Source organism: Kiloniella spongiae, assembly GCF_001026905.1.
Lineage (GTDB): Bacteria > Pseudomonadota > Alphaproteobacteria > Kiloniellales > Kiloniellaceae > Kiloniella > Kiloniella spongiae.
The window spans coordinates 346,029-461,371 of record NZ_LAQL01000002.1 but is presented as its reverse complement, the minus strand read 5'-3'; the positions used below and the strand labels follow the sequence as shown (position 1 = coordinate 461,371).

At 45.5% G+C, this 115,343-nt stretch carries 106 protein-coding genes, 1 tRNA gene and 3 riboswitches (2 of these 110 cut by a window edge); of the genes, 58 read left to right on the top strand and 49 right to left on the bottom strand.

Annotated features, from left to right (window positions below; genetic code table 11):
• Together xseA and WH96_RS02135 are read left to right on the top strand one after the other, a co-directional pair.
• Positions 1–470 carry the final stretch of an exodeoxyribonuclease VII large subunit gene (xseA, locus tag WH96_RS02140; RefSeq protein WP_047762458.1) on the top strand. It extends 1,168 nt beyond the left edge of the window, so the window shows 470 of its 1,638 coding nt (coding positions 1,169–1,638); its start codon lies off the left edge, out of view; it ends in the stop codon at positions 468–470.
• Positions 470–1,288 (top strand): M23 family metallopeptidase, encoded by an 819-nt coding sequence (locus tag WH96_RS02135; protein ID WP_047762457.1) that lies wholly within the window; start codon positions 470–472, stop codon positions 1,286–1,288. The genes xseA and WH96_RS02135 overlap by 1 nt, the downstream gene beginning before the upstream one ends.
• Positions 1,289–1,328: 40 nt before the next feature.
• Here the strand turns inward: WH96_RS02135 and WH96_RS02130 are convergent, their stop codons facing one another.
• The 10 genes from WH96_RS02130 to WH96_RS02085 all read right to left on the bottom strand — a co-directional run bounded on the left by WH96_RS02130 (position 1,329) and on the right by WH96_RS02085 (position 13,002).
• Positions 1,329–2,237, bottom strand: a complete 909-nt coding sequence (locus WH96_RS02130; protein ID WP_047762456.1) for a lysophospholipid acyltransferase family protein — start codon at positions 2,235–2,237, stop codon at positions 1,329–1,331.
• The gene (gene lpxK / locus WH96_RS02125) at positions 2,234–3,238 is read right to left on the bottom strand and encodes a tetraacyldisaccharide 4'-kinase (protein WP_047762455.1); all 1,005 of its coding nucleotides are present in this window, start codon (positions 3,236–3,238) and stop codon (positions 2,234–2,236) included. The genes WH96_RS02130 and lpxK overlap by 4 nt, the downstream gene beginning before the upstream one ends.
• Positions 3,225–3,989: a lysophospholipid acyltransferase family protein gene (locus WH96_RS02120; protein WP_047762454.1), complete on the bottom strand. Its 765-nt coding sequence runs from the start codon at positions 3,987–3,989 to the stop codon at positions 3,225–3,227. Before WH96_RS02120 ends, lpxK begins: the two co-directional genes overlap by 14 nt.
• 33 nt (positions 3,990–4,022) lie before the next feature.
• Positions 4,023–5,807, bottom strand: coding sequence for a lipid A export permease/ATP-binding protein MsbA (msbA, locus tag WH96_RS02115; RefSeq protein WP_245629400.1), 1,785 nt, complete (start codon positions 5,805–5,807; stop codon positions 4,023–4,025).
• Positions 5,808–5,880: 73 nt separating this feature from the next.
• The gene (locus WH96_RS02110; RefSeq protein ID WP_047762452.1) at positions 5,881–7,227 is read right to left on the bottom strand and encodes a TldD/PmbA family protein; all 1,347 of its coding nucleotides are present in this window, start codon (positions 7,225–7,227) and stop codon (positions 5,881–5,883) included.
• A gap of 226 nt (positions 7,228–7,453) precedes the next feature.
• The gene (gene leuA, locus WH96_RS02105) at positions 7,454–9,127 is read right to left on the bottom strand and encodes a 2-isopropylmalate synthase (RefSeq protein WP_047762451.1); all 1,674 of its coding nucleotides are present in this window, start codon (positions 9,125–9,127) and stop codon (positions 7,454–7,456) included.
• 446 nt (positions 9,128–9,573) lie between these two features.
• The gene (locus WH96_RS02100) at positions 9,574–10,035 is read right to left on the bottom strand and encodes a PAS domain-containing protein (protein WP_047762450.1); all 462 of its coding nucleotides are present in this window, start codon (positions 10,033–10,035) and stop codon (positions 9,574–9,576) included.
• Positions 10,036–10,054: 19 nt separating this feature from the next.
• Positions 10,055–11,566, bottom strand: a complete 1,512-nt coding sequence (locus WH96_RS02095) for a UbiD family decarboxylase (RefSeq protein WP_047762449.1) — start codon at positions 11,564–11,566, stop codon at positions 10,055–10,057.
• 9 nt (positions 11,567–11,575) lie between these two features.
• Positions 11,576–12,025 carry an NfeD family protein gene (locus WH96_RS02090; RefSeq protein WP_047762448.1) on the bottom strand — a complete coding sequence of 150 codons (450 nt, stop codon included), beginning with the start codon at positions 12,023–12,025 and terminating at the stop codon, positions 11,576–11,578.
• 5 nt (positions 12,026–12,030) lie between these two features.
• Positions 12,031–13,002 (bottom strand): SPFH domain-containing protein, encoded by a 972-nt coding sequence (locus WH96_RS02085; protein WP_047762447.1) that lies wholly within the window; start codon positions 13,000–13,002, stop codon positions 12,031–12,033.
• A gap of 289 nt (positions 13,003–13,291) precedes the next feature.
• On the opposite strand from WH96_RS02085, the gene WH96_RS22735 reads away from it, so the two are divergent.
• From WH96_RS22735 to speE, 4 genes are all read left to right on the top strand, one after another.
• A complete protein-coding gene (locus tag WH96_RS22735; protein WP_046503793.1) occupies positions 13,292–13,507 on the top strand; it encodes a DUF4170 domain-containing protein in 216 nt (71 codons plus the stop codon).
• Positions 13,508–13,519: 12 nt separating this feature from the next.
• Positions 13,520–14,281, top strand: coding sequence for a hypothetical protein (locus WH96_RS21020; RefSeq protein ID WP_053005567.1), 762 nt, complete (start codon positions 13,520–13,522; stop codon positions 14,279–14,281).
• A gap of 151 nt (positions 14,282–14,432) precedes the next feature.
• Entirely contained in the window at positions 14,433–14,975 is a 543-nt protein-coding gene (gene speD, locus WH96_RS02070; protein ID WP_245629398.1) for an adenosylmethionine decarboxylase, read from the top strand.
• Positions 14,972–15,820, top strand: a complete 849-nt coding sequence (gene speE / locus WH96_RS02065; RefSeq protein ID WP_047762446.1) for a polyamine aminopropyltransferase — start codon at positions 14,972–14,974, stop codon at positions 15,818–15,820. The genes speD and speE overlap by 4 nt, the downstream gene beginning before the upstream one ends.
• Before the next feature lie 80 nt (positions 15,821–15,900).
• On the opposite strand, the gene pabB is transcribed toward speE, so the two are convergent.
• From pabB to ubiA, 3 genes are all read right to left on the bottom strand, one after another.
• On the bottom strand, positions 15,901–17,718 hold the full coding sequence (gene pabB / locus WH96_RS02060; protein ID WP_047762445.1) for an aminodeoxychorismate synthase component I: 1,818 nt from the start codon (positions 17,716–17,718) through the stop codon (positions 15,901–15,903).
• 198 nt (positions 17,719–17,916) lie between these two features.
• A complete protein-coding gene (locus tag WH96_RS02055) occupies positions 17,917–18,579 on the bottom strand; it encodes a class I SAM-dependent methyltransferase (RefSeq protein WP_047762444.1) in 663 nt (220 codons plus the stop codon).
• Positions 18,580–18,591: 12 nt separating this feature from the next.
• Positions 18,592–19,524, bottom strand: coding sequence for a 4-hydroxybenzoate octaprenyltransferase (ubiA, locus tag WH96_RS02050; RefSeq protein ID WP_047762443.1), 933 nt, complete (start codon positions 19,522–19,524; stop codon positions 18,592–18,594).
• Between the two features lie 95 nt (positions 19,525–19,619).
• On the opposite strand from ubiA, the gene WH96_RS02045 reads away from it, so the two are divergent.
• Positions 19,620–20,411: a 16S rRNA (uracil(1498)-N(3))-methyltransferase gene (locus WH96_RS02045; protein WP_047762442.1), complete on the top strand. Its 792-nt coding sequence runs from the start codon at positions 19,620–19,622 to the stop codon at positions 20,409–20,411.
• 74 nt (positions 20,412–20,485) lie between these two features.
• Complete coding sequence (locus tag WH96_RS02040) at positions 20,486–21,850, top strand: glutamate--cysteine ligase (protein WP_047762441.1); 1,365 nt, start codon at positions 20,486–20,488, stop codon at positions 21,848–21,850.
• 221 nt (positions 21,851–22,071) lie between these two features.
• On the opposite strand, the gene tldD is transcribed toward WH96_RS02040, so the two are convergent.
• Positions 22,072–23,502: a metalloprotease TldD gene (gene tldD / locus WH96_RS02035; protein ID WP_047762440.1), complete on the bottom strand. Its 1,431-nt coding sequence runs from the start codon at positions 23,500–23,502 to the stop codon at positions 22,072–22,074.
• Positions 23,503–23,697: 195 nt separating this feature from the next.
• Here tldD and WH96_RS02030 point away from each other — a divergent pair, with 195 nt between their 5' ends.
• The 12 genes from WH96_RS02030 to WH96_RS01980 all read left to right on the top strand — a co-directional run bounded on the left by WH96_RS02030 (position 23,698) and on the right by WH96_RS01980 (position 36,551).
• Positions 23,698–25,038 carry a DUF3422 family protein gene (locus WH96_RS02030; protein ID WP_047762439.1) on the top strand — a complete coding sequence of 447 codons (1,341 nt, stop codon included), beginning with the start codon at positions 23,698–23,700 and terminating at the stop codon, positions 25,036–25,038.
• A 332-nt stretch (positions 25,039–25,370) separates the two neighbouring features.
• Complete coding sequence (gene coxB / locus WH96_RS02025) at positions 25,371–26,204, top strand: cytochrome c oxidase subunit II (protein WP_047762438.1); 834 nt, start codon at positions 25,371–25,373, stop codon at positions 26,202–26,204.
• 80 nt (positions 26,205–26,284) lie between these two features.
• A complete protein-coding gene (ctaD, locus tag WH96_RS02020; protein WP_047762437.1) occupies positions 26,285–27,886 on the top strand; it encodes a cytochrome c oxidase subunit I in 1,602 nt (533 codons plus the stop codon).
• A 90-nt stretch (positions 27,887–27,976) separates the two neighbouring features.
• Positions 27,977–28,897 (top strand): heme o synthase, encoded by a 921-nt coding sequence (gene cyoE, locus WH96_RS02015; protein WP_047762794.1) that lies wholly within the window; start codon positions 27,977–27,979, stop codon positions 28,895–28,897.
• A gap of 1 nt (position 28,898) precedes the next feature.
• Positions 28,899–29,054: a hypothetical protein gene (locus WH96_RS22280; protein WP_204248096.1), complete on the top strand. Its 156-nt coding sequence runs from the start codon at positions 28,899–28,901 to the stop codon at positions 29,052–29,054.
• Between the two features lies 1 nt (position 29,055).
• Entirely contained in the window at positions 29,056–29,667 is a 612-nt protein-coding gene (locus tag WH96_RS02010; protein ID WP_047762436.1) for a cytochrome c oxidase assembly protein, read from the top strand.
• A gap of 34 nt (positions 29,668–29,701) precedes the next feature.
• Complete coding sequence (locus WH96_RS02005) at positions 29,702–30,499, top strand: cytochrome c oxidase subunit 3 (RefSeq protein WP_047762435.1); 798 nt, start codon at positions 29,702–29,704, stop codon at positions 30,497–30,499.
• Between the two features lie 311 nt (positions 30,500–30,810).
• Complete coding sequence (locus WH96_RS02000) at positions 30,811–31,563, top strand: SURF1 family protein (RefSeq protein WP_053005564.1); 753 nt, start codon at positions 30,811–30,813, stop codon at positions 31,561–31,563.
• Between the two features lie 51 nt (positions 31,564–31,614).
• Positions 31,615–33,108: a carboxypeptidase M32 gene (locus WH96_RS01995; RefSeq protein ID WP_047762434.1), complete on the top strand. Its 1,494-nt coding sequence runs from the start codon at positions 31,615–31,617 to the stop codon at positions 33,106–33,108.
• A 148-nt stretch (positions 33,109–33,256) separates the two neighbouring features.
• On the top strand, positions 33,257–34,654 hold the full coding sequence (gene thrC, locus WH96_RS01990; RefSeq protein ID WP_047762433.1) for a threonine synthase: 1,398 nt from the start codon (positions 33,257–33,259) through the stop codon (positions 34,652–34,654).
• 2 nt (positions 34,655–34,656) lie between these two features.
• A complete protein-coding gene (locus WH96_RS01985; RefSeq protein WP_047762432.1) occupies positions 34,657–35,916 on the top strand; it encodes a M16 family metallopeptidase in 1,260 nt (419 codons plus the stop codon).
• A 29-nt stretch (positions 35,917–35,945) separates the two neighbouring features.
• Positions 35,946–36,551: a GNAT family N-acetyltransferase gene (locus tag WH96_RS01980; RefSeq protein ID WP_245629396.1), complete on the top strand. Its 606-nt coding sequence runs from the start codon at positions 35,946–35,948 to the stop codon at positions 36,549–36,551.
• Positions 36,552–36,566: 15 nt separating this feature from the next.
• Here the strand turns inward: WH96_RS01980 and WH96_RS01975 are convergent, their stop codons facing one another.
• On the bottom strand, positions 36,567–37,139 hold the full coding sequence (locus tag WH96_RS01975; RefSeq protein ID WP_047762431.1) for a YqgE/AlgH family protein: 573 nt from the start codon (positions 37,137–37,139) through the stop codon (positions 36,567–36,569).
• 298 nt (positions 37,140–37,437) lie between these two features.
• Here WH96_RS01975 and WH96_RS01970 point away from each other — a divergent pair, with 298 nt between their 5' ends.
• Positions 37,438–39,465 carry a protein-disulfide reductase DsbD family protein gene (locus WH96_RS01970; RefSeq protein WP_162200099.1) on the top strand — a complete coding sequence of 676 codons (2,028 nt, stop codon included), beginning with the start codon at positions 37,438–37,440 and terminating at the stop codon, positions 39,463–39,465.
• A 25-nt stretch (positions 39,466–39,490) separates the two neighbouring features.
• Positions 39,491–39,973, top strand: coding sequence for a peroxiredoxin (locus WH96_RS01965; RefSeq protein WP_047762791.1), 483 nt, complete (start codon positions 39,491–39,493; stop codon positions 39,971–39,973).
• On the opposite strand, the gene WH96_RS01960 is transcribed toward WH96_RS01965, so the two are convergent.
• Positions 39,970–40,704 (bottom strand): DUF1194 domain-containing protein, encoded by a 735-nt coding sequence (locus tag WH96_RS01960; RefSeq protein ID WP_053005562.1) that lies wholly within the window; start codon positions 40,702–40,704, stop codon positions 39,970–39,972. The two genes, WH96_RS01965 and WH96_RS01960, sit on opposite strands and share 4 nt — an antisense overlap.
• Before the next feature lie 353 nt (positions 40,705–41,057).
• Here WH96_RS01960 and WH96_RS01955 point away from each other — a divergent pair, with 353 nt between their 5' ends.
• Positions 41,058–41,861: a flagellin N-terminal helical domain-containing protein gene (locus WH96_RS01955; protein WP_047762429.1), complete on the top strand. Its 804-nt coding sequence runs from the start codon at positions 41,058–41,060 to the stop codon at positions 41,859–41,861.
• A gap of 36 nt (positions 41,862–41,897) precedes the next feature.
• On the opposite strand, the gene rnhA is transcribed toward WH96_RS01955, so the two are convergent.
• From rnhA to ispH, 3 genes are read right to left on the bottom strand one after another with little or no spacing between them, the layout of a single operon-like run.
• Entirely contained in the window at positions 41,898–42,341 is a 444-nt protein-coding gene (gene rnhA, locus WH96_RS01950) for a ribonuclease HI (protein WP_047762428.1), read from the bottom strand.
• Positions 42,338–43,303, bottom strand: a complete 966-nt coding sequence (locus WH96_RS01945) for a homoserine kinase (protein ID WP_047762427.1) — start codon at positions 43,301–43,303, stop codon at positions 42,338–42,340. Before WH96_RS01945 ends, rnhA begins: the two co-directional genes overlap by 4 nt.
• A 49-nt stretch (positions 43,304–43,352) precedes the next feature.
• Positions 43,353–44,321 carry a 4-hydroxy-3-methylbut-2-enyl diphosphate reductase gene (gene ispH / locus WH96_RS01940; protein ID WP_047762426.1) on the bottom strand — a complete coding sequence of 323 codons (969 nt, stop codon included), beginning with the start codon at positions 44,319–44,321 and terminating at the stop codon, positions 43,353–43,355.
• A 248-nt stretch (positions 44,322–44,569) separates the two neighbouring features.
• Here ispH and WH96_RS01935 point away from each other — a divergent pair, with 248 nt between their 5' ends.
• From WH96_RS01935 to WH96_RS01915, 5 genes are all read left to right on the top strand, one after another.
• Positions 44,570–45,121, top strand: a complete 552-nt coding sequence (locus WH96_RS01935; protein WP_047762425.1) for a hypothetical protein — start codon at positions 44,570–44,572, stop codon at positions 45,119–45,121.
• A 282-nt stretch (positions 45,122–45,403) separates the two neighbouring features.
• Positions 45,404–45,514, top strand: a riboswitch (glycine riboswitch).
• A 1-nt stretch (position 45,515) separates the two neighbouring features.
• A riboswitch (glycine riboswitch) is annotated at positions 45,516–45,616 on the top strand.
• Positions 45,617–45,667: 51 nt separating this feature from the next.
• The gene (gene gcvT / locus WH96_RS01930) at positions 45,668–46,771 is read left to right on the top strand and encodes a glycine cleavage system aminomethyltransferase GcvT (RefSeq protein ID WP_082130272.1); all 1,104 of its coding nucleotides are present in this window, start codon (positions 45,668–45,670) and stop codon (positions 46,769–46,771) included.
• Between the two features lie 116 nt (positions 46,772–46,887).
• Complete coding sequence (gcvH, locus tag WH96_RS01925; RefSeq protein ID WP_047762423.1) at positions 46,888–47,265, top strand: glycine cleavage system protein GcvH; 378 nt, start codon at positions 46,888–46,890, stop codon at positions 47,263–47,265.
• A 128-nt stretch (positions 47,266–47,393) separates the two neighbouring features.
• Positions 47,394–50,282: an aminomethyl-transferring glycine dehydrogenase gene (gene gcvP, locus WH96_RS01920; RefSeq protein ID WP_047762422.1), complete on the top strand. Its 2,889-nt coding sequence runs from the start codon at positions 47,394–47,396 to the stop codon at positions 50,280–50,282.
• Between the two features lie 320 nt (positions 50,283–50,602).
• On the top strand, positions 50,603–51,373 hold the full coding sequence (locus WH96_RS01915) for a class II glutamine amidotransferase (protein ID WP_047762421.1): 771 nt from the start codon (positions 50,603–50,605) through the stop codon (positions 51,371–51,373).
• 186 nt (positions 51,374–51,559) lie between these two features.
• On the opposite strand, the gene WH96_RS01910 is transcribed toward WH96_RS01915, so the two are convergent.
• The 8 genes from WH96_RS01910 to WH96_RS01875 all read right to left on the bottom strand — a co-directional run bounded on the left by WH96_RS01910 (position 51,560) and on the right by WH96_RS01875 (position 59,339).
• Complete coding sequence (locus WH96_RS01910; protein ID WP_047762420.1) at positions 51,560–52,048, bottom strand: F0F1 ATP synthase subunit B family protein; 489 nt, start codon at positions 52,046–52,048, stop codon at positions 51,560–51,562.
• Between the two features lie 2 nt (positions 52,049–52,050).
• Positions 52,051–52,545 (bottom strand): F0F1 ATP synthase subunit B family protein, encoded by a 495-nt coding sequence (locus WH96_RS01905; protein WP_047762419.1) that lies wholly within the window; start codon positions 52,543–52,545, stop codon positions 52,051–52,053.
• A 117-nt stretch (positions 52,546–52,662) separates the two neighbouring features.
• A complete protein-coding gene (locus WH96_RS01900) occupies positions 52,663–52,890 on the bottom strand; it encodes a F0F1 ATP synthase subunit C (protein ID WP_046503712.1) in 228 nt (75 codons plus the stop codon).
• 67 nt (positions 52,891–52,957) lie between these two features.
• The gene (locus tag WH96_RS01895; protein WP_047762789.1) at positions 52,958–53,668 is read right to left on the bottom strand and encodes a F0F1 ATP synthase subunit A; all 711 of its coding nucleotides are present in this window, start codon (positions 53,666–53,668) and stop codon (positions 52,958–52,960) included.
• 42 nt (positions 53,669–53,710) lie between these two features.
• Positions 53,711–54,055 (bottom strand): AtpZ/AtpI family protein, encoded by a 345-nt coding sequence (locus WH96_RS01890; RefSeq protein WP_047762418.1) that lies wholly within the window; start codon positions 54,053–54,055, stop codon positions 53,711–53,713.
• Positions 54,056–54,327: 272 nt separating this feature from the next.
• Entirely contained in the window at positions 54,328–57,801 is a 3,474-nt protein-coding gene (gene smc, locus WH96_RS01885) for a chromosome segregation protein SMC (RefSeq protein ID WP_047762417.1), read from the bottom strand.
• A 253-nt stretch (positions 57,802–58,054) separates the two neighbouring features.
• Positions 58,055–58,672, bottom strand: coding sequence for a DsbA family protein (locus WH96_RS01880; RefSeq protein WP_047762416.1), 618 nt, complete (start codon positions 58,670–58,672; stop codon positions 58,055–58,057).
• A 109-nt stretch (positions 58,673–58,781) separates the two neighbouring features.
• Positions 58,782–59,339: a DUF721 domain-containing protein gene (locus tag WH96_RS01875; protein WP_053005559.1), complete on the bottom strand. Its 558-nt coding sequence runs from the start codon at positions 59,337–59,339 to the stop codon at positions 58,782–58,784.
• A 206-nt stretch (positions 59,340–59,545) separates the two neighbouring features.
• On the opposite strand from WH96_RS01875, the gene mutY reads away from it, so the two are divergent.
• Complete coding sequence (mutY, locus tag WH96_RS01870; RefSeq protein ID WP_047762415.1) at positions 59,546–60,613, top strand: A/G-specific adenine glycosylase; 1,068 nt, start codon at positions 59,546–59,548, stop codon at positions 60,611–60,613.
• A 16-nt stretch (positions 60,614–60,629) separates the two neighbouring features.
• Positions 60,630–60,881, top strand: a complete 252-nt coding sequence (locus WH96_RS01865; protein WP_047762787.1) for a hypothetical protein — start codon at positions 60,630–60,632, stop codon at positions 60,879–60,881.
• Positions 60,882–61,047: 166 nt separating this feature from the next.
• On the opposite strand, the gene WH96_RS01860 is transcribed toward WH96_RS01865, so the two are convergent.
• From WH96_RS01860 to WH96_RS01835, 6 genes are all read right to left on the bottom strand, one after another.
• Positions 61,048–62,076 carry a site-specific DNA-methyltransferase gene (locus WH96_RS01860; RefSeq protein ID WP_082130270.1) on the bottom strand — a complete coding sequence of 343 codons (1,029 nt, stop codon included), beginning with the start codon at positions 62,074–62,076 and terminating at the stop codon, positions 61,048–61,050.
• A gap of 142 nt (positions 62,077–62,218) precedes the next feature.
• Positions 62,219–62,866 (bottom strand): ribonuclease HII, encoded by a 648-nt coding sequence (locus tag WH96_RS01855; RefSeq protein WP_047762413.1) that lies wholly within the window; start codon positions 62,864–62,866, stop codon positions 62,219–62,221.
• Positions 62,866–64,308: a cation:proton antiporter gene (locus WH96_RS01850; RefSeq protein ID WP_082130269.1), complete on the bottom strand. Its 1,443-nt coding sequence runs from the start codon at positions 64,306–64,308 to the stop codon at positions 62,866–62,868. Before WH96_RS01850 ends, WH96_RS01855 begins: the two co-directional genes overlap by 1 nt.
• Before the next feature lie 104 nt (positions 64,309–64,412).
• Complete coding sequence (gene moaB / locus WH96_RS01845) at positions 64,413–64,958, bottom strand: molybdenum cofactor biosynthesis protein B (protein ID WP_047762412.1); 546 nt, start codon at positions 64,956–64,958, stop codon at positions 64,413–64,415.
• Positions 64,942–66,822, bottom strand: a complete 1,881-nt coding sequence (locus WH96_RS01840; protein WP_053005555.1) for a lytic transglycosylase domain-containing protein — start codon at positions 66,820–66,822, stop codon at positions 64,942–64,944. The genes moaB and WH96_RS01840 overlap by 17 nt, the downstream gene beginning before the upstream one ends.
• Before the next feature lie 262 nt (positions 66,823–67,084).
• A complete protein-coding gene (locus tag WH96_RS01835; protein ID WP_047762411.1) occupies positions 67,085–67,927 on the bottom strand; it encodes a uracil-DNA glycosylase in 843 nt (280 codons plus the stop codon).
• Positions 67,928–68,391: 464 nt separating this feature from the next.
• Between WH96_RS01835 and WH96_RS01830 the strand changes: the two genes are divergently transcribed.
• The 3 genes from WH96_RS01830 to WH96_RS01820 all read left to right on the top strand — a co-directional run bounded on the left by WH96_RS01830 (position 68,392) and on the right by WH96_RS01820 (position 72,919).
• Entirely contained in the window at positions 68,392–70,044 is a 1,653-nt protein-coding gene (locus tag WH96_RS01830; protein ID WP_047762410.1) for an electron transfer flavoprotein-ubiquinone oxidoreductase, read from the top strand.
• Between the two features lie 193 nt (positions 70,045–70,237).
• Positions 70,238–72,001: a tetratricopeptide repeat protein gene (locus tag WH96_RS01825; RefSeq protein WP_156176663.1), complete on the top strand. Its 1,764-nt coding sequence runs from the start codon at positions 70,238–70,240 to the stop codon at positions 71,999–72,001.
• 18 nt (positions 72,002–72,019) lie between these two features.
• Positions 72,020–72,919: a 4-(cytidine 5'-diphospho)-2-C-methyl-D-erythritol kinase gene (locus tag WH96_RS01820; RefSeq protein ID WP_047762408.1), complete on the top strand. Its 900-nt coding sequence runs from the start codon at positions 72,020–72,022 to the stop codon at positions 72,917–72,919.
• Between the two features lie 65 nt (positions 72,920–72,984).
• On the opposite strand, the gene WH96_RS21015 is transcribed toward WH96_RS01820, so the two are convergent.
• Positions 72,985–73,857: a peptidoglycan-binding protein gene (locus tag WH96_RS21015; RefSeq protein ID WP_053005553.1), complete on the bottom strand. Its 873-nt coding sequence runs from the start codon at positions 73,855–73,857 to the stop codon at positions 72,985–72,987.
• A gap of 268 nt (positions 73,858–74,125) precedes the next feature.
• Between WH96_RS21015 and WH96_RS01810 the strand changes: the two genes are divergently transcribed.
• Positions 74,126–74,200 (top strand) — tRNA-Gln (locus tag WH96_RS01810).
• 280 nt (positions 74,201–74,480) lie between these two features.
• A complete protein-coding gene (locus WH96_RS01805; RefSeq protein ID WP_047762407.1) occupies positions 74,481–75,164 on the top strand; it encodes a nitroreductase family protein in 684 nt (227 codons plus the stop codon).
• Here the strand turns inward: WH96_RS01805 and WH96_RS01800 are convergent.
• The gene (locus WH96_RS01800; RefSeq protein ID WP_047762406.1) at positions 75,161–75,907 is read right to left on the bottom strand and encodes a GNAT family N-acetyltransferase; all 747 of its coding nucleotides are present in this window, start codon (positions 75,905–75,907) and stop codon (positions 75,161–75,163) included. The genes WH96_RS01805 and WH96_RS01800 overlap by 4 nt on opposite strands.
• 211 nt (positions 75,908–76,118) lie before the next feature.
• On the opposite strand from WH96_RS01800, the gene WH96_RS01795 reads away from it, so the two are divergent.
• From WH96_RS01795 to WH96_RS01760, 8 genes are all read left to right on the top strand, one after another.
• Complete coding sequence (locus WH96_RS01795; protein WP_047762405.1) at positions 76,119–77,018, top strand: fused MFS/spermidine synthase; 900 nt, start codon at positions 76,119–76,121, stop codon at positions 77,016–77,018.
• A gap of 95 nt (positions 77,019–77,113) precedes the next feature.
• Positions 77,114–77,554 carry a YaiI/YqxD family protein gene (locus tag WH96_RS01790; RefSeq protein ID WP_047762404.1) on the top strand — a complete coding sequence of 147 codons (441 nt, stop codon included), beginning with the start codon at positions 77,114–77,116 and terminating at the stop codon, positions 77,552–77,554.
• A 47-nt stretch (positions 77,555–77,601) separates the two neighbouring features.
• Entirely contained in the window at positions 77,602–79,398 is a 1,797-nt protein-coding gene (locus WH96_RS01785; protein ID WP_047762403.1) for a sensor histidine kinase, read from the top strand.
• A 448-nt stretch (positions 79,399–79,846) separates the two neighbouring features.
• Positions 79,847–80,881, top strand: a complete 1,035-nt coding sequence (gene dctP, locus WH96_RS01780; RefSeq protein ID WP_047762402.1) for a TRAP transporter substrate-binding protein DctP — start codon at positions 79,847–79,849, stop codon at positions 80,879–80,881.
• A 120-nt stretch (positions 80,882–81,001) separates the two neighbouring features.
• The gene (locus WH96_RS01775; protein WP_047762401.1) at positions 81,002–81,517 is read left to right on the top strand and encodes a TRAP transporter small permease; all 516 of its coding nucleotides are present in this window, start codon (positions 81,002–81,004) and stop codon (positions 81,515–81,517) included.
• A gap of 24 nt (positions 81,518–81,541) precedes the next feature.
• Positions 81,542–82,888, top strand: a complete 1,347-nt coding sequence (locus WH96_RS01770; RefSeq protein WP_047762400.1) for a TRAP transporter large permease — start codon at positions 81,542–81,544, stop codon at positions 82,886–82,888.
• 372 nt (positions 82,889–83,260) lie between these two features.
• A complete protein-coding gene (locus tag WH96_RS01765; RefSeq protein WP_047762399.1) occupies positions 83,261–84,286 on the top strand; it encodes a TAXI family TRAP transporter solute-binding subunit in 1,026 nt (341 codons plus the stop codon).
• A gap of 90 nt (positions 84,287–84,376) precedes the next feature.
• Positions 84,377–86,488: a TRAP transporter permease gene (locus WH96_RS01760; RefSeq protein ID WP_047762398.1), complete on the top strand. Its 2,112-nt coding sequence runs from the start codon at positions 84,377–84,379 to the stop codon at positions 86,486–86,488.
• A 93-nt stretch (positions 86,489–86,581) separates the two neighbouring features.
• Here the strand turns inward: WH96_RS01760 and WH96_RS01755 are convergent, their stop codons facing one another.
• On the bottom strand, positions 86,582–87,235 hold the full coding sequence (locus WH96_RS01755) for a hypothetical protein (RefSeq protein WP_156176662.1): 654 nt from the start codon (positions 87,233–87,235) through the stop codon (positions 86,582–86,584).
• A gap of 189 nt (positions 87,236–87,424) precedes the next feature.
• Between WH96_RS01755 and WH96_RS01750 the strand changes: the two genes are divergently transcribed.
• Positions 87,425–88,564, top strand: coding sequence for a DNA alkylation repair protein (locus tag WH96_RS01750; RefSeq protein ID WP_204248095.1), 1,140 nt, complete (start codon positions 87,425–87,427; stop codon positions 88,562–88,564).
• Between the two features lie 98 nt (positions 88,565–88,662).
• Here WH96_RS01750 and WH96_RS01745 read toward each other — a convergent pair whose 3' ends face one another.
• The 4 genes from WH96_RS01745 to WH96_RS01730 form a co-directional block, all read right to left on the bottom strand.
• The gene (locus WH96_RS01745; RefSeq protein WP_047762395.1) at positions 88,663–89,145 is read right to left on the bottom strand and encodes a copper chaperone PCu(A)C; all 483 of its coding nucleotides are present in this window, start codon (positions 89,143–89,145) and stop codon (positions 88,663–88,665) included.
• A 94-nt stretch (positions 89,146–89,239) separates the two neighbouring features.
• Entirely contained in the window at positions 89,240–89,668 is a 429-nt protein-coding gene (locus tag WH96_RS01740; RefSeq protein ID WP_047762394.1) for a hypothetical protein, read from the bottom strand.
• Positions 89,669–89,729: 61 nt separating this feature from the next.
• The gene (locus WH96_RS01735; RefSeq protein WP_053005551.1) at positions 89,730–90,407 is read right to left on the bottom strand and encodes a tetratricopeptide repeat protein; all 678 of its coding nucleotides are present in this window, start codon (positions 90,405–90,407) and stop codon (positions 89,730–89,732) included.
• A 121-nt stretch (positions 90,408–90,528) separates the two neighbouring features.
• Complete coding sequence (locus WH96_RS01730) at positions 90,529–90,798, bottom strand: hypothetical protein (protein ID WP_046503653.1); 270 nt, start codon at positions 90,796–90,798, stop codon at positions 90,529–90,531.
• 403 nt (positions 90,799–91,201) lie between these two features.
• Here WH96_RS01730 and WH96_RS01725 point away from each other — a divergent pair, with 403 nt between their 5' ends.
• From WH96_RS01725 to WH96_RS01710, 4 genes are all read left to right on the top strand, one after another.
• A complete protein-coding gene (locus WH96_RS01725; protein WP_047762393.1) occupies positions 91,202–94,189 on the top strand; it encodes a phosphoenolpyruvate carboxylase in 2,988 nt (995 codons plus the stop codon).
• Positions 94,190–94,295: 106 nt separating this feature from the next.
• Entirely contained in the window at positions 94,296–94,835 is a 540-nt protein-coding gene (locus WH96_RS01720) for a DUF924 family protein (RefSeq protein WP_218044990.1), read from the top strand.
• Between the two features lie 124 nt (positions 94,836–94,959).
• Positions 94,960–95,111, top strand: a riboswitch (FMN riboswitch).
• 77 nt (positions 95,112–95,188) lie between these two features.
• Complete coding sequence (locus WH96_RS01715; RefSeq protein ID WP_047762392.1) at positions 95,189–95,680, top strand: 6,7-dimethyl-8-ribityllumazine synthase; 492 nt, start codon at positions 95,189–95,191, stop codon at positions 95,678–95,680.
• A gap of 328 nt (positions 95,681–96,008) precedes the next feature.
• Complete coding sequence (locus WH96_RS01710; RefSeq protein ID WP_047762391.1) at positions 96,009–96,272, top strand: DksA/TraR family C4-type zinc finger protein; 264 nt, start codon at positions 96,009–96,011, stop codon at positions 96,270–96,272.
• Positions 96,273–96,398: 126 nt separating this feature from the next.
• Here the strand turns inward: WH96_RS01710 and WH96_RS01705 are convergent, their stop codons facing one another.
• Together WH96_RS01705 and WH96_RS01700 are read right to left on the bottom strand one after the other, a co-directional pair.
• On the bottom strand, positions 96,399–97,373 hold the full coding sequence (locus WH96_RS01705; RefSeq protein WP_047762390.1) for a glutathione S-transferase family protein: 975 nt from the start codon (positions 97,371–97,373) through the stop codon (positions 96,399–96,401).
• 28 nt (positions 97,374–97,401) lie between these two features.
• The gene (locus WH96_RS01700) at positions 97,402–98,112 is read right to left on the bottom strand and encodes a pirin family protein (RefSeq protein ID WP_047762389.1); all 711 of its coding nucleotides are present in this window, start codon (positions 98,110–98,112) and stop codon (positions 97,402–97,404) included.
• A 126-nt stretch (positions 98,113–98,238) separates the two neighbouring features.
• Between WH96_RS01700 and WH96_RS01695 the strand changes: the two genes are divergently transcribed.
• Both WH96_RS01695 and WH96_RS01690 read left to right on the top strand, forming a co-directional pair.
• Positions 98,239–99,135 carry a LysR family transcriptional regulator gene (locus WH96_RS01695; RefSeq protein WP_047762388.1) on the top strand — a complete coding sequence of 299 codons (897 nt, stop codon included), beginning with the start codon at positions 98,239–98,241 and terminating at the stop codon, positions 99,133–99,135.
• A 336-nt stretch (positions 99,136–99,471) separates the two neighbouring features.
• Positions 99,472–100,020 (top strand): GNAT family N-acetyltransferase, encoded by a 549-nt coding sequence (locus tag WH96_RS01690; protein WP_047762387.1) that lies wholly within the window; start codon positions 99,472–99,474, stop codon positions 100,018–100,020.
• Between the two features lie 8 nt (positions 100,021–100,028).
• Here WH96_RS01690 and WH96_RS01685 read toward each other — a convergent pair whose 3' ends face one another.
• From WH96_RS01685 to WH96_RS01670, 4 genes are read right to left on the bottom strand one after another with little or no spacing between them, the layout of a single operon-like run.
• Complete coding sequence (locus tag WH96_RS01685; protein ID WP_047762386.1) at positions 100,029–102,095, bottom strand: hypothetical protein; 2,067 nt, start codon at positions 102,093–102,095, stop codon at positions 100,029–100,031.
• On the bottom strand, positions 102,092–104,848 hold the full coding sequence (locus WH96_RS01680; protein WP_047762385.1) for a DUF4159 domain-containing protein: 2,757 nt from the start codon (positions 104,846–104,848) through the stop codon (positions 102,092–102,094). The genes WH96_RS01685 and WH96_RS01680 overlap by 4 nt, the downstream gene beginning before the upstream one ends.
• A complete protein-coding gene (locus WH96_RS01675) occupies positions 104,841–105,839 on the bottom strand; it encodes a DUF58 domain-containing protein (RefSeq protein WP_053005549.1) in 999 nt (332 codons plus the stop codon). Before WH96_RS01675 ends, WH96_RS01680 begins: the two co-directional genes overlap by 8 nt.
• 9 nt (positions 105,840–105,848) lie before the next feature.
• Entirely contained in the window at positions 105,849–106,862 is a 1,014-nt protein-coding gene (locus tag WH96_RS01670; RefSeq protein WP_047762384.1) for an AAA family ATPase, read from the bottom strand.
• Positions 106,863–107,132: 270 nt separating this feature from the next.
• Between WH96_RS01670 and WH96_RS01665 the strand changes: the two genes are divergently transcribed.
• The 4 genes from WH96_RS01665 to WH96_RS01650 are packed head-to-tail and all read left to right on the top strand — an operon-like array spanning position 107,133 to position 109,910.
• The gene (locus WH96_RS01665; protein ID WP_047762383.1) at positions 107,133–107,660 is read left to right on the top strand and encodes a DUF1285 domain-containing protein; all 528 of its coding nucleotides are present in this window, start codon (positions 107,133–107,135) and stop codon (positions 107,658–107,660) included.
• Positions 107,661–107,718: 58 nt separating this feature from the next.
• Complete coding sequence (locus WH96_RS01660) at positions 107,719–108,387, top strand: CoA pyrophosphatase (RefSeq protein WP_245629394.1); 669 nt, start codon at positions 107,719–107,721, stop codon at positions 108,385–108,387.
• A gap of 6 nt (positions 108,388–108,393) precedes the next feature.
• Positions 108,394–108,687, top strand: coding sequence for a hypothetical protein (locus WH96_RS01655; RefSeq protein WP_047762382.1), 294 nt, complete (start codon positions 108,394–108,396; stop codon positions 108,685–108,687).
• A complete protein-coding gene (locus tag WH96_RS01650) occupies positions 108,684–109,910 on the top strand; it encodes a CCA tRNA nucleotidyltransferase (protein ID WP_047762381.1) in 1,227 nt (408 codons plus the stop codon). Before WH96_RS01655 ends, WH96_RS01650 begins: the two co-directional genes overlap by 4 nt.
• Here the strand turns inward: WH96_RS01650 and WH96_RS01645 are convergent, their stop codons facing one another.
• The 3 genes from WH96_RS01645 to WH96_RS01635 are packed head-to-tail and all read right to left on the bottom strand — an operon-like array spanning position 109,911 to position 111,962.
• On the bottom strand, positions 109,911–110,447 hold the full coding sequence (locus tag WH96_RS01645; RefSeq protein ID WP_047762380.1) for a GNAT family N-acetyltransferase: 537 nt from the start codon (positions 110,445–110,447) through the stop codon (positions 109,911–109,913). It lies immediately after the preceding gene.
• Between the two features lie 58 nt (positions 110,448–110,505).
• Positions 110,506–111,405 (bottom strand): oxygen-dependent coproporphyrinogen oxidase, encoded by a 900-nt coding sequence (gene hemF, locus WH96_RS01640; RefSeq protein ID WP_047762379.1) that lies wholly within the window; start codon positions 111,403–111,405, stop codon positions 110,506–110,508.
• Positions 111,406–111,464: 59 nt separating this feature from the next.
• Positions 111,465–111,962 (bottom strand): tRNA (cytidine(34)-2'-O)-methyltransferase, encoded by a 498-nt coding sequence (locus WH96_RS01635; protein WP_204248093.1) that lies wholly within the window; start codon positions 111,960–111,962, stop codon positions 111,465–111,467.
• Positions 111,963–112,284: 322 nt separating this feature from the next.
• Here WH96_RS01635 and petA point away from each other — a divergent pair, with 322 nt between their 5' ends.
• From petA to WH96_RS01615, 4 genes are all read left to right on the top strand, one after another.
• On the top strand, positions 112,285–112,839 hold the full coding sequence (petA, locus tag WH96_RS01630) for a ubiquinol-cytochrome c reductase iron-sulfur subunit (protein WP_047762377.1): 555 nt from the start codon (positions 112,285–112,287) through the stop codon (positions 112,837–112,839).
• A gap of 12 nt (positions 112,840–112,851) precedes the next feature.
• Positions 112,852–114,063 (top strand): cytochrome b, encoded by a 1,212-nt coding sequence (locus tag WH96_RS01625; RefSeq protein WP_047762376.1) that lies wholly within the window; start codon positions 112,852–112,854, stop codon positions 114,061–114,063.
• Between the two features lie 14 nt (positions 114,064–114,077).
• A complete protein-coding gene (locus WH96_RS01620) occupies positions 114,078–114,836 on the top strand; it encodes a cytochrome c1 (protein ID WP_047762375.1) in 759 nt (252 codons plus the stop codon).
• 179 nt (positions 114,837–115,015) lie between these two features.
• Positions 115,016–115,343, top strand: the start of a protein-coding gene (locus tag WH96_RS01615; protein WP_047762374.1) for a VOC family protein. Its footprint extends 545 nt past the window's final position; 328 of the gene's 873 nt are visible here — the first part of the coding sequence; the start codon lies at positions 115,016–115,018; its stop codon lies off the right edge, out of view.

Below are 115,343 nucleotides of genomic sequence, written 5' to 3'. Positions count from 1 at the left end.
AACAACAAATTTTACTCGCATCGCATCATTTATCGGCACTGAGTGATCGGTTCGACGGTGTCAGTGAACAGATTATTCCTGTGCGTCAGTTTGAAATGGAAAAACTTGATTCAGGCCGACGCATGTCATCCGCAACAGCTTTGCGGTTGGAGCGCGCAAAAAATGAGCTAACTTCACTGGAGCGTGTTCTCGAAGGAGTGTCTTATAAGAATGTATTGAAACGTGGTTTCTCTGTTGTCCGAGGGGCTGATGGTAATGTTCTTACTACTACAGATATAAGCGACGGTACGAAGCTAAATATCGAATTTGCCGATAATGCAGTAATTGAAGCGGTTGCTGGCGGTGATGGTGAAACTGGTGGCCCATCTGGTTCGATGACGCCGAAAACAACGCCAAAATCAGGGGCAAAGAAAGCGCCAAAAACAAAAAAATCTGACGCGTCAGATACTGCCCAGGGAAGTTTGTTGTAATGAAACGCCTGTTTGTTTTTCTATTCGTGATTTTTGGAATGGTTTCAGCTGCTTTTGCAGAAGAAAACGTTTCCTTGCGCGGTGAGTTTATTCAGGGTGGGATCATTATTGGTAAAGTGCCAAGTGGTACAAAGGTTTTTCTGAACAAGGAAGCAATAAAAGTTTCTGAACAGGGGGATTTTGTTTTTGGATTTGGGCGTGATGCTGAGGGAAGTGTTGAACTCAGTGTTCATGCGCCGAACGGTGATACCCAGATTGAGAACTATGAAATCAAAAAACGAGACTATGCAATTCAGCGAATAGAAGGCGTGGCTCAAAAATATGTGTCGCCTCCCAAAGAGGTCGCAAACCGTATAAGTCGTGATGCAACAGATGTTGCCAAAGCAAGAACATCAAACTTTGATGAACCGATGTATGCATCTGGTTTTATCTGGCCAGCTCAGGGCCGGATATCCGGAGTTTATGGGAGCCAACGCGTTTTTAACGGAGTGCCTAAACGCCCACATTTTGGTGTGGACGTCGCGGCACCTGTGGGGACGCCTATTACGGCCCCGGCACCCGGTATTGTGACCTTAGCCGAGCCTGATCTTTATTATTCGGGAGGGACAGTTATTCTTGATCATGGACACGGACTGTCATCCACATTTTTACATATGAATAGTGTGACGGTGAGGGTTGGTGATTTTCTTGACCAAGGGGATCAACTGGGCACGCTTGGTGCAACTGGCCGTGTGACAGGACCTCATCTGGACTGGCGAATGAATTGGTTTAAAGAGAGAGTGGACCCTGAAACACTTGTTGGACCAATGCTGCAGTAAAAAAAGTATAGAGAGGGAAACCTTTGGCTTGGTTTTTAGCTTAAGTTGTTTCCTTGAGTTTTCTATAAGCATCTTTGGGCCAACGCCGATGGAGCCATAGCCAATCACCGGGCTTTTCCCTGATCCAGCTCTCTATAATTGAATTCAGCTCTGTCATTCCTTCGACGCCTGCTTGTCCACGACTGATCCCGTCTGGAAAATCGATTGCAGAATGACACACTAGATGAAAGCTGGCTGGGCCTGTTCTGATACATTGAATAGGAAAGACAACCGCGTTTGGTTTGCTGCCAAGTAGGGCTGGTGCAGCAGGTGTCATAGCTGGAATGCCAAAAAACGGCGCTTCAATCCCGTCGTTCATCTTTTGATCGGCAAGAATACCGACGGCAGATTTGTTTCTAATGGCTTTTAGGGAAGCCCTTGCCCCTTCTACACCTTTGGCGGCTGAAATATTTCCGGTAGATGTACGGATATTGTCAATTGCTGCAGCAACAAGTGGATTGTTGGGCTGGCGAACAATAATTGTCTGTGGGTAACCCCGCAGTGCCGCCGTCATTGGAAGGACTTCCCAATTTCCGATGTGGGCACCGACAAATATCAGGGCTTTGTCTTTAACATCAGGCGCTTCAAACTTCTCAATACCCTCGACGGTTATATAATCGCGATCCGTGCGAACGATTTCTTTGAGGTGTGGATACTCAAAAATAACGCGACCAAGATTATCCCACATGTCGTGGATAATCTGCTTTCGTTCTTTTTTTGAAAGCTCGGGCATTGCAAGGCGTAGATTGAGATCGGCTTTGCGCGTTATACCTAGGCGTGGGCCGATTGTTCGCCCCATGAACCCGCCAAAGTTAGAGCAGGCTTTTACAGGAAAGAGGCCAACCAGACAGAGCAAAAATCGAAACCCGAGGGCCTCAATTTTATGGCGAAAGGTGACATCTCTTGTCATGTGGTTCCTGTTAGCTTGCTCAAAAGGGTATTTATAAATTCTGAATTATCCCATACGGCGTGAATGGGCAAGTAAGAGATTTTGTCTTTGTATGCTTCAGGAATTTTCACGAAATCTTTTTCTGTCGTAAAAATAGCATCGGCCTCGGCTTTTTGTGCCATGTATAAGACCTTTTCCAGATCATCTTCAGTGTATTGATAGTGATCAGGGAAATCCTTGCTTCCACATATCTGCGCAGAGAGATTTTCCAGTGTATTGTAGAATTTATGCGGATACCCAATCCCGGCAAAGGCAAATATTTTTTTGCTTTTCAGTTCTGATTGGTTTGTTTCATCAGCGGGTTTTATCGTGACACTGGTAACAGCTTTTGTTGCGAAAATAGCTGCCAGTTCTGGATTGATCGCTTCATCAGGTTGCTTGATAACAAAAACAGCATCAGCACGTTTTAATCCATTGTGAATGCTTTCTCGTAGCGGTCCAGAAGGAATCAGGCGTTCGTTAGAAAAGCCGATTTTGTTATCGACGACGAGAATTGACACGTCTTTCTGAAGTGTAGGATTCTGAAAGCCATCATCAAGAAGGATAATATCGGCTCCGTCTTTTATAGCTGCTTTAGCCCCATTAACTCTGTTTTTGCTGATCCATACTGGCGTGCTTTGTGAATTGGCAAGCGCCATCATCAAAGGTTCATCCCCGACATCGCGAGCAGAATGCAGGGATGGAGATACACGCAAAGGCCCCTCTTGTTCACCGCCATATCCGCGGGAAACAATGTGTGGGTTTTTTCCCATTTTCTGAAGCGAGCTTGCTAACGAGAGAGTAATAGGAGTCTTCCCGCTGCCGCCAGCCGTCAGGTTCCCAATACAAATGACAGGGACATCGACCCTTGTTGGAGAAGTAAGTTTTTGGCGTAGGATACTACCCAGATAATAAAAGCCAGATAATGGTAGTAGTAAAGTACTGATAAGGCCGCGATGTCTCCAAAACTCAGGTGTTCGCATCTGAGGTCTCTGGCGTGTGATTGAGGTGCGTATTTGTCTTTGGGGTGGGTAAAGGATCCGGATGAATCAAATTTTGCCCGAATGATTGGTCAGCCATCTGTGTTAGCTTGTTCAATTGACCTTCTAGCTCTAAGCGATATTCTTCTTGCTGCTCTTTAGAAGCATCTCTTTCTACATATATTGGTGTGCCCCAGATGATGACACCTTTGGTAAAGGGGGCAGGTAACACAAAACGATCCCATGAATTAAAAACTTTGCGGCTTGCAACGGTTCCTGTGACAGGAAGTATCGGGCGTCCGGTCATTTGTGCAGCTTTGATGGCTCCGGTTTTTGCCCGCATTCTTGGTCCCTTGGGGCCGTCGGGGGTTATGCCGATAGCACTCCCTTTATCAAGAGTGCGCTTAAGGTTTACCAAGGCTGTGGCGCCTCCCCTGCGGCTGGATCCTTCTACAGTATTAAATCCGAGATTCTTGATAGACTTGGCGATGACGCGACCATCCCTGTGGGCCGAAATCAGCATGTGAAATTTGCTGCGATCACTGTCTTTCCAGGCATTGAACATCATAATCATGCGTGCGTGCCAGAAGCAGCCGATTATGTTCGAATCACCATCCAGATATTTCTGGGTTTCATCAGGTATAATTTCCTGCCAGCGTACGGTATTACGCACAAGTGATATGTAGCTAGAGATTAATCTGGCGATAAGGTTCTGGAAGAAGGTTGAACGGAGTATCCGTTTTGACAGCTTCATAATATTCTTTCAGCACGCCTTTTTATGGGCCGTTTAAGCAGGTAGAGAAATATCATCGTTTGTTTGAGCTTCTTCTGCAAACTGTAGCGCATATAGCTTTGCATAGGTTCCGGATTTTTCCAGTAACTGGCTATGTGTGCCTTCTTCGATAATTTTACCTTTATCCATTACGTAGATCATATCTGCATCGATAACGGTTGAAAGACGGTGAGCAATGACAAAGGTCGTACGACCTTTCATCAAAGTATTGAGGGCCGTTTGAACGTGTCGCTCTGATTCTGTATCCAGAGCAGAGGTTGCTTCGTCCAGTAAAAGTACAGGGGCATCCTTTACCATTGCACGGGCAATGGCAACACGTTGGCGTTGCCCGCCGGATAATCTTGAACCACGAGGGCCAACTTGGGTGTCATAACCTTCGGGCAACGAAAGAATGAAATCGTGTGCATGTGCATTTTGGGCTGCTTCAATAATTTCTTCGTCGCTGGCGTCGGGTTTTCCGTATGCAATGTTGGCACGAACAGTATCATCGAACAGCTGTATTTCTTGACTAACCAAAGCTGTAGCCTGTCTTAAGCTACTTAAACTGACATCGCGGATATCTTGGCCGTCAAAGGTGATTTTACCCTTTGTTACGTCATAGAATCTGGGGATGAGGTTGAGAATGGATGTCTTGCCTGCACCGGATGCCCCGACAAGGGCAATCGTCTTGTTGGCTTTTGCCGTCAGATTTATGGCTTCAAGTGCTGATGTGTTGTCATCGTAGTTGAAGTAAACATCTTTAAAAACCACATCGCCTTTTGTGATTTCCAGCTCTTTAGCCCCTGAAACATCTTTTATGTCTGGCTCACTATCGAGAATGGAATATACCCGGTGGGCAGCTGCCAAGCCTGTTTGCATGTTTGCATTGAGCTTGGATAGTTTCTTAATTGGTTCGTAAGCAAGCAGAAGCGCTGTGATAAACGCAAAGAAAGATCCGGGGTCTTTGGTTCCCTGAATGACTTCGTTCCCGCCGTAGAGAATAACTATCGCAATGGCAATACCACCGAGGGTCTCCATAATGGGGGAGAGGATAGAGCTGGTTCTTGCCGCTTTCAGATTCAAACGTAATACGGTCAGAATTGTTTCGGAAACGCGTTTCGTTTCGTGATCTTCCATGTTGTAGGCTTTTACATGGCGAATACCCTGAAAGGCTTCGTCCAGTCGTGTGGTTAAAAGCCCCATGGATTCTTGCGTATTTGTAGAGACCTTGCGTATTCTGCGGCCCGTTTTGGCGATTGGCAAAATTGCAGTTGGAAAGGCAGCAAAGGCAATAGATGCTAAAAACCAGTCCTGATAGAACATCATGCCAATGAGGCCCACCGCGGTTAAGGTATCCTTACCGATAGATGTCAGGGTGTTCGAGACGACACCTTTGAGCATATTGGCGTCGTTCATAAATCTGGAAACCAGATTCCCGGGGGATTCCTCGTGAAAATAGGCGAGGTCAGCACGCATTAGTTTCTTGAAAAGTTGTTCTTGAATAGTTGCAATAATTTCCAGGCCAACATGTTGCATCAACATGGATTGTGCGTAAGTTGCAGCACCCTTTACGAAGAAAATTCCAACAACCCCCAAAGCGATTGGCATTAATAATTCTTCCTGACGTTTCAGGAAAATATCATTGATGATCGGCTCCATTTGTTTGGCGAGCATGACAGTTGAACCCGCAACAAATGCCATAGCAATCAAAGAGAAGGCTATCTTGACGAGCTGCCCGGATACATAATCTCTAAAAAGGCGTTTAATTAGAAATTGTGTGGAGGCATCTCCTAATTTCATTTTGTTCGACTTTGTGCTCGACATTTTCGCCTGTAGTAATTTGAGAAAAATATTTTTATGGTTTGGGGCTCTTTTAAGTGCCTGCGACAGTCATGCCGTCAATGCGAATTGTCGGGGCATTGCTTCCATAGCGGAAGACGAGATCACTTGCAGGGGTAAGATTCATGAACATTTCTTTGAGGTTACCCGCAATTGTTGCTTCGGATACAGGATAGGCAATTTCACCATTTTCGATCCAGTATCCACCCGCACCGCGGCTATAATCGCCCGTAAGGCCGTTGACACTGGATCCCATCATCTCGGTAACAAAGAAGCCCTGTTTTATATCTTTAATTAACTCTGCCGGGGACAGGTTGCCAGCTTCCATGTAAAGATTGGTTGGGGAGGGTGACGGGTTTCCGGATGTGCCTCGTGATGCATGACCGGTGCTTTTTAGTCCAAGCTGTCTAGCGGAAGAAAGGCTGAGGAGCCATGTCAGGAGCACACCATCTTCAATGATATTCTGTTTTTTATTCCCAAGACCTTCGCCATCAAAAGGCTTGGACCTTAAACCACGATGAAGGTGGGGGTCATCAACAATATTGATTCCGTCAGCAAAGATCTTTTTGTTTAGCGACTCTTTCAGGAAACTTGTACCTCTTGCGATTGCTGGACCGGTGATTGCCCCCATCATGTGGCCCATAATGCTGGACGAAACGCGCGGGTCATAGACAACACTGATGTCGTTTAAGGTGTCTGGTTTACGTGGATTTAATCGTTTTATCGCTTTGTCCGCGGCATTTTTACCGATTTCGGCGGCGTTGGTTAGATCGCTTCCGTATACGGCGCTTGAGAAATCGTAATCCCTTTCCATTGTCTCTTTTTCCCCTGCGAGAACAGAGGCAGAGATGGAATGCCCAGATGAGTTATAAGCGCCGGAGAAGCCGTTCGAAGCCGCAAGAGCGATAGAGGCTTCGCCCCATGAAGCTTCGGCGCCACCGGAGTTTGTAATACCTGTAACGGCCAGAGCAGCTTCTTCGCATTCCTTGGCACGATTTATGAGCTCATCCGCTGAGGGTTCAACGGCATCATAAATGTCTAACTGGGGAAAAGACTTTGTAATTTCCTCTTCACCAGCAATTCCGGCGTAGGGATCTTCGGGGACAACGCGTGCCATAGAGACAACACGCTCTACCAGTTCATCAATCGCTTTTGGCGAAGCATCACTGGAAGAGACGACTGCGTTTCTCTTGCCGATAAAAACGCGCAAACCAAGATCATTACTTTCTTCGCGTTCCAGTTTCTCCATATTCCCAAGGCGTTGGGCATGAGAAACAGACACAGACCTGAACATCAGGGCATCAGCAGCGTCGGCACCGGCAGCTTTTGCTTTTTTTATCAGATCTTCTAGCAGGTTCTGTGAGTCACTGGACGAAGGCATAAATATTCCTAGCTTTGAAAAAGTTACGGCTACATATATAGGCTACCTGCAGGGAGTGATAAAGCCGCAGAATTTGGATTATTTCGATTCAACAGTATAAAAATGTTCTCTGGTTCTTCATGGATTGTTCAAAAAGCCTCGTTCTTCACCAAATAATTCGGTGGAAAAGCAAACAGCGCCAGAAAATCTGACGCTGTTTGTTGTATCGTAAACGATGAGATTAAGCTTAATTTTCCAGAATTTGGTTGGTGGCCGAGACAATTGCTTTGATGGAAGCTACTGTTGTATTGGAATCAATTCCAACACCCCAAACCGTTTCGCCTTCAGAGGTTTTCAGTTCCAGATAGGCTACTGCTTTTGCATCTGATCCATGGGTTAGCGAATGCTGGTGGTAATCTTCCACGCTCAAGCGAACGCCCAAATTCTCTGCGATAGCATCTGTGAAGCCTGCAATTGGGCCGTTTCCTTTACCCGAAATCTCTTTACCTTCACCGAAATGATTAATCTCTGCCGTTAAATGACGAATTTCGGCTGCATGGGTATCAGGCACTGTTGTGTGAGAAAGAAATTCAACGGGGGATGTCGTGCGTAAATAGGCTTTTTCGAAACTATCCCAGATAATTTGAGGCGTGATTTCCCTGCCTGTTGTCTCAGCAATATTTTGAATTTTCTTCGAGAAATTCACTTGCAGGTCACGCGGAAGATCCATGTGGTAATCATTCTGCATGATATAGGCGACACCACCTTTACCAGACTGGCTATTAATCCGGATAATGGCTTCGTAACTCCGGCCAATATCTTGTGGGTCAATTGGCAAGTAAGGAACTTCCCATTGATTTGAATTATTGGCTTTTAGAGCGATCATTCCTTTTTTGATTGCATCTTGATGAGAACCAGAGAAGGCAGTGTATACCAACTCGCCAACCCAGGGGTGTCGTTGGTGAACGGGAAGTTGGTTACAGTATTCAGCGGTTTCTTTGATGTTATTGATATCAGAAATATCAAGCTTTGGGTCAACACCTTGGGTCATCATATTAACGGCAAGTGTGACCAAATCGACGTTACCTGTTCGCTCACCATTACCAAACAGAGTACCTTCTACACGGTCAGCACCAGCTAACAAACCTAGCTCTGTTGCTGCGATTCCTGTGCCTCTGTCGTTGTGGGGGTGAAGCGAAATAATGACGGAATCACGATTTTTGACGTTGTTGCAGAACCATTCAATCTGATCCGCATGGATGTTTGGTGTGGACATTTCCACGGTTGCCGGCAGATTTAGGATAACTTTGTTTTCCGGGCTGGCTTCCCATACATCCATAACAGCTTCACAGATGTCCCGTGCAAACGGCATTTCAGTGCCAGTAAAGCTTTCGGGCGAGTACTGATGTACAATTTTTGTTTCAGGAACTGTTGGAATTAGCTCTTTAATAAGCTTCGCACCAGCAACTGCGATATCGATAATGCCTTGTTTATCTTGCCTGAAAACAACGCGTCGCTGTAGCTCGGATGTGGAGTTGTATAAGTGTACAATGACATTCTTTGCGCCGCGAATGCTTTCAAAAGTTCTGCGAATCAAGTGCTCTCTTGATTGTGTTAAAACCTGAATGCTGACGTCATCGGGGATCATGTCTTCTTCGATAAGGGTTCTTAAAAAATCATAATCTGTTTGGGATGCAGAAGGGAACCCGACTTCGATTTCTTTGAAGCCCATGTCCAAAAGCATCTTGTACATTTTCAATTTGCGGGTGGTATCCATTGGCTCGATAAGAGCCTGGTTACCATCACGTAAGTCGACAGAACACCAGATAGGTGCTTTTTCAATCGTCTTCCCGGGCCAGGTGCGATTGTCCAATTTGACGGTTTCAAACGGTTGATAGCGTTCAAATGGCATCTTGTTCATTGTTTTGGTCTTTCTCTATTTCGGGGCGCTCTCAAAGACGGGCGCAGCATCCGAGTATTCGTTTCTATAATAATATTTTTATGGTTTTAGCGGCAATAGATACGATCACCGGGGGCCGCTTAATGGCCGCGATGATCGTCAATAAGTCGCAGATTATCGAGGAGTGAGCTGCAGAAAACGCGCTCGAACTGCTTCCGTTGGGGCTGTCTTGCTGTAAAATTTGTCGGGGCCATATTGGGGCGCCCTGTCATATTTTTTGATGAAGTAAACATCTTGCGGTTCCAGTTAATTCCGAGCTGCGAATAGCATAAACCCCGGCTCTCTCATTCAGGAGGCCGGGTTAATAAGTCGCTCTAGTAGGCTCAGAATTTTTCCGCTTTTTGTCATAGGCATTAAGATGCGTTGCATTTTATCCGGGGTCAAGTGAAGAATTCGAAATAAGCTGGTCAGTGTAACTTGCTGTGGTCTTTCAGAAAATCAACGCCGATGAAAAGCATATTGACGTTTTTACCATCTGCAGACAGTGGCAGAATAATATCTTCGATGAATTTAAATTCTTTATACTGCCCAAGGTATGGTGGGTTGGCGATAACGGGGTGTTTGTTGGTGACAGCATCTTCGAGAAAGCTCCAAAGTTTGCTGGGCTTCTTTTGATGCGGTATTTGTGACATCCAGGTTCCCGTCGGGTTCTGGCTTATATGACGTACGATTTCTGAGCCAACCAATCTGTATCTAAAGTCCAAAGGCTCTGCCTGAACCTCATGAATTAAGATGTTTGGTAACAGATGGCTGAGGTCTGCTGGATCGAGGTCAGCCCTTGCAGGCATTAACTTGTCGCCCTTTTGCTGATTCCAGTACTGATAGATTTCGAAATTTTTAACAGATTTCAGTTTCTGCGGATCAAACACTTAATTTTCTTTCAGTACGTTATTTTTTCCAGATGGCTTTGCCGGAACCGGGAAGCCCTAGATCAGTCCAGATATCATCGACCTTATCGATCACTTCTTGGTCCATTCTAATCTCTTCCCCCCACTCACGCTTGGTTTCTGGTTCCCATTTGTCCGTTGCATCCAGACCAATTTTGGATCCCAAACCGCTTTCAGGTGAGGCAAAGTCGAGATAGTCGATTGGCGTTCCTTCGATCACGGTAATGTCCCGAGCGGGGTCCATCTTAGTTGATACGGCCCACATCACATCTTTCCAATCGCGCGCATTAATGTCGTCATCTACGACAATAACCCATTTTGTGTACATGAACTGGCGCAAGTATGACCATACGCCCAGCATGACACGCTTGGCATGTCCTGGGTATGCCTTCTTCATGGATACAACTGCAATCCGATAGCTACATCCTTCGGGCGGGAGCCAGAAATCGGTAATTTCAGGGAACTGTTGTTGAATGAGCGGGATGAAAACTTCGTTCAGGGCTTCACCTAAAACAGATGGCTCATCCGGTGGGCGTCCCGTAAAGGTCGAGAGATAAATCGGATTTTTCCGCATAGTGATGGCGGTAACAGTGAAGACCGGGAATGGTTCTACAGAATTGTAGTACCCTGTGTGATCACCGTATGGGCCTTCATTACCATATTCATCGAGACTGACAAAACCTTCCAGAATGATTTCTGCATTTGCAGGAACCTTGAGAGGAACTGTTTTACAATCAACAAGCTCAACTTTTTTTCCACGTAGAAGGCCAGCGAATTGATACTCTGAAAGCGTATCTGGCACTGGTGTCACCGCAGCAATGATTGTGCCGGGGTCAGAACCGAGAACGACCGCAGCTGGCAAAGGGTCAGGCTTTTGGTTCTTCCATCGGGCGTAGTGCTGTGCCCCGCCTCTATGCTTGAGCCAGCGCATAAGTGTCTTGTCTTTGCCCAGAACCTGCATTCTGTAGATGCCAAGATTATAGACATCTGTTTTCTCGTCTCCGGGGCCTTTGGTCACGACAAGTGGCCAGGTAATGAGCGGGGCGGGTTCTCCGGGCCAGCAGGTCTGGATTGGCAGTTTTGCAAGATCAATGTCATTGCCAGTCAAGACAACTTCCTGACAAGGGGCGGACGAAACACTTTTGGGTTTCATTGCCATCACTGTTTTAAGAAGCGGCAAATTGCTCCAGGCTTCTTTCAAACTTCCGGGAGGTTCCGGTTGGCGGAGAAAAGCAAGAGTTTCGCCCACTTCTCTTAATTGTTCGGGCGTCCGTTCCATACCAAGGGCGACACGTTCAACTGTTCCAAAAAGATTGACCAGGACGGGCATGCCATAGGGCGTTCCGTCCTGGTGCACGACGTTCTCAAAAAGGACGGCAGGTCCTTCTTCTGCCAGCAACCTTGTTTGTATCTCGGTCATTTCCAATTTAGGAGAGACCGGATGTGAGACTCTGACTAAGCGACCTTGATTTTCAAGGTGAGAGATAAAATCCCGTAACGAGGCGTATGGCATTATATGAAATCATGCTTCTTCTGGTTCAACGATCAAGGCTGTGCCTTCAACGCTGGTTATACTCACCTTCGTACCCTCAGGTAAATCCCTACCTTTGATTTTCCAAAGAACACCATTGATGGTTTCCCGGCCCATACCGTTCTTGAGGTTGGCGGTAAGAGTGAAGCTATACCCAACCAGATCAGAACCGCGTTTGTTCAGGTTGGGATTATCAGTCGCAGGCGGGTGCTTGCGTGCATAGATACGCCAAACAGCGACTGAAACAACGGAAAGAACCGCGAAGATAATAATCTGCTTTTCCCAGAGTAAATCCGGGAAAATGTATAGTAGGCCACCAACGATCCCAGCCGAAATTCCCATCCACAAGGCAATTGCCCCAGGGGCAAAAACTTCTACGGCCAATAAGAACAGGGCAAAAACCCACCAGTACCAAAATTCGACGCCGGATAGATCGACCATCTGATTTATGCTCCGTCTTTGTTGTCTGTGGCCCAAGGTGATTTGGATGATGTCGTGCTGTCGTCACCAAGAGCCGACTTTGCCAATTCAGCAACACCTGCGATAGAACCGAGGATACCTGTGGCTTCCATCGGCAGGATCATGGTTTTCTGGTTTGGAGAATCTGCAAATTTGCCAAATGCTTCGACATATTTTTGGGCAATAAAGTAATTGATGGCCTGAATGTCACCTTCGGCAATCGCTTTGGATACTGATTCAGCAGCTTTTGCTTCTGCTTCTGCTTCACGCTCACGGGCTTCAGCATCACGGAAGGCAGATTCTTTACGTCCTTCTGCTTCTAAGATTGCAGATTGTTTAAGACCTTCTGCGCGAAGAATTTGTGCCTGACGAATACCTTCCGCTTCTAGGATATTGGCGCGTTTGTCTCGCTCTGCTTTCATCTGACGGGCCATGGACTCAACCAAGTCGGCAGGTGGCGTGATGTCCTTGATATCAATACGTGTGACTTTCACACCCCAAGGTGCGGTTGCTTCATCAACCACGGTGATCAGTTCGGCGTTGATTTTATCGCGCTGGGATAATAGTGAATCCAAATCCATCGACCCCATAACCGTACGAATATTTGTCATCGTCAGGTTCAATATTGCACGTTCCAAATTTCTGACTTCGTATGCCGCCATCGCAGCATCAAGAATCTGGTAAAAAACAACACCATCAACCTGAACCGAGGCGTTATCTTTTGTAATAACCTCTTGAGATGGAACATCCATAACGGTTTCCATCATATTGAGTTCAGCGCCAACACGGTCAACGATCGGAACGATCAGGTTCAGGCCGGGGCTAAGGGTTTTGGTATATCTACCAAACCTTTCAATCGTGTATTCTGTTCCCTGGGGTACGGACTTTACCCCCATAAGAACAAGTATAACTGCAAGTACAACGACCGCGATGGCAAAAATGGAAAAAGCCGAAAGCATGTTAACCCCTTGAATGAATTTTTTAAATTTATACAACCTAGGCGAGGAGTATACCCTAGCTACGCAAAATTAAAATTTTTAAAATGGTATAAAATTAGAGATGGTCTCATCACATTATCCCTATCTTTTTCAGGGATTTCGACCACTGATACTCTCTTGAGATGAGATCATTTGTTTTTTTATAGAATTTTCTGAATTTTTTTCTATTACTCTTTTGTTAAGGGGCCTATAGTACCCAGAAGTGCGTATGTACCGAGACAATTTCGGCGATTAGTATAGAGTAACAGTAATGGCACAACAGTTTTTTGTGGTAGGCGGCGAATATGCAGATACTTCTTTCTGCGAAGCCGTTGGGGGGGACGAAGAGTGGATCGGCCCGTTTGCAGATTATGAATCCGCAAAAAAAGAGTGGTCACGCAGAGCGTGGCTAACGGTCGATGAGTGCACAACTCGTTTTCGGATTGAGAGAGTCGATAAAGACGCTCCGCCGCCCTGTACTGACTAAATAACGTATCTTATGCCCTGGGAACTTCCTCGTGACCAGAGTGATAGGCTTCGCTTGGCAAAAGGGTATCCCTTTACTGCCCCTGAAACGTCGTATCTATTTATAGATGGACGAAGCGAGCACTTTTCCAAAGTCACGAAATATGGGATTGATCTTTCTGAGAGGAAAGCTGTTATTGCGCATGGTTCTAACCGTGCGCCGGAACAACTTGCCAGAAAGTTTGTCGGGCATTCTTCCGGGCAGGATTCGATTCCCTTAACGGCAATTTGGTTGCATGACCATGATGTGGTTTATTCCGCGCATGTTGCGCGTTATGGGTCGATTGCTGCTGAGTTAGTGTACTGCCCCGGAACCAGTGTTCAGGTTTTTTTGACGTGGTTAACGGGTGAGCAGTTGCGTCGTATGGATGACACAGAGTTACCGGGTGGTAACTATTCCTATGGGCATATTCGCTGCCAATGGGAGTCAGCTGAAGGCTTTGATCTACCAACGGATGCTCATAATCTTGCGGTTTATAGAAGTTCGTTTGGGGCTTTGAATGTTCAGGGGGAACCACTCGCCCTAAGGGCATTGCCAGCAAAAAACCGTTGTTATAATTCACTTGGACAGGAAGAGGTTCTTCGGTTGGTTCATAAAGAGTATGGTGACGCTGGCAATCTGGATAAAGCGATCTTGAAATCCATTGAATCATCTCAATATCGAAAGCAAGTTGTGAAAGCGGTCAGAAAACAATCATTGGATGTTTTCCATCCTTCCTATAGTATATCCTCTTAATACACGTATTTATTGCAGGTGAGTTTTTTCCTTGCATTTGAAAACTAGGTTCTTTAAGACCGCGCAACATCGTGGCTTTACAGGGGTTTTTTGCATTCGGCATTAAATCGCGATTGAGCCAAAGTCATCTACTGGTTGGGGAGGACGCTAAGTGTCTACTGCACACGCCCTCTTCCAATTGGGGATGGACTTGAATCAAGGTTCAAGCACCACCCAAACGGAAGAAAACGGATCCGCTTGTCGGACTGGTATTGAAACTAAAAATGTCGAAGCTTCGAATGTCGTTGGCTTGGATGAAGAACCAAAGGATTTCTTCATTGAGCGTGACGGTGAGAGGTTTGCCGGTACTCATTTGATCATTGATCTCAAAGGGGCTAGCCGGTTAGATGATTTAAAGTTTGTCGAAAATACCCTTATCGAATGTGTTAAAAGGTCCAAAGCGACACTTTTACACATACATTTACATCACTTTACCCCTAACGGCGGCGTTTCTGGTGTCGCGGTTTTGGCTGAATCACATATTTCTATTCATACCTGGCCTGAAAAAGGCTATGCGGCATTGGATGTGTTTATGTGTGGTGATTCAGAACCTCATAATTCAATTGATGTTCTGAAAGAAGCTTTTGGGCCAGACGAGGTACTCGTTGACGAGATTCGACGAGGCAAAGAGATTGATGGAAAGAGCGTGGAATGAAAAGCTGGGTGACAGAAGAACTGCACGCAGACATTCATTCTCGTTTTCGTGTCAAAGAAGTTCTTTTCGATAATAAAACAGAGCATCAGAATCTCGTTATCTATGTAAACGAGATCTATGGTCGGGTTATGGCCTTGGACGGCGTAACTCAAATTACCGAACGGGATGAATTCATTTATCATGAAATGCTTGCTCATCTTCCGATCTTTGCCCACGGAGCCGTTAAAAAGGTTCTGATTGTTGGCGGCGGTGACGGGGGCATGCTTGAAGAGGTGCTTAAGCATCCAACTGTTGAGAAGGTAACGATGGTCGAGCTTGACCGCACTGTTATTGAACTCAGTAAAAAGCACCTTCCCATGATTTGTGGCAATGCATTTGAAGATCCGCGATTAGACCTTGTGATCAAAGATGGTTGCCTCTTTATGAAGGAATGTTCGGAGAAATATGATCTTATCATCGTTGATTCGACAGACCCGATTGGCCCGGGTGAAGTTCTCTTTACAGATAACTTTTACACGGATTGTAAATCATGCCTTGAAGAGGGCGGTATTCTCGTTACTCAGAACGGAGTTCCTTTCTTGCAGGCTGATGAGCTGAAATCCACATTGAGTTTCTTTAAGCCTATTTTTGCTGAAGCGACATGTTATCTGGCCACAGTGCCAACATATGTTGGTGGCCCGATGGCTTTTGGGTGGGGCACCGATCAGAAGGGACTGAAGGATATTCCTTTGGATCAATTAGAAGCGCGTTATAAGGCTGCTGCTATTGAAACGAAGTACTATACACCTGAGATCCATCGGGCTGCTTTTGCCCTGCCTGGATATGTTCAGAAACTGGTTGCATAAGCTAACAAACAGTTCTTGCTTGTGGGTTATTCGATCTAAAGATGAAGGGAGCTTTTTTAGCTCCCTTTTTATCACGTTCTTTACGAAATGAGTTTGGCTGGCATTAAATTGCGAATGGAATTACCAAAGAAGACTGCATCTGCGTTATGGAGATCATCAAGGGTCAGAACTTTTTCTGTGAGGCCTTTGTAGCCTGTTTTAAGTAGATGTGTTCTGAAGGTGCCGTTCAATACGCCACTGGATATTTGGGGGGTAAAGAGTTTGCCATCAATTTCAATAAAGATGTTCGTCCGGGCGCCTTCGGTAATTTCACCATGTTCGTTGGTAAATAAAACTTCTGCGCAACCCGTGGACTTACTTTGTTCGGCAAGTTCGTCTTCGTAGAACTTTCGACGCGTTGTCTTGTGATAAAAGAAAATATCGCTGCTATCGACAATTTTATCTGAAACAGAGAAGCTTATGGCTTTTTGTGGATCAGGCTGCTCCATGGGTGTGGTTGTGATGGTTGTTGATCCATCTTTATGGAGTAAAAGCCTAACGCGTTGTGTGTTTTTAAGCTCTATACTTTGCAGGGCTGAACACACATTTTCCCGTTCGAAAGGGTAAGCGAAGAAGCCTGCCGAATTTTCCAAGCGTTCCAGATGTTCTTCGAGCAGGAAATACCCTGTGCCTTCTTCCCAACGGAGCGTTTCAATCAGATCAAAAAGCGGTTTTGCGTACCCGGCCAGGTTACCTGACAGGAACTGCCCTTTAAGGAGGCATTCCTGATATTCGGCTTCGGGGCTGGAATCGTACACAATGCCACTGCCGATACCCATTTCACCTTTGCCGTTTTTGTCCATCATCAGGGTACGGATAGCGACATTAAATCTGGTGTCACCATTGGGGGCTATGTGCCCAATACTGCCAGTATAGACACCACGGGGTTGTTCTTCCAATTCGGAAATAATTTCCATTGTGCGTACTTTAGGAGCACCAGTAATTGAGCCGCAGGGGAAAAGCTGTTTGATAAGGTCAACGGGGCTTATCTCGGGGCGAAGCTTCCCAATTATATTTGAGGTCATTTGGTGTAGAGAACGATAGGTTTCTACGGTAAAGAGTTCCGTAACCTTAACCGAGCCGACCTCGCATACACGTCCCATGTCGTTTCGAAGGAGATCAACGATCATCAGGTTTTCAGCACGTGATTTTTCGTCTTTGGTTAGCCAGACCTTATTTTCGTTATCTTCTTTAGGGTTTTTGCCGCGCTGAACGGTTCCCTTCATTGGTCGTGTTCGTGCTTCAATACCCTGCGTTGATAGGAATATTTCCGGCGATAGGGAGAGGATTGTGTGGTGTCCCGTTTCGATATAGGCACCATTGCTTACATTTTGACGCTGCCTTAGCTCTTGGAACAGGGCGATTGGATCTCCTGAGATATCAAAATGATGCTTGAAGGTGTAGTTGACCTGATAAGTATCTCCGGCTGCAATGTAGTCCTGAACCTTATGAATAGCAGTACAATAGCTTTGCTCATCCATCGAAGGTTTCAGGTTCGTAAGGCTGTAATCCCCAGAACGCTGTTTTGCTAGGAATTTGTGGGCTTCTGCCGGACTAAGAGTGATGGCTTTCTCAAAGGATCCGAACCATAGCAGAGGAACATTACGATCCGTATCGGATGGTAGTAAAGAAGATAGCTTGTCTTCGAGAAGATAACCGAGTTCATAAGATAAGAAACCAGCCAGATGTTTCCCGGTTTGCTTTTCCTTTTCCATCAAAGAGAAAGTCGTAGCCAGTTTTTCTGGACTATCGCAGGTAATAATTTTACCGGGATTAATGAACAAGATTGAACCTTTGCCAGAGAGAGTGTCATCCAGCAAGACAAATGGTTTTTCTTGTTTTTGTAAGTACTCGTTCATCAGGTCAACAGTTGGTTCAATGTAGCAAGAGAGCTTTAGCGTGCTCTTTCATTAAGGTCCAGTTTTAAGCGTACTTATCAGACGTTATCGTCAAAAATTAAGATGTAATCTTAATCTAATTTCATTGGGGGTTAGATAGCGCCTTATTATGATACGAAACCGCAATAAGAAAAAGTGTAACGATATTAGGCCCGCCTGTTAATTCTCTGTGAATTTCCAAACACAGGCATTTCTGACATCTGTATCCTCTAAAGCAGATGAAGTCTGCACACTATAGGCGATTAATTTTCTTAAACCGGATTTAGGAAGATACGTTCTGCCCGGATCTCCCATAAGAACGATTGTGCCTACGGTGGAAAGTTGCCATAGCCAGGATGTAATTTCTTTGGCCATCGGTCCTTCATAACAAACGTCACCAGCCAGAATGACATCCCAGCCTTGGTTGTCTTTTCCCACCAAATTTTCTGTCGTGGTTGCGAGTGTTATTTTATTGAGCTCAGCATTCAGTTCTGTAGCGGCGATGGCAAAGGGATCTATATCAGCTGCAAGGACAGTCTTTGCCCCGGCCATTTTTGCGGCAATTGCTTCTATGCCGCATCCGCAGGCGAAGTCGAGAACGTTTTTGCCGTGGACGATATTCGGATTATCAAGAATGTATTGTGCAAGGGCTTGTCCGCCAGCCCAGGCAAAGGCCCAGAATGGTGTAGGCAGTTGTAGATTGTCGAGCTCTTCCTCGCCCAGTTGCCACAGCGGTAGATCTTTACTGGCAAGATAAAGTTCAATCTTATTCCCAAGAAGCGGTGTGCCTGCTGGTCTGGTATTTTGGACAATAAAATTTTTTGGGTCGGATATCGGCGTCATTTAATACGAAATTTATTTAATCGTGGCTGCGAGATAGATCCCAGCGAGGAAGATCCAGCCGATGTTTCGGTTTGATTTAAATTTGTTCAAGCAATCTACGGGATCATCAATACGAACCGTGGTTACTTGCCAGAAAAAATGAAAAGTCATGGCTGCAATGCCAAGCCAAAAAGGCCATTGCAAGTCCATAATCCAACCAGCTGCGGCAAAACAAAGAGAGCAAATGCCGTAAAAGAAAACCAACCAGTGTTTTGTTTTGTCGCCGAGCTTCAATGCAGTTGATTTTACGCCAACGAGTGCATCATCTTCTTTGTCCTGATGAGCATAGATTGTGTCATATCCAAGTGTCCACGCAATTCCACCGATATAAATCAGCAGGGGAGGGAGGCTAAGGTCACCTCGTATTGCAGCCCACCCAACCAGAGCGCCCCAATTAAAGGTTAAGCCAAGCCATGCCTGTGGCCAATAGGTTATACGCTTCATAAAGGGATAACAGATCACCAGAAGTATAGCGGATGAAGCCAGAATAATAGTGTAGCTGTTGAACTGTGAGACTACTGCCAAACCAATAGCAAGTTGAACGGCGAGGAAAGCCATCGCCTGTTTCATGGATACTTCGCCACTGGCTAGAGGGCGAGTGGCCGTGCGGGCTACTTTTTTGTCGTACTCTCTATCTGCCATATCATTGATCGTACAACCGGCACCTCTCATGGCGAGGGCGCCAATAGCAAAGAGAGCCAGGAAATAAACAGGTGCGAAGGGGCTGCCAATTTGATAGCCCGGCGCACTGCTTGCCAATAACATGGACCACCAACAGGGAAAGAGTAACAGCCAGGTTCCAATTGGGCGATCCAGTCTTGCCAAGCGCAGGTATGGCCGTATCCATGCGGGGGAAATTCTGATGATTATGTGATCATTCGCGATGTCACTGGCATTATTGGTCATATCGGCGTTGTATTATCTCTTTAGGGGGTGTTATCTACTTGTTTAATTATGAGTGATACACCTGAAGTACTGCTTTGTGAAGGTAGGTTCGAGAGATGGAACGTGTCGTAACCAGACTCTATGTCAAGGATAGCTTGAGCCAAGGGGCAACTGTCGGTCTGGATGCCGCTGGTGCGCATTACCTGCGCTCTGTCTTGCGACTTAACACAGGAGCACGAATCGGCCTTTTTAATGAAAAGGACGGTGAATGGTTGGGTGTGATCGAAGGATTAGGTAAAGGATGGTGTTCTTTACAGATTCAAGAACAGCGTCGAAAACCTGCGCCAGAGCCTGATATCTGGCTGGTTTTTGCGCCGATCAAACGTTCAAGAATTGATTTCCTTGCCGAGAAGGCTGGGGAGCTTGGATGTTCGCGTATCTTGCCTGTCTTTACCCGTTATACTGATGTTAAGCGCATTAATAGAGATCGGCTTGCGGCACATGCAAAAGAGTCTGCTGAACAATGCGAGCGCTTGTCGGTAACGGAAGTCGATGATGCCGTAGCATTGGACAAGCTTATTGATAAATGGCCTGATGACAGGCGTTTAATCGTTTGTGCAGAATTTGGTGATGCAAGGCCGATTGCAGAAACGTTAACAGAAATACTGGTTAAGGAGCCAGATGCCGGTCAACGCCCTTGGGCAGTTTTAATCGGTCCGGAAGGCGGTTTTGCTGAAGAAGAACTTGAAGCTCTTCGTCGCCTTCCTTATGTGACACCAATAGGTCTTGGTCCGAGAGTCCTTCGGGCTGATACTGCTGCTGTTGCAGCCCTGTCTTGCTGGCAGGCGATATTAGGAGATGGGGGTATGCGCCCACCAAAAGGTACAACACCGGTCACGGTTGCCTGAACCAAAGTTATCTGAACCCAGATGATTTTGAGTTTATTTTTGTAAACTATGACCGATATTATGGAATGTAAAACATGTCCGACGCTTCTTCCTCATCAACCGTAATTACGGATAAAGCCCAACTGATTTCCTATCTGGAAAGTGGCAACAAACCAAAAGACCAATGGCGTATTGGGACTGAACACGAGAAGTTCGCCTTTTGCGATGAAAGTTTTAAATCCCTTAAGTATGACGGTGAAAAGTCAATCAAGATGATTCTTGAAGGTCTCGCCAATCGTTTTGGATGGACTCCTGGATACGAAGGCGACAACATCATTGCGCTTACGGATAGCGGTGCTTCTGTCACATTGGAGCCTGGCGGACAGCTGGAACTTTCCGGTGCACCTTTGGAGACTGTGCATGATACCTGTCGTGAAGTGCACGCGCACTTGCATCAGGTAAAAGAAATTACCGAACCTCTTGGTATCCACATGTTAGGTATGGGGTTTAATCCCAAGTGGGGACAAGAGGGCGTTAACTGGATGCCTAAAGGGCGATACAAGATTATGCGCGAGTATATGCCAAAGCGCGGTAATCTTGGCCTGGATATGATGACATTGAGTTGTACTGTTCAGGTTAATCTGGATTTTTCCAGCGAGCAGGACATGATCCACAAGTTCCGAACCAGCTTGGCGTTGCAGCCTATTGCAACAGCTCTTTTTGCGAACTCCCCCTTTAGTTATGGTAAACCTAACGGATTTTTGAGCTATAGAAGTCACCTTTGGACCGATACTGATCCTGATCGTTGTGGCATGCTTTCTTTTGTTTTTGAGGATGGTATGAACTTTGAACGCTATGTTGATTATGCTCTTGATGTGCCGATGTACTTTGTTTATCGCGATGGTAAATACTTGGATGCCAGTGGTGGATCATTTCGTGATTTCATGCAGGGAAAATTGAAAATACTACCGGGTGAGCTACCTACGATAAAAGACTGGGATGATCATATCACCACGGCTTTCCCCGAAGTCCGGATGAAAAAATTTCTGGAAATGCGTGGCGCTGATGGCGGTCCATGGAAATCTCTGTGCGCTCTACCAGCTTTGTGGGTTGGCCTGCTTTATGATCAGTCGGCGTTGGATGCAGCGTGGGATCTCGTGAAGGATTGGACTGATGAAGAGCGTCAACTTCTTAGGGCTGAAGTTCCTGCAAAGGGGTTGTCTGCTGTAATTCGTGGCCAGAAGTTGCAGGATTTAGCACGGGAAGTTGTGAAAATTGCGGCAAGTGGTCTGGAGAATAGAGGTCGGACTGATGTGCAGGGACGTGATGAAGTGCATTTCCTGAACACCTTGATGGAGACAGCGGAAAGTGGTGTTACACCTGCTGAAGAAAAGCTTAAAGCTTATTATGAGCGCTGGAATGAATCGGTTGATCCTGCCTTTGTTGAATATGCTTATTAAGTACGGTTCTTAAGCGCTTTACCAGATTTGTATTTAAAAGCTGACGCCTCTTTTTCGAGGGGCGTCAGCTTTTTGGTAGAAAATGGTTAAAAAAAAAGCCCCGGTAAAAACCGGGGCGTAAAGATATCGATACAAGGGTCGATAGGAGGTTGTAAGTAAAATACTACTTCAGATTGCATTAAGGAAGTGTTAATTTACAACTCGGCGTATTTTTTTCTAGTTTACGCCGTTCCACCAACCGTAATGCCGTCGATAAGAAGTGTTGGTTGCCCAACGCCAACAGGAACGCCCTGGCCGTTTTTACCGCAGGTACCGACGCCGTCATCCATTTCCATATCGTTTCCGACCATAGAAATTTTTTGCATGGCATCAGGACCATTTCCGATCAAGGTCGCGCCTTTTACGGCTTCGCCGACAATACCATCTTTTACTTTGTAGGCTTCGGTGCAGGCAAAAACGAATTTGCCGGATGTGATATCAACCTGGCCGCCACCAAAATTCACGGCATAAATGCCATTCTTTACAGATTTAAGCATTTCCTGGGGGTCGTGCTCGCCGTTTAGCATGACTGTATTTGTCATGCGTGGCATCGGAATGTGGGCATAGCTTTGCCGACGACCATTGCCTGTTGAATTTTCACCCATCAGTCTGGCATTTTGACGATCTTGCATATAGCCGACAAGAATGCCGTCTTCGATCAGGGGGGTGCACTGAGACGGTGTGCCTTCATCGTCAACCGAAATTGATCCTCGTCGATCCGCGATGGTTCCATCATCAACAACGGTAACGCCCTTGGAGGCAACGCGTTCTCCGATGCGATCACTAAAGGTAGAGGTTTTCTTGCGGTTGAAATCACCCTCCAAACCATGACCGACAGCCTCGTGAAGCAGAATTCCGGGCCATCCAGGTCCAAGGATAACCTGCATTTCACCTGCAGGTGCTGGAACAGCATCAAGATTGACCAGTGCCCGACGGATAGCTTCGTCAGTTCCTTTTTGCCAATAGACTGGATCAAGCAAGCTGTCGTAAACAAAGCGGCCGCCACCGCCATAAGATCCGCTTTCCATTTTATCGCCCTGTGCAACGGTGACAGAAATGTTCAGGCGTACCAAGGGGCGGATATCAGCAACTTTATGTGCGTCTGCGCGAATAATCTGAACAGCCTGCCATTCGCCAGAAATAGACGCACTGACTTGAACCACGCGCGAATCTTTTGCGCGGGCATAGGCATCGATGTCGCTGAGTACCTTGATCTTGGTTTCAAAGGCACAGGCAGATAGCGGGTTGTCTTCTGTATAGAGCGCGGAATTTGTGCCCTGAGGTGAGCCAGCCATCGTGCCTGAATGTCCACTGTGTACTGCTTGGACTGTATTAACGGCGCGCTGGATTGCTTCTTCGCTTAGATCGCTGGCATGAGCGTAACCAGCGCTTTCACCTGCTATCGCACGCAATCCAAATCCTTGGGAGGTATCAAAGCTGGCGTTTTTCAGGCGTCCGTCGTCGAAAACCATACCTTCGGATTGGCGGTATTCAAGATAGAGCTCGCCATCGTCGGCACCCGTTAGTGCATTATTGACAATACTCTCCAGCCGCTTTTGATCCAAATTGGTACGGTTGAAAAAAAGATCGTCGGTTGTGGCAATGTAGCTCATAAATGGATTCCTTAAATATACCTTTGAAGACAATATAGGTGCTCAAAGTGAGAAGGCCAATGATCTTGGCTTCCAAATTAAAGAGAATCTTGCCACACTCCACTTCGTCAAAAGACAAAAAACGCTTCAAAGCAAGAAAGCGGACAAAACGAACTCTGTAAAAATACAGAACTAAGGTCGATATAAGGAACAAAAATGTTGCGCGATCATCCCTTGCGGGTTGAGCTCTGTAACGAGTTACATGCAAGGCCATTTACCCAGCTTACTGGCCCGGAAACTATTACACACATAGGAATGTTATCAGGAGAAGACAAAGCAGAAGATGAAAGAGCCCACGTTGGATTGCTGTGCCAGCGCTTTAACGTGGCAGCACCAGCACCGGGCACGAAGCACTTTATGGCCGACCTAGGGCATTTTTATGTGGTTTGGGAACGGCATACAGAATTTTCCACCTATACTTTTTTCCGCAACAGAAAAGACCCGGATCGTAAGGAATATGATACGGCGTCGACTGTTGTTCAAGCCAAGCAGATGAATCATGAGCCTTTTTCTAAAACCGCTATAGAACTGGTTCCGGTGGATTGGCTCAATGCTGTGCCTGGTCACCGATTGGTCGGAGTCCATCTTGAACTTGAAGGGCACGATGCGCCGGAACGCACGATGCAGGAACAGGTTGCTTTCTTTCCAATAGGAAATTTATCTGCTTGTACTCTAAGAGGCGGACTTGCTGCCGTCTGGATGGATTTCAGCATCAATGAGGATGGGTATGGTCGAATTCTCATCAAGGATTATGGCCTGAAACCAAGGCAAATAGGACGTGCGGTTCAGCGATTGCTTGAAATTGATACCTATAGAATGATGGCTCTCCTCTCGCTTCCTTTGGCTCAACAATATGGGGATCGCCTAGCGAAAGCGGGGCGTGTACTCAAGGACATTACAACGCGGATGACGGATCGTCGTGATGTGGATAATGAAAAAGAACTGTTGAGTGAGTTGACCGAGTTATCCGCGGAAATTGAACAGGCTGCTGCGGCGACGAACTATCGATTTTCTGCTTCAAAAGCTTACCATGAGTTGGTTAAGCAACGCATTTTGAAGTTGAAAGAAGGAAACATGGACGGTTTTCAACGCATGGAAAGTTTCCTGGATCGACGTTTGACGCCGGCAATGCGAACTTGTGAAGCCATGGCCTTGCGCTTAGACACCTTGTCCAAAAGAGTCGCGCGTGCTGGACAGTTGTTAAGAACACGTGTTGATATTCAGCTGGAAGAACAGAACTCTGCACTTCTGAAATCTATGGATAAAAGAGCAAGCATACAGCTTCGATTGCAAGAGACCGTTGAAGGTCTTTCTGTGGCAGCAATCAGCTACTATGTCGTTAGTTTGATTTACTATTTGGCAAAGGGAATAAAGACAAGCGGAGTCGATATAAACGCATCGGTTGTCGCTGCTGTATCTATCCCGTTTGTGGTTGCTGCTTTGTGGTTGGGTGTGCGCCGTGTTCGCAGAATAGTTGAGCGGGAAAGTCAGGATTAGCGGTAAGAAAAAAGCGTAAAAGCCCCAATTTGTGCGACAAATTGCATGCTGCGTCATAAGGTCGCAACCCGAGGACGAACCCCTCAGGAAAGGGTATAGTTCGCTTAATGTTTATCTTTTGGTAGCTTAAAGCGTCTAATATGCGCAATTCTTCTGTATCTGGGGCTTGTCCTCTCGGGTTTCAATAGGGTAGGTTGCGCCAGAATAACTTTGGAGTCCGGCTAGTGTCAGAATTATCCATTCTGGATATTAGTCTTGGAATCGGGAAGATACTTTGATCCTGATCAATTCAGGAACAAAAGTTGAAATAAAAAAAACAGGATGTTGAGTACATGACGTTTCTGAAACGGATTGCCTATCTAATTAGTGCTGTTGCACTTTTCGGCGGTTTGGCTGCTACTGGCCACGCCTCTCAGCCAACTGAGTGGGGCCTTGGTCTGCAAGATGCCGCTTCTCCGACAGCTGTTGCGTTGGAAGAATTCCACGAACTACTGCTTTATATCATCGTTGCAGTTTGTGTCGTTGTTTTGGTTCTGATGCTTTATGTGATGTTCCGTTTCTCAGAGAAACGGAACCCGGTCCCATCCAAGACAAGCCATAATACGCTTCTTGAGATTATCTGGACTGCTGTACCGGTGATCATTTTGGTGATTATCGCGATACCTTCGTTCAAGATCCTATATGCGGCGGATAGTAATCCTGATACCGAAATGACGATCAAAGCGATCGGAAAACAGTGGTACTGGTCTTATGAGTATCCAGATCAAGGTGACTTTACCTTTGATGCTTATATGAAGTCAGAAGACGAGCTAGAGCCTGGCGAACCACGTTTGCTGGCTACAGATAATGCGATTGTTGTTCCAGTTAATACCAAAATTCGTCTTTTGGTGACTGGCGATGACGTTATCCACTCTTTTGCAATGCCATCTATGGGCTTGAAGCTTGATGGTGTACCAGGTCGTATCAATGAAACCTGGTTCGAAGTTACTGCAGAAGGGACTTACTACGGTCAATGTTCTGAGATTTGTGGTACGGGCCATTCCTATATGCCGATCATGATCAAGGCTGTTTCCAAGGAAGAGTTCGCCAAATGGGTTGAATTTGCCAAGGACGAATTTGCTGCGATTGAAGATAATCGTTCCGTACAGGTTGCTCAGCTTAACTGAGAAACTGAACTGGATTTCGCCGTTTAATCGGTTATAGCGCCAAGAGAAGCGCTTAAAGAAACGAAATGAGGATATGAGATATGGGTACTGCTGCTGAAGCCCATCAAGACCATGATCACATGCCGGGATTCTTTACCCGTTGGTTCTGTTCGACCAACCATAAAGACATCGGTATTTTGTATCTGGTCTTTTCAGTAATTGCTGCTTTGATTGGTGGCGCATTTTCCGTTTACATGCGTTTGGAACTCCAAGAACCAGGCGTACAATACTTTTTGACTGATGGTGAACCAAATGGTCAATGGTGGAATGTTGTCGTAACGGCGCATGGTTTCATCATGGTGTTCTTTGTGGTTATGCCCGCGATGATCGGTGGTTTCGGGAACTACTTTGTTCCTTTGATGATCGGTGCGCCGGATATGGCTTTCCCGCGTATGAACAACATTTCATTCTGGTTGATAGTTCCTGCTTTCCTTCTGTTGCTCGGTTCTGCGCTGGTTGGTGAAGGTGCCGGTACCGGGTGGACGGTGTATCCGCCGCTCTCATCCTTTGGGCAGTCGGGACCGTCGGTTGATATGGCGATCTTTGCACTTCACTTGGCGGGGGCGTCCTCCATCCTTGGTGCTGTGAACTTTATTACAACAATCTTTAACATGCGTGCACCGGGCATGACCCTGCATAAAATGCCTCTTTTTGTATGGTCCATGCTTGTTACTGCTTTCTTGTTACTATTGGCTGTACCTGTTCTTGGTGGCGCGATCACCATGCTACTGACAGATCGTAACTTCGGAACATCTTTCTTTGATCCGGCTAAAGGTGGCGACCCGATCCTATATCAGCACTTGTTCTGGTTCTTTGGTCACCCCGAAGTGTACATCATGATCCTGCCTGGATTTGGTATTATTTCTCACATCATTTCGACTTTCAGTCGTAAACCTGTGTTTGGCTATCTCGGTATGGCCTATGCGATGTGTGCGATTGGCTTCGTTGGCTTCGTTGTTTGGGCGCACCACATGTACACTGTTGGTCTGGACGTGAATACACGTGCTTACTTTACGACGGCGACGCTGGTTATTGCTGTGCCAACCGGGATTAAAATCTTCTCTTGGATTGCCACAATGTGGGGTGGTTCACTTCGCTTTTCTGTGCCAATGGTCTGGGCGCTTGGTTTCATCTTCCTCTTTACTGTTGGTGGTGTGACCGGGGTTGTTCTTGCCAATTCTGGTATGGATCTGGCAATGCATGACACCTATTATGTCGTTGCGCATTTCCATTATGTTCTAAGTCTTGGTGCCGTTTTCGGAATTATCGCTGGCATGTATTACTGGATGGGTAAAATGTCCGGTCGCGATTATCCGGCATGGTCAGGCTATCTGCATTTCTTCCTGACTTTTGTCGGGGTGAACATGATTTTCTTCCCTCAGCACTTTTTAGGACTACAGGGAATGCCGCGTCGTTACGTTGATTATCCTGATGCCTATGCTGGCTTCAATGCGATTTCTTCATATGGTGCTTATATTACCTTTGCTGCGACGATCTTCTTTGTTGTCATGACTGTATGGACAATGAAATTCGGTCGCCGAGTTGAAGCTAATCCATGGGGCGAAAGTGCTACAACACTGGAGTGGACAGTATCTTCTCCTCCACCGTTCCACTGCTTTAACGAACTGCCAAAAATCAAATAACGGTAGTATGTATAAATCCGGCCATTTCATCGCGTTATCCGATGATAATGGCCGGATTTAATCAGGAGTAAATTTGTGACCGATACATCTATGGAAAATACAACAACAACCGATACTGCGTCTTTGAGCGGTGTTGCGCAGGTTGCTGACTTCTGGGCTTTGATGAAGCCGGGTGTCATGTATCTTGTTGTTTTTACTGGGTTCTCCGGTTTGATGGTTGCTCCGGGCGCGATTCATCCCTTCCTTGGGATTATTGCGTTGTTCTGTATTGCAATTGCATCCGGTGGCGCCGGAGCAATTAACATGTGGTATGACCGCGATATTGACGCGATCATGACACGGACAAAAAAACGCCCGATCCCGGCTGGCCGTATGGCGCCGGACGTTGCCTTGAGCTTTGGAGTCATCCTTAGCCTGTTTTCAGTGATGATTATGGGGTTGGCTGTGAATTGGACCGCAGCAGCACTTCTGGCTTTAGCCAACGGTTTTTATGTTTTTGTTTATACGATGTTCCTGAAACGACGCACACCACAAAATATTGTCATCGGTGGTGCGGCGGGCGCTTTCCCTCCCATGATTGGTTGGGCGGCTGTAACAGGAACTGTCAGCATTGAATCCATTGTTCTTTTCCTGATTATCTTTATGTGGACCCCGCCTCATTTTTGGGCTTTGGCGCTCTATAAAGATGGCGACTACGCTGCTGCTAAAGTTCCGATGCTTCCAGTTGTTTCTGGCCGTGAAAATACAAAGTGGCAGATGCTGGTTTATACCATTGCGCTTTTCCCGATTGTGTTAGCGCCAGTGTATTTCAATGTTGCCGGATTTTTGTACGGGGCTGTCGCACTGATCGCGAGTTCGTATTTCCTATGGCTGAACATTAAGGTATTACGCTCCGAAGAAGATCGTCATGCCCGTAAGATGTTCTTCTATTCTATTCTATATCTCTTTGTTCTCTTTGCCGTTCTTATTATTGATCGAACGCCGGGTATTTTGAGTTTGATTGGTGGTTAACATGTCTGAAAGCAAAACAGAAAAATATGAAACTGTGGAAAATTCAGAAGAAATCCACAAACAACGAAAGCGCCGTAATTGGGCTATCCTAGGTGTTCTCCTGGGGTTTATTGCTCTTGTGTATGCCGTAACTATCGTCAAGATGGGGTTAAAATAGCATGTCTGTAGCCGGTGGTAAAAATGCACGCGTTGCAATCATTCTGGGCGGTGTCGTATGTGGAATGGTGGCGTTGGCTTTTGCGTCGGTGCCGCTTTACCGCTTGTTCTGCCAGGTTACTGGCTATGGAGGGACGACACAGGTTTCAGAAGCAGGAGCAACAGACGATCTGGTTATGACTGATCGTGATGTAACCATTCGATTTGATTCCTCTGTGAACGGGGATCTACCTTGGAACTTTAAACCTGCGCAACGCGCAGTTGATCTTAAAGTCGGGGAAGAAGGAATTGCGTTTTATCGCGCAAAAAATACGTCTGATGATAAGGTCAAAGGTGTTGCCACTTTCAACGTGACACCACTGAAGGCCGGTCAATATTTCGTAAAAGTAGATTGTTTCTGTTTTTCCGAACAGACTTTGTTACCGGGACAAGAAGTTGACATGCCTGTTACTTTCTATGTCGATCCGGAAATAGAGAATGATCCGAATCTCAGTGACGTAAAAACAATCACTCTGTCATATACGTTCTTTCGGGATACAGAAGGCGAAGATAGTATAGATATGGGTGGTTTGGGTAATGACACCGGAAACAAACCGGTTGTAGAGGTCAATTAACAATACGCAACAGCGTCTGGTTAAGAGGGATATCATGAGTGCAGGGCACGACGAAGTAAAACATCCGTATCATTTGGTTGATCCAAGCCCTTGGCCTTTGCTGACAGCTTTTGCTGCCGGCTTGATGGCGACAGGTCTTGTTCTGATGATGCACGACTATACAAACATAGTTCTCTATGCGGGTATCGCATCGGTACTTATTTGTACGTATGGCTGGTGGCGTGACGTGGTGAACGAAGCTTATGTTCGTCACCTTCATACCCCTGTGGTTCGTATTGGTCTGCGATATGGCATGGTGCTATTCATTGCTTCTGAAGTAATGTTCTTTGTTGCATTTTTCTGGGCATACTTCACGGCGGCTTTCTATCCGAGCGAAGTTATCGGGGGTGTTTGGCCGCCAGCTGATGTTGTCACGTTCGATGCATTTGATTTGCCGTTCTTGAACACGCTGATCCTACTGCTGTCCGGTTGTTCCGTGACATGGGCGCATCATGCCATTCTGAACAGTCAACAGAAGCAGGCTGTGCATGCTTTGATGATTACTGTTGGTCTTGGCGTGATCTTTACGGCACTTCAGGCTTTCGAATACAGCCACGCTGCATTCGGTTTCACAGATAACATCTATTCTTCTACCTTTTACATGGCGACCGGCTTCCACGGTTTCCACGTTATCGTTGGTACTATTTTCCTTTTTGTATGCTTGATCCGTACAAAAAAAGGTCACTTCACACCTGAAGCCCACGTTGGCTTTGAGGCTGCGGCCTGGTACTGGCACTTCGTGGACGTTGTTTGGTTGTTCCTGTTTGTGGCTGTTTACTGGTGGGGTGGCTAATAAACCCTGTTCAATCAGGGGAACCTGATACCGTTTTGGTTTAAAAGAAGGCCGTGTTTGATACGAGAGTGGAGTTTAAATTTCACCCGTTAAGACACGGCCTTCTTTGTTTTTACGTTTTTTGAAAGGCTAGGTTTTAATCGGCCGGGGCAAACCAGAGGAAAAGACTGAGATAATTATCTTATGTGTATCTCTCAGTAACAGATTTTTTCTCATTAATTATAGACCAATGGTTTTGCTCTCGTCGTGCAAAGGTCTTATGGTGGCGCTCGAATATTATTATAAAGCAAGCGACACAGGATTTGTCGATTATGACTAAAGGCATAGAACGCCGTTTCCAGCCAACTTTTTGGCCTACAATGTTTAGCATCCCCGTTGTTTTGATCGCGATTGCCTTGGGGACCTGGCAACTGTCGAGAATGGAATGGAAAAAAGAGCAAATTGCGTTGCGTACAGATCGTGCCTCTGCGTCTGCGATTTCTTTTGCAGAAAATTATCCCAACGAAGTTGCAGACCCACAGGCTGATGAGTTTATCAATGTCTGGGTCGAGGGCGAGTTCTTACACGATAAAGAACTGATTATGGGGGCGCGGTCATTGGATCGCCAGTTGGGGATCCAGATTATTACCCCCTTTACCTTGACGGATGGTCGGCAGATTTTGATTAATCGCGGCTTTGTGCCATCTGAACTAAAAGACCCGGTTCAACGCCCGGAAGGTCAGGTTGAAGGGGTTGTTAAAATTGAAGGTCTTCTAAGGGTCGACGGATGGAAAGGCTATGAGTTTGTGCGCCCGGTAAATGACCCGGAAGACAATTTTTGGTTCTATACCGATATCAAGGAAATGAGCCTGCAAACCGGCCTGTCTAATCCTGTTATGAGTATCTATCTTGATGCGGGACCTGCGGTTAATCCCGGTGGTTATCCGCTCGGGGGGCAAACGCGTATTGCCTTGGTGAATAATCATCTGGAGTATGTCATTACTTGGTATGCAATGGCTTTGATCCTTGCCGTGATTTATTTCATCTATCATTATCGCCCTGTTGGGAAGTTGGAAGACGAATAAACTACGATCACTCGTCGCGTGAATGTTTTGTTGCTTGATTGGGAATGTGAAATGTCAGCTTATCTTGCTCTTGAAAAAAAATTCCGTCGTATGAATGCCATCGGTGAGGCCAGTGGTGTTCTCGGTTGGGATATGTCGACAGTAATGCCAGCCGGTGGTGCCGAAGCCAGAATGGAACAACTTGCTGCTTTAAGTGGTGTTCAACACGAAATTCTAACCAGCAGGGAAGTAGAAGACCTTTTTGCGCAAGCACTGGAGGATAAAGGAGATCTGGGTAGCTGGCAGTTGGCCAACTTGCGTGAGATGCAGCGGATCTGGCGACATGCAACGGCACTTGATGGTGACTTTGTTGAAGCACAAACCAAAGCGGGAAAACGCTGTGAGATGATCTGGCGTGAAGCCCGCCCGAATAATGATTTCGCTTCAATTCTGCCTGCGATGAAAGAAGTACTTAACCTCACGCAGCAAGAAGCCAAGATCAAAGCCGAGCTTTTCGAATGTGATACCTATGATGCCTTGCTGGATCATTTCGAGCCCGGTGGTAAATCAATGCGCATCGATGCGATTTTTGATGATTTGGCCGCATTCCTGCCGGACTTCACACAGGCAGTGCTGGAAAAACAGGCGTCAGAAACGGCAGCCGTGATGCCCGATGGGTCGTTTTCTTTAAAAGCGCAAGAAGCTCTTGGACGAGAAATGATCAAAGCTGTGGGCTTTGATTTCAACCATGGTCGCCTTGATGTCAGTCTTCATCCATTCTGTGGCGGTGTGCCTGATGATATTAGAATAACAACCCGGTATGACGAAGCCGATTTTATGACATCGCTTATGGGCGTTCTTCATGAAACCGGACATGCGATGTATGAGCATAACCTTCCAAAGGATTGGCGTCTTCAGCCTGTTGGCTCTGCGCGCGGTATGACAATGCATGAAAGTCAGTCACTTATTATTGAAATGCAAGCCAGCCGAAGTGAAGAGTTTGTTTCATTTGTTGCTGAGAAAGCAAAAGTCGCTTTTGGGGGGCAAGGTACTGCTTGGGCACCTGAAAACATGCAGCGCATTTATAATAAGGTTAAGCCTGATTTTATTCGGGTTGATGCTGATGAAGTTACCTATCCGGCTCATGTTATTCTCCGGTATCGTCTGGAAAAAGAACTCATCAAGGGATCTATGGGCCTTGAAGATTTGCCACACGCATGGAATGACGGATTAGAGGACTTACTAGGCATACGTCCACCAAATGATACCCTTGGCTGCCTTCAGGATATTCACTGGTATGATGGTGCTTGGGGATATTTCCCGACCTATACTTTGGGTGCCATGGCTGCGGCTCAATTATTTGCTTCGGCTAAAGCGGCTGTGCCTGAAATTCCATCTGCTTTAGCTCAAGGGAACTTTGGACCTCTTATGGGGTGGCTGAATGAAAATGTTCATGCTTGGGGATCTTTCCTTTCAACAGATGAATTACTGACAACCGTTACGGGACATCCACTTGATCCACAGGTGTTCAAGGCGCATTTGAAGGCCCGTTATTTGGATGTTTAATCTGGAAGTCGGATTTTCATACTTGATTGTGTGAAAAGAAAGCCATAGTAAAATTGATCTTACTTGCTGCTATGGTAACGGCGAAGTAAGGTTTTTGGCTTTGGCCCCGTGAGTTTATTACGTTGCAAAAGTGACGGTCTGGGAAATCATGAAATACATCAGCACACGTGGGCAAGCAAAAGCCCTTAACTTCGACGACGTACTCCTTGCCGGGTTAGCCCGTGACGGGGGACTTTACCTTCCTGAAAGCTGGCCTCAGTTTTCTGCAGAAGAAATCCGGGATATGGCTGGCAAACCCTATACGGAAATTGTCTTTCGCGTCGTGAAGCCATTTGTTGCCGGTGTGATCCCTGATCAAGACCTAAAGGCAATTGTCGAAGACAGTTATGCTGATTTCAGACATTCAGCAGTGGCTCCGTTGAAACAAATAGATGGCCGTATCTGGGTCATGGAACTTTTCCATGGGCCAACGCTTGCGTTCAAAGACTTTGCGTTGCAGATGCTCGGACGTCTTTTTGACTATGTCCTTAAACAACGTGGTGAGCGAATTACGATTGTTGGGGCAACATCGGGTGATACCGGATCTGCGGCGATTGAAGCATGCCGGGATCGAGATCAGATCGATATCTTCATTCTGCATCCGCATGGGCGCGTTTCCGAAGTTCAACGACGTCAGATGACAACGGTAACATCGCATAATGTTATCAATGTTGCTCTCGAGGGAACATTTGATGATTGCCAGGATCATGTGAAGGCAATGTTCAATGATCAAGATTTCCGTGATACAGTGAACTTGTCTGCGGTAAATTCCATTAACTGGGCACGAATTATGTCCCAGATTGCCTATTATTTTGCTGCAGGGGTTGCGCTCGGTGCGCCGGATCGTCCGGTTGGTTTTTCTGTGCCGACAGGTAACTTTGGTAATGTTTTTGCGGCCTATGCAGCGGGTAGAATGGGGCTTCCGATTTCCCAGTTAATCGTTGGTTCGAACCGAAATGATATTCTTACACGTTTCTTTGAAACAGGTTCAATGACAATGAATCCGGTCGAGCCAAGCTTGTCTCCGTCTATGGATATCCAAGTCTCCAGTAATTTTGAGCGCCTGTTGTTTGATTTGCTTGATCAGGATGGTCAAGCTGTTGAAGCTGCTCTGACATCGTTCCGTGAGAAGGGGAATTTTGACCTGGAACCTGCGCGCCATCAACGTGCCCTCAGATTGTTTGATGCCTATCGCCTGAATGATGATGAAACATTAGCGGAAATTAAAAAGTACCATGAGCAGACGGGGGAGCTGTTTGATCCTCATTCTGTGATCGCGGTTTCTGCTGCTGTTGCCAAAGTACGTGATGATGTGCCCGCAATGGTCTGTATGGCAACGGCACACCCGGCTAAATTCCCGGATGCGGTCCACAAGGCTTCGGGTATTACACCTGAGTTGCCGGAACACATGGCCGATCTTTTTGATCGAGAAGAGCAATATAAAGTTATGGAAAATGATTTGAGTAAATTAAAAGACATGGTTCTGTCTCGCCGGAGAAACAGCTAATAATGACGATTGAAATCTCTAGGCTGTCAAATGGCCTACGTGTTGCGACAGATCGACAGAACGCAGTAGAATCCGTTTCTCTGGGGGCATGGATTGGTGTTGGCGCTAGAAATGAAAGTGCCGACGTCAACGGTGTTGCTCACTTGCTTGAGCATATGGTGTTCAAGGGTACGGAGAAACGTAGTTCCTTTGATATCGCTGAAGAGATTGAAGCGGTTGGTGGTCAGCTGAATGCCTATACTTCTCGGGAAAATACGGCCTTTTATGCGAAGGTACTCAAAAATGATGTCCCGCTCGCATTGGATACTGTTGCTGATATTTTACAGAAGCCTCTTTTTGACGAAGACGAGCTCAAAAAAGAGCGCCATGTGGTCTTGCAAGAGATTGGTCAGGCAAATGATACACCTGATGATATCGTCTTTGATCACTTCCAGGAAACAGCCTTTGCTGCTCAACCTCTTGGGCGCCCGGTTCTTGGACGTGGCGAAATTGTAAATCGTTTGAGCGCTGGCGATCTTCGCAATTACCTATCGGGTCATTACGGTAATGATACCATGGTGGTTTGTGCTTCCGGCAATGTTGATCATCAGGCTTTTGTAACGCTTGCGGAAGAGCAATTCAGCAATCTTGGGAAAGCAAACCTTAATCCCTTGCCGCAATCTGAATATACCGGAGGAGAATTCAGGGAAAACAGAGACCTTGAACAGGTCCATCTGCTGCTTGGCTTCAAAGGTGCAGAGTTTGCTGGCGAGAACTATTATGCTGCTAACGTTCTTTCTACTTTGTTTGGTGGCGGGATGTCTTCGCGCTTGTTCCAGGAAATCCGTGAAAAACGGGGACTTGTTTATACGATCTATTCTTTTGCTTCCAGTTTCATGGATAATGGTCTTTTTGGTATCTATGCAGGAACTGGCGAACAGGAAGTCAGCGAACTTGTCCCAGTTGTGTCGGATATGTTGATGGAGCTTTCTTCAACTGTGACCGAGGAAGAAATTGTCAGAGCGAGAACGCAGCTAAAAGCGTCGATCCTGATGGGACGGGAAAGTACGGGTGTTCGTTGTGAACAGCTAGCTCAACAGCTTTTGATTTTTGATCGGGCTATTCCGGTAGAAGAAACTGTTGCCAAGATTGATGCTGTTGACGTGGATATGGTTCAAGGCTTCGCGCAGCAGGTTCTGAAAAGTCCTATGACGCTTGCTGCAATGGGGCCGCTTGGTAATTTGGAAAGTAAAGAGCAACTGCAAAAGAGGTTTGTTGCTTAATGTTTTTGAGTGGGATGAGCCATTGGGATATGCGGAAATTACGCTTGATGAACGAGCGAATTTACCTGCGTGCCCCCCAGTCTGGTGACTGGAAAGAATGGGCCAACCTGCGCCGTAATAGTCGTGATTTTCTGGCTCCTTGGGAGCCAACCTGGGCAAGCGACAATCTAACCAAATCTTCTTTTCGGGATAAGCTTAGGGCGTATAAATTGGATTGGCGCAGTGATGTTGGCTATACTTTCTATGCTTTCTCACGCGAAGATAATACGATGCTCGGGGGTATTACTCTTGGAAATATCCGCCGGGGAGCTGCTTATATGGGGACCATCGGGTACTGGATGGGCGAAGCCCATGCAGGCAAGGGGTATATGACCGAAATTCTGTCAGCCATAATTGACTATGCTTTTGATGATTTGGAACTCCACCGTCTGGAAGCGGCTTGTCTGGAACATAACGGCCCAAGCCAGTCAGTTTTGAAAAAGGTTGGTTTTCAGGAAGAAGGCAAAGCCCGTGGCTATCTGAAGATCAATGCGATGTGGCAAGATCATATAACCTATGCTCTTTTACAGAATGACCCGCGGCTGTCACGTCGGGGCTGGATTAATGTACCACCTGTTACCCAAGTGAAGGTTTGATCTTTTTTCGAACCTTTATGCGTGGCCAGCTTCTCTGGACAATAGAGCAGGGTCTATACCGATTTTAGACATGGCGAGATTCCATTTATCCATCAGATTTGATCCGAATAGAATTTCATGATCCTGTTCGGCAACCAGCCAGCCATTCTGATGTAATTCGTCGTTAAGTTGTCCGGGACCCCATCCTGCATATCCAAGTGCAAGTAGGCTCTTTTCTGGCCCGTTATTATTGGCGATGTCGTTGAGAATATCAATCGTTGCCGTCATTGAAATTGTCTCGGCCACGACCATGGTGCCGTCCTGCTGATAATCGTTACTATGCAAAACAAATCCGCGGCCAGATTCGACAGGGCCGCCAAAATGCACTTTGATCTGCGAAGAGGACGTTGTCGGTGGTATTTCCAGTTGTTCGAGAAGATCGATGAAAGAAAAATTTTCAATGAGTTGATTGACGACAAGGCCCATGGCGCCATCTTCGTTATGGACGCAGATGTATATGACTGACTTTACAAAGCGTGAATCTGTCATCTGTGGCATGGCGATTAGTAACTTGCCGGTCAAATAACCGTTACTCTGAAAGCTTGTCATTGATATTTTATTCCTCCTGAGCAGATATTGAGAGGGTGATGGTTATGTTACCTCAAGGTCTTATTGTGATTATAAGCCGAGGCATTCCGCCACATCGTCATAATTATTATATACTATATAGATTTACATCTTAATATTTATAAAAGAGCAAATCTAAAAACAGAAATACAACATTGATTGAGAGATGTTGGTCCGGACAAGAAATTAGGAACACATGCGTTTTTTATGGAAAAAGATAAACGGTAATCTATGCAGAGTGCTGCAGGGAATAATTTTTGTTTTCTTTGGATTATTTACTTTGCCTTATACGGCCCAAGGGTCCTCGTCACCTTGGATTGAAGAAGAATTTTCCCGTGTTCGTATGGTGACCGGACAAGAAACACTGGGCGAGACTGGCAAAGTAATGCTCGGCCTCCAGTTCGAGTTAAAAGAGGGTTGGAAAACCTATTGGCGGTCACCGGGCGATGCTGGATTTCCTGTTTCTCTTGATTTGGCTGAAAGTAATAATCTGAAATCCTGGCAATTTTATTGGCCGGTTCCTCATCGTTTTATGCTCTTTGGTCTGCAAACATTTGGTTATAGTAAAGAAGTTGTTTTTCCGTTTGAAATTCAGGCGGAAGATCCGCAGAAGGACGTTACTTTGCGGGGAACCGCAAGTTATTTGCTTTGTAAGGAAATTTGTATTCCGTTTGATGCCGACGTGACGATACGTATTCCAGCCGGAGAAGCATTCCCTTCTTTGGAAGCAGGGATTGTTGATACCTATGTAAATCGAGTGCCGGGACTAGGCGCGGAGGTCGGTTTTGATATTACAGATAGCTTTCTAGTGGGTAATGGTGAAAACCTCGTTCTTAAAGTTTATGGATCTGCCAAGGATCAAGGTTTTCAAAAACCGGACGTTATTGTCGAAGGGCCCCCGGGGTTTTCGTTTTCTGCTCCAGAAGTTATTATCGATGATGGTGGTGCCAAAGCAGAATTTATCATTCCGGTTTCGATTGCCAAGGAAGCCAAAGGTGTTCTGGAAGGTAAGCAAATAACACTCTCCCTTGTGGATGGGGCAAAGGGCACAGAGCTTAAAACTGTTTCCAAATATAAAGACGTTCCTATTGGCACAAGTTCGGGGATTTTAGCATTTTTACCAATTTTGGGATTAGCCCTTGTTGGTGGCTTTATTCTGAACTTAATGCCGTGTGTTTTACCAGTATTATCGTTGAAGTTGATGTCGGTGATCAAACATGAAAAGAGTGATTATCAAGGCATTCGTAGTAGCTTTGTCGCCACAAGTTTTGGTATTTTAACCTCTTTCTGGATTTTAGCCGCTGCTGCATCGTTGTTGAAAGTGGCAGGCTTTTCTGTGGGGTGGGGGATACAGTTCCAACAACCGCTGTTTCTTATCGCGATGAGCGGGATTGTCTCGCTATTTGCGGCAAATCTTTTTGGATGGTTTGAGTTCTTGGTCCCGGGTGGAGTAATAAACCGTGCCGTAAATGCAAGTGATAAGAAGGGAATTAGCGGTGATTTTCTCAAGGGGATGTTTGCCACGCTTTTGGCGACCCCTTGTTCTGCACCATTCCTAGGGACTGCGGTTGGTTTTGCGCTAGCAAGAGGGACATGGGAAATTTTTGCGATTTTTACTTTTTTGGGCATCGGTATGTCGTTGCCTTATTTGATTGTTGCGGCAAAACCAAGGCTTGCTTCTTTTTTACCTAAACCAGGAACCTGGATGATTTGGTTGAAAAGCGTTCTTGGATTGCTTTTGTTGGGAACCGTTGCGTGGCTTTTGTCCGTTCTTTTTGTTCAGGTGGGGTGGGTAGCGACAACTCTTGTTACAGTTCTGTTAGCTCTTGGTATGGCTATTCTAGCGGTTAAATCGCTTACAATCGGAAAGCGGGCTGTTGCTATCTCTTTGTTAGCGATCCTATCCTTGGCTGTTCCCTACAAATTCTCTGTCTCTTCTGAAAAGGCATCTGTTTCAGCTTATTGGTTACCCTTTGCTCAGGAACAGATAGCTACAGAGGTTAATAACGGTAAGATTGTTTTTGTGGATGTGACTGCTGACTGGTGTATTACCTGTCAGGTAAACAAGAAGCTTGTTCTTGAACAGGATGAAATAGAATCCTTGTTGCAAAAGGAAGATGTTTTGCCAATGCAAGCCGATTGGACACTGCCAAATGAAACGATCACTGCCTATCTAGAAAGTTATAATCGGTACGGAATTCCTTTTAATATTATCTATGGCCCCGGTGCACCCGAAGGGATAGTGTTGTCTGAGCTTTTGACCATTGATGAAGTTTTAAGTGTCTTTGAACAGGCGTCTGGAAAATAAACTTAAAATATTGATTGGATATAAAATGACGATTTCAGTTGGAGATAAAGTTCCCTCGGTTTCCGTTTGGAATAAGAATGCAGAAGGTATCGACAAACTAGACTTTGCCGAATTTTGTGCAGGTAAAACAGTTGCTTTTTTTGCCGTTCCTGGTGCTTTTACGCCGACCTGTCAAGAACAGCACTTTCCAAGCTATAAAGAAAATGCGCAAAAATTACAGGATAAGGGTGTCGATGTTATCGCCTGTATGTCTGTCAATGATCCTTTTGTTATGAAAGCTTGGGGGGATTTGCTTGATCCTGAAGGGGATATTGTGATGTTGGCGGATGGATTATGTGAGCTTGCAAAGGCTCTAGGGTTAACTATAGATGCTTCTGGTGTCGGATTGGGGCAACGGGCAGCCAGATTCTCTATGCTGATCAAAGACGGTGTAGTTGCCTCGCTTCATGTCGAAGAAGCTGGTGCTTATGAAGCATCTGCAGCAGAAGTTATGCTAAACGATCTCTAAAGAGTGTTTTGCACGATAGGCAGGGGAGCGATTTCCCGTACAAGTTTTTTCTGGATGGCATATTCGTATGCTTCATAGGAATTTGCTTTTATAACAAAGCTTCCCTGTCCGCCGATCACGGCATTTCGAAAGTAGTGATGTAAGGTTGGAGTTTCGTTGATTATTGCGAGACCATTGACCGTGATACCCTTTTTTATGGCAACGTCCCGCAGGAAGTGGGCGGGCACGCCATCATTATTCCGTCCGTCCCCAGATATATCCAGCACCTTTCTGTAAGATCGATAGGGTGTGTTGCTAAACATATGGAGAGATTTGGCAATAACTGCTGAGATTGACGTGGGTCCGAGAGCAACGTGTCTGGGGAGTTTGCGAATTCGTTCTGAAAGAGTGGCTATGGAGTTGGAGGACCCTATTGCTGTCCAAGGAACAGAGACGATTTGGTTGTTTGTTCCTGACCATTGAATAAGTGCAATTGATATTTTTTTATAGTGTCCAGCCTGTATAGCGATATTCACTGCAGATGAACGTATTGCACGTGCCAGGCCGTTCATTTGTAGTTGGTATTCTGCATCGCTGACGCTATAGGAACAATCGACAGCTAGTATAAGTTCCATATCTACAGCGAAACCCTCTGCTCGGCTGACATTTATATTGCCTGCCGTCATCATAAAGATCATGAAGAGCATTTTTTTTAAGAGGGAGAGTTTTGACTGAGCTTTTTCAAAGTACATATGAACCTCTGACAGATGAGCTTTTTACATAGTACCGCAAAATGGAATTTAATGTTCCTTTTTGCTATTTCTTTGAATTCGTAATGCTTTTAAATGATTAATCGACTCTATTGATATGGTACTTTATATCTAAGACTTTTGATCCGTTGCGTTTATAAGAATCGTTCAAGTCGCTGATAAATAGTTTGTTTTAGATGGCGTGTAAAAATTAGTTAAAATTTTATTTAAATTCAATGTTATTTTGATGTGTAAAATATTGATTTTTTTCATAATACAGCTCAGAATAAATAAATTAGTATCGGTGCACTGCGCAGGTATGCGCGTAACATTCTCTAAGTATTGGAGACGGTCAAATGCCTACCGTTAATGGCGCGTCGTTTAGCGCGACGTCACTGCAAAATTCACGTTTGCAGCAAAATAGTATCAACAAACTTGCAAGTGGATCTAATATCCCTAGAGCTTCCGATGCGGCAGCTTCTTTAGCAATTTCCACGGTTTTACAATCAGACACTGTTGTTCTTAACCAAAATGCAGCCACTGCTGCGCAAGGGGCCAGTATCGGCCAAATTGCTGATGGTGGCTTGGCAAGAATATCTGATGGCCTGATGCGTATGAAAGAGCTTGCTGCACAAGCTTTAGGGGCTACGCAGGACCCTGCTAGTCTACAGGCGATTAATGCTGAGTTTGTTCAGATTAGAGATGAAGTTTCTGAAATTGCAAATCAGACAACCTTTAATGGTCGTGGGCTTCTTGATAACACTGACAGTTCTGAATTCCTTGTCGGCACTGATGTCGGCGATACAATCTCTCTTGATGGTGTCGATGTTACCGGCGCTTCTCTTGGAATATCAGGCCTAACCGTTGATAGCGCAGCAAATGCGACGACAGCAATTAGTGCGATTGATGGTGCTATCAATCAAGTGAGCAATGCCAGAGCTGAAATTGGAGCAACGGTTTCTCGCTTTGAAGTTGCGGGCGAAAATATTGCGAGCCAAATTGAAAATGTATCTGCTGCTAATTCAGCCTTGGCTGATGCAGATATCGCTGCGCAGGTAACGAGCTTGGTCACTTCAAAGGTGTTAAACGAAGCTGAACTTGCTGTTCAAGCTCAAGCAAATAAGAATCCGCAAGCTCTCTTGAAGATTTTGGAGAATTAAACCAGGTTTTCTAAGGTTGCCGAGACGGCCATGGCCTTATTTATATTCGGCCATGCCTTGGCGTGCGAGTTCATCAGCGCGTTCATTTTCGGGGTGTCCTGCATGCCCTTTAACCCATCGCCATTCCACGTCGTGGGGTTTCAAGGCTGCAACTAGATCCTGCCAAAGTTCAGCATTTTTAACCGGTTTTTTATTCGCAGTTTTCCAACCGTTTTTTTGCCAGTTAAAAATCCATTTTGTAATACCATCCTTCACGTACACACTATCAGTCGTCAAGATGATATAAGATGGTTTCTTAAGGGCGTTCAGCGCGGATATTGCCCCTTGGAGTTCCATGCGATTGTTGGTGGTTTCTGCTTCACCACCGCAAAGTTCTTTTTCAGTATCCTTGTATCGTAGTAATGCGCCCCACCCTCCAGGACCAGGATTACCTGAACAGGCACCATCAGTAAAAATTTCTACAGGCGTTCTTTGATTCATAAAGCTATTCCATAATCAGCAATGCTTTTAACGGATTGGTGAAATTTTAATTTATTCAAATATTCGATTGGATCTTTTGGCTTCACAAAAGCACCCTCGGGGTGATTTATCCAATCATAAAGTCTTGTCAGTAAAAAGCGCAGAGATGCTCCCCGGGCAAGAAGAGGCAGGGCTTGAAGTTCGTTCTGTGTAAGCGGACGAACCTCTTGATAGGCCCGAAGCATGAGTTGAGCCTTTGTAATATTGAAAGAATTATCCAATTCAAAACACCAGGCATTCAGACAAATGGCGAGCTCATATGCCAAAAGATCGTTACACGCAAAGTAGAAATCAATAACTCCAGAGAGCTTTTCGTGAATGAAGAAAACATTATCCTGGAACATATCAGCATGGATAACGCCTTGAGGGAGGTTTCCTGGCCAATGTTTTTCCAGATACTCATATTCTTTATTGAGTGTATCTGTTAAGCCAGCCTTGACCTGCTCACCTTTGTCTTCGCAGGCATCCAACACTTCTTTCCAGCCTTTGACCGATAGCGCGTTGGGTCTGGTAAGAGAGAAATCCTGTCCTGCAAGATGCATTTCAGCCATAGTTTTTCCCAAGGCACGGCAATGAAACGGTTGAATTCGTCTCGGCCACATCCCATCCAAAAAAGCGGTGATTGCTGCCGGACGCCCACAGAGCTCTCTTAAGTTATTGCCATCTTTACCCGCAATCGGGACGGGACAGGAAATGCCTTTGGCTGCTAAATGCTGCATATAACCGAGGAAGAAAGGAAGGTCGGCCTTCTCCACACGTTTCTCATAGAGAGTGAGGATGTAATGTCCTGTGGTTGTGTGGAGAATGTAGTTTGAGTTCTCCACGCCTTCCGCAATACCTTTGAGGGAAAGCACATCACCAATATTATATTCAGTGAGGAAGCTTTCTACTTCATCATCAGGAACTTCTGTGTAAACGGCCATTATTGTCTCAATGAAAATAGTGTTCTAGTAAAGAGATCTTATCGATACTTTAGCGAATATCTTTTGCTGTAGGTGTATCAAGCAGCGTTTTAGGAACTTTGAAAACAACGTTCTCGTTGCGGATATTAATTTCTTCGATTGATACGTTGTAATGTTCTTTGAAGGCGTTAATAACTTCTTCAACAAGAATTTCCGGGGCAGAGGCACCTGCTGTAATTCCAAGAGTTTTTACACCATTAAGGGCATCCCATTTAATGTCTGTTGCCCGTTGTACCAATGCAGCTTTTTCACAACCTTGTTTGTAGGCGACTTCGACAAGACGTTTTGAATTTGAAGAATTGGGCGCACCGATTACCAATAAGGCATCGCATCTTGTCGCGATTGCCTTAACGGCTTCTTGTCTGTTGGTTGTTGCGTAACAGATGTCTTCTTTTTTAGGTTCCAGCATATTGGGAAATCTGCGTATTAATACTTTGACGATAGAGGCTGTATCATCCACTGAGAGCGTTGTCTGGGTTACAAATGCGAGATTGTCTGGATCTTCAACAATAAGATTTTCGGCGTCTTCCTCAGTTTCGACAAGTACGATGGAACCATCACTTAGTTGTCCCATCGTGCCGATAACTTCTGGATGTCCAGCATGTCCAATGAGAATGACCTGACGTCCATCTTTTTCGTGGCGTTCAGCTTCTCTATGGACTTTGCTTACCAAGGGGCATGTTGCATCAAAGTATAACAGTTCACGCGCTTGTGCTGCTGCAGGTACAGATTTGGGTACGCCATGAGCTGAGAAAATCACGGGAAGTCCTTCGGGGACTTGATCTAATTCCTGTACGAATACAGCACCTTTTTGTTCCAGAGATTCAACAACGTATCTGTTGTGAACAATTTCATGGCGAACATAAACAGGTGCGCCGTGTTTTACGAGGGCCCGCTCGACAATCTCTATGGCACGATCTACCCCGGCACAAAAACCCCTTGGGCTGGCAAGTAGTATTGTGAGATCGCTTTTGTTCATCGTTTTTGTCCATACAGCTGTTGATGAGAATAGCTCACCTATCATTATGGCGAAACTAATACAGTGCGGATGATGAGAAAAGAGCTAATCAGTATGATCTTAAACATCGTTCAGCTTGCTTCTATCTTGGTATCTTTGTATTTAGAAGTAACTATATGAAAGATATTCATCAATAGCGGAACTATGATATCATAGTTTGGCTAGTTAAGTTATTTTAATCCTTGTCAAATTAAGGGATAAAACATTTTATGGGCCGCCTGTTCTCTAAAGTCTTATCGCGTATTTCTCCCCGGTCAGGTGCACTTGTGTTTGCATCATTAGTCCTTTCCGGCTGTGGTTTGATTGAACCGGAAGAAGCGCCCCCAGCTTGTCCTGAAATTATTGTTCTTAAAGAAGCAGAGGAAATGACTCGCTTTCAGGGACAAGGGCGAGACTTAACTGATGTGGCATTTGAAGCATCGATCAATAATTTTGCGAATGTTTGTGTTCTGGATGAAGAAACAAACAACCTGAACAATCAGGTTGTTGTGCGGTTTGAACTTACACAAGGCCCCGCCAATGATGGTGGTGCTAAATTCAATTACTTTGTCGCGGTTGCCACGCATGATCGTAAAATTTTGAGCAGAGAATCTTTTGATCTGGTTGCACCGTTTGAAGGTAATCGAACATCCATTGCATTGGTAGATAATATCTTCCCAACGATACCACTGCGTAATGGTAAAACAGGTGAAGACTATATTATTTTCATCGGGTTTGAGCTTACGCGTAGTGAGCTTTATTATAACCGCACGAAAATATAAGATCTCTAAGACCAAGATCATTGACTTGTATTTGATAGGGCGGTTTCCTGCGCAAGATTAGGGTCTTTAATACATCATCTTTAATCAAATATCTGTGGTTCTGATGGCATTTATCTGGGACTCTGTTCTGATGAAAATTTCCTATCGGAAATAAGTGGTTGTATTTGTTTGTGATTTGTCGTGTTCATTAGAATTTATGTCGTCTACGGTTGACTTTTTTTCAAAAGAGCGTAAATCTCTAGCCAAGTTAGGTTGTTATGATACAATCTGACTATTGCTGAAATACCTCTCGCGGGAGAGATTGTTGTAAAGTTTCTTAACAGAAACATTATGAGCAGCGCCGAAGGAGCAACCGCCCCGGAAACTCTCAGGCACATGGACCGCAAGAGGCAGGCAACTCTGGAAAGTTTCGCGTACCGCGAGACACCGACGGAGTAAGCAAAAGATGATAAACATCTTTTGTGAATCTCTCAGGTTCGAAGACAGAGGGGGATGCAATGGTTAAGTCGCCGTTGTGTTTTTCCTTTTGTGCTCTGGAGCTTGGTTATGTCGGAAGACCTTAAAAAAACACCTCTTTATGATCTGCATGTGGAACTTGGTGCCAAGATGGTACCTTTCGCGGGTTATTCCATGCCTGTTCAATATCCGGCAGGTATTATGACAGAGCACAAACATACACGTGCATCTGCGGCGATTTTTGATGTATCGCATATGGGTATAGTTCGCTTGATGGGTGAAAATGCAATCTCGGCATTAGAAAGCCTTCTTCCTGCTGACCTGGAAAATCTGGCGGAAAATTCTATCCGCTACAGTTTCTTCACAAACGACGACGGTGGCATTCTTGATGATTTGATGATCACAAAGGTTCCTGGCGGGTTGAGCCTAGTGATTAACGCTGCTTGTAAAGATGCAGATATCGCGCACATCAAATCCAAAATTGGTGATCAGGTTGAAGTCGAAGTTGAATATGACAACGCTTTGATTGCACTACAGGGACCAAAATCTGTTGATGTACTGGCTCGTTTTGATGCCCGGTGCGCCGATATGAAGTTCATGACCTTCATGACCTTGGAAATTGATGGCGTTAATTGTCAGGTTAGTCGTTCCGGTTATACGGGTGAAGATGGCTACGAGATTGCAATTCCTGCGGATAAGGCTGTTGCCATTGTTCGTCGCCTTCTTGATGAATCCGAAGTTGAAGTCGCTGGTTTGGGTGCGCGTGATTCGCTACGCATGGAAGCTGGTCTTTGCCTTTATGGGAACGATATTGATACGACGACAACTCCAATCGAAGCTGGCTTGTTGTGGGCCATTCAAAAACGTCGCCGCGCTGAGGGTGGTTTCCCCGGTGATGATATCATTCTGAAACAAATCACAGACGGAGCCCCAAGACGCTTGGTTGGTATTCTTCCCGAAGGACGTGCTCCGTTGCGCCCGGGTGTTGAAATTGCCAATGCCGAAGGTGAAGTTGTTGGTAAAGTCACCAGTGGCGGCTTTGGACCTTCCGTTGGCGGGCCAATTGCGATTGCCTATGTCGCTTCTGATTACAAGACACCCGATACGGCAGTGAACGCGCTGGTACGTGGCAAAGAAATGCCGTGTAAAGTTGTGAAGATGCCGTTTGAGCAGAAGAGTTATTTCCGAGGATAGTTCCGAGAAACGGAACGTTTGGGAAATATTTACAGTGGGAAATCCCACGATAATGCAGAGCAACGTCCCAATAACGAAGCTCTGAAATAAAAACAATTTATTAGAGGATCAGGATTATGAGCGAACTTAAATTCAGTGAAGACCACGAATGGATTCTTGTCGACGGTGATATCGGCACAGTTGGAATCACAGAATTTGCTCAAGAACAGTTGGGTGATGTTGTGTTCGTTGAAGTTCCAGACGAAGGCAAAGACCTGGAACAAGGCGATGAAGCTGCGGTTGTTGAATCAGTGAAAGCAGCTAGTGAAGTTCTTGCTATCTGTGATGGTGAAGTAATTGAAGGCAATGAAGCACTTGTTGATGAGCCAAGTCTTGTTAACTCTGCACCTATGGGTGACGGCTGGTTCTACAAAGTGAAGATTACAGATGCTTCCCAGCTTGAAGAGTTGATGGATGAAGCCGGTTATAAAACCTTCATCGAAGGTCAAGGTTAATACTCTCATACTTGTGATCTAGAGGTAGTTGAGGTCTCGGGTATTTGTAAACTCAGTTAAGTACGTTTGATTGATGCCAGCTTCTTTCAAGAGAAGCTGCGCATTGATTTTCTAATAAGGAATTCGCCATGTCTGATACTAATGTGTCTCTAGAAGACCTAGAGCAAAAAACAGATTTTGTTCGTCGTCATATCGGGCCGACTAATGCAGAGCAGACTGAAATGCTTGCGCTTCTGGGACTCGGTTCTTTACAAGAGCTTTCCGACAAAACTGTGCCAGAAGCTATTCGTGAGACGACACCGCTTTCTATGGCCGAGAGCCAGACCGAAGTTGATGTTCTTGCGCATGCTAAATCTCTTGCAACGAAGAATAAAGTTTTCAAATCGTTCATCGGCATGGGGTATTACGGTACACACGTTCCTAAAGTTATTCTGAGAAACGTCCTGGAAAATCCGGGTTGGTATACATCTTATACACCTTATCAGGCTGAAATTTCTCAGGGTCGCCTTGAAGCTATTCTGAACTATCAGACAATGATCAGTGATCTCTCTGGCATGGAATTGGCGAATTCCTCTATGCTTGACGAAGGGACTGCGGCTGCTGAAGCAATGACTTTTTGCCGTCGGGTTGCGAAGAGTAAAGCAGAAGCTTTCTTTGTTGATCAGGATTTTTTACCGCAGAGCATCGCCGTTATTAAGACACGTGCTGAAGCTCTGGGTTATGAAGTTGTTATTGGAGATCCTCGTAAAGATCTGGATCCTGCAGCTGTTTACGGTGCGCTCTTCCAGTATCCAGGTACTTCTGGTCGTATCGAAGATTACAGCGATCTGATTGCCGCTGTTCAGGCGAACAAAGGTCTTGCTGGTATCGCAGCTGATATTCTTGCATTAACACTTATCAAAAGCCCGGGTGAACTCGGTGCTGATTTTGCTATCGGTTCTGCGCAACGCTTCGGCGTTCCAATGGGTTTTGGTGGACCACACGCTGGTTACTTTGCGACACATGACAAATACAAGCGTTCTATTCCTGCGCGTCTTGTCGGTATGTCTGTTGATACGCATGGTGAGCCCGCTCTTCGTATGGCACTTCAGACACGTGAACAGCATATCCGCCGGGAAAAAGCGACCAGTAACATCTGTACTGCGCAGGCATTATTGGCAAACATGGCTGGCTTCTATGCAACCTATCACGGTCCTGAAGGTTTGAAGACGATTGCTCGCAGAGTATCCCGCCTTGCGTCCATTCTTGCAGCTGGTCTGAAAGCTGGTGGTGTCAGTGTTGTTCACGATGCCTTCTTTGATACGTTGACCCTCAACGTGAAAGGGAAAGCAGAGGCGATTGCAGCCAAAGCACGCGAACACAAAATGAATATTCGTGTGGTTGATGCTGATACCCTTGGTGTTTCGATTGATGAAACAACGACGCGTGATGATATTACTACCCTTTGGGCCGTCTTTGGTGTCGATGGTCAAAGTGTTGATGCTTTGGATAAGTCTGCGCCGAGTAACCTTCCAGAAGCTCTGGCCCGCCGCACGGATTTCCTGACGCATCCGACGTTCAACAGCTATCATTCTGAAACAGAAATGATGCGCTATCTACGTAAGCTTTGTGATAAAGATATCGGTCTTGACCGTGCGATGATCCCATTGGGGTCTTGCACCATGAAGCTGAACGCTGCGACGGAAATGATCCCTGTTACGTGGCCTGAATTTGGTGAGATTCACCCCTTTGTTCCTCTGGATCAAGCCGAAGGTTATATTGAGTTAATTAAAGATCTGGAAGATATGCTTGTTGAAGTAACCGGTTATGATGCGGTTTCTCTTCAGCCTAACTCTGGGTCACAGGGCGAATATGCCGGTCTTCTGGCTATTCGTAAGTACCATGAGAGCCGTGGTGATACGCAGCGCGATATTTGTTTAATCCCGGCTTCTGCCCACGGAACGAACCCTGCTTCTGCTGCTTTGGCTGGCATGAAGGTTGTTGTCGTTAACTGTGATGACGAAGGTTACGTCGATAACGACGATCTCTATGCCAAAGCCGAAAAGCATCAGGAAAATCTGGCTGCAATTATGATCACGTATCCTTCGACACACGGTGTGTTTGAGGAAGAAGTTCGTAAAACATGTGGCATCGTTCATGACTTTGGCGGACAGGTTTATGTCGATGGCGCGAACATGAATGCGATGGTTGGCCTGGCTAAACCTGGTAAATTTGGTGGCGATGTTTCGCACCTTAATTTGCATAAAACATTCTGTATCCCACACGGTGGTGGGGGACCAGGTGTGGGGCCGATTGGTGTTGGTAAGCACTTGGCGCCTTTCTTGCCGAATCACTCTCTCGTTGCAGAGGCTGGTCCAGAGACAGGGCAGGGTGCTGTGACATCTGCGCCTTGGGGATCTGCGAGTATCCTTCCGATTACCTGGACTTATCTGAAGCTGATGGGGGCCTCTGGTCTTAAAAAAGCGACACAGATGGCGATCTTGAATGCTAACTATCTGGCAAAGCGTCTGTCTGATCATTATCCGGTTCTTTACACATCAAAGAATGGCATGGTTGCGCACGAATGTATCATTGATGTGCGCCCGCTTAAGGATGACATCGGCATTACAGTTGATGATATCGCCAAGCGTTTGATCGATTATGGTTTCCACGCACCGACGATGTCTTTCCCGGTACCAGGTACTTTGATGATTGAGCCTACTGAATCAGAATCCAAGTACGAGATTGATCGTCTTGCGGATGCGATGATTTCAATTCGTAAAGAAATCGGTCGGGTTGCTTCTGGTGAATTGCCTCTTGAAGACAACATGCTGTGTAATGCACCGCATACAGCAGCATCAATGCTATCTGAAAGCTGGGATCATCCTTATACCCGCGAAGAAGCAGCTTATCCGGTAGAAAGTCTTCGTGATGGTAAATATTGGGCACCAGTAGGACGTGTCGATAACGTCTATGGTGATCGTAACTTGATTTGCTCTTGCCCTTCAATCGAGAGCTACCGAGACGCGGCTGAATAGGCCGCTGAAGCGGAGAGACCAGATGGGACCATTGCTGGGTGTCTCATTTATCTGATCTCTCCGTCCTCATAGGGCGTGTATGTTAGGCAAGGGACGGCTTAACATACTTGGGATAGGGCCGCACCCTGTTCCCGCCCATTGCTGGGACTGGAGTTCGTGTGAAAACACGAACTCCTTTTTTTATTTTATAAAATGCAGGATGTCTATTGCTGATCTAATTAATGAGAGTAACATACCGTTCATCTTTTGATGTATCTTGTTTACTTGATATGGATATCAAAAGGTTTGTTTTCACTAACCCTACAATTTGGAGCGATTTTATGTGCCGCTGGCTCGCCTATTCCGGGCAAGAAATTTTCTTGGAAGAGTTACTTTTCAAACCACAACATTCACTTGTTGAGCAATCTCAACACGCAACAGAAGCAAAGGTTGCGACAAACGGGGATGGTTTTGGTGTTGGATGGTACGGACAAAAGGAAGAGCCGGGCTTATACCGGGAGACCATGCCAGCATGGAATGACTGTAATTTGCAACATCTTGCATCACAAATCAGATCATCACATTTCTTTGCGCATGTAAGGGCATCTACAGGTACGGCAACGTCGCGGGCGAACTGTCATCCTTTTTCCTACAAGAACTGGATGGGGATGCATAATGGCCAGGTTGGTGGCTATGAGCAGTTTAGACGGCCACTGGAGGCTTTTATCACTGATGAACATTATGCAAAACGCATGGGGACAACCGACAGTGAAGCGTTGTTCTATATGCTCTTTAATTTTGGATTGGAGTCTGATCCAGTTAATGCAATCCGAAAAATGGTTGCGACTGTTGAATCATTACAGGCTGAAAGAAACATCACCGAGCCATTTCGCTGTACGATGGCGATAACGGACGGAGACAATCTCTATTGCCTTAGGCATTCCAATGATCGTTTTGCGCCATCATTGTACTGGCGATACAAAGATGGTGATCTGGTGGTGGTTTCTGAGCCGTTAACTGATGATCAAGAGGGGTGGAACAAGGTTCCTGAATCTCATGTATTGGTCGCGGAAAGATCTAGCGTTAAAGAGATCGTTTCTCTTAAAGGGTAATATTCAGTATCTTTGCTGCTCAAGGGCAAAAATATTAGACACTTGGATATTTGGGCATATTCTTTCTGCGTCAGATTGAGGACGAAGTGCTCAGAGTGAATACCATTGAGCGAGTAAACAGCCAATATTGATATAAAAAAACCGGCTCAACTGAGCCGGTTTTTTTATTAGTTTGATCAAAGGTGATCAATGAAATTTTTCACCAAGTGAACTGATGGAATTATCCATCAATGATTTGGCTTTTGCCTTGGTCATACTGCCAGCCAGAATGTTTCTGGTTGCTTTGATTGCAACATCAACGGCCTGATCACGAACTTCGTTCAGTGCGGCTGTTTCTGCCTGAGTAATTTTGTCCATGGCTTGCTGTTCACGACGCTTCAGTGATTCTTCCAAATCAATAGCTGCTTCTTCTTGAACGCGCTTTGCTTCTTGCTTTGCATGTTCAATGATTTCTTCAGCTTCTTTTAGAGCATCACGTTGTTTGCGCTTGTATTCAGCCAGTGTTTTCTGCGCTTCTTCCCGAAGATTTTGAGCTTCTTCAAGTGTCTTGCGAATGGCTTCACCGCGTGCGTCCAATCCGGCAACAATGCCCTTCCCGCCTTTTGTAATGACAAGAAGTATAAAGATTGCAAAAGCGACGCCAACCCAGAATGTAGGATTTTGAAGTAATTCCATGATTAGTTCTGCTCCCCTAGTGCTTCGTCAACAGCTTTGCTGAGTTTCGCATCAGTTACATCAGTATCAAGCAATTTACTTGTCGCGGCAGCGGCAACGTCTTTGGCAACATTCTTAATGTGACCCATAGCTTCGCTACGAGCTGCATTAATTTTGTCTTCGGCAATCTGAACCTTTTCCGAAAGCTGGGCATCAAACGCAGCCTGGCGCTTGGCGCTAGTGGCTGCGATTTCATCCGCAGATTCTTTCAGAGCGGCAACAGCAGAAGCACGTGCATCAGCAATTGCTTTTTGATAGTCCGTAAGGACTTCTTCAGCTTCTTGCTTCAAGCGTTCTGCTTTTTCCAGATCACCAGAAACTCTATTTTCGCGCTCTTCCAAAATCGAGGCCAGACGAGGCAAAGCAACCTTGGCCATCAGGAAGTAGAGCACACCGAAGGTAACGATAAGCCAGAAAATCTGGCCAACGAACGTATCGATTTGTTCAAATTGTGGCATCGTGCTACACGCCTTGTTCTGTTATCAAAATCGGATCAGATAAAAGTCTGATAGGCCGACATAAGATCAAACACCTGAAAAGGTATCCGAGAATATCGGCCTAACAATCTGTTCCAATTAAGCTACGAACAGAAGGATCAGAGCAACTAGTAGAGAGAACAGTGCGATCGCTTCTGTAACAGCAAAGCCAATCCAGATGTTCGCACCAATTTCGTCTTTAGACGCTGGGTTGCGAGCGATGGACTGGAAGTAGCTAGCCCATACGTTACCAACACCAACACCTGCACCAATCATACCTAGAGTAGCAAGACCAGCACCAATCAGTTTTGCAGCTTCTGCTTCCATAATTCTCGAGCTCCTTATAACGCTTGTGCGTTAGATAGATAAAAAAGTTACGATTTCCAAAAAGATCTTAGTGCAGATGGATCGCATCATGCAGGTAGATACAAGTCAGAATGGTGAAGACATACGCTTGTAAAGCCGCCACCAGGAATTCCAGCGCTGTAATACCAACAAGCACGCCGAGTGGGATAAACCCAAACACACCGAGCATGATGACAAAGCCAGCGATGACCTTCAAAAGAACGTGGCCAACAACCATGTTCGCAAACAGACGAACAGAAAGGCTGATGGGTCGTGAAAGGTAAGAAACCAGTTCGATCGGGATCAGGATCACAGCCGTCCACAATGGCGCACCATGTGGGAAGAATAGGCGAAGGAAGCCTGCTCCGTGGCGAACAAATCCGATTACAGTCACAGCCAGAAAAATAATAATTGCCATCGCAAAAGTAACGACAATGTGGCTGGTGAAAGTAAAGGTACCCGGTACGAGACCGATTACGTTTCCAAAGAGGATGAACATGAACAGAGTGAAGACAAACGGGAAGTACTGACGTCCAGCTGAGCCGACGTTATCCCGGAGAAGGTTGGCAACCATCTCATAGCTCATCTCTGCCATGCTTTGCCAACGACCGGGGACGAGTGCACGTCCACGAGTTGATCCCACAAGGAAAATTGTTACGAGTAGAACGCTCAGCGACATAAACAGTGCTGAGTTTGTAAAGGAGATATCGTAATTACCTAGTTGGATTGGTAAAAGAGTTGTTACCTCAAACTGGTGCATTGGGTCGATTGAACCTGATGCCACGAGCCTTCCCCTCTAATTTTACTCTGCGCGATCTTCGTGATTTTCACGAAAACGCTTTTTGTTTTCTAACTGTTTAGCAACCCTGACCACATTGGCAAAGGCTGCCCCGATACCAAGGAAGAAGAAAATGATCATCAACCAAGGTTTTGTCCCTAATAACTGATCGAGATAGTATCCTATCCCGAACCCCATTATCAGGGCTGCAACTATTTCTACCGATATGCGGAAACCTACCGCCATACCGCTTGCTGCATCAGCTCGGTTACTGGATTCAGGTTTGGTTCCCTGATTTTGACGCTCGCGAGCCGCGCGCAGTCTTTTATCCAGGTCCGTCAAAGACGAACGATCTTCAGGTTCCGGCATTTTATTAAGCCTCCCTGATGGCTACCATTTGAGCTGAAGTAGCACCTGTTAAACGCGGGCGCAACATACGTGGAGCATCATAGTTATGTCAAGAAAGAATCAGCCATGATTTTGACCTATTTCCTGCGTGTCCTTCTTCATATCCTCTCAGAGCTAAATGGATCAAGGTTTTTGTTACCAGTCTGCTTGTCATAAGATTTTGAAAGAGAATGGCTTTATTGTGCACGCGCGAAAGAACCGAACAATAAAATAACCAACTTAAATGGTAAGAATCAGCTTTGCTGTTTCTTTTCCATCAGGTCATCGGCGGCTTCCAGATTGACCGAAACAAGCTGACTAACACCACGTTCGCTCATGGTGACACCAAAAAGGCGACGGACACGCGCCATGGTCATACGATGGTGCGAAATAATCAAGAAGCGGGTTGATGTGCTATGAACAAGTTCTTCAACCAATTTGCAAAAGCGATCGACATTGGCATCGTCAAGCGGAGCGTCAACTTCATCCAGGACGCAAATTGGCGCGGGGTTTGTCAGGAAAACAGCAAAGAGAAGAGATAAAGCTGTTAAGGCTTGCTCTCCTCCTGATAGAAGTGACATGACCTGTAGGCGTTTTCCCGGGGGGCTTGCCATAATTTCCAGGCCAGCATGTAGCGGGTCTTCTGCTTCGGTGAGTGTAAGATGGGCGCGACCGCCGCCAAAGAGCCTGACAAAGAGGTCAGAAAAGTGTGCGTTTACACGATCAAAGGCTTTCAGGAGCCTTTCGCGCCCTTCTTTGTTTAGGTTGGCAATGCCCTGTCTTAGTTTGCCGATTGCCAGCAGCAAGTCTTCTTTATCGTTGAGCATACCTTTGATTTGCAAATCAAGTTCTTCTGCTTCCTGTTCTGCGCGTAGATTTACAGGCCCCATATTGTTACGTTCGTTTGTCAGACGATCATGTTTGCGGGTGACTTCATTCCGTGGCGGCAGGTCTTCGCCAATTTGAATGTCTGCAATGGAAAGTGCCTTTTCTAGGGAACACCCCAAACGTTCCCGGACACGGTCGATTAAAATCGCCATAGCCTGTTTATTTTGTTCCACAGTAGATTCTGCACGGATCATTGCTTCTCTTGCCTGAGCGAGTAGTTGCTCGGATTCTCGTAGTTGCCTATCTGCTTCGGCCTGTTCCAGTTCTGCAGAGCGTAGTGTTTCGGATGCTTTGCTTTTCTCTACGCCTGATTTAGCAATTACAGTTGCCAGGGCTTCTTTTTGTTTCTTGATTTCCTGAGGCTTGGTTTTCCAGATCTCGATTTCAGCTTCAGTGTGTTTTATTCTGACATCAATCTCTGCCAGATACTGCTTGGCTTCTTTTGTCCGGCGCGACCAGGAATTCAATTCATTTTCAATACTGACAAGCCGCTCGCGTCTAGTTGTTACATCTCTTTTAACTTGTTCAAGCTTGCCACGCTGAGCCCCCAGAAGGCCTCGTTCCCCAGAAAGCTTCTTTTGTAAATAGACAAGCTGTTCTTTTTCTTGCTTTTGATTTGGTAGGGATTCAATCTCAGCAGTGATTGCTTTTTGCTGTTCATTGGTTTCGAGATTTTCGCGTATCAAACGCTGTAAATTTTCTTCGACGGCGGACAATTGCGATGCGAGTTTTGCGTGTTTTTGCGCCAGTGTTGTGTGGCGATTATTGGTTGCTGAAACGTCGTTATGCGCCTTGTTAAGGGCTTGTCGAGCAAGTTTTTCGTCTTCAAGGCTTTCATCAAGCGCCTGCTTTACAGCAATAAAATGTTCTTTTGCCTTTATAGTGTGGGATTCAATTCTCGCTTTTTCTCTCTCTAGTCCCTTTAGACGGTTTTTATATTCCAGTCTTACGGTCGCTGTTGAGGGAGCGTCGTCTCTGACGGTCAATCCGTCCCACCGCCATAGAGTTCCCTCTTTCGACACCAGTCTTTGACCTGGGGCTAATTGGTTATAAAGTTCTTCGTCAATACTGCGTGTCTCAACGAGACCTATTTGCGAGAGCCTGGCGTGAAGTCGATCCGGTGATTGCACAAAATTGAGAAGAGGTTGTATTCCTTCAGGAAGTGAAGGGAGGTCTGTGCGCATGGGGATATCGTGCCAATGGGCAACGGCTTCTTCTTCTGATCCTGCATTCAGATCTTCACCAAGGGCAGCACCCAAAGCTTTTTCGTAGCCGGTTATAACGGAAAGCTCGTCAAGGATGGGGTGGGCAGCAGATGATGATGCGCCTCGTAACAGTTCATTCAGGGCGCGAATCTCGGCCGAAATTTGATTGAGTTCACTTTGAGCATCTTGATTGGCGTCGCGGGCTTGTTCCTCTGCCTGACGTTTGCACAGAACATCTTTTTCTAGTTTGGCCGAGGTTTCTTTTGTCTGGTCAAGTTTTTGTTCGGCTGCTTTCAAATCGCGTTCTGCATCAATAAGGCTAGCGCGACTTTCTTGCTGAGAAACAAGGTGTTTGTGTTGAGCTTCCTGTTGGCGTAACTGAGTGGATTGACGATAAATCAGTTCTTTTAGTTCGTTTTGTCGTCTTTTCAGCGCCACTGATTGGGCCTCATTTGCTGCTATTTGACTGTTGATCTCAGAAATCGAGCGATCAATTTCAGAAATAGTCTGTGCGTGTTTTTTGCATTCGCTTTCCAGATCCTGTTGATCAGCATGTACGGATTTATTCTTTTCGTTTATGGCTGCTCTTTCTTGTTTCAGCCGCTCTTCAGCCTCCAGCGCATCAGCGTTAATGTTTGTGGCCCGTTCTCGGTCCTTCTTTAGTTGTGATAAGAGTTCTGTGGATTTGTTAAGGGCTTCAATGGCCTGTTGTTCTTCTCTTTGCAGGGCTTCCTGATTGATCAGCAGTCTTTGGTGCTTTGAAGAATGTGATGTTTCTGTCTCTCGTAAGATGGGTAACTTGGCGGCAACGTCGATTTGGATGCGTGATTTTTGTGCCGTGATCGTTGTTTTTTCTGAAACATCTTTTTGGGCTGCTTTCAATATATCAAGGGCATCGCCTTGAGCTTTTTTTGCATCGACTGATTCATAATGGAGTAGGATTGCTTCGTGTTGTCGAATAAGTTGAGCAAGATTTCGATAGCGATTCGCCTGTCTGGCTTGCTTTTTTAATCCTTGAAGCTGTGTATCCAGTGTTGTGATCACATCTTCAAGGCGTTCAAGATTTGTTTCTGCTGCTCTAAGTCGTAGCTCTGCTTCATGGCGGCGGGAATGTAAGCCGGTAATGCCAGCGGCTTCTTCCAGTAGGCCACGTCTACTTGTTGGTTTGGCATTGATGATTTCACCAATACGTCCTTGGCTGACCAAGGCTGTTGATTGAGATCCACTCGCGGCATCGGCAAACAAGAGTTGAACATCTCGAGCACGTACGTCCTTGCCATTTACCTTGTAATTGGAGCCACTTCCTCGTGATATCCGGCGAACCACTTCGATATCATCGTATTCGTTGAAGGCGGCAGGGGCGGTTCTGTCCCGATTGTCGAGTAACAATGAAACCTCAGCAATATTTCTTGCTGGGCGCGTGGCAGATCCGGCGAAGATAACATCATCCATTTCACTGCCGCGCATTCGCTTGGCGGATGTTTCGCCCATAACCCACCGCAGGGCTTCGACGAGATTGGACTTTCCGCAGCCGTTCGGACCAACAATACCAGTCATGCCGGAAGAGATCAGAAGTTCTGTCTGATCAACAAAGGACTTAAATCCGCTGAGTCGTAGTTTGTTAAACTGAACCAACGCTCGCGAATCCCTGATATGGTTTATTGTCCCCCCGCAAGGTCAGGTTAATCTTTGAAGTTACTATCCTGAGTCCCTGAGTAAGCACCGTTTTTTCGGTTATCATAGGAGAAACTGTAACTCTATGGGCGGTCTTCTGCAACAGTCTCAGATACAACCGTTTCAGGTTAATAGACTGATGCTAAGAAGCAGAACAAAGGCCCCATGGTGTACCATGGGGCCTTTGCGGATTTTGAAATTTGATTTCTATTTATTATGAAGCATCTTCCAGAAGATCGTTCATGGCGTCGTAATCACGACCACCAGGGAAGACTTCACCGTTTATGACGAAACTTGGTGTCGAGTTGATGCCGAACGATGTCTTGCCTTCTTGTGCTTGTGTCACGATACGGCGCAAGGTTGCTTCGTCATTAAAGCATTCTTCGAAACGATCTTTATTCATGCCTGCAAGAAGTGCCATTTTCTGGAGTTCTTCTTTTGCTGCACCACCAAAGGCCCAGGTTTTTTGCTGTTGGAAGAGCAACTCAAGGAAGGAAAAATAACGATCACCTTCCAGGCATTCGGCAACGGCTGCACCGCGAAGGGCGACGCCATCCAATGGCATGTGACGGAAAACCAAACGCGCTTTTCCTGTGTCGATCCAGTTTTTCTTGATCTCTGGCATTGTGTCTGTGTGGAAGTTCGCACAGTGAGGGCAAGTAAGTGACGCGTACTCTATAATTGTCACAGGCGCATTTTTATCGCCGAGAATACGATCATTTTCTGTTACTTCGCCAGCAGCCTGGGCTGAAGAAATGTTGGTAAGGGAAGCGGCGAGCGGAAAGCTGAATGCAAAAGCCGCTGCGTTGCGGATAAAAAGCCGTCTGTTCATTGTCTGTAATGTTCCTGAACTGCGAAGTCGATATAAAAATCTATGTAAATTTGTCCTTACCCTAGTCTAGAGACAACTATGGCGGCAATAGGGCAATGTGCCTCGCTCACTATTTGTTGATCTTGTTTTTGGCGCGGGTAGTTGCGGCAAGCCTTTCCAGAGATGTTCTCAAGGCTTCATTTTCGACATTGGAGAACTCTGTTTTTATGTCCTGCTGTTCTTTAACTGATAGCTTGGGGAGTTCGGGCGCCTGCTTTGTTTCTGGTTTGTATAAAGGCCCTTGTTGAAGAGATATGCGTGCAATTGCACGGTAACCAAAGTGACTGTTAACACGTTCGATGATCTGAGGCGTTTGCTGTTGGATAGCCAGCGCAAAAGCTGGGTCAGCCTTGATGAGCAAGGTCCCGTCGTTCCTGATCCCCTGACTTGGGTACCGTAACTTTATGGGCAGGCATTGGTTCGCCAGATCTTTACCGACAATGACACTCCAGTCTTCAATAAGGCCCGCTTCTGCAAAACCACGTTTTCCGGTAATACGTTTTGTAAGTCGGGGAAGTGTGGCGGCGATAGGTTGCATGGATTTGCGCCGACGGCTTGAAACCTCTGGAATTTTGGTTTCTTTCTTCTGCGATTTTTTTGCTTTTTGAGGCTTGGTTGCTTTTGCCATGGCTGGTCAGTGTGCCTTGATCGCGGAGTTTGTCGTATTTCTGTCGTGCTAAAGGTCTTCTTTAGTTGATCTAATCGCGGTTGGGAAGGAGTATAGCTCAGAGATCGGGTAAAACAGAACCGATTCGTAAGTTTTAGACTTAAAAGCGGCTTGGGGCATATTTCCTTAGCTCAGATAAGTGAATACAGGTTACTTTTTTGGTTCAAATGATCGCAGAAGAACTCTTGCCTTGGTACGATAGGCATGCCCGTGAGTTACCGTGGCGTCTGTCGCCACGACAGAAACGTGCCAATCCTGAAATACTTTTTGCAGATCCTTACCGTGTGTGGCTGAGTGAAATAATGCTCCAGCAGACTACTGTTGCGACTGTTAAGGGCTATTACGAAAAGTTTCTGACTTCCTGGCCTACAGTTCAGGATCTGGCCAAAGAAGAATTGGACAGTGTCCTAAGTGCCTGGGCTGGTCTTGGGTACTATGCAAGAGCGCGCAATCTACATAAATGTGCCAAAGTTATTGCAGAGGAACTGGGGGGCGTTTTTCCTGACACAGAAGAGGCGTTATTAAAGCTTCCTGGCGTTGGTCCCTATACTGCGGCTGCAATTGCGGCGATTGCCTTTGGTCGCTCGGCGGTAGTCGTTGATGGCAATGTGGAACGTGTGATTGCTCGTTATTATGCACTTGAAGATCCCTTGCCGGGTGTAAAATCCGAGATGAAAAAGTTTGCCCAGAAGGAAACGCCGATTGATCGGGCTGGGGATTATGCGCAGGCAATGATGGATTTGGGCGCTACCATATGTACGCCGAGATCGCCCGGTTGTGTAATTTGCCCGATTCAGGTGGTTTGCCTTGCCAGAAAGTCTGGGATTGCCGAGGCTTTGCCCAAGAAAGCGCCAAAAAAAGAAAAGCCAACCCGGCGTGCCTATGCTTATCTTTTATTGTCAGAGAAAAGAGGGGCTCTATTAAGACGGCGACCTGAGAAAGGATTATTGGGCGGGATGACAGAAGTGCCAACGGGGAATTGGATAGAGCAGGGTGACGCAGAGCGTAATCCCGAGTTCGAGCAATTGGCGCAATGGGCGAAACTGGACGGCATTGTGAAGCATACCTTCACACATTTTCATTTCGAAATCACTGTTCTGACGACAAAACTTTCGCAAGATCTTGATGTTGTGGCAGAGGCTGTGCAGGGAAAATGGGCGCACAAATCTGAATTTGCTGGGTTGGCACTACCTACGGTGATGAAAAAGATCCTTCGTCATGCGGATTATATGTAGGCTTAAGCAGAGAAAGATGAAATTGGACGAGCAAAGTGGGAGAATAATTAATTTAATTGAAGGCTTTACTGGGAGAGAGGATATTTCTCTAAAGTTTGCTAATCAGATAGAGGTAGCTTTGGATGATTGCTTTCCTGATGACAATTTTATGCAAGACACTGTTGTTATGTTGGCGTCTTATTGCCCCGGTGGTGGCAAGTTTCTTTATGATGAAGCCGAGATGATTGCACGCCTCTTGCTGGTGAAAAAGAAACTTGAAATGAAATAGATGAATGTAATTTATCAATTTGAGCTAGTGGCTTTTGAATTTTTATAGCTTGTATCTGTGAATTCATTAATTTTTTCGATTTGATTATTATAAGCTCTTCTTCGAGTGTATCAAAAATAAAAAAGCCCACTTTTGCGGGCTTTTTTATTTGATCAGAGAAGGATTTTTAGTTGGTCATCTCAGCACGAACTTGTTGGCGGAGGACGTCAATGCAAACCTCTCGGCCTTCTGCGTCCATATGCCAATAGGTCCAGCCGTTACAGGCTGATGCACCTTGCACCATGGCGCCGACTTTGTGGATAGAGCCTTGAAATTCATTTGATATCAGGCTGCCGTCGGCACGAACCTTCGCCGAATATTTCTTTTTTGGACCGTAAAGTGTCGTGCCGGGTTCAAGTAATCCGCGTTCAATAAGCGTTCCAAAAGGAATGCGTGGCTGTTCGCGTTTTTGTTCTATGGAGACAAGGTTAATGTCATCCAACTGCTTGACCTGAGAAATACGTTTCGTTGCGATTTTGACGTATTCCTGATCTTGCTCGATACCGATGAATTGTCTGCCGAGTTTCTTGGCAACTGCGCCTGTTGTCCCTGTGCCAAAGAAGGGGTCGAGAATAACATCTCCGGGTTTTGTCGAAGAAAGGATGACGCGATGTAACAGTGATTCGGGTTTCTGAGTCGGATGAGCTTTGTCACCTTCGCTGTTTTTTAAGCGTTCTCCACCGTTACAGATTGGCAGCAACCAGTCACTCCGCATTTGAATGTCGTCGTTCAGGGCCTTCATTGATTCATAATTGAAGGTGTATTTTGAAGTCTTAGATTTGGCGACCCAGATCATTGTCTCGTGCGCGTTGGTAAAGCGTCTGCCACGGAAGTTCGGCATGGGATTTGACTTGCGCCAGATCACATCGTTCAGCATCCAGTAATCAAGATTTTGGAGGAGGGCACCAACACGGTATATATTGTGGTAACTGCCAATAACCCAGAGTGTTCCGTTTTCTTTCAGAACGCGGCGGGCTGCTTTGAGCCAATTCCAGGTGAATTCATCATAGGCACGAAAACTATCGAACTTGTCCCAGTCATTGTTGACGGCATCAACTTTAGAGTTGTCCGGACGTGTAAGTTCACCCGCCAATTGCAGGTTGTACGGTGGATCCGCAAAGATCACATCAACAGACTTTTCAGGCAGGCTGTTCATGATCTCGACGCACTCACCGAGATGGACAACATTCTTCTTCACTAAAGCAGACTCCTCTTGACTCGAGTCCCCTATATTGAGTCACCGTGGAGTCGCGGTCAAGTATTTTTTGTTAGAAGAGTCAAGTAAAGAGTCATTGGAGTCAGTCGTTTAGCTCGAGTCGCTCTCTAATTGGGCGAAATGTGCGGCGGTGTGCAGGGGTAACCCCAAGATCTAGTAGTGCGGCTCGATGTTGAGCAGTGCCGTACCCCTGATTCTTTTCCCAACCGTAACCTGGGTACTGAATCGATAATTCAAACATCTGATGATCCCGATTCACCTTTGCGATGACAGATGCGGCAGCAATGGACAGGCTAATACCATCGCCTTTGACGACAGCTTGTGCAGGGCAGGGAAAATTTGGAATTTTGTTGCCATCAACCAAAATGGCCTGTGGTGTTACGGCCAGGTTTGAGATCGCTCGTTGCATAGCAAGCATGGATGCCTGAAGAATATTCAGTTCGTCGATCTCTTCACAGCTGGCTTCGCCCAAGGCGAGATTTATAACGCCCTGTTGATGCAAATCATAAAGCTCATCGTTTATATCTTCACGTTTTTTTATCGAGAGTTTTTTTGAATCATCAAGCTTTGAGATGAGAGCCGATGGTATTTTCTCGCGATCCAGCCATGCTGCTCCCGCTACCACTGGTCCAGCCCACGGGCCACGACCGACTTCGTCAACACCGGCAATTACAGCGTTGTTTATGCCGAGTTCTTGGTCGAAGTTTTGTTCTCTCGAGAAATCAGGCATTAGGTTTTGATTTCTGTGGGGTTCTGGTCTTTACCTGCTTCGGTTTCATTTTCAGAGAGATCCGAAGGGTTTTCTCCGCTTGGTGCAAGAGCAGCATTGTTTGTATTATCTTTGGTTCTAGGGCGGAGTAAGCGTTCCTGAAATTTTGGAAACCATTTTAACAAGACGCTTTGCCCTGTACGCATCAGTATTTTTTCCGCGAGACTGGATGTGCGCATGATAGCCCCAACTTCAGGACCATAAGTCAGGCGCATGGTCTCTGCACCAGAGGTGATTCCAAGCTGGGTGATCTGGTGTAGCCTTCTGGCGGTGAAAAGCCAAAAGGGGCTGGTGAAAAGTGATATCACAGTAACGGATACAACCAGCCGATAGTTTTCGTCGTCGAGAACCCCGGCCCCGACACCAAGAGCAGCAAGAATGAATGAGAACTCTCCTAGCTGTGCAAGGATAGAGCCTGACAGGAAGGCACGCGGCCAGGTTTCGCCCAGAAATCTGATCAGGGTAATGTTGAGGGCTGTTTTAAAGAGCGCGACAAACAGCACAAGGAAGAAGACGAGGCCCAGATTGTCCCATATGTATTGGGCATCCAGTAGCATGCCGATGGATAGGAAAAACACCATCAGTAAGATGCTTTGAATCGGGGCCACTTGACGCGACATGACTTTCTGACTGGCCGAATTTCCGAGTATCAGCCCGGCTAGAAATGCACCGTAGGCAGCAGATAGCCCAATCAGACCTGAAAAGGCAGAGGCGCCAAAGCAAAAGGCCATTCCGGCCAAGGGAGTGAGGTCTTCATTGTCTCCGATCGAACGGGCAAAGGGGATCTGTAATCCTCGTTTTTTGCTTAAGAAGATAAAGAGGAGAATGAGGATGCCGATTGAAACGCCAACCTTGATAAAAGCGGATGTGCCTATACCGCCTTCTGAGCCAAAAGAGCTGACAAAAAGCATCATGGGAACCACGGCAAGATCCTGCGCGATCAAAATACCAATGGTCACCTGCCCAATTCGTGTGCCGTATTCGTTTATTTCCTGGAGCATCTTGACGGCGACAGCCGTACTCGAGAGGGCAAAAACAAATCCAAAGAAAAGGATTAATTCGAAGTCCCAACCCATGAATTGTCCGAGCAACCACATCCCGCCGACACCGACACCTATTTGTGCGGCTGTGGTTATAACGGCGACCTGCCAGACTTCTTTTATGCCGCGCAAAGACAAGTTCATGCCGATGACAAAGAGCAGCATCAGCACACCAAGTTCGGCAAGGGTCGAGATGTTATCTCTGTCTTCAACAAGGGCTAGACCAGAAGGGCCTAAAAAGACGCCGGCCAAAATATAGCCAAGCACAGGCGGTTGCTTGAATTTTCGCATGGCAATACCGCAGGCAAGTGCAGCAACAACAACGATTGCGAGACCAGTTAAACTACCGCTGTGATGTTCCATTATGCTTTGATGTACTCTTCATGTATCTGGCGGTTTATAGAGGATTTTAACTTAGCACATCATATTGAGTTTTTAGATGCTAAGTTTGTCGTTTCCAGTGTTGATTAACTGCTTGAGGGCAGGTGTTCTTGTAGGCGGGGCATTAGCTCGACTAAATTACACGGGCGGTGGCGGTTATCCAGTTGTGAACGCAGAATTTCTCCCCAGCCATCTTTACAAGCTGAAGGTGATCCGGGAAGAGCAAAGAGGTATGTGCCTTTTGCCACGCCGCCGATTGCTCTGCTCTGCATTGTTGATGTACCAATTTTACTATAACTGATCCACCGGAAGAGCTCGCCAAAACCCTCGATCTCTTTTTCCATAACAACTTTGAATGCTTCTGGGGTTGTGTCGCGGCCTGTTACACCTGTTCCACCCGTTGTGATGATTACATCAATTTCCGGATTGTTAATGTGGCTTTGAAGCTGCGATGTGATAGCAGTGATGTCATCTTTGATGATGGATCGTGCAGAAACATTGTGTCCGTCTTCTTTGATCATCTTTTCCAGAACATCACCTGATTTGTCATCAGCTTCCGTCCGGGAATCAGAGATGGTCATAACTGCAATGTTAACGGGAAGGAACGGGCGGGTTTCATCTAGTTTTGGCATTCTCTGCTACATCCGATTCAGAGTTTTCGTTGTATTGGTCCTGTGCTTCATATCTAGGCCACTGCCCAGCAGCAAGAGTATCCAGCGAGGGAGAGTATTGATCCAATCGTGCACGATAGATCCAAAGGTTCGTCAAAACCCGCTCAATAAACGACCTGGTTTCACGAGAGGGAAGACTTTCAATAAATAGTAGGGGGTCATCATTATAGGTGATCTTCCGTTCCCATTTACCTAAATTGCCCGGGCCGCCGTTATAGGCTGTAGCCAATTTAAAGAGATCACCTTCGACATAGTTGTGGTTAAGCAGATAGCTTAAATACTTCTGTCCCAGAGCCAGATTTAGCGAAGGATCGAATAGCTGGTTACGTGTTTTGCCGCGAAAGCTTTGTCCCTGGGATATGTAGCTTGCTGTTTGAGGCATTAATTGTAACAGGCCGCGGGCGCCATCAGGACTTTTTGCGTTGGGATTAAACGATGATTCTTGGCGCATGAAGGCAAAAACAAGAGCGCGATCTATTTCAAAACCCCCTTCTGGTTCCCATTTGGGGATTGGGTACAGGGCTGCATCTATGACGCCCCGGTTCTCTGCGGGATTTTGCTTTTCCTGTTTTTCTTCTGCTGCCAATCTGGCGCCAAGCCGGAAGGCGAGTTCAGGCATGCCTGTGTGTTCGGTGAGTTGTAAAAATGCGGGTATCTCATTTCCTTCGATGCTGCCGACCAAACGGCTTAATTCTGCCTTTGCTTCTTTTGTTTGCCCCAGTTGTATCAAAGCCAGTGCTCTTTTGCTTGGTGTGTGACTTTGCAGTGTTTTAGCCGTGATGTCGTTTAACTGGTGTGCTTGGTAGTCAAAGGTGAGTTCCAAGCCTAGTGCTCTGCGTGCGAGAATGCCATAAAATGTCCGCGGATATTCTGCTGCCTGATAGAGATATTTACTCACATCCTGAGGCTGTTTCAACTTTAGGTTAGCCCTGGCCGCCCAGTAGGCACCCGATGAGCGCATCCAACTATTACTACGTGAGGCTTTGGCAAGGTGGGCGAAATGATCGCGCGCTTCTTCGGTTTTATTTAAACGCCATGCCGCGAGCCCTGCAATCCAATCTGCAGAAGGTACATATTTTCTGGACTGAGTTGCCTTTTGGGCTAGTTGATAAGCTTTTTTATCTTTTCCGTAGTAATACCAAGCGGCAGCCAGTTGTGCATAAGTTTCATTGATTTCTATGGGGTCAAGAAGCTGCTTTGCCTTTGCTGATTTGAGGACATCTTCGGTAATCGACAGGCGTGTGTTCAGAACATTGCGGCGCAGTTGTCTTTTAAGACGGTTTGCTTTGGTTCTATCCGCTTTGGATAGCTTTTTACTTGAACGATAGTTGTAGTTTTTACCATAGGCGCGATAAGGCGCGCTTTTAAAGCGGACGGGTTTTTGGGGATAGTTGTAATTTTTGGGGCGTCTCTGCAGGGCTAGTTTGTAGATGATATCAGCTTGAGGATGGTCAGCATATTGTGCGAGCCACGTTTTGAGTTCTTTGTATTTTGACCGATAGGCCGTGGGATGTAGATATCTTTGTGCCTGAACATGGCCGAGTAAGATTTTATTATCGAGTTTGGGGATTAGCTTGTCAGCGTCTTTCCAGCGGCCCTGTTCTTGGCGGGCAAATATTCTGGTGTAGTGTTTTATATCCTCGTCACTGAGGATTTCTGGAATCACAAAGTTTTGTGTCGCCTGGGTTTGAGTACCAGAGACTTTATCGTCAACTTTAGCAGAGGCGAGGGCTGTGGTCGGAAGTAATAACAACAAACAGCAAAGCTTCGTCGCTTCTATACAATGGTTCGCTGCTTTGAAAAGTGCGCGCATGAATGTTGTCATAACGAAATGAAATTCCCCCAGTGAAACCCCAACAAAACCAGTTCCCCTGACAAGCTAGGTGAACTAAATCTGCAGAGCTACTTTTTACGTCTTAGTGATGTCCCCGTTAACCATAATAGAAAATAGTTAATTGTGGCTTCTGGGGCAATAGCTCTCAATTACGTCAAAAATTTGTCTAGAATTTTAATTACACCTGTTCTCCTTACGAAAGAGTGAAGAAGCTGCACTTAATTTCTCTCTTTATAGAAGGAGTTAAGGTGATTTATGCAAGTTTAGATTTGATTTCACGCAGATCCTGCCATGCCAGAGCTTTTTGCCGAGGGGTGTTGAGTAGCATATGGGGCGCAAAAGTCGCAATGGTTGGAATGATCTCACCTTTTGGTGTGCTGTATTCGAGCCACTTCCCTCTTTGACGGAGCAAACTGGCATCGGGATCAATGAAACCTCTCAAAGTACTTTCCCCCATAAGAACGAGTGCTTTGGGAGCGACGAGCTCTATCTGACGATCAATAAAAGGCTTGCAACAGGCAAGGTCATTGACGGTTGGTTTTTTATCACCTGGGGGGCGCCAGAAAACGCAGGAACTCAGATAAACGTCCTCTATGTTGAGGTCGATTGCCTTGAGCATGTTTATCATAAGCTTGCGGTTCGATCCGGCTACGGTTTTACCTTCACGATCTTCATCGGCACGAGGAGCACCCATAATAATCATTAAGTTTGCTTTAGAGGGCGTTTGATCAAAGACAGTATTAATTGCCGTTTTTTTCAATGAACAGCCATCAAAGGAAGCGAGGGCGTTTGCCAGATCGGGTAAATTGTTGGCGCTACTCGCGATCTTCTGAGCTTCGTTTAATGTTTTTTGAAGCGATTGAAGAACGCGTTTGGCTGCTGCTTTTGGTGGGACAGGTGGTGCGGCTTGGACACCAGGCTTTGTGATCTGGGAGGAAGTGTTAGGTGTTTGGGATTTTTTTGCGGCCTGAGTTTGTTCCTGACTGAGTTCATAGCTGTCTATGGCGATATCACTAATAGCTTCATCGACCCCGGCATCAAGTTGCCAGGTTAGAGCTGCTAATAATTCGTCTCGCGTCCAATCTTCGGCGGTCATATTTCTTTATCAAACGTCCCAATTAAAATTCTTCGGCCAATTAAAATTCTTTGATTCGTGGCCCAATATCCAGCGGAGCATGGAAGACATGCTGACTAATTATTATTGCCGGATTGATTTTATTTAAAGCAAAGATTGCTGTTGATCCATGGATGTTTGTAAAATGTATGACTTTTCTTGTAATAATTGTTTGCCTGTATTGTGCCTCGTTTCATATGCCTATGGATTTTTGCAAATCCTTTTCGTAGTTTTTGATTGTTCTGTGTCGTTATTGTTAAATTGCTGCAGCGCGATAATATCTATAAATTGATGCTGAAAACTATGTGCAGGTGATAATTTCATCGCAAAATAATAAAAATATGTGGCTACTTGTGGATTTTTGTTGAATCATGTGGCTGATTGTAATTTGAGGGGAAGCGGCGAGATAAGCCGCAAAGCTCACGGCTCGAATTGGAGAGAGGGCTATGGAACGCGAATTTATGGAATACGACGTTGTTATTGTCGGGGCGGGGCCAGCTGGTTTGTCCGCAGCAATTAAACTACGTCAGTTGTCTGCGGAACAGGGAAAAGAAGTCTCGGTCTGTGTGTTGGAAAAGGGCTCAGAGGTCGGGGCGCATATTTTTTCGGGCGCTGTGTTCGAACCGCGAGCGTTGGATGAGCTTATTCCGGACTGGAAAGACAAAGGTGCGCCACTTAATGCTCCTGTTTCTGACGAGAAATTTATGCTTCTCAGTGAAAAGGGATCAGTAGATCTTCCTGTTGCTTTGCTTCCTAGCCAAATGCATAACGATGGTAATTATGTCATTTCTTTGGGTAACTTATGTCGCTGGCTCGGTGAACGCGCCGAAGAACTAGGTGTTGAAATTTATCCCGGTTTTGCAGCTTCAGAAGTGGTTTATCATGAAGATGGTCGCGTAAAAGGTGTTGCCACTGGTGATATGGGCATCAGTAAAACGGGTGAGCAAAAAGATTCTTACATGCCGGGCATGGAACTGCATGGCAAGTACACTTTCTTTGCCGAAGGTTGTCGTGGATCCCTCAGCAAAGGTTTGATGGAAAAGTTTGATCTGAGAGAAAACTGTGATCCTCAGACCTACGGCATCGGCATGAAAGAGCTTTGGGAACTTGATCCAGCCAAGCATAAATCTGGAACTGTTGTTCATACCGCCGGATGGCCGATGAAAAGCGATACCTGGGGCGGGTCGTTCATTTACCATCTTGAAAATGGTCAAGCTTATGTCGGCTATGTAGTTGGCTTGGATTATGAAAATCCACATCTGTTTCCATTTGGTGAATTCCAGCGTTTCAAGATGCATCCAGCAATCGCTGAAATGCTCGAAGGTGGTAAGAGAATTTCATACGGTGCGCGTGCTCTGAACGAAGGTGGTTTACAATCTGTACCAGACCTCGCATTCCCTGGTGGTGCTTTGATCGGTTGTTCGGCTGGTTTCCTGAACGTTGCCAAAATCAAGGGAAGTCATAACGCAATGAAGACGGGTATGCTTGCTGCGGAAGCTGCTTTTGATGCGGTGACTGCTAGTGAGGAAACGCCGCCTGTTCTTTCTGCCTATCCTGATGCATATAAAAAGTCGTGGGTTTACGAAGAACTATATGCAACCCGAAATTTCAGACCAGCTTTCAACAAGTTTGGTTTGTGGGGATCGATGCTTTACTCGGGTATTGATCTCAAGGTCTTTGGCGGCAAACTACCATGGACGTTCAAGCATAAACATCATGATCATGAATGTCTGAAACCCGCCGCTGACATGCCTAAAATTGATTACCCGAAACCAGATGGGAAACTTTCGTTTGATCGCCTTTCTTCTGTCTTTATATCAGGGACAAATCATGAGGAAGATCAACCGGTCCATTTAACGCTAAAAGACACTTCTGTGCCGATTTCCCACAATCTGGCAATTTATGATGCACCGGAACAAAGGTTCTGCCCGGCAGGTGTCTATGAAATCGTTCGGGATGACGATGGCAATAATCCGCAGCTACAGATCAACGCACAAAACTGTGTGCACTGTAAAACCTGTGACATCAAAGATCCGACCCAAAATATTAACTGGGTCACACCAGAAGGTGCTGGGGGACCAAATTATCCGAATATGTAGGCCAAAGATACTAAGGTAATCGGATTCTTATCCGGTATAAGAGTCCTTTAAATTTAGAAAAACTGACCACTTTAATAGATAAGGTGGTCAGTTTTTTTATGTAGTCACTTTATATTGTGCAGCAGGTGCTTGGCCTTAGGCATTTAGAGGGGTAGACTGCTGTCACTTCTTGTCTGGCGAAGAGGAGGACAATTTGCCTCGCCATGGCTCTATGTTCGTAAAACAATATTTACAACGCTTTATTTTCTCTGCAGGAACAGCGCTTATTCTTGGCGCGTGTACAACTGCTCAGAGTGATACCGATGGTAAGCAAGGTTACGCTGATCTTGGTGCTGAACATCCTATTGTGCGGGCCAATAGCTCTGCATCGGGAACTTATTTGGCAGGACTTGTCGCGGGTCATAATCGTGATTATGAGATTGCGACCGAGCTTATGCTCCATGCATTAGAAGCATCACCAGAGGATCCACGTCTCCTTGCCCGTTCATTTTTGCTCACGGCAAGTACCGGGCGTGATGATGAGGCGTTAGATTTGGCAAAACGGTTGCTCGATGTCTCTCCACAACAATCTCTAGCTCATTTGGTCCTTGTGATAGATGCGGTCGAACGTGAAGATTGGGATGCTGCAAGAGAGCGAATTGAAGCAACGCCGGATGTTGGTGTTAATACGATTCTAGAGCCAATGTTCTCGGCTTGGACTGATCTTGCGCAAAATGATCTTGATAAAGCATTGGAGAATTTGGAGCCACTTTCAAAAAAAGAAGGTTTTCAATCTCTTTATGGGATTCAAATTGCGCTTTTGAAGGACTTAGGCGGACGCCCGGATGATGCGCGTAAAGATTATTTGGCGTTGTTGGGTGCATCTGAGCAACCAACACTGAGACAGGTTAACATTGTTGCTGATTTCCTCAGTCGCCAGGGTGATAAAGAAGCTGCGCGTGGACTAATCTCAACCTATCTGGAACAAGATCCGGAAAATGCGATTGCTGCTCATGCGTTGACCCGGTTGGATTCTGATGAAGAATTACAAAGAATCATTTCCAAGCCCGGCGATGCTTTTGCTGAAATCCTTTTTGGATTTGCCAGCTTGCATGCGCAGGAGAAGGCTTATGATACTGGCCTAGTCTATGCAAATCAGGCTTTGAAACTACGTCCGGATTACGAAGAAGCAAAGATTCTCGTGGGCGAAATTATGCAAACACAAGGCCGTAGTCGTGCGGCGATTGATCTCTATAAAACGATCCCGTTGGATTCTCCTTATGCTTGGACAATAGGGCTGAGAATTGCGGATGAATTGGATGCTTTGGGGCAGGAAGAAGAAACTCTTGTTGCTTTGGCGCAGCTAGAAGACCTTCGTCCGGAACGCTTTGAGCCTCACCTTCGAAAAGGCAATATGCTACGGGCATCAGAAAAGTATGCGGAAGCGGCTGACGCTTATGGTGAAGCCATTAATCGGATTGATGAAAATGATAGCCGCTATTGGTCATTGTTCTATTTCCGTGGCATTGCGTACGAGCGTATTAAGAAGTGGCCAAAGGCTGAAGCTGATTTTCTAAAGGCGCTGGAATTGTCACCCGATCAACCACATGTGTTGAACTATCTGGCCTATTCCTGGGTCGAGCTGGAAAAAAATCTGGAAGAAGCCGAAGACATGTTGATCAAGGCGGTGGAACTTCGTCCTGATGATGGATATGTCGTTGATAGTCTGGGGTGGGTATATTACCGCCTCGGGAAGTTTGATGAGGCCGTTAAGTATCTGGAAAAAGCCATTGAACTTAAAGCTGAAGATCCTGTAATAAATGATCACCTAGGGGATGCCTATTGGCAGGTTGGACGCAAGCATGAAGCGCGATTCCAGTGGCGGCGTGCTCTTAGCTTCGAACCTGAAGAAGAGCAGGTCGAGTTGATTCGAATCAAGATCGATCAAGGCATCGTTGGCGATACATCTGAGATTTAATGGGATAGATCCGTTTCGATGAAACAGATTATCGAATTTGCCCCTGCAAAGATAAATTTATCTTTGCAGGTTACTGGGCAACGGGGGGATGGCTATCATCTTCTGAAAAGCTTGGTGGTTTTTGCCAACATTGGCGACCAACTTTTTATAGAGCCATCTTCTGATTTCTCTCTCCAAGTTACAGGGCCTTTCGGCAGCGATTTGGCTGGAGCGAGTGATCACGAGGCTAGGAATTATTGGATCAGTCGTGATGATGATAATCTTGTCATCAAAGCTGCACGTAAACTTCAAAAGTTTTTAGGCGTTGATAAAGGTGCGACCATAACGCTAGAGAAAAATTTACCTATATCATCTGGTATTGGTGGCGGATCGGCAGATGCAGCTGCAACCATTAGAGGGCTTTTGAGGTTGTGGAATGTTGATCCCGAGGCGATTGATAATCTTGATAATCTCGCACTCGAAATCGGAGCCGATGTTCCTGTCTGTTTAAGGGAGAGATCGTCATGGATGGAAGGTGTGGGGGACGTTTTAAAAACAGGACCTCGGTTACCTGATCTTTTCTGTGTACTCGTTAATCCAGGATGTCCGGTGTCCACACCGCAAATTTTTAGAGAATTGAAAGGCCAGTTCTCACAGGCTGTGCCCGAATTGCCTAAGACATGTTATCTACCAGAGTTAATAGATTATCTGAACTTTTCTGGTAATGACTTGGCGGCTCCTGCACAACGATTGGAGCCAATAATCTCTGATAGTATCAGGTCCTTAAAAGACAGACCAGATTGCCTTTTTGCAGGGATGTCCGGAAGTGGTGCGACTTGTTATGGTCTCTATGAAGGTCAAGTTGCTGCCAGGATGGCTGCGGCAGAAATTAGAAACACTCGCAAGGAGTGGTGGGTACAGCCCGCTGTATTGAGTTAGTGGTAAACAAGGTGTGTTCTTACCGAGAGGGAACACACCTCACTTATTTCGAGTTGATTTGTTCGTTAATTGCTAAGCATTTCATCGACTGCTTTTAGCTCGTCAAGTAAATCTGGCGTTGGTTTTCCATCCACCTGAAGACCTGAAATTTCTTGGAATAGGCTAATTGCAGCTACAGCTTCGTGGTCAATCTCACCATCGATCCGGCCTGGGTCAAAGTTCAGGTCTGCAAGCAATCCTTCAATTTCCTTTAACTGTTCAACACGCATGCCATAGGGTGAGCTGGCATTTGGATTTGGATCATCTGTCGCCTTTACGACTGTCGGCGGAGTTTCGTCGGTGTGTTCTGTAAGAATTGAATCTTTACCGATCAAGAACACCACTAGTACGCCAAGGAAAAGTACCGCCGCAACCGTGATCATTTTTGCAAGTGAATAGCCCTTCTTTGGGCGTGTTATGGCGTTTTTGGGATCCGCTGTTGGGGATTTGATGTTTCCTTTGGGGGTACGGATATTTTTTTCAGAGTTTGCTGACCCTATTTTTGTATCTGTTTTATTTGTTGTTCCTGACATAGAGGGTGCAGTTATTTTTGGTGCACCTTTTGTGGATGCGCTTGTGGGCTCGGACTTGCTTTTTTCCGGAACTCTTTTTGCTTTTGTCGTAACTGTTTTAGCGACAGGGCCTGTCTTTTTCTGAGAGTTAGACGCTTTTTCGTTCTCTGCTGATTTTGAATCTGCAGAAGTGCTCGCTTTCGCAACTGCTTTTTTTGCTGTGGTTGCTTTCTTTGCAGCAAGCTTCTTTGTCGAAGTTGACGTGTTTTTTTCTTGAGGCTTCGACTTGGCAGATGATTTTTTCGCAGTGGTCTTGCGTGTCGTCTGCTGGCGCGATTTGCGGCTGGTTGGCTTTTCGTCTTCTGACTTAAGCTTATCGTCGCTCATCAATTCCAGTTCCCTGTGTTTTAGATTCGGCGTTTCAAGAGCAAGAATTGCTCCGGGTGGGTGCCTTAATTGGCATGTTTTATCTGATCACCCCTCACTATTTTAAATAAGGATAATCAATATCAGGGTAAGGGGTAAAGCATTCAGGTTTAAAAGAGGTAAATATCCGTAAAGAATGATAAAAAAAATAATTAAAAAAATGTGATAAAAAATAGCATTCGACCATTGACTTCCTCGGAAGTAACGCTATTTTCTCTCCCACATCTGATGGGACGTCGCCAAGTGGTAAGGCACCGCTTTTTGGTAGCGGCATTCGCAGGTTCGAATCCTGCCGTCCCAGCCAACGAAAAAGATCCCTTTTTAGGGGTCTTTTTCTTTTTTAGAATGATGCTCACGGGTGTATTTTTCATAACTAACTGCATATCGATTTTAACTTGTTCTCTGTATTGATACAGATTTGATCTCCTCCTAGGTATACATGCCGGGATCTGGTCATTTTTCCTAACTGTGTTAGTCTTTTGAAAAATCTTATTGAGGAAGCGATCCTAAGCATCTTTCTGAGTATTGGATATAGGGGGAATCGTTTCTATCGTTTCAAGATAAAGAGATTGGGGATAGGCGTTATGTCTGCAGAGTTTCGAGTCGTACCGTTTGCCGGGTTACCTGACTATTCAGAAGAAAAAAGGTTGCAATGTTCTCGTGACTTCCTTCAGTTGATGCAGGGGCGTCGAACGATCCGGGATTTCTCGTCAAAGTCAGTTGACCGGAAGATCATTGAAAATGCTGTTCAGGCAGCCGGCTTGGCCCCATCTGGAGCTAACAAGCAGCCCTGGCATTTTGCTATTGTCAGTAATCCGGAGATGAAACGAAAAATACGGAAAGCTGCGGAAGTTGAAGAGGAAGAGTTCTATGCCGGAAAGGCTGGTGAAGTCTGGCTAAAGGATTTGGCGCCGCTTGGAACTGACCCCAATAAACCCTTTTTAGAAATTGCACCCTATCTGATTGTTGTTTTCCAGCAGAATTATGACATTGATGCCAATACGGGCGAGAAAATCAAACATTATTATATACAGGAGTCAGTGGGACTAGCGTGTGGTTTTCTGATCACGGCCTTGCACAATGCCGGTTTGGCAACCCTGACCCACACGCCTAGTCCGATGGGTTTTTTGAGAGAATTATTAGGCCGGCCCAAGCATGAGAAACCAGTTATGATCATTGTTGCAGGGCACCCATCAACGACAGCAACTGTTCCCGAAGAAGCCTTAAATAAAAAAAGCCTCAATGTTATTTCAAGTTGGTTTGATTAAGTTATGGATTTAGTCGTTTGCGCAGCCTGTTCTTGCCGGATCTCTTTGACAAAATCGGATAAGCTGGTGAGCTGTTGACTATCAGCTGTAAAGTTATCTTTAGCAAGCCAGCGAGAAAAAGCCTGATCCATGATGGGCCATTCGTGATCAAGAATAGAGAACCAGGCTGTATCTCTGTTTCTTCCTTTGACGACTCCTGCTTGTCTGAAAGTGCCTTCGTAGGTAAAGCCTAAACGTTTTGCAGCAATTTTTGAACCTTCGTTCAATGCATTGCATTTCCATTCGTAGCGCCGATAACCAAGTTCAACAAAAACATGACGCATCATTAGATACATTGCCTCTGTCGCCATAACCGTTTTTTGGAGCGCAGGGGAAAAGTTAATATGGCCAACTTCTAAAGAGCCTGCTGTTGGTGTGATACGAAGATAACTTGCGACACCAAGTGCTTTGTCCGTTTTTTTATCAACGATTGCATAAAAAAGCGGATCGCTTTTTGCTGCCATATCTATAACCCACTCTTGATAGCTTTCGAGTTTGTCAAATGGACCATAGGCAAGATAGGCCCATATTCCATCCTCTTTGCTAAGAGAGTTTGCTTCAAAGAGATCTTCTGTATGGCGAAGAGGATTTAGTTTCTCCAGTTTACAGTAATGACCGTCCATTATCATGAGAATCGGTCGCTTAGGTTCTGTCCAATTTTTCACAATTGGGCCGATTGGCTGGCCGAGAGAATTCGTACACATTTTTTGTCATCCGTATGGTGGTGTTGCCTGTAACTAGTCCTGAAACGGATCCCATAAAACGGATCTGGCTTGTAGGGCCATTTGTTAATTAATAATAGAGCCGCTTTATAAGCTGAGAGTACCATTAATATTGCCTGATACATTCTCTATGATTGTGTAGCTGGTCGTGCTTTACTATACGTCGTTGATATTTTTGAATGGGGGCGAGCAGTTGGCTGATAAAATTGATTTTAGTACATGGTGGCATGAAGATCCCGGGGCGATTGGCTTTACGCATGCTATGAAGATGGAGCTTTTGCACAGCGAGCAAAGTCCGTTCCAAAAAATTGAAATTTATGATCACAAGGATTTCGGACGTGTTCTGATTTTGGATGATCTAATCCAGGCATCAGAAGCGGATGAGTTTATCTATCATGAGATGGCTGTTCATGTCCCCGTGCTGGGACGTAAGCGGGAGAACTTGCGCGCGTTAATTGTTGGTGGTGGTGATGGAGGGCTGCTTCGGGAACTCCTGGTTCATGGCAATATTGAGAAGGTTGTTATGGCTGAAATAGATCGCCGTGTTATTGAACTTAGCAACGAATACTTGGCGATTAACGGGGATTATGATGATCCCCGGGTTGAATTGATCTGTGATGATGCCGCACGATATGTCATCGAGGCATTGGATCGAAAAGAACAATTTGATCTTATCTTCATGGATATTACTGAGCCAGTGGGACCGTCAGCCAGTCTCTTTACTGAAGAATTTTTGGATAACTTGGTTGCCATTCTTAAAGATGACGGTGTTTGCATCGATTCTGATAGCGTCTTTATTGGGAAAGATCGTATCAGGTTCTTGCAGGAAGCCTCTAGTGAAGAAGATCACAGTTTACTCGAGATTATGCGCAGTGGTCGCTTCTTTCCCCACTTGGATGTCTATCGTTCGATTGTTCCGATGTATCCTGGAGCCGAATTCGGTTTTTTCCTCTATAGTAAAGATGGTTATAATTATTCAAACCCCTATGCCGAGCATGATGGCAAACATTATAATGCAGCGGTTCATAAAGGTGCTTTTGCTCTTCCAAACTGGTGGAAGAATGAACTGGGTTTTGACAAGAAGAATCAATAATTTGATGAATTAAATAGAATGGTTGCTTCTGATCAAAGCTCAGTATGGTTATTTAGATCTAATGCCCGAGATAGAAGTTTAAGACGGAGCACGCGGTGGAAATTTATGTAGATGGTGATGCCTGTCCGGTAAAAGATGAGATCGTGAAGGTTGCCGAACGGCATAACCTTCAGGTTCATATGGTGAGCAATACTTGGCTCAGATATGGTCGGCATCCTTTGGTCACATCAGTCGTCGTCCCCGAAGAGCCTGATGCTGCTGATATCTGGATTGCAGAAAATATTAAACAGGGGGATATCGCTATAACGGCGGATATTCCGCTCGCTTCCCGCTGTGTGGCAGAAGGTGCAAAGGTGTTAGACCCAAAAGGAAAAATTTTTACTGAAGATGCTATCGGAATGACATTGGCTGTCAGGGATCTAATGACAAACTTACGCGAAAGCGGTGAAGTGAAAAGCTATTCACCTGCTTTTACAAAACAGGATCGGTCGCGTTTTCTATCATCCCTTGATCAGCTTATTCATAAAAAACTGTAACAAAACTAAGATCTTTGATCAGCATGTTGCTATCCGCTTGAAATGATATGTCTTTAATACCCAAAAAAATCTCATGGAAAGTATTCTTACTCTGGTTAGGGGCTTTGGTATTTGGGGTTGCTGTTGTTTATGGGGCAGGGTACTGGGTCGGCCTTATTGCTACGCGTGATTTGTCTATCGTCGGGCAGGAAAGGTTGTCGCTGTATCAAGGAACATTACGCTCTGCGCTGGAAAAACATCGCTATCTTCCTTTTGTTCTTTCGAGGGATGAGGGGATAAAAAAGCTATTGAGTGAGAACGATGGGCGAGGAGGTGTCGCAATAGCAGTTAACCGTTCATTGAGAGCGACTAACCAAAAAGCAGAATCAGATGTCCTTTATGTTTTGAATAGCAAAGGTACCACACTTGCCGCTTCGAACTGGCTAGAGGATAGATCTTTTGTTGGGCATAACTATGCCTTTCGTCCTTACTATAAAGACGCCATTGAAGGCCGTGAGTCCGGTTTCTTCGCTGTTGGCGCAACAACAGGAGTGCCTGGCTACTTCATGTCCCACGCTGTTCACGATAAAACCGGGGTCAGAGGTGTTATCGTTGCAAAGGTTGATATGAGGCCCTTACAGCGACAATGGCATGATGGGGGTGAGCATGTCTTTGTGACAGATGAAAACGGGGTTGTTTTTCTTTCTAGCCGGGATGACTGGCGATATCGAACTATTTCCCCCGTAGATGATGTGGCTTTGGCCAATATCAGAGGGAACCGTCAATTTGGTGGCGCAGAACTATTACCCCTTAATCTAAGACTTCATAAAGTTTTTAATGGTGATGTTTTCGAAGTTGGAGGACAAAAGTACCTCGCTCTGAAACGGAATACAGGGAAACCTGGATGGGTTATGCATTTTTTGACTCCCCTGAATCTTGTCGAAGAGAAGCAGCGAACCGCATGGATTATCGGGGCTGTTCTGTTGACGTTGGTTTTTATGGGAAGCCTTTTTTTGCGTGAGCGTCGGGAAAAACTGAGATCAGCTCAACGGGCGCGTCAGGCAGATCGCTTTCAGATTATCAATAAAAAGCTACAGTTAGAGATTGACGAAAGAAAGCGAACGGAAACACAACTGCTTAAAACACAGGAAGACCTAGTCCAGACAGGGAAACTTGCGGCTCTGGGGCAGATGTCTACTGCGATTGCGCATGAGATTAACCAGCCTATGGCGGCAATAAGGACTTTCGCTGCGAGTGCCCGCTTACTTCTTGCCAAGGGGAAAAAAGAAAGCGTGAAGGAGTCTTTGGTAGAGATTTCTTCTTTGACCGAAAGAATGAGTAACATTACTGGCGAGCTGAAAAGTTTCGCTCAGAAGGCACCTGTTGAGTATCATGAAGTCGATCTGAGAGAAGCTTTAAATAACGCGATTAATTTGATGGAGACTGTTTGGAAGCCGGGCGAAATTAAGTTGCATTATCAGGATTTGGGTGCTTCGGTTTTTGTCAAAGGTGACCTTGTTCGCTTAGAGCAGGTTTTTGTAAACTTGTTGCGTAATGCTGCGGATGCCATGGAAGGTCAACGAGAGAAGAAAATTTCCGTTTATCTCCGGCATATTGACCAGCTTGCGATTGTGATTGTCGAAGATAATGGAACAGGTATCGATCCTAAAAATAAGGATCAAATTTTTGACCCCTTTTTTACGACTAAAGAAGTTGGGAAAGGCGTTGGTCTAGGTCTGTCGATCAGCTATGGCATCATCCAGGATTTTGGTGGCAGCATACGTGTAGAAAATACGGAAAAGGCCGGGGCCAGATTTATTGTTGAGTTTGAGGCTGTTGTTCCTTCATCCGCGCTTGCCTTATAAAAAGGTTGAAATCTTGGTGAAGTGTCGATTTTCTTCTTACATCGGCAGAAATTTAGATTTTTGTAAATTTCCACGCAATTAACCAAACCTATTCTTTGTAGATTATATTCGGCTCAATTGAGTTCAATATTGCGTAAATTGAACTTCAGAAATCATTTTTTTTACTAATTAAATCTTCGTAAAGCTTTACTCTTTCTCTGCATGAATCATGCGCAGATCCCAATCATAAAAATAATTATGGATTTGTATTTGAGCTGGGAGAGAAGGGCGAGGCAGATAACTTAGGAAAATAGTTACATGCTTTTCCAAAGTTATATTTAATTCCTGATTATTTTACAGCGTCAAATTTGATTCTTTTGATTCAATTCGCACCGACTTTGGGTGTGGCGAGTTGGAGTTTATCCGAAATAAACACCTTAACTCTATGGGCCAAATTTGAGGAATGAAAATGAAAATATTATTAGCAGGGCTGCTTTCAACTGTAATTAGTTTTGGGGCAAGCGCAGAGACATGGAAGTTTGCTTCAGAAGAGGATCGAAATGATGTTCAGGACATTTTTGCGCAAACTTTTGCGGATACGCTCAAAAAAGAATCAGATGGGGATATTCGTGTCAAAATCTACTATTACGGACAACTGGGCACAGAAAACGATATTGTTGAGTTAACTGCAAACGGTACTGTGCAATTCGTATCTGTCGGGACGGGACATTTGGGGTCTTATATTCCTGAAGTACAGGCTTTGAGTGTGCCCTATGTTTTGGGAACTGATACAGACACGGTTCGAAAAGTACTGACCGGCAGTAAAACAATTTATAATGATTTGGCGGATCGTTTCGAAGCGGCAAACCTAAAGCTGCTGACGATGATTTCCGAAGGTGAAATGGCTTGGGGCGCGAACAAAGCGATCCGTAGCCCTGAGGATTTCGCAGGTCAAAAAATCCGCACCTTTACATCGACCATCCCGGTAAAAACCTATGAAACATTTGGGGCAACACCAACACCACTATCGTGGGGTGAAGTTTATGGCGCACTTCAACTCAAAGCGATTGATGGCATGGTGAACCCGATTTACTTCATCTATAACGCGAAGTGGCATGAAGTTCAGGATTTTCTTATGTTCCCTGGGCAACAGCCGTACGTCGGTACTGTTTCTACCAATAGTAAATGGTTTAACGATTTATCCAAAGATAAGCAGGAAATGGTCCTTAAAGCCATTAAAGTTGCTGAGCAAGCTGCACATGATTATCAACTAAAAATCAATAAAGAAAACATGGACAAGATCATCGCAGAACGTCCAAACATGAAGATCGTAACGCTTAATGCTGAAGAGCGTGCCCGTTTCAAGGAGCTAAGCAAAGATTTGCATGGCACTTACTATGACATCGTTGAAAATGCCTATAGCGACGCAGAAAAAGCAGCTGCGCGTGATAATGCGAAGAAAATTCTGGAGAACCTGATCCAGGAAGTAAAAGAAGCCTCGTGATCGTGAGGCAATGATACTAAAAGCGTGAAACCACCTTGTATCGTCTGGTTTCACGCTTTTTGTCTTGAAATATTAACGCCTGGATCGCTTCGGGTGATCAGAACCCAGGGGTAAAAGCTTGTGAAATACTTATTTGAAAAAATTAATAAGCTCACAGAAACGCTAGAAAAGTTAGTCGTTTTTTCTTCGATATTGTTGATGATGGTGAATTCAACAGCTAATGCAATTGGGCGATATGCCTTTGATAAAAGTTTGTACTTCTCTGAAGAACTCAATCAGTTTTTGATTGTTGCTATTACCTTCATTGGTTTTGCGTATGCGGTTCGCATGGGCCGTAACATCCGAATGACTGCCCTTTATGACACCCTTGGGGCTGTGGTGAAAAAAGTGATATCCACTCTGATTTCACTCACGACAGGCATCTTGATGTTCTATTTGGCTTACAAGGCTGTGTTTTACGTGATTGAACTGCATGAAATCAATCGATTAAGCCCGGCCTTACAATTCCCTGTGTATATTATTTACGCCATCATTCCGCTGGGTTTGAGTGTTGCTGGGTTGCAATACTTAATCGCATTTCTGATGAACGTTACTCATAAAGAGATCTATCTCTCCTACGACGTTACAGACAGTTAAACGATAGATTTACGGTGGATCGCTATGAGTTCTTTAATGGGTTTTCTTTCAGATATTATTGCTGGTGAATTAGACATTTATGTCATCACTTTCACAATCGTTTTGGCGATGATTGTTTTGTTGTTTATGAGCTTTCCAATGATTGTTCCTTTGGTTGTTGGAACTCTTATTGGGTTGGTGCATTTTTCCGGTGTGGATACAGGTGTTATTATCCAGCAAATGGTGACGGGCATTTCGCCAAGTGCTTTGATTGCAGTGCCTATGTTTATCTTGGCTGCTGATATTATGACCAGGGGGCACACTGCGCATAATCTGTTGGGATTGATTCAGGCATTTGTTGGGCATATGCGAGGTGGTTTACCTATTACAGCTTGTATTAGCTGTACATTGTTTGGGTCTGTATCCGGTTCTACACAGGCAACTGTTGTCTCTGTTGGTCAGATTATGCGACCTAAATTATTGCAAGCTGGTTACAAAGACAGCTTCGTCATGGCACTTATTATAAATGCGAGCGATATTGCTTTTCTTATTCCACCAAGCATCGGCCTTATTCTTTATGGAACTTTGGCTAATACCTCTGTCGGAGAGCTTTTTATCGCGGGCATTGGTCCGGGGCTTGTTCTAACTTTTCTATTTTCTGCCTATTGTTATGTTTATAGCGTTTATCAGGGGGATTTGATTACTCTAGTCCCGAAAACGTCTTTTACGGAAAAGCTTCATTCAATTAAAAAAGCGCTGTTACCTCTGGGATTTCCGGCTCTGATTGTTGGTGGAATTTATTCGGGTGCCGTGACGCCAACCGAAGCTGCGTCTTTTTCTGTGCTCTATGCGATTATCGTTGAATGTCTGATTTATCGCGAACTTGGATATAAAGATATTGTTGATGCAGCTCTGAGCACTGGTTTGATTACGGCAGTTGTTTTTATTCTTGTTGGCACAGGACAGGCTTTTTCCTGGTACATTTCTTTTGAACAGATACCACAAGAGCTTTTGGCTCCACTTGATCTTGAAGCTGCCTCAAAGGAATACATCCTTTTCATTATCGCATTGAGCTTCTTCGTTGGCTGCATGTTTGTTGATTCCTTAGTGGTTTTGGTTATCTTGACGCCAATTTTTGTGCCGATAGTTGCAACTGCGGGGCTGGATCCTGTACTGGTCGGGGTGATGATCACGCTTCAGATGGCGATAGGCTCGGCAACGCCGCCATTTGGCTGTGATATCTTTACAGCGATAGCGATATTCCAAAGACCCTACATGGAAGTTATTCGAGGAACCTTGCCCTTTATTCTTATTTTGGGTGGAATGTCGGCCTTGTTAATTTTTGTTCCAGAGATATCGTTATTTCTTCGTGATCTGGCATTTAACGGATAAGCCTCTCTTGGTTAAGAAAGCGTAGATTGTTAGAATAAGGAATGGCTCTGAATGCCCGTTGTTTACACGCGGATTTCAGAGCCATTTCATTTATGAGTATGAAAAGCACTCTTGTGCGCGGAAAATTGCCGATCATTTGCTTCCTGTTCGGCAATTCTTCGCTTAAGTTTCTTTGAGTTAATTGAAAATTCTTTTTGTTTCAGCAGCTTGAGAAAAGTCAAATGTGGCATGCTCCTTGCCATATTAAACTTGAATTTATTTGTGATTCACTGTGCAATAAGAAAAATGTTGGCTTGGTTCCGACTGATCAAGTTATCGTAGATTCAAATAAGTGCAGTCATATTAATAATAAAATGTCTTAGGGAGGCTCTAATGAAAATGATGAAAGCAATTAAGGGTGTCGCTGCAGCTGCAACGATTTGCAGTGCGCTATCTGCTGGTGCTGTTGCTCAAGCCGCGGAAGCACGCGACTATCTGTTGGCGACAGCGAGTACTGGGGGAACGTATTATCCAGTAGGTGTTGCTATTTCCACTCTCGTAAAAGTTAAATTGCAGCCAAAACAGAAGATTGGTCTGTCTGCGATTAACTCTGCAGGTTCTGGAGAGAACGTGAAACTACTTCGTGAAGACGAAGCACAGTTTGCTATTCTTCAAGGACTTTATGGGTATTATGCCTGGAACGGCAAAGGTCCTGTTGAAAAAGACGGTCCGCAAACAAAAATGCGTTCTGTTTCCATGTTATGGCAGAATGTTGAGCAGTTCACTGTTCTGGCAGAGCATGCGAAAACAGGAACCGTTGCTGATCTTGCCGGTATGAAGGGCGAGAGCATGGCGCTGGGTAAAAAGAACTCAGGTACGATCGGTTCCAATACTGTTTTGCTGAAAAATCTGGGCGTTGATGCCGAAACTGATTACAGCCTTGTCCATGTTGGATATGGCCCGTCAGCTGATGCGCTTCAAAATGGCCAGGTTGCTGGTATGGGGACACCTTCTGGTCCACCAACTGGTGCTGTAACCAAAGCAATGGCCGCTATGGGCGACAAGATTACACTTCTGGGCTTTACTGCTGAACAGGCAAAGCAGGCTGATGGTGGTCTTGGTCTTTGGACGCCATACACAATTGCGGCAGGTACTTATCCTGGTCAGGAAAAAGATATCACGACCATCGCCCAGCCAAACTTTCTTGCTGTGCGGGATGACGTAGATGAAGATGCTGTGTATCAAATCACAAAAACAATCTACGAAAACTTGCCTTTCCTTAACGCGATCCACAAAGCGACCAAAGCAATGAGTACAGACGCTGCTTTGGCTGGTCTGCCAGTGCCACTGCACCCTGGTGCTGCTAAGTACTACAAGGAAATCGGCATTGATATTCCCGCAAACCTAATTGCGAAATAATCAGCTGAAATTGTAATATTTCAATGCTTTATCGGGCGCTCGAGATTTCGGGCGCCCGTCTTATAAGTACGCTTTTCTTTCGGGGAAATCATGTCACAAGAAACAAACGCACCAGAAGTCGAGTTGGGCGAACACGAAGCTATTGTTCGTGGTGAAGATGGATGGATTGGCAAGGTCGTTTTTGGGCTAGGGGTGCTTATCTCCCTGATGCATATCTATTTTAACGTCTTTGCCGTGATACCCGGGCTTTGGCAAAATGCGCTGCACTTTGCCGGTTTCGTTCTGATGGGGGCTTTAATCTATCCCATGGTCGGAAAGGGGAAGAGCAAAGGCCTGCTTTTCATTGATATTTTAATCGGCTTACTCGGTGCTTTTGCTGCGCTTTATATCATTTTTAAGGAAGATGCTATCTATGAACGTGGAGTACATCTAGATACATCAGAAATAATATTTGGGTGCATTCTTATTGTTGTAACAATTGAATTTACACGTCGAACAACAGGATGGATTATCCCAATTTTGATTATTTTAGCTCTTACCTACCTTGGCTGGTGGGGGGCTTTGATTGATGGGGTTTTCAAATTTAAAGGCTTAGGTGGCGAAACTATTCTCTTTAGGAGTATTTTTAATGATGATGCTCTTTTCGGTAATATAGCAAGAATTTCGTCAACTTTTGTTTTCATGTTTATTCTCTTTGGTGCTTTTCTCGTTCGTTCTGGTGCTGGAGATTTTATCATTGACCTTGCTCGTGTGATTGCGGGGCGTAGTGTGGGTGCTCCAGGACTCGTTGCTGTTTTTGCTTCTGGATTGACAGGAACTATTTCTGGCTCAGCCGTTGCCAATACAGCATCGACAGGGGTGATTACTATCCCCTTAATGAAAAAGGCAGGTTTTCCCGCGCGTTTCGCAGGGGGAGTCGAAGCGGCTGCTTCCACAGGGGGGCAACTTATGCCACCGATTATGGGGGCGGGCGCCTTTGTAATGGCAAATTATACTCAAATTCCTTACACAACGATTATTGCTGTGTCGTTTTTACCAGCAATCCTCTATTTTGCTACCGTGGCTTTCTTTGTCCGAATGCAAGCAAAGCGGAGTAATGTACAGGTTGCCGAAGTAGATATACCGACAGCGAAGGAAGTTTTGAAACGAGGCGGTCTTCCTTTTCTTTTACCAATAACGTTGTTGATCACGTTACTAACAATTGGCTACACCCCTACCTACGCTGCGGGATATGCCATTCTCGGCGTTATTGTTGCATCTTGGGTTACACCCAACAAAATGGGAATTCGTGCCGTTTTAGAAGCATTGGCTTTGGGTGCAAGAAACATGGTTATGACTGGAATACTGCTTTGTGCAGTTGGCCTGATTGTAAATGTGATTATAACAGCTGGAATTGGTAGTACCTTCTCTTTGATGATTGCAAGTTGGTCAGGTGGTAATCTTATTATTGCAATGGTACTTATTGGGATAGCTTCTCTTGTTCTCGGGATGGGATTGCCAGTAACGGCATCTTATATTGTTCTTGGTACGATATCTGCTCCAGCTCTTTTTGCCCTTATCGCTGATGGTATGTTGGTTGATATCATTGCTTCTGGTTCTTTAAATGACGAAGCCAAGGCGATTTTTATGCTGGCGGCCCCTGAACGTCTTGCTGAAATTGGCTTACCGATGTCCACAGAGGCTGCTAAAGAGATTCTTGCATTGGTACCAGTAGATATGTCGGAAACTTTGCGAGAAATGGTGTTAGATAAGGATACCAAGCTCTATGCGTTGTTATCTGCTCATATGATCATATTTTGGTTATCACAGGATAGTAACGTCACACCTCCGCTTTGTTTGACGGCCTTTGCAGCCGCAGCAATTGCAAAATCGCCGCCAATGGCAACTGGAATTCAAGCTTGGAAGGTGGCTAAAGGCCTTTATATCGTTCCGCTGCTTTTTGCCTACACACCATTCTTGGGTGGCGAATGGCACGAGGTCCTCATGATCTTTGGCTTCTCGTTGGTTGGCCTTTATGCCTTTACCGGGGCACTACAGGGCTATCTGGAAGAGAAGCTGAACTGGATAGAACGAGCCGTGGTCTTTGCTCTGGGGGCCGGATTACTGTGGCCTTTGGGATGGGAAATTCATCTTGCTGTTTTGGCTGTATTTGCTCTCTTTTTCTTGTGGAATAAGAAAAGCGGCAGTGTTGTCCGTGTATAGGTGAGAGATAATATTGCATCGTGCAAAGATAGAAAGGCCGGTATTAATACCGGCCTTTCTATCTTTTGGAGGGGGGCTTGGAGTATGATTTTACTACTTAGTACTTTTTATAATTAAATCCATCTGCTCTGTGGCAATGTTTAGACCGCCTTCATGATGATACCAGACTATACGTCCGTCTTTATCCAAGTCTTGTCCGATAAAGAATGCTTTGGTTAATTCCTGTAGTTTTAGTACGTGAGGAGCTGCTACTTCGCTCGTTTTGCTGGCGAGTATTAACTTTGAAAGCTTTAGTGCTTCTTCTGCGCGGCGTGTTGTGTTGCGCCCAACTGATGCAACCATAACACCGGAAACGCGGACAATATCACTGGCGTCTTCTGAATCTGAAGCCAACTCAGCATGTGTCGCAACACCTTCCGATGCTTTTATCAAGCCATAACCAAGTCCGGGGCCCTTTGTTTCCTGTGCAGGATCAAGGGCGTGTAAAACGTGACGGGTATGGAGTTGCATGGAACTGAGATCTTTTAAATCTGATGTGGCGAAGCCAGCATGAGTTTTGGCGACTTCAGCTTCTGCTGTGGCAACGGGCAATAAGCCTTGTTCTTGTGGCGTGTCCGCCCAGTGAGTCATGACATGGTCTACATGCTTTAAGGCGTCGTTTGCAGCCGCAGACAAGCTCATCGCTCCAGTAAGGATGCCAGCGATCATATACACGGTTGAATGTCGTAGGTAGGGTTTGAGCATCATTGTTTTCCAGCAATATCTAGGGACTGTTCAGGTTCTTATATCATCCTACAGGAGCCACCTGTAATGACGAGCAAACTATACTCAATTTGTTGTGAATTGGTGCTGCGAAGACCTACTGACACAATGCTGTCAGTAGGGGTGCTTTAAAAGAAGCGTAGAAAAGAAATTTACGCATCAGGCAGGATCATTATGGAGCCGTTTAAAGAAGTTTTTAATCGCCAATCTATTTCTAAAATGGCTGAACACTTAAATGCTCGGCAATGCGGATTTGACCAAGAGGGGTTTATTGCCTTCGCAACGGAAGGCTTGAGTGAGTTTGAGCTAAAGCAACGATCTGAACGTATTACGGAGGCGCTATATAAATATCTACCGGATGAGTTTTGCCGTGCGGCTGAAATCTTGCTAGCGATATTGAATCCGGAAGAGAATATTTCTATTAGTGATCAAGGAACGTCAGATAAAGGTGTATCCGGGTGGTTGGTGATGCCAATGTGCCACTATGTTGCACTCTATGGCAAAGGTCATTTTCATCTGTCGATGGAATTGCTAAAGGAAATGACAAAGCGGTCAAGTTCTGAATTTGCCATTCGATATTTTTTACTTTCCGCACCAGAGGAAACGATGGCTGAAGTTCTGACTTGGGCTGATGATGAGAATTACCATGTTCGTCGGTTGGCATCAGAAGGATCACGTCCCCGGTTACCTTGGGCCATGCAGTTACCTGGTTTTATCAAAGACCCGACACCTCTGCTTCCTCTTTTGGAAAAGCTTCGGGATGATCCCGAAGAGTATGTACGACGCTCAGTTGCGAATAATCTAAATGATATCGCAAAAGATCACCCTGATCTCGTGGCTGATATCGCGAGGAAATGGATGAAAGGTGCGTCGAAGGAACGGAAAAAGCTCATTCGTCATGCTTGTCGAACACTTATTAAGTCGGGGCATAAGAAATGCTTGGAAGCTTTGGGTTATAAAGATGCTCAAGTGGAGCTTGCCGATTTTAGTATGCTGACGCCATCAGTGATCTATGGCAAAGGATTGGAGTTCGAAGTGACAATGAATTCTGTAAGTGATGAGGATCAGGCACTTATTCTTGATTTTGTTATTCACCATCGAAAAGCCAATGGAGGGACGTCGCCGAAAGTTTTTAAATGGAAAACATTTAACCTTGCTGCGAGGTCTAAGCACAATGCCAAGAAGCGGCATAGCATCAAGCCGATAACCACGCGCAAGTATTACCCGGGACTTCATCAAGTTGAAATTATTGCAAATGGAAAGTCACTGGGAATTAAAGATTTCGAATTGGTTATGCAACAATCCTGTGCATAAGCTGTTATCTGTGGGCAAAGAAAAAGCCGAGCTTTTAAAAGCTCGGCTTTTTGATAATTTGAACCTATTATAGCTAAGTGGTTTTTTTAGTGATCACTCTAGTGGTTGCTGTGGTCATCTGTCTTTTTCAAAGCACCACCTTTTTCAATGTGAACCATGATATCAACGCTGCCAGCTTTTTCGAAAGTTAGCGTTAGCGGGAACATTTCGCCTTCTTTCAAGGGCGCGTTAAGACCCATCATCATGATATGGAAACTACCCGGTTTTAGCTCTACCATTGATCCTGCTGAAACAGGAATACCACCTTCAACTTCACGCATTTTCATAACGCCATCGACCATGGTGTGAGAATGCAATTCAACACGTTTAGCAACAGTACCGGCAGCAGCAACAAGCTTGTCATCTTCAGCGCCCATGTTGTGTAGTGTCAGGAAAGATGCACCGTTTTTCATTTGACCGAGAGTGGCACGCGCCCATGGTTGTTTAACCATGACATCGCCGGTTTTGTAATCTTTTGCAGCAGCCAAGCCAGAAAAAGTAAGGGCAAGCAGAGCTGTTAGAGTAACGAGAATTTTTTTCATGATGACCTCATGTTGTTTTTCATATTGTTTTCCGGGCCAAAATGACCTGAAAATAAAGAGAAAATGTATATGGAATAGGTAACTTGTTTCGCGATTAAACGCGGGGTGGTGCTCTTGATGAGTGGCGGTGGCCGTTAAAAAGCAACTTGGTCTGTTTTGAACGAATAATCGGCCAGGATAAAGAGCTTTGATTTAATGTGTACGCAGCTAAATTTCCTGTGTCTCGCTGAAGTGAGACAAACGCACCTGTTATGCAAAAGTCGCAATGATCGGTCAGGTTCGTTGAGCTTGAAACTCCGTTCTGATTTAGGAGAATGCCACCTGGTGTACAGATAAAACTTAGCGATTGTTCTAAACTTGTTTGCGCATTGTTCGAGTTATCGGCAACTGAGGCCGTTGCCTGATAGGAAACAAAGAAACTTGTAACAATTGGCAGCAGCATTTTAAGGCAAAGTGCAAAGATGGAAAGCGTAGCGATGCTTTGCCGATCTTGTTGTACTGCCTGTTTGGTGCGCCGGGACATACGATGCTCAAGTATATTTCAAATGCGGCCCTTATATCGTAAGGGCTATCATACTTGATGCTTACCTTCTGGGAAGTGTCTTGGCAAGATCTTCACCAGCAAGAACTTCTTCAGGAGACATTTTCGCGCTTATTTGTCGCAGAGATTGCGTGCCATATGTATTCCCCTGAACGGAAGCGACTTTGTACCAAGCATAGGCTTTCACAAGATCGACCGGAACACTCCGTCCTTTTTCGTAAAAGCGCCCCAAGTTTCTTTGAGCTATGGGGTGCCCCTGCATGGCTGCTTTTTTATACCATAGTGCAGCTTTTTCGTAATCTACGTCTTGGCCAAGGCCATTTTTGAAAATCGCAGCCAAGCTATTTTGAGCCGCAGGATCGTCAGATTTGGCTGCTTTTTCTAACCAGTGAACAGCCAGATCAAAATCCTGAGCAACGCCAATGCCGTCTATATAATACAGGCCAATAAAACTCTGCGCTTGTACATCGCCCTGTTTTGCTGCTTCTAGATACCAGTAAGCGGATTGCTTATAGTTTAGTTCACCGTTTATGCCTTCGCGATAAATATGCCCCATATAAAGCTGTGCCGTTGTATCACCCAGCTTAGCTGGCTGCCTAAATTCAGACAAAGCAGTTTCCAAGTCACCATTATTATAAGCTTCTAATCCAAGAGACGTTTCCGCAAGAGATTGAAGAGGGGAAAAAAGAAATAAAACAGTTATAAAAAGACGTCGCATCATATCTTTGTCTGCCAGTAAACTCAGGGATTACAGTATAGTCGTAATCATAAGAATACTTACAGGGAAAATTAAAGTTTCCGAGTATCTTAACGATGTAAACGCAGCTTAAAGAATGGATTTTTTATACGTCAGGAGCAATGATCAGGATGTGATCATTGTCGTGGTAGAGCGTCATGCCATTTGCAAACTGACTATATGTCAGTCCGCCAACATCTGTACCGGAAGCTGTGATGTGCGAATCTTCAACAACACCTGTTTCAATCAACGGTGTGTCAGCTTCAATTTTGAGCGGTTCATCGCGCGCGAACAGAACCACTTCCCCTGCATCGTCAGGTAAAAGATCGCCTAATTGCAAGACAAGTTCGTCGTCATTTTCAAAAAAATCGCTCATAACTTAGTTTTATTCCTTTATGAATCGTGATGCAACGGTTTTTTCCAGTGATTCCAGTGGCTTTTCTGTGACTGAATGTAAATTAACCATAATAATCAGCGAATTGCGGACTATTATTCAAAAGTCTTTTTCTTTTTACGGGGCAAATAGGATCTAATTATTTGAAAAAAATACGATATGTCGGTTTTGATTATGAGTTGATCCAAGAATTCTCTTTGCCAGTTTTGTAACTTTCTCTTATAAACACAGAAAATTAAAACTGGTCACATAAAAGCCTCCAGCACGACAGACCCGAAAAATCGGGAAATAAACATATAAAAGTGACCATGAGTGAGAAGGTATGAAAGACATAGTTGCGTCTGGGATACCTGCAATTATGTCGTGAATGGGAAGGTCGAAATTAATGGCAAAACCTAAAGCCTCTAAGGGGCTCGCTTTGGACGCATTGTTTTCTCAGGTCAAAAGTGAGAAACAGTTTACGGAAGCTTACACTTTGCGTGATGAATTGGAATCTCGTTTGATTGCGATGCGGCAGCAAACAACGAGCCATCCGCTGGGTAATCCCGTTCTGGAGCTTGCACACGATCTTTCCGAACGATTGGCTGCGGGTGATCTTTCTGTCGATATACTTTCGCAGTTGGTACAATATCTATCTGTGGAAGCCTTTGGGGACAGAGCTAAACGAGTTTCAGATTATGTTGGTGTGGAAAGCATTGCGGATAATAAATCCAGACTGTCAGAGCTTTTCAAAGCATTGGCTTTTGATGATGCCGACACCCAGATATCATTCGAGGCGTTTAAAGATAAGCTGGAACGTGAAGCCTTCGGGATAGTGATTACCGCGCATCCGACCTTTGGCTTGTCAAAAGAGCTTTATCAGGCTTTGGCACAGTTTACAGCCAATGAAAGTTCTGATGGACAGGCACTTGATGCGAAGGCGATAGAAATTCTTAATCAGCTTGTCATTGGTAGCTCTCATGAGCCTGATCAAGGAATTGATTTGCTGGCTGAACACGGTCAAGCCATGGAAGCAATTGCTTCGATACAGCAAGCCCTGAGGGAAGTATACGACGTTGCTTTGGCTGTGGCAGAAGAGCTATACCCTGAAAAGTGGACTGAACTTTCACCACGAGTTTTATCTGTGGCAAGCTGGGTTGGTTATGATCTCGATGGCCGGACGGACATTACATGGGCAACCACACTTCATACCCGTATGAAGGTTCAGGTCATCCAGCTTGGCTACTACATTTCCAAACTGAACGAGATCATCGCAGTACATAAGGGCGAGAAGGACGAGTTGGAAACTACGCTTGCCTTGATAAAAAGCCGGGTAACCCTTGCCTTGCATGTGGCTGAAAAAGAAACTGAGTTTTTCAGTGATAACAATGCATCAGAAGAAGCACTAAAAGACGTATCCCGTTCTATCGTTACCGACGATGGCGCACGTTTGGTTCATACGGCTGAATTGATTGAAGCAATTAATCGTGCCTTGAACTTAACTGATAAAGCTGATCTGAAGCGTTCTCTCATTATTCTGAGATCTGAAATTGCAAACTATGGTTTGGCCGCATCCCATATGCACGTCAGGCTCAATTCTGCACAGCTTCATAACGCTATTCGTAAGAATATCGGGATGGAAGGGGAGCCGGATGATCCGGGGCGTCGCAGAGGAAATTTCCGTGCGCTTTCCGGCTTGTTAGATGAAGTAGAACCAATCCGTATAAACTTTGGCTCGTTGTCTGCTGAACATACCACAGCAAAACGCATGTTTATGCTGATTGCCCAGATGATCAAGTATGTTGATGCATCACGTCCGATCCGCTTTTTGATTGCTGAGTGCGACACGCCTTTTACCATTTTGACAGCTCTTTATTACGCAAAGCTGTTTGGTGTTGATGATTTACTCGATATCTCTCCGCTGTTTGAAACGGGGACGGCGCTCGAACGCGGAAGTGAGGTTATTGCCGAACTTCTGGAGAACGAGCATTATCGAGCCTATGTCGAAAAACGTGGACGTCTGTGCATTCAGACCGGTTTCTCAGATGCAGGGCGTTATTTAGGGCAGGTTTCTGCATCGCTTGCGATTGAGCGGCTGCACATGAAACTGGCCCGATTGCTCGCCGATTATAATGTCAGAGGTGTCGAGGTAGTTATTTTCGATACCCATGGTGAATCAATGGGGCGTGGTGCGCATCCGTTGAGCTTTAATGACCGCCTTAAATATGTGTCTTCCCCGATGACACGCTTATTGTTCGCGGAGAACAATATTCCTTTGAAACAGGAAGTCAGCTTTCAGGGCGGGGATGGATATCTTTACTTCGGAACACCTAAGCTTGCGTTGACGACTGTAACGCGGTTGCTGGAACATGCGCTGGGTAAATCGACTGCGGATGACAAGGATGCTTTTTACACCAACACAGACTATTCGCTGGATTTCTTTTTAACGCTGAAAGATTTCCACGAGAATACCCTGGAAAATAAAGACTATGCAGCTCTTCTTGGGTCTTTTAGTACAAATTTGCTGTACCAGACAGGGTCTAGAAAGAGCAAACGTCAACACGACAAACATCATGGTATTGATCGTGGGCATCCGTCTCAGATCAGAGCAATTCCGCATAATGCAATTCTTCAGCAGTTGGGCTATTTGGCTAACACTGCGGGTGGTTTCGGTACCGCGATAGCCAGCGATCTGGATGCTTTTGTAAAACTCCATGGTGAATCGGATCGAGTTCGACGTTTCATGGATATGGTGTCCTATGCAAAAGGTCTAAGTAGCTTAAACACACCTGAAGCTTACGCTGCGCTTTTCAATCCCAGATACTGGTTGGCAAAGGCCTATGCCGTGAAACATACGGAGCGGGCTCGTGATCAACTTCGTCTTTCCAACCTTGTTGGCGATACCCAGCGTTATGACGGCATGAACAGGATGCTGCAAATCTTCCGTCAGGATGCAATCCATCTCCATCGTGGGTTGGATGCGCTTACAGCTGACGGTCAAGAGAAGGTCTTCCCTTTTGATACCCGCCGGCGTATCAATCTGATCATTCTTCACGTTGTTCGTCTCTGTCTTATTCAGGAAATTTTCCTGCTGGCGATGCGCATTCCTGCCTTTGCGAACCGTGATGATTTAACGCTGGAAGATTTGATTCAAGATATCATCGCAATGGAAATTCCTGCTGCATTAGAGGAGCTGAAAGCGACTTTCCCTGTGCATGAGGGGAAAACGGTATTCACTGCTGAGGAGTATGGCGAACCCAGCGACTATAGCGATGATGAAGCCCGTGATTATTCAGATGAGCATAAGAATATCTTTGAGCCGATTGAAGAGCTGTATGATCTTTGTCGCAGGATCTCTGTGGGGATTTCAAATAGTATTGGTGCGCACGGATAAAGCATTGGTATAAAAGGTTCAGGGTTTGTGATTATTCATACTTGGATGTGATTTTTACAGGTTCTGAACCTTAATAATGAATGCAAGTTTCTGAGGGGAATTCACCGTGATTGATGATGTTCTGGATTTTTGGTTGGCTGAGGGTATGGACCGGAAGTGGTTCTTTAAAGATCCTGCATTTGATCGCGAAGTTGCCGAAAAATTAGGGTCTCTCTATGAACAGGCAAGTGCAGGTGAATTGGATCACTGGGCTGATACCGCGAAGGGTAGTTTGGCGCTTTGTATTTTGCTTGATCAGGCCCCGCGTAATTTGTTTCGAAATGATTCCAAGACCTTTTCTACCGATAAAAAGGCGCTGGAAATTGCGCAAAAAACTGTCAGTAAGGGATGGCATAAAACGCTATCACAGCGGGAACGTAATTTTATTTTCTTACCCTTTGAGCACAGCGAAGATCTTGCCATGCAGGAAAAATCTCTGGCGCTTTATCAGGATATGGATGAAAACCCAGATTGGCTAACTTATGCGCAAAAGCACGAAGTTATTATTCGCCGATTTGGCCGCTTTCCACATCGTAACCAAGTCCTTGGACGGGAAAGTACGCCCGAGGAAATCGAGTTCCTGCAACAACCCGGGTCTTCTTTCTAGTTCTGTCTTGAGTATAAGGTATAGCTATCTCATCGCTTGCTATATTGATCTTTGCCTGAAGTGAACTTTTCATTAGAAGTTGTTGATAATATCAGGTAAAAATTTATTGTTCTTTCTATAAAGGACACGTTCTCGGGGCGGGGTGAAAATCCCCACCGGCGGTGATTGCTTTTGGCATTAGCCCGCGAGCGCTTCTCAGTTTGTTTATTGGAAAGGTCAGCAGATTTGGTGAAACTCCAAAGCCGACGGTTAAAGTCCGGATGGTAGAGAACAGAATGGTAAGATATCTATGTTGATAGATGTCTTGTTGTTGTGTGCGCCCTGATTCTCGCTTTAAATTTGGATGGAAAACGATGAATCAGATAACTAATCAAGATGTAAAAAATAAAGAAGGCAATATGTCTTTTGCTATGATTCAAGCAAAATGGCATGGAGATATTGTTGGTAATTGTACGGCAGCTTTTATTGCCGAAATTAATAAGCAGACAGATGGAATGTCCAACGTTGACGTTTTTGATGTCCCTGGTGCCTTGGAAATTCCTCTTATTGCAAAGAAGTTAGCTAGAACGGGCAAATATTCTGCTGTTGTTGCTACAGCACTTATTGTTGATGGTGGTATCTATCGGCATGATTTCGTGTCTCATGCAGTTATTGATGGTGTAATGCAAGTACAACTGGATACGGGTATTCCTGTTTTAAGCGCGATTTTAACTCCGCACCATTTCCATAATTCAGATGAGCATCATAGCTTTTTCTCCGAGCACTTTAAAACCAAAGGGCAGGAAGCTGCTGACGCATGTATATCTATTACTAAACTTCATGAAAAACTTACGTTGATTGAGTAAGCTTTTATGGATTGGAAGAGGAAGTCTGTGTATTTGGTTTCAGGCTTTCTCTCGACATATTTGATGTTCAAGCTATCTGTTATCAGACTAAAAAATAGATATCTGACTCAACAGGAATGGGGACCTATTAGTTTGATTGTCCCATGGTTGCCATAATAATGAGCCTTGATTTGGGTATATATACAAAAATCAGTAATACCCCCTTAAAATAAGATCATTCATGGTTAGAAATGAATCTTTTCCTGGAAAAGTAAATTACAATAATTTGAAAAGAACTTTCTCAATTACCATATGAATGTGAGAACACGTCATAATATATGGAGGTCCTATGGCAGGTGGTTGGACTCGTGATGGTGCAGTACAGGATCAGATTGACGATACAATTGCTGATGCAGTGAAACATGCACGGAGCAATTTGTTACCCGGGGAAAGTGAAAAATACTGTGTGGAATGTGGCGATGAAATCCCCAAGGCCCGCCGCCACGCCTTACCAGGCATAAGAACCTGTATTGAATGCCAGTCCGCTCATGATACTGTGCATGCTGATCTGGGCATCAATCGTCGTGGTTGCAAGGATAGTCAATTACGCTAATTAAAATGATCACAAATTAGTTCATGTCCAAATTAGCGAATGCATTTAATTCTCTATAGCTAAAATACAAAAACAGGTGTTGATATCGGCTCTGGATTGAACCGATATCATGGGCCTGTGAACTCTTTATCTGTTATGAGGTTGGGCGAAATCTATATCAGGCCCAACAGGAATGACGCCCGTTGGGTTAATTGTCCCGTGGCTACCGTAATAATGGGCCTTGATGTGGGGAATGTTGACGGTCTTTGCGACGCCTTCGTATTGGTAAAGCTCGCGTGTCAAGGCCCATAGGTTGATGTAGTCAACAAGCCGCTTTTTGTTGCATTTGAAATGACCATAATAAACGGGATCAAAACGTAACAGGGTGGTAAAAAGACGCCAGTCAGCTTCCGTTAAGCGATCTCCGGCCAGGTATTTCTGAGAATTCAGTCGCTCTTCCAGATTGTCCATGGTGTCGAAAAGCGCGTGGTAAGCTTCTTCATAGGCCATTTGAGTTGTTGCAAAGCCGCTTTTGTAAACACCATTATTGATGTTGTGATAGACCAGCTCATTCACACTATCGATGGCTTCACGCATGTCTTGCGGATAAAGATCTGGAACATCTTTTGTTGCAAAGGCATCAAAGGAACTGTTGAACATCCTGATGATTTCAGAAGACTCGTTTGAGATAATGGTCTGTTCTTTTTTATCCCAAAGTACAGGAACGGTCACGCGGCCCGTATAGTTTGGATCTGCCTTTGTGTAGATTTGATAGAGATAATCTGACCCGTAAAGGAGATCTTCGGTAGAGCCAAGATCTCCGGGGTTGAATTCCCAACCGTTTTCTTTCATTTCCCAGTGAACCACGGAGACTGAGATTGTTGCTTCCAGTCCCTTAAGACTTCTGAAAATCATGGCTCTGTGCGCCCAGGGGCAGGCAAGATTTACATAGAGATGATAGCGTCCGCTTTCTACGGGATAGCCTTTTTCGCCATTAGGGCCGTTAGATCCATCTGCTGTTACCCAGTTCCTGAACTGAGCGTCCTTACGTTGAAACTTACCATTGCTGCTTTTGGTGTCATACCAGACATCATGCCATTGGCCATCGACGAGTTTTCCCATTTTGTGTTCTCTTTCTGTAAGCGGTTGTTTATTGAACGGTATCTGGCAAGTCCGCGAAAATTAATTCTGCGTTAGCAAGGGCTGTGATGTTCAAGTTTTCTTCATTCACAATCATGGCACCGTCCCGTTCGTTCAGGCGTTGACCGTTGAGATTAATCAATCCCTTGGAGACCACAAGATACCCTAAGCGATCTTTTGCTATGGGTTGATTTATCTCTTCATTTTCTTTCAGGTGTGTTCCGTAAAGAGTGGCATTCTGATTTATGAGCAGTGCGTTGGGATGTTTTTTCTCTCCGGACACCAGTGGTAGAAAACCGCCAGCGTAATCAGCTTCGGAAAAAGTTTTCTGATCCCAGTGGGGTTTGAGGTACGTTTCTGAAGGGTGTATCCAGATTTGATAAAGACCGGTTATTTCTGCTTCGTGGTTATACTCACTATGCAGAATACCTTTGCCAGCCGTCATGACCTGTATATCACCCGCAGGTGTTTTTCCTTTGTTGGACAGGTGATCTTCGTGAGAAATTGCACCGTATCGTACGTAGGTGATGATTTCCATATTGCGGTGTCCATGCATTGGAAAACCACCGCCGGGCTGAATTTCATCATCATTCCAAACCAGTAGTGGTCCAATACCTGTTCGTTCCGGGTTCATGTAATTTGCAAAGCTGAAGTGATAGCGCGCGTTTAACCATTCATTCTGGAATCTGCCCAAACTATCAAAAGGTCTGATATCAATCATCGGGATGTCCTGTACTCTCAAAAATGACTATTCAGCTAAAGATAGTTATGTCACTTTACTATTATAATGCATGAATTAAGAACAACATTGTTTCCATATGGAAACAATGTGTGGTGAGTGTAGAAAATGAATTTGAATGAAATGGCAGTTTTTGCCTCTGTGGTTGAGCACGAGAGCTTTACGGCTGCTGCCAAGGCATTGGGTATAAGTAAATCTGCCGTATCAAAACAGGTAAGCCGTCTCGAAGATCGGCTAGGAATACGTTTGTTAAACAGAACAACACGACGTCTTTCTCTGACTGAGGCGGGGAGATTGTTTTCTGAAAAATGCCAAGCCGTTATAGATGTCGCCGAGCAAGCTGAGTATACAGTTTCACGCCTATCTTCGACACCGAGGGGATTATTGAAAGTTAATGCGCCGATGTCCTTTGGAATTAAATGTATGGCCCCGATGCTTGCTGACTTTAGAGTGCAATATCCTGAAATCGAAATTGATCTTATTCTCAATGATCAAATGGTTGATCTGGTTGAAGAAGGCTTTGATGTCGGCGTACGTATTGGTCGTTTGATGGATTCACGGCTTATTGCCAAGAAAATATCTGATTGCGGGATGAGTGTAATTGCTGCTCCATCCTATTTTAAAAAAGGACATGCATCTGTAATACCCGCAGAGCTTTCCGGATATAACTTTTTGCACTATTCAAATCTGAATCGGATATCCGGATTGAAGTTGAGTGGCAAACACGGAGCGGTGGCGGTGCCTTTGACGAGTGATCTCTCAGCTAACAATGGTGATTTTATTCTCTCGGCTGTTCAGGAAGGGATTGGTTTTGCCTGTATGCCTAATTTTATCTGCCATGATGCTATTAAAGAAAGGCGTGTGGTAAAAATACTGCCGGATTGGGAAGTGGACACGGATAATGCCATATATGTGGTGTACCCAGTAAACCGTAATCTTCCGCCCAAAGCGCGTGTTTTTATTGATTTTATTACAGATTATTATGGAAATAATCCCGACTTTTGAATCTTGATTCGAGAAGGGGTCGTTTTTGAAAAAATAGCTTTGATGTTTTTCTTGCTTTGACAGTTATAAAAATCGTGATATCGAATATGGGTAAATCGTACTTACTCTATTTAAGGCTTGGTCATTTATATGCCCAACTATTGTGAACATCTCCGACGACGACGGACCTGCCCTCGAACTGCTGTTCGCTGGGCTGTTAGTCTGTGTGTCGTAACGGATTGTTCAGCGGCCTGAATATCAGGTCAACCTGCACTAACCAAAGACAACAGTTAGCATCAATGTCTTTGAAGAATAAAAGTACAGGCTCTCTGAGCTGGCACTAATGCAGGATGTACCATGTGTGACTATACGATTACCCTCCAGAATACTGCTGATGAAGCGCAGATTGAAACTTTATTGGATTTGACGTTTGGTCAGGAGCGTAAATCTCGCCCTTCCTATACTTTCCGGGCAGATGTCTCTGCTGTTCCAGATTTAAGCTTTTCTGTACGATCTTCTTCTTCTTCTTGTTCTTCTGGGAAACTGCTTGGAACTCTTCGGTTTTGGCCTGTATTGATAGGTGGTGAAACCGCGCTTCTTTTGGGGCCATTAGCTGTGCAGCCTGATTTACAGGGCAAGGGGATCGGAAAGGCGCTGGTAACACATGGGATGAATGAGGCAAAAAAAATGGGATACCGTCTGTGTTTTGTTGTTGGTGAACAGCCCTATTACGCGCCTTATGGTTTTGAGCTCGCCAAACCTCTTGGCTTTGATATGCCAGTCCCCGTGAGTGCCGAGAAATTTCAAGTTCTATCACTACAAAGTGATGCTTTTCTTGCTCTGCCGAAAGGTTTTATATCGCCTTGGGAAAGTGTTTATGAATCTCAGGCTGCTCGGGAAATTTAGTGGTAGATCTAGCGGCCTTCGCGATACCAAGCCCCAAATGCGGTCATTAGCAAGAGAGAAAGGAAAGCCCATGGGGGTAATAGTGGAGTTCGTGTCGATCCAACAAGCTTTTCGGCTTTTTGCGAAAGTAATCCTGCCCACTCTTTTCCCGCAAGTGAGCCCTTTCCCCGTACCAATCTAAGTTTTGGACTAAGGTCCTTTAGCGTATAGATCCCGCCATTACTGGCTTCGATGATGGGTGCGAGAGGTATGGGATCCGTCCGGACTCTTTCATGTTCCGGACCACTGAGAGCCTGTTGAGCGACAACGGTATTGAGACCGTCATTAATTGTATAAAGTCCGGGTTCCGTTGCTTCAATTCTAGTCGAAGCATGGCCGTGGGTATCTGCCTGTAGGGCTGTTTCTGTTATTTCTCCCGACGGGCTTGTAATCGTTAGATTAATTTCATCCTCTGACATTGTTTGTCGTGTTATAGAGAGTTGCTGATCTCTGAGTTGGGCTTTTAATGTTTCTTCTTCCAGCTCTGGTTCTTTCATAAGCCAGTGAACAAGACGCCGTATTAATTCAGTTTGTGGCCCGCCGCCTTCAATATTACGCCCCCACAGCCATATATGGTCACTGGTAATCTGGGCAACTCGTCCTTCTTCGTAATGATCTAGAATAAGTAATGGTAGTAGGTTATTACCAGTCATCAGGGTTGAGCCACCGAGCGTGTCTGTTTCAACCTGTCTGAACCAACGTCCCCACCGAGGTTTTTCATCTGGCAAAAGATTTGCCTTTGGTAAACGAGCAGTAACGGGATGGCGCAACCCCAACTGAGTAATCAGGGGGTGGAAAGCTTGTTCAGATACTTTTCCCAAAGGCTCTGCAGGAAGGATGCTGCCTAAAGAGGTATTGTAAAGAGAAGCTGGAGAAGCATAGCCGGGGCCACCGACTTCCAATAGAGCACCCCCTTGTTTAACGTACCTGACAATGTTCGTTAGATAGTGACTGGGAAGAAAACCTTGACGCTGGTATTGATCAAAAATAATAAGATCGAAGTCGGCCAGTTTAACTTCAAAGAGTTCGTGAATAGGAAAAGCAATCAGGGAAAGTTCTCTGATAGGGGTGCCATCCTGTTTGGTGGGATGGCGAAGAATTGTGAAATGGATGAGGTCAACGGATGGATCTTCTTTCAGGATGTTTCGCCATGCCCGCTCTCCTGGGTGAGGCTCACCAGAAATCAAAAGCACCTTCAATCTGTCTCTGACGCCGTTTGCACTGAAAACAGCTTGGTTGTTTATCGGGGTTATTTCTTCGTCCAGCACTTCAGCTGTTATATCAAAAATTGCTTCGCCTCTGTTCTCCAGTGTTAGCTCATGAGTAATTGTCTGGTTAATCGGGGCCTGAAACTCTGCAACAGTGTTACCATTTTTCCGTAGGGTTATGGCTGCGGGCACGCCGATTTCATTGATGTTTTCATCGATGATTTTAAACGACAGCTCAGTCTTCTGGTCAATGATACCAAAAGCAGGGGCCTGTTCAATGACGATACGGCGATCGCCTTTGTCGGGATCTCCGGCCAAGAACAGATGAAGGGGAATGTCCTGAGGAAACTGTGTTCCTTCTAACGCTTTCGGAATGTCATGGATTTGCCCGTCTGATATAATAACAATCCCGGCCAAACGTTCTTTTTCTTCTGCTGTCAGGTAAATTTCATCGAAGAGTTTGGTGCCATTTTCGGCATCGCCATTTATTTGGATGGTTTTAAGGATCAGATCGGAACGTTGATTGACCTGTTCATGTAGAGAGGTCAGTGCATTTGCTGCCTGACTTTTGCGCTTGCCATAGTCCATTGATGGACTGTTATCCACAATGGCGAGCACGAGTTCTGGTAAAGCTTCGCTGACTTCTTTGTGGAGACTGGGGTTCGCTAGAAAAACAGCAATTATTGCAAGGAAGATTGCTCTGAATTCTCCGCCTTTACTCTTGAGGAAAAAGAGTGACAGCAGCGATGTTAAGGCAAAGCCGATGATTATATAAATCATCCACATCGGAACCAGAGGTTGCCATTCGATACCGTAACTAGAGATCATTGGCCTAACCTCTCTAGGATATGAGGAATATGAACCTGATCTTCTTTGTAGTTCCCAGTTAAGGCGTACATTACGAGATTGATGCCAAAGCGATACGAGAGTTCTCGCTGGCGTTCGCCGCCGCGTACCATGGCATAAAGAGGACGACCTTGCTCATTGATGGCCCAGGATCGGGACCAATCGTTTGATCCTATTAATATTCTTGCAACTCCGTCATTTCGATAGGGGTCGGTACTCTCTGTCCAAAAGTCGCGGTTGTTATTGCGCCCGGGAAAACTTTCCAGGAGATAAAAGGATCGTGTGATCACATGTCCGGCTGGGACAGGTTCCATCTGTGGAATATTAACTTCGTCAGTCAGCATTTGCAGATATTGCGCGTTGCCTTGTGATCCCAAGGCAGAGTTCAAGGTGCTTGATGCTTCGCGAAGATCAAACAAAATCAAACCGCCATTGTTGATGTATTCATTTAAGCGACGCTTTCCGCGTGCGGTCAGTGGCTCTTGGATCGCTGTGATTGGCCAATAGAGAAATGGATAGGGTGATATTTGATCCCTATCCAAATCAAGACCAGTTACTCTGACATTTTCAACAGCCGTGCGTCTGTGTAATTGAAGCGAGAGACCTGCCAAGCCTGAATGACTGTCGGAATCGACTTTGTTATCCCCGGTGATGATATAGGCTAAATAGGTATTGAGTGTTGCTTCGATACCCTTGGTGTCTAAAGGTTCTTCAATTTCTTGTGCAGTAGCTCTGTTAGGAGATATCAGGGTAAGAGGAAGTAAAAAAAGTAGAATGACAGCAGTCATTTTCCCTATAGCTACATTTGAAAATAATCCTCTGAGCCATAGAGTGAGTGCCTGATCAAAAAGAAATAAGATTAGAGCTATAAAAAGCAGTGGAATCTGGAGGGGACTTTCCTCTTTTGCGTTATAGATTTTCTGACTGTCGGCTTGAAAATCATTCTTCTTAATATCCGGCAAATTTCCCGCCAGGTTTATGGCTTTTTGCCTTTTGTCTTTCCCGTAATATCCAGGGGGTGTTTTGTGATCAATGTTCTGTTGTGTACCCTTTTTATCCATAGAGGCATCTAGCGTAATGGCCGCATCTTCCATGGGAATAAGGTTGCCATATGCATCCAGAATGTCATGAACAGGGAGTTTGCCGTCTGATGTGTTACCACCCACACCCTGCCCAAACTGTAAGATACGTCTAAGAATATCGACAAATGACCCCGATAGTGCCAGATTTGACCAGCGTGTGTTCGATGATGTGTGTATCAGGACGATCATACCATCACCCTGGTCAGCGGCTGTGACAAGAGGGGTGCCATCTTGAAGCCTTGCCCAGGTATGGTTATCCAGTTCCGGTGTCGGTTGTGCCAATAGTTGTCCTGATACCGTGATCTCCGGGTTTTGAGGTAAACCAAAAAAAGGACTATCTTTTTCGAATGCTTCAAGCGTAAGTGGCTGTTCCCATGTTAAATTTCCTTCGAGGTTTCGATAGCCACTGCGGAGAGGAACAGAGATAAAGCTATCTCTTATTTCCGCGAGATTGGGACCGGAGAATCGTAACAGTAATCCGCCCTGATTAATCCATTCATTAAGTGTTTCTCGATCGGCAGGTGGAATGCTTTCTTTATCGGTTACGACAATAGCAGAAAGCTCTCGAGACAAGAGCTCTTTAACAGATCCATATCTGACATCGGTGAAAAGACTTAAAGCCCGTTGAAGGTAATAGTGTTCCCCAAGAAGGGATTTATTATCTTCCTGTCCGGCCGCGGTCAGAATGCCGACGGGGAAACGATAGTTGCTTTGATCAAGCAAGAAGGTTGTTGCAGCCGTATTCTTGCCAACGACAATAACTTTCTGTGCTTTGTTATAGAGCTCATTTGGCATACTTAATGTTGTTGATGCGTTTAATTGACCTTGACCGAAGTTAATCTGTCCTGTTGCGAGAACTTCGTTTTTCCCGGAAAGGGCTGCTACTCTCTCTTCGTTTTCAGCACTGTCGTGACCACGCGAGATTGACACCTTTAATCCACTACTTTCAGGTTTTACGCCCGTAATCCACAAGGGAAGTTGGTCACTTGAGGGAAGGTAAATTTCTGACGTAGCAAAAGTATCGAAGAGATCCGAGGAATTATTTGTAACTGGTATCGAAAGAAGTCCATTGGAAAGCCACAAAACCTTTAAAGGATGATAGTGGTTGAGTTCTTTTTCTATAGATTTTAATGCCCCTTGCGGATCAGACTGCCAGCTTTGGGGTGTGGGCAATTGTTCTATGTCGATCAAAAGGTTTTGAGATGTTTTAAAACCTGAAAAATCATAGTGTCCGGTTGTGCCTTTTGCGGTTGTCAGAAAGGCAATCTGGTTACGATTACCTTTGTTTTGCTCAAGTACAGACCGTAAAGTTGCAAGCTGTTTGGTCCAACTACCCGCTGAAGCCCAGTCGTTATCCAGTAGAACCAAAGTATTATATGTCGTGTCAGTTCTTTTGACTGGTGCATAAATCGGTTCTGCCAAGGCGAGAATAAGGATGAGCAGGATCATTACCCTTAAGAAAATAAGCCACCATGATGTTCTTTCAGGTCTTGATGTTGCCCCTTGTAGTCCCAAGAGCAACCGTAGGGCAGGGAAGGTAACTTTTTTTGGTGAGGGGGGTGTTATACGTAGAATAAGCCAGACCACAGGAAGGGTTATGAGGCCTAATAAGAGCCATGGATTTAAGAAGCCTATAATCCCTAAATTAAGCATGCTCTTGACCTATATCGTTTCCGCTCAGGTTTTCTTCCCGGGCGTGCGCAAAGGTGTTTTGGCGTTCCGAAATACTTCGATAAAGAGTTAGAAGAGTTGATTCAGGTGATTTATTTGTTGTGTGGAGGATATGATTCCATCCCCATTTTTTGACGAGGCGTGATAGGTCCTTGTTATGGCCTCTAATGCGATCCATGTAGAGGTCGCGTATAGATGCAACATCAGAGTGTAAAAGCTCTCGGTCGCTTTTGGGGAGTTGAAATTTCACTCTTCCCGAGTAGGGCAAATTCAGTTCCGCAGGGTCTAGTACTTGAACCAACCAAACACGAAGATTTTTATGTGCAAGGCTGGCAAAGATTTGTTTTTGTTCGGATAATGGTGTGAGGAAATCTGAAAAGCAAACCAGCGCAGAATTTTGTGAGAAATGGTGTTCCCGAGGTAATTCATGGTCGAGGTGCTGACTTTTCTGGCTACTATCTTGTGTGGTTATACTTGCGGAGCGTTGGGCTTCCAATTGCCGCGCGATGGTGTACAGATTTTTTCGGGAGTTTGAAGGAGCTGTACCTGATCCGGCAAGGGCTACTTTTTCTCCGCCACGAATTAAAAGTTGGGCAAGTGCGAGACTTAAGACTGAAGCCCGATGCTTTTTTGTTGCAAGGTTTTTGTCCGAAGCCCAATCCATCCCGGGATCATTGCTATTCCAAAGCCACAAACTTTGTGCTGACTCCCATTCTTTCTGGCGAATGAAAATGCCGGCGTTTTCGGAATTGGGGTCTGATTTTGCAGAACGACGCCAATCGATCTTTCTTGGTGAATCCCCCGGACTATAGCGTCGATATTGCCAGAACTCATCGCCTTGGCCGACATGGCGTCTGCCATGCGCCCCTTGGAAAACCGTTGCCGCAACATGTTCTGCTTCGATTAAAAGCGGAGGGAGTGTTGCCGAAAGCTTCTCTGCAGAAGCTTCTATAGAAGATGCTCGTTTGCTCATCTTATCCCTCTAGTTCAGGGGGGCGATAAGGCGTTTAATGATTTTTTGTATGGTAATGCCTTCTGCCCTGGCGGTGAAGTCCAGATGAATTCTGTGTCGTAATACAGGGGCGGCCAAGGCGATCACATCGTCTAGTGAAGGGCTTAATCTCCCCTGAAGCAGACACCGTGCTTTACTTGCCATCAATAAAGCCTGACTGGCGCGAGGGCCTGGACCCCAGGCAACGAACCGTTTTACGAACTCATCATCTGTTTCTTCGGGGCGACCACTTCGAACCAGAGATAATATGCCTTCAAGCACATCTTCCCCAACCGGAATTTCTCTAACCAGATGTTGAGCCGCCAAAAGTTCCTGTGATGTCAAAATTCCTTCGGCTTCAGGTTCGCTTGTTCCCGTAGTGGCGAGAAGCATCTGTTTCTCAGCTTCTCTATCAGGGTAACCGACGTAAATTTCCAACAAAAATCTATCTAGCTGTGCTTCTGGAAGCGGATAGGTACCTTCTTGTTCAAGGGGGTTTTGTGTTGCTAGAACGTGAAAGGGAGAGGGGAGTTTGTGGCTGTGCCCTGCGACGGTGACGGTATGTTCTTGCATCGCCTGTAAAAGAGCAGATTGCGTTCTGGGACTAGCACGATTGATTTCATCTGCCATAAGAAGTTGAGAGAAAACAGGCCCTTGAATGAAGCGAAAAGATCGCCGACCATCTTCGTCTTCTTCCAGAACCTCTGCGCCGATAATATCTGATGGCATCAAATCCGGTGTACATTGGATGCGTTTTTCCTGTAGGCCGAACACAATACCAAGATTTTCGACGAGACGGGTTTTGGCGAGGCCGGGAGCACCGACAAGAAGGCCGTGCCCACCAGCTAGTAGTGTGATTAAAACCTGTTCAATAACGCCTTCTTGTCCGAAGACGACTTTTCCCAGATTTTGATGAAGTTGCGCAAGACGAGTGCAGAGTTGATCTGCTTGTAAAGTGAGATCTTTGGATAATGTAGTACTCGGATTTCTATCCGTAGTGTCCATTTTGCTTCCTCTTTTGACGTAACTGCTAGTGTTGCTGTCTAGGTAGTTGGGTCTAAGTAGTTGGCTTATGTCATTGACCGGATTGTATTGTGCGTAACGGTTTTTATGGCTTGTAATTGGGGGCCATTGTTTAGATATATCCTGTGGTAGTATACATCAGTTCTTTGACATGTTGGTTAACACATTGGTTATAATGAACATAAAACGAGCGTTTGCATAGCGATATCCGATCAATCAACAGTGATCACTTGCTGATAGGGCCATAAAAAGATGACAGATTGTCAGGGCACACCAGAAAAAGAAGACTTAGCGGAAGCCACTCGCATGCTGCCGATAACCAGCGAAGTTGATATGCGGATTGATCGTAATGGCATCTGGTACCACGAAGGCCGTGAAATTGAGCGAAAAGCGCTTGCCCGATTGTTCTCGACTGTTTTACAGCGTGAAGAGGCGGGCACCTACTGGCTGGTCACGCCAGTAGAAAGGGCACAAATCGTCGTTGAGGATGTCCCTTTTACCGTTGTGGAATTAAAAAACACAGGACGAGGGCCAGATCAGGTTATCTCTTTTCGAAACAATATGGATCAATGGGTGAACCTTGATAACGAGCATCCGATTCGAATTGATTTTAAAGATGTAAGTGATGAACCATCACCCTATATATTGATTAGAAAAGGCCTTGAGGCCCGTATTGTACGGTCGGCGTTTTATCAGTTGATGGACTTGGCTGAAGAAAAAGATAACAAGGCTGGGATCTGGAGTTCCGGCATGTTTCACGTGCTGGGAGACGTCGAGTAGGGCTATACGTAAAAGTGGAGCTTGAGAGGCATCAATACAAAATGGAATGGAAAAAAGCGTGGGGTTTGATTGGACATCTCAAAGATTGATGCAGGTTTTCGCACAGCAAAAAGTATTGTCATCTAGGCAAGGTGCTTTGCGCGGCGATCACGATTTGAATCCTGGCTTTTTTGATCCTGCGCGCGATAAAACGCCAGCGGCTGTGGTTGTTCCGCTTGTTGAGCGCGAAAATGGTTTCACGGTTCTTTTGACCAAACGTACAGATCATCTTCACGATCATGCGGGACAGGTCAGCTTTCCCGGTGGTCGCGTTGATCCAACCGACAAAGATCATTGTGATACTGCCTTGCGGGAACTGGAAGAAGAGGTTGGTCTTCCTCGAAAACATGTCAGTATTATTGGCGAACTGGATACCTATGTCACCCGTACTGGATTTGTGATCACGCCTGTTGTCGGACTTATTAAACCTCCTTTTCCTGTTGAACCGGATAGCTTTGAAGTTGCAGAAGTGTTTGAAATTCCATTGAACTTCTTTCTAAGGCCGGACAGTCGCCAGCGACACTTTCGTGAATTTGAAGGCTATCGGCGATATTATTACGCCTTTCCTTTTAACGATTATTTTATCTGGGGCGCAACAGCGGGCATGTTGGTTAATTTGTGCGAAGTTTTAAGCCTGAACAGAGATAATAATATCTCTGATAACGATGTAACTTGTAATGGGGAATAACAACGGATGCTAACCAGATTCCTTCTAATTCTTTTACCAGTTCTGCTGCCGTTTGCTCTTTATTTTGCCTATTATCTTGTAACTCGCAGACCCCGTTCTGAAGCGGAAGGAGAAATGCGTGAAGAAGATTTGCCTTGGGTCGAACGAGGTCCTTGGGCCTGGTTGTTTCTAAGCGGTGTTGTTATGGCTGGCATTGCGATGGGTGCTTATTTCTCAAACTCCGGTCCTGCGCCAGGTGACAGTCTTGTGTCTCCAAGTTATCAACCTAAAGTTCTGGAAAATACTGATACTGATTCATGACGACGACTTATCAGTTAGAAAGCCAGCCCTGGATGTTGGCAGAGGAAACGCAACGGGTCATCGGGGCGCTGTCTAAGCAGGGGCAAGATGTCCGGTTTGTTGGCGGCTGTGTGCGTGATGCTATGCTCGGACGTGAAATCAAGGACATTGATATCGCGACGCCGGATCATCCAGAAACCGTTATCAAGTTACTCGAAGCCGGAAAGATCAAAGCGATCCCGACCGGGCTTGATCATGGGACCATAACAGCCGTCTGCAATCATCAGGTTTTTGAAATCACTACATTAAGAGTGGATGTCGAGACGGATGGTCGCCATGCAACTGTGGCCTATACAGATAATTGGGAAGAAGATGCTGCCCGCCGGGATTTAACAATGAATGCGCTGTCCTGTCGTCTTGACGGGACTGTGTTCGATCCCTTTGGCGGGGTTCAGGATCTCAAGGAAAATCGCATCCGGTTTGTCGGTAAGGCGGAAACACGTATCGAAGAAGATGCGCTGAGGTTGTTACGGTTTTTCCGCTTCCAAGCCTGGTATGGCACTGATGTTTTTGATCAGGAAGGGGTAACGGCGGCGAAAGCAAAAACCCCTATGCTGAAAGGTTTGTCGGCAGAACGTATTCATAGCGAATTAATGAAACTTCTGGCTGCACCAAACCCGATACCTGTGTTGAAAGTGATGCTTGATAAGCAAATTTTCTCTCCCTTCCTGCCCGAAGTTCATACCGTTGATTGTTTAGAAGCATTTATAAGTCTCGAAGGGCGGAGGGACCCTCTTGTCCGATTGATCGCTTTACTTGAAGGCGGTGAGGCGAAAGAAAAACGATCTATTCCTGATCGTTTACGTTTTTCGACAGCAGAAAAGCAACATTTTCTCTCGTTGATACAGCCGGAATATGAAATTGATTCGTCAACAGAAGAAATGCTGTTTAAAGAAGCACTCTATCGTATTGGCGCAGGATTGGTTTCTGATCTCCTCCGGCTACAAATGGCAAGGGATGATGTTGATTTCAATGACAAAAAATCTAAATCTCGCGCAAAGATGATAGAAGAATGGAGTCCGGTTTTCTTTCCGCTTCAAGGGCGAGATCTCATTCAATCAGGTATCCAGCCTGGGCCTAAAATGGGACGACTTTTAAAGGCAACTGAAAATTGGTGGATTGAACAATCGTTTAAGCCTGATCAGGACAAATGTTTGGCTTACGCTTTGAAGATTTCGTTCTGATTAGCAGGTTGATTTCTTGGAAACGTAGTACTTTGTTTCTGGAATGTCATCAGACACTTTGATCATTTTCTTAAACGCGAGGCCAATCTTCTCAAGCACTCGGGCCGATCCAACATTATCGGGGTTTACGATGCCGACGATTTTATCGAGCCCTAGCTGATCGTGGCCGTATTTGAGAACGGCGTTTGCGGCCTCGACAGCATAGCCTTTTGAACAGTATTCCGGAAGAAGAGCATAGCCAATATCGGGATCGTCCAATCCGTCGCGCTTAACCAGTCCGCACATACCAATTGATGCTTTACCTTCTTTTAGAATAACAACGTAAAGGCCAAAACCGTTTTCGCGATAGCTGGTAACAGGTCCGGAGTTAATATATCCACAGGCCTGATCAAGCGTTCTGACTTCCTTATCGACGATGTTTTTAATGAAGGCAGGATCATTCAAAAGACGTAAAATAAAAGGCGCATCTCCTTCACCAAGTTCCCTGATGATCAGGCGATCCGTTTCCAATATAATCTTTTGCTGTGCCGAGGGCATATTACAGGTCCTTGGATGATTTTTGTCGGATTATTTTCTGGAGTGTATTAGCGAAAAGCTAGGGCCAGGCTGCTTCCGGCGGCATGGACATAAGGATTGCTTCGACATTGCCACCTGTCTTGAGGCCGAACATGGTACCGCGATCATAGAGCAGGTTGAATTCTGCATAGCGGCCACGGCGGAAAAGCTGATGTTTTCGTTGCTCGTCGTTCCAGTCTTTGTGCATGTGACGTCGCACAATCTGGGGGTAGATATCTAAAAACGCTCTGCCTACATCTTGAGTGAAGGCAAAGTCGGCGTTCCAGTTACCCGTATTCAGGTAGTCATAGAAAATACCGCCGACACCACGGGCTTCGTTGCGGTGGGGAATATAGAAATATTCATCACACCATTCTTTGAAGACAGGAAAGAAACCCGGATTGTGTTTGTCACAGGCATCTTTGTAGGCCCTATGGAAATCATGAGTGTCCTGATCAACAGGATACATAGGGTTCAAATCACCACCACCGCCAAACCAACTGGTTGTCGTAACAATATGACGCGTGTTCATGTGTACCGCTGGTACAAGTGGTGAATGCATGTGCGCGACAAGGGATATACCGCTGGCCCAGAATTTTGGATCTTTATCAGCGCCGGGAATACGTTTTGAAAATTCTTCGCTGAATTCTCCCATCACCGTGGATATATTCACGCCCACTTTTTCAAAGACGCGTCCACGCATGATGGACATTTCACCGCCCCCTCCGCCTTCACGATCCCACTGTTTCCGTTCAAAGCGGCCTGAAGCAGGTTCGCCTAACTTTGCCAGCACAGTGCCGGAAAGTTCATCTTCCAGTCGTTCAAATTCAGCACAAATGCTATCCCTAAGCTGTCTGAACCAACGCTGTGCCTGTTCTTTATGGTCCTCTGGCGCGCCGTGATTAGGGAAAGGGTTTGTTGGGTCTTGCCGTTGGTACATCTGTTGCTCGTGTGGTTGCGGTGTTCTTGGACGGAAGTGAATTAAAATAATATATAATGTTATACGGTGCTTGGGACTGGAAATCCACCTGTCTGTCGCAGAGCTTCGCCAAGCACCATAGCTGCTGATACAGCAATGTTCAGCGAACGCACACCAGCTGCCATTGGAATAAGGACAGAATGGTCAACGGCTTGATGAACATCATCGGGGACACCGGCTGATTCTCTGCCAACCATAAGTATATCGTCGGGTTGAAAGTTGAAATTCACATAAGTATCTGTTGCTTTAGTTGATAGCAGGATCAAGCGTCTTGGTTGTAAATTTTGTTGCCGGTTATAGTTATCTTTTAGGCGATTACTATTAAAAGCGTCCCAAGATGTGTGGCGAACCAACTCTGTTTGATCCAGATAATCCATACCTGATCGTTTCATGCGTTTATCATTGAGAACAAAGCCACAGGGTTCGATAATGTCGACCGCAACATCAAGGCAGGCAGCCATTCGAAGCATGGTTCCTGTGTTTTGTGGAATGTCCGGTTGGTAAAGAGCAAGACGCATGTTGTTCATCTCTAAAATGAGGCAGTGATATGGTCGTAAATTCTGACCATAAATACGGAAGTGACGGAAAAAACGTTATTTTCCTGTCCGACTCACACTTAGAGTCTTTGCCTTTCTATGACAAATCCTTTATATCCCTGTCACTAAATATGGGACTAGTCCTAAGTGCGACAGGATGTCACATCCGTTCTTGCATCCAGCGATGCTTAGATGGGGGCGCAATTAGGATTAGGCAAGGGCAATGGCCCAAAAATCCTGTATCGTATCGCAACTCTTTGTTCTAGAGTTGTAAGCTTGAGAGATGAAAATAGGGATTACACAAATGGCAGACGGCGCGAATCCTGAAAGTTCCGCCCAAGGGTCCGGCGAGACCCGGCGTGAATTTCTGTACCTGACGGCCGGGGCTATGACCGTTGTCGGGGCTGCTGGTGCAATATGGCCGATGATCGATTCTATGAATCCTTCGGCTGATGTTCTGGCTCTATCTTCTACCGAGGTAGATTTGTCACCGATCGAAGAAGGTCAGTCCGTAACCATTACCTGGCGCGGTAAACCTGTGTTTATCAGACGTCGTGGGGCAGAAGAGATCGCAATTGCAGAGGAAACTCCGCTGGCTGATCTTCCAGATCCTCAAACTGACGATGATCGTGTTGAAAAACCTGAATGGCTCATTCTTGTTGGTGTTTGTACACACCTGGGATGTGTGCCACTGGGTCAGAAGACTGGTGAATCACGGGGTGATTATGGTGGATGGTTCTGTCCTTGCCATGGTTCGCACTATGATACATCCGGACGTATTCGTAAGGGACCGGCTCCGAAAAACCTGGAAGTGCCGCCTTATGTCTTCTTGACTGACAACTCTATCAAGATCGGCTAGGGGGAACAGGTCATGAGTTTTAAAACGAATAATAAAGTCGTCCAGTGGGTTGAGGATCGTCTGCCTCTAATCTCTATGGGACATCACACCCTTTACGAATACCCAATGCCAAAGAACCTGAACTATCTTTGGAATTTTGGATCGCTTGCCGGATTTGCTCTGGTGACAATGATCGTAACGGGTATCATCCTTGCGATGCAATACACACCGCATGTCGATATGGCTTTTAACTCTGTTGAGCGTATCATGCGTGATGTGAATAACGGTTGGTTGATCCGTTATATCCACATGAATATGGCATCGTTCTTCTTTATTGCCGTTTATATCCACATTATGCGTGGATTGTACTACGGATCTTATAAAGCACCGCGTGAACTTCTTTGGCAGCTTGGTGTTGTTATCTTCTTGTTGATGATGGCGACTGCGTTCATGGGATATGTTCTTCCATGGGGGCAAATGAGTTTCTGGGGTGCAACGGTTATTACGAACCTTTTCTCAGCTATTCCTGTTGTTGGTGAAAGTATCGTTACCTGGCTCTGGGGTGGTTTCTCTGTTGATAACCCGACACTGAACCGTTTCTTTGCGCTGCACTATCTGTTGCCATTCATTATCGTCGCTGTTGTTGTTCTTCACATTGTGGCTCTTCACACTGTCACATCGAACAACCCGCTTGGTATCGATATGAAAGGTCCTCAGGACAGCCTGACATTCCAGCCTTATTACACCATTAAAGATCTGTTCGGTCTTGGTGTTTTCTTGATACTGTTTGCTGGGTTCTTATTCTGGGCACCAAACTATATGGGGCACCCGGATAACTATATTCCGGCGAACCCACTATCGACACCAGCGCATATCGTTCCTGAATGGTACTTCCTGCCTTTCTATGCGATCTTGCGTGCCGTTCCTGATAAGCTTGGTGGCGTTCTTGCCATGTTCGGTGCGATTGCCGTTCTGTTTGTTCTACCGTGGTTGGATCGTTCAAAAATTCGCAGTTGTAAATTCCGTCCTGTTGCGCGTGTTTTCTTCTGGATCTTCCTTCTTAACGGCCTTTTCCTTGGGTACCTTGGCGGTAAGCCAGCCGAAGGTTGGTACGTTGTTGCAAGCCAGATTGCGACTGCATATTACTTCTTCCACTTCTTGATATTGCTTCCTGTAATTCTGCCGATGATTGAACGTCCGCGTGAATTACCAAGCTCTATTCATGAAGCTGTATTGAAATCTTGAGAGAGGAACGACTAATGAAGAAAATTCTGTCTGGCCTCTTTGCTGCGGCCTTGGGCTTTGCAACAGTTCCTGCTTATTCAGCTGGAGACGCTGTGCCATTGCCTAAATATGAATGGAGCTTTGACGGTGTTTTTGGCACCTATGACAAAGCTTCGCTGCAACGCGGGTTTCAAGTTTACAAAGAAGTTTGCTCTGCATGTCATTCACTTGACTTGATTGCATTCCGTAACTTGGCTGATCTCGGATACAATGTTGATGAAATCAAAGCTATCGCATCCGAGTATACAGTTGAAGATGGACCAAATGATGAAGGTGAAATGTTTGAGCGCAATGCTATCGCGTCCGATTATTTCCCATCACCATTCCCCAACGAAAAAGCTGCAGCAGCTTCAAACGGCGGGAAGGCACCACCTGATCTTTCTCTAATGGCGAAAGCTCGTGTTGGTGGACCAAGCTTTGTACGTGCTCTGTTGACGGGTTACGAAGATGCGCCAGAAGGTTTTGAAACTGGTGATTTGAGCTACAACAAATATTTCCCAGGACACCTGATTGCTATGGCCCCGCCACTTTCAGAAGATTCTGTTGAATATGGTGATGGTACTGCGGCAACTGTTGATCAAATGGCAGCTGATGTCAGTCATTTCATGATGTGGGCAGCTGAACCTAAGCTTGAAGCACGGAAAAATACGGGCGTGAAAGTTATGATCTTTCTGATCATCTTCACACTGGTTATGTATGCTGCAAAGCGTAAGGTATTTGCGAAAGTTCACTAAGACGTTCTCTTGGTTTACGAAAAAGGCTGCTCAATTTGAGCAGCCTTTTTTTGTGCCGTTTTCAGGGATCTTTTCTCCTGTAATATGTTTGCGAGTATTTCTGGTGAATATCGGGGATTACTATATCGTTCTGGATAGAGTAGGCTGTATTTGCCGACGATTACTAAAGGAAAAATTGAATGCTTTTTAGTTCATCTCTCAAGGGGATTGATCATCTCTTGATTGGGGTGCAGCAGTTGGAAGAAGCGCGCCATCTCTACCTGCGCCTGGGGTTTCGCCTAACGCCTAGGGGGCGTCACATCGGTTGGGGCACGGCCAATTATTGCATCATGTTTCCGAACGATTATCTGGAACTTATCGGCATCGTGGACAAAAGCCAGGACACTAACGGTTTGGATGTTTTTCTGGAAACCGGGCAGGGGGGGCTAGGGCTTGCATTCAGAAGTGAAGACATCGGTCAGACAGCAGCTTGTCTGCAAAAAATAGGTGTTCCTATTGATGGCCCCA

Bases quoted from the DNA above. Each gene is read 5' to 3' on its own strand.
- WH96_RS01680 (WP_047762385.1), bottom strand. From the start codon at position 104,848: ATGCTTAATTTAGGGATTATAGGCTTCTTAAATCCATGGCTCTTATTA.
- WH96_RS01735 (WP_053005551.1), bottom strand. From the start codon at position 90,407: ATGATGCGACGTCTTTTTATAACTGTTTTATTTCTTTTTTCCCCTCTT.
- ispH (WP_047762426.1), bottom strand. From the start codon at position 44,321: ATGAACAAAAGCGATCTCACAATACTACTTGCCAGCCCAAGGGGTTTT.
- WH96_RS01985 (WP_047762432.1), top strand. From the start codon at position 34,657: ATGACGATTGAAATCTCTAGGCTGTCAAATGGCCTACGTGTTGCGACA.
- WH96_RS01900 (WP_046503712.1), bottom strand. From the start codon at position 52,890: ATGGAAGCAGAAGCTGCAAAACTGATTGGTGCTGGTCTTGCTACTCTA.
- WH96_RS01710 (WP_047762391.1), top strand. From the start codon at position 96,009: ATGGCAGGTGGTTGGACTCGTGATGGTGCAGTACAGGATCAGATTGAC.
- WH96_RS01670 (WP_047762384.1), bottom strand. From the start codon at position 106,862: ATGGACACTACGGATAGAAATCCGAGTACTACATTATCCAAAGATCTC.
- WH96_RS01935 (WP_047762425.1), top strand. From the start codon at position 44,570: ATGGGCCGCCTGTTCTCTAAAGTCTTATCGCGTATTTCTCCCCGGTCA.
- WH96_RS01805 (WP_047762407.1), top strand. From the start codon at position 74,481: ATGTCTGCAGAGTTTCGAGTCGTACCGTTTGCCGGGTTACCTGACTAT.
- WH96_RS01765 (WP_047762399.1), top strand. From the start codon at position 83,261: ATGAAAATGATGAAAGCAATTAAGGGTGTCGCTGCAGCTGCAACGATT.
- WH96_RS01945 (WP_047762427.1), bottom strand. From the start codon at position 43,303: ATGGCCGTTTACACAGAAGTTCCTGATGATGAAGTAGAAAGCTTCCTC.
- WH96_RS02040 (WP_047762441.1), top strand. From the start codon at position 20,486: ATGTCCGACGCTTCTTCCTCATCAACCGTAATTACGGATAAAGCCCAA.
- WH96_RS01860 (WP_082130270.1), bottom strand. From the start codon at position 62,076: ATGAACAGCCTGCCTGAAAAGTCTGTTGATGTGATCTTTGCGGATCCA.
- WH96_RS22280 (WP_204248096.1), top strand. From the start codon at position 28,899: ATGTCTGAAAGCAAAACAGAAAAATATGAAACTGTGGAAAATTCAGAA.
- WH96_RS01655 (WP_047762382.1), top strand. From the start codon at position 108,394: ATGCTAACCAGATTCCTTCTAATTCTTTTACCAGTTCTGCTGCCGTTT.
- WH96_RS01755 (WP_156176662.1), bottom strand. From the start codon at position 87,235: ATGATGCTCAAACCCTACCTACGACATTCAACCGTGTATATGATCGCT.
- WH96_RS01645 (WP_047762380.1), bottom strand. From the start codon at position 110,447: ATGCCCTCGGCACAGCAAAAGATTATATTGGAAACGGATCGCCTGATC.
- WH96_RS02030 (WP_047762439.1), top strand. From the start codon at position 23,698: ATGTTGCGCGATCATCCCTTGCGGGTTGAGCTCTGTAACGAGTTACAT.
- WH96_RS21020 (WP_053005567.1), top strand. From the start codon at position 13,520: ATGCCCTGGGAACTTCCTCGTGACCAGAGTGATAGGCTTCGCTTGGCA.
- WH96_RS01960 (WP_053005562.1), bottom strand. From the start codon at position 40,704: ATGTACTTTGAAAAAGCTCAGTCAAAACTCTCCCTCTTAAAAAAAATG.
- WH96_RS01915 (WP_047762421.1), top strand. From the start codon at position 50,603: ATGTGCCGCTGGCTCGCCTATTCCGGGCAAGAAATTTTCTTGGAAGAG.
- WH96_RS01875 (WP_053005559.1), bottom strand. From the start codon at position 59,339: ATGGCAAAAGCAACCAAGCCTCAAAAAGCAAAAAAATCGCAGAAGAAA.
- leuA (WP_047762451.1), bottom strand. From the start codon at position 9,127: ATGAACAAGATGCCATTTGAACGCTATCAACCGTTTGAAACCGTCAAA.
- hemF (WP_047762379.1), bottom strand. From the start codon at position 111,405: ATGTACCAACGGCAAGACCCAACAAACCCTTTCCCTAATCACGGCGCG.
- WH96_RS01690 (WP_047762387.1), top strand. From the start codon at position 99,472: ATGTGTGACTATACGATTACCCTCCAGAATACTGCTGATGAAGCGCAG.
- WH96_RS01820 (WP_047762408.1), top strand. From the start codon at position 72,020: ATGAAACAGATTATCGAATTTGCCCCTGCAAAGATAAATTTATCTTTG.
- WH96_RS02095 (WP_047762449.1), bottom strand. From the start codon at position 11,566: ATGCCATACGCCTCGTTACGGGATTTTATCTCTCACCTTGAAAATCAA.
- WH96_RS21015 (WP_053005553.1), bottom strand. From the start codon at position 73,857: ATGAGCGACGATAAGCTTAAGTCAGAAGACGAAAAGCCAACCAGCCGC.
- WH96_RS01770 (WP_047762400.1), top strand. From the start codon at position 81,542: ATGAGTTCTTTAATGGGTTTTCTTTCAGATATTATTGCTGGTGAATTA.
- WH96_RS01620 (WP_047762375.1), top strand. From the start codon at position 114,078: ATGAAGAAAATTCTGTCTGGCCTCTTTGCTGCGGCCTTGGGCTTTGCA.
- WH96_RS02005 (WP_047762435.1), top strand. From the start codon at position 29,702: ATGAGTGCAGGGCACGACGAAGTAAAACATCCGTATCATTTGGTTGAT.
- WH96_RS01675 (WP_053005549.1), bottom strand. From the start codon at position 105,839: ATGAGCAAACGAGCATCTTCTATAGAAGCTTCTGCAGAGAAGCTTTCG.
- WH96_RS01730 (WP_046503653.1), bottom strand. From the start codon at position 90,798: ATGAGCGATTTTTTTGAAAATGACGACGAACTTGTCTTGCAATTAGGC.
- WH96_RS02120 (WP_047762454.1), bottom strand. From the start codon at position 3,989: ATGAAGCTGTCAAAACGGATACTCCGTTCAACCTTCTTCCAGAACCTT.
- WH96_RS02130 (WP_047762456.1), bottom strand. From the start codon at position 2,237: ATGACAAGAGATGTCACCTTTCGCCATAAAATTGAGGCCCTCGGGTTT.
- WH96_RS01855 (WP_047762413.1), bottom strand. From the start codon at position 62,866: ATGCCTGATTTCTCGAGAGAACAAAACTTCGACCAAGAACTCGGCATA.
- moaB (WP_047762412.1), bottom strand. From the start codon at position 64,958: ATGCCAAAACTAGATGAAACCCGCCCGTTCCTTCCCGTTAACATTGCA.
- WH96_RS01830 (WP_047762410.1), top strand. From the start codon at position 68,392: ATGGAACGCGAATTTATGGAATACGACGTTGTTATTGTCGGGGCGGGG.
- tldD (WP_047762440.1), bottom strand. From the start codon at position 23,502: ATGAGCTACATTGCCACAACCGACGATCTTTTTTTCAACCGTACCAAT.
- petA (WP_047762377.1), top strand. From the start codon at position 112,285: ATGGCAGACGGCGCGAATCCTGAAAGTTCCGCCCAAGGGTCCGGCGAG.
- WH96_RS01685 (WP_047762386.1), bottom strand. From the start codon at position 102,095: ATGATCTCTAGTTACGGTATCGAATGGCAACCTCTGGTTCCGATGTGG.
- WH96_RS01705 (WP_047762390.1), bottom strand. From the start codon at position 97,373: ATGGGAAAACTCGTCGATGGCCAATGGCATGATGTCTGGTATGACACC.
- gcvT (WP_082130272.1), top strand. From the start codon at position 45,668: ATGTCGGAAGACCTTAAAAAAACACCTCTTTATGATCTGCATGTGGAA.
- WH96_RS01865 (WP_047762787.1), top strand. From the start codon at position 60,630: ATGAAATTGGACGAGCAAAGTGGGAGAATAATTAATTTAATTGAAGGC.
- pabB (WP_047762445.1), bottom strand. From the start codon at position 17,718: ATGAACGAGTACTTACAAAAACAAGAAAAACCATTTGTCTTGCTGGAT.
- WH96_RS01650 (WP_047762381.1), top strand. From the start codon at position 108,684: ATGACGACGACTTATCAGTTAGAAAGCCAGCCCTGGATGTTGGCAGAG.
- WH96_RS01910 (WP_047762420.1), bottom strand. From the start codon at position 52,048: ATGGAATTACTTCAAAATCCTACATTCTGGGTTGGCGTCGCTTTTGCA.
- cyoE (WP_047762794.1), top strand. From the start codon at position 27,977: ATGGAAAATACAACAACAACCGATACTGCGTCTTTGAGCGGTGTTGCG.
- WH96_RS01840 (WP_053005555.1), bottom strand. From the start codon at position 66,822: ATGACAACATTCATGCGCGCACTTTTCAAAGCAGCGAACCATTGTATA.
- WH96_RS01715 (WP_047762392.1), top strand. From the start codon at position 95,189: ATGAATCAGATAACTAATCAAGATGTAAAAAATAAAGAAGGCAATATG.
- WH96_RS01975 (WP_047762431.1), bottom strand. From the start codon at position 37,139: ATGACAAGCTTTCAGAGTAACGGTTATTTGACCGGCAAGTTACTAATC.
- WH96_RS01895 (WP_047762789.1), bottom strand. From the start codon at position 53,668: ATGCACCAGTTTGAGGTAACAACTCTTTTACCAATCCAACTAGGTAAT.
- WH96_RS01725 (WP_047762393.1), top strand. From the start codon at position 91,202: ATGGCAAAACCTAAAGCCTCTAAGGGGCTCGCTTTGGACGCATTGTTT.
- WH96_RS01695 (WP_047762388.1), top strand. From the start codon at position 98,239: ATGAATTTGAATGAAATGGCAGTTTTTGCCTCTGTGGTTGAGCACGAG.
- WH96_RS02045 (WP_047762442.1), top strand. From the start codon at position 19,620: ATGGAACGTGTCGTAACCAGACTCTATGTCAAGGATAGCTTGAGCCAA.
- WH96_RS01625 (WP_047762376.1), top strand. From the start codon at position 112,852: ATGAGTTTTAAAACGAATAATAAAGTCGTCCAGTGGGTTGAGGATCGT.
- WH96_RS02085 (WP_047762447.1), bottom strand. From the start codon at position 13,002: ATGCTTTCGGCTTTTTCCATTTTTGCCATCGCGGTCGTTGTACTTGCA.
- msbA (WP_245629400.1), bottom strand. From the start codon at position 5,807: ATGAAATTAGGAGATGCCTCCACACAATTTCTAATTAAACGCCTTTTT.
- WH96_RS01745 (WP_047762395.1), bottom strand. From the start codon at position 89,145: ATGAAAAAAATTCTCGTTACTCTAACAGCTCTGCTTGCCCTTACTTTT.
- WH96_RS01980 (WP_245629396.1), top strand. From the start codon at position 35,946: ATGCGGAAATTACGCTTGATGAACGAGCGAATTTACCTGCGTGCCCCC.
- WH96_RS01760 (WP_047762398.1), top strand. From the start codon at position 84,377: ATGTCACAAGAAACAAACGCACCAGAAGTCGAGTTGGGCGAACACGAA.
- WH96_RS01800 (WP_047762406.1), bottom strand. From the start codon at position 75,907: ATGTGTACGAATTCTCTCGGCCAGCCAATCGGCCCAATTGTGAAAAAT.
- thrC (WP_047762433.1), top strand. From the start codon at position 33,257: ATGAAATACATCAGCACACGTGGGCAAGCAAAAGCCCTTAACTTCGAC.
- WH96_RS02010 (WP_047762436.1), top strand. From the start codon at position 29,056: ATGTCTGTAGCCGGTGGTAAAAATGCACGCGTTGCAATCATTCTGGGC.
- dctP (WP_047762402.1), top strand. From the start codon at position 79,847: ATGAAAATATTATTAGCAGGGCTGCTTTCAACTGTAATTAGTTTTGGG.
- WH96_RS01955 (WP_047762429.1), top strand. From the start codon at position 41,058: ATGCCTACCGTTAATGGCGCGTCGTTTAGCGCGACGTCACTGCAAAAT.
- WH96_RS01740 (WP_047762394.1), bottom strand. From the start codon at position 89,668: ATGTCCCGGCGCACCAAACAGGCAGTACAACAAGATCGGCAAAGCATC.
- mutY (WP_047762415.1), top strand. From the start codon at position 59,546: ATGATCGCAGAAGAACTCTTGCCTTGGTACGATAGGCATGCCCGTGAG.
- WH96_RS01700 (WP_047762389.1), bottom strand. From the start codon at position 98,112: ATGATTGATATCAGACCTTTTGATAGTTTGGGCAGATTCCAGAATGAA.
- WH96_RS02110 (WP_047762452.1), bottom strand. From the start codon at position 7,227: ATGCCTTCGTCCAGTGACTCACAGAACCTGCTAGAAGATCTGATAAAA.
- WH96_RS02000 (WP_053005564.1), top strand. From the start codon at position 30,811: ATGACTAAAGGCATAGAACGCCGTTTCCAGCCAACTTTTTGGCCTACA.
- WH96_RS01850 (WP_082130269.1), bottom strand. From the start codon at position 64,308: ATGGAACATCACAGCGGTAGTTTAACTGGTCTCGCAATCGTTGTTGTT.
- WH96_RS01785 (WP_047762403.1), top strand. From the start codon at position 77,602: ATGTCTTTAATACCCAAAAAAATCTCATGGAAAGTATTCTTACTCTGG.
- WH96_RS02135 (WP_047762457.1), top strand. From the start codon at position 470: ATGAAACGCCTGTTTGTTTTTCTATTCGTGATTTTTGGAATGGTTTCA.
- WH96_RS22735 (WP_046503793.1), top strand. From the start codon at position 13,292: ATGGCACAACAGTTTTTTGTGGTAGGCGGCGAATATGCAGATACTTCT.
- speE (WP_047762446.1), top strand. From the start codon at position 14,972: ATGAAAAGCTGGGTGACAGAAGAACTGCACGCAGACATTCATTCTCGT.
- WH96_RS01905 (WP_047762419.1), bottom strand. From the start codon at position 52,545: ATGCCACAATTTGAACAAATCGATACGTTCGTTGGCCAGATTTTCTGG.
- gcvH (WP_047762423.1), top strand. From the start codon at position 46,888: ATGAGCGAACTTAAATTCAGTGAAGACCACGAATGGATTCTTGTCGAC.
- rnhA (WP_047762428.1), bottom strand. From the start codon at position 42,341: ATGAATCAAAGAACGCCTGTAGAAATTTTTACTGATGGTGCCTGTTCA.
- WH96_RS01835 (WP_047762411.1), bottom strand. From the start codon at position 67,927: ATGACCGCCGAAGATTGGACGCGAGACGAATTATTAGCAGCTCTAACC.
- WH96_RS01995 (WP_047762434.1), top strand. From the start codon at position 31,615: ATGTCAGCTTATCTTGCTCTTGAAAAAAAATTCCGTCGTATGAATGCC.
- gcvP (WP_047762422.1), top strand. From the start codon at position 47,394: ATGTCTGATACTAATGTGTCTCTAGAAGACCTAGAGCAAAAAACAGAT.
- WH96_RS02090 (WP_047762448.1), bottom strand. From the start codon at position 12,025: ATGGTCGATCTATCCGGCGTCGAATTTTGGTACTGGTGGGTTTTTGCC.
- WH96_RS01665 (WP_047762383.1), top strand. From the start codon at position 107,133: ATGACAGATTGTCAGGGCACACCAGAAAAAGAAGACTTAGCGGAAGCC.
- WH96_RS01635 (WP_204248093.1), bottom strand. From the start codon at position 111,962: ATGCGTCTTGCTCTTTACCAACCGGACATTCCACAAAACACAGGAACC.
- WH96_RS01965 (WP_047762791.1), top strand. From the start codon at position 39,491: ATGACGATTTCAGTTGGAGATAAAGTTCCCTCGGTTTCCGTTTGGAAT.
- coxB (WP_047762438.1), top strand. From the start codon at position 25,371: ATGACGTTTCTGAAACGGATTGCCTATCTAATTAGTGCTGTTGCACTT.
- WH96_RS01880 (WP_047762416.1), bottom strand. From the start codon at position 58,672: ATGAACAGACGGCTTTTTATCCGCAACGCAGCGGCTTTTGCATTCAGC.
- ubiA (WP_047762443.1), bottom strand. From the start codon at position 19,524: ATGACCAATAATGCCAGTGACATCGCGAATGATCACATAATCATCAGA.
- ctaD (WP_047762437.1), top strand. From the start codon at position 26,285: ATGGGTACTGCTGCTGAAGCCCATCAAGACCATGATCACATGCCGGGA.
- WH96_RS01750 (WP_204248095.1), top strand. From the start codon at position 87,425: ATGGAGCCGTTTAAAGAAGTTTTTAATCGCCAATCTATTTCTAAAATG.
- WH96_RS02055 (WP_047762444.1), bottom strand. From the start codon at position 18,579: ATGACGCCGATATCCGACCCAAAAAATTTTATTGTCCAAAATACCAGA.
- lpxK (WP_047762455.1), bottom strand. From the start codon at position 3,238: ATGCGAACACCTGAGTTTTGGAGACATCGCGGCCTTATCAGTACTTTA.
- WH96_RS01890 (WP_047762418.1), bottom strand. From the start codon at position 54,055: ATGCCGGAACCTGAAGATCGTTCGTCTTTGACGGACCTGGATAAAAGA.